The sequence below is a fragment of the Pannonibacter sp. I15F10I1 genome, from assembly GCF_900185665.1.
In the GTDB taxonomy this organism is placed as follows: Bacteria; Pseudomonadota; Alphaproteobacteria; order Rhizobiales; family Stappiaceae; genus Pannonibacter; species Pannonibacter indicus.
The window spans coordinates 456,264-567,936 of the sequence record NZ_FYAN01000008.1 but is presented as its reverse complement, the minus strand read 5'-3'; the positions used below and the strand labels follow the sequence as shown (position 1 = coordinate 567,936).

The 111,673-nt window shown below is 63.6% G+C and carries 112 protein-coding genes (1 of these 112 running past the window's edge); 50 read left to right on the top strand and 62 right to left on the bottom strand.

All coding sequences use genetic code 11. The features are described 5' to 3' along the window. Window positions 1-249: transposase (locus IF10I1_RS08515; RefSeq protein ID WP_186424444.1), on the top strand; the 249-nt coding region annotated here is incomplete at its 5' end. Between the two features lie 540 nt (window positions 250-789). Continuing rightward, window positions 790-1,242 (top strand): carbonic anhydrase, encoded by a 453-nt coding sequence (locus IF10I1_RS22935; protein ID WP_244284638.1) that lies wholly within the window; start codon window positions 790-792, stop codon window positions 1,240-1,242. 112 nt (window positions 1,243-1,354) lie between these two features. Here IF10I1_RS22935 and IF10I1_RS08505 read toward each other — a convergent pair whose 3' ends face one another. From IF10I1_RS08505 to IF10I1_RS08470, 8 genes are all read right to left on the bottom strand, one after another. Then, window positions 1,355-2,293: an ornithine cyclodeaminase family protein gene (locus IF10I1_RS08505; RefSeq protein WP_186391855.1), complete on the bottom strand. Its 939-nt coding sequence runs from the start codon at window positions 2,291-2,293 to the stop codon at window positions 1,355-1,357. Window positions 2,294-2,366: 73 nt separating this feature from the next. Next, window positions 2,367-3,101, bottom strand: coding sequence for an arsenical resistance protein ArsH (gene arsH, locus IF10I1_RS08500; RefSeq protein ID WP_371328531.1), 735 nt, complete (start codon window positions 3,099-3,101; stop codon window positions 2,367-2,369). A 215-nt stretch (window positions 3,102-3,316) separates the two neighbouring features. Further along, complete coding sequence (nqrF, locus tag IF10I1_RS08495; protein WP_050472833.1) at window positions 3,317-4,540, bottom strand: NADH:ubiquinone reductase (Na(+)-transporting) subunit F; 1,224 nt, start codon at window positions 4,538-4,540, stop codon at window positions 3,317-3,319. 10 nt (window positions 4,541-4,550) lie between these two features. Continuing rightward, window positions 4,551-5,159, bottom strand: a complete 609-nt coding sequence (nqrE, locus tag IF10I1_RS08490; protein WP_050472832.1) for an NADH:ubiquinone reductase (Na(+)-transporting) subunit E — start codon at window positions 5,157-5,159, stop codon at window positions 4,551-4,553. Further along, the gene (locus IF10I1_RS08485) at window positions 5,159-5,812 is read right to left on the bottom strand and encodes an NADH:ubiquinone reductase (Na(+)-transporting) subunit D (RefSeq protein WP_058899600.1); all 654 of its coding nucleotides are present in this window, start codon (window positions 5,810-5,812) and stop codon (window positions 5,159-5,161) included. Before IF10I1_RS08485 ends, nqrE begins: the two co-directional genes overlap by 1 nt. Next, the gene (locus IF10I1_RS08480) at window positions 5,812-6,636 is read right to left on the bottom strand and encodes a Na(+)-translocating NADH-quinone reductase subunit C (protein ID WP_058899599.1); all 825 of its coding nucleotides are present in this window, start codon (window positions 6,634-6,636) and stop codon (window positions 5,812-5,814) included. The genes IF10I1_RS08485 and IF10I1_RS08480 overlap by 1 nt, the downstream gene beginning before the upstream one ends. Beyond that, a complete protein-coding gene (locus IF10I1_RS08475) occupies window positions 6,633-7,829 on the bottom strand; it encodes an NADH:ubiquinone reductase (Na(+)-transporting) subunit B (RefSeq protein WP_050472829.1) in 1,197 nt (398 codons plus the stop codon). The genes IF10I1_RS08480 and IF10I1_RS08475 overlap by 4 nt, the downstream gene beginning before the upstream one ends. 4 nt (window positions 7,830-7,833) lie before the next feature. Then, a complete protein-coding gene (locus IF10I1_RS08470; RefSeq protein ID WP_186391857.1) occupies window positions 7,834-9,177 on the bottom strand; it encodes a Na(+)-translocating NADH-quinone reductase subunit A in 1,344 nt (447 codons plus the stop codon). 190 nt (window positions 9,178-9,367) lie between these two features. On the opposite strand from IF10I1_RS08470, the gene IF10I1_RS08465 reads away from it, so the two are divergent. Together IF10I1_RS08465 and nqrM are read left to right on the top strand one after the other, a co-directional pair. Next, window positions 9,368-10,387, top strand: a complete 1,020-nt coding sequence (locus tag IF10I1_RS08465; protein ID WP_244284639.1) for an FAD:protein FMN transferase — start codon at window positions 9,368-9,370, stop codon at window positions 10,385-10,387. Between the two features lie 19 nt (window positions 10,388-10,406). Further along, on the top strand, window positions 10,407-10,643 hold the full coding sequence (gene nqrM / locus IF10I1_RS08460) for a (Na+)-NQR maturation NqrM (RefSeq protein WP_050472827.1): 237 nt from the start codon (window positions 10,407-10,409) through the stop codon (window positions 10,641-10,643). A 73-nt stretch (window positions 10,644-10,716) separates the two neighbouring features. Here nqrM and IF10I1_RS08455 read toward each other — a convergent pair whose 3' ends face one another. Then, a complete protein-coding gene (locus tag IF10I1_RS08455; protein WP_050472826.1) occupies window positions 10,717-10,902 on the bottom strand; it encodes a hypothetical protein in 186 nt (61 codons plus the stop codon). A gap of 369 nt (window positions 10,903-11,271) precedes the next feature. Between IF10I1_RS08455 and IF10I1_RS08450 the strand changes: the two genes are divergently transcribed. Further along, a complete protein-coding gene (locus IF10I1_RS08450) occupies window positions 11,272-13,104 on the top strand; it encodes an SLC13 family permease (RefSeq protein WP_186391858.1) in 1,833 nt (610 codons plus the stop codon). Between the two features lie 47 nt (window positions 13,105-13,151). Here IF10I1_RS08450 and IF10I1_RS08445 read toward each other — a convergent pair whose 3' ends face one another. The 5 genes from IF10I1_RS08445 to IF10I1_RS08425 form a co-directional block, all read right to left on the bottom strand. Continuing rightward, the gene (locus tag IF10I1_RS08445; RefSeq protein ID WP_186424443.1) at window positions 13,152-13,805 is read right to left on the bottom strand and encodes a 3-oxoacid CoA-transferase subunit B; all 654 of its coding nucleotides are present in this window, start codon (window positions 13,803-13,805) and stop codon (window positions 13,152-13,154) included. An 11-nt stretch (window positions 13,806-13,816) separates the two neighbouring features. Beyond that, window positions 13,817-14,470 (bottom strand): CoA transferase subunit A, encoded by a 654-nt coding sequence (locus IF10I1_RS08440; protein WP_186391860.1) that lies wholly within the window; start codon window positions 14,468-14,470, stop codon window positions 13,817-13,819. Window positions 14,471-14,560: 90 nt separating this feature from the next. Continuing rightward, window positions 14,561-16,999, bottom strand: a complete 2,439-nt coding sequence (locus IF10I1_RS08435) for a DUF3141 domain-containing protein (RefSeq protein ID WP_186391861.1) — start codon at window positions 16,997-16,999, stop codon at window positions 14,561-14,563. Between the two features lie 12 nt (window positions 17,000-17,011). Continuing rightward, window positions 17,012-17,776, bottom strand: a complete 765-nt coding sequence (fabI, locus tag IF10I1_RS08430; RefSeq protein WP_186391862.1) for an enoyl-ACP reductase FabI — start codon at window positions 17,774-17,776, stop codon at window positions 17,012-17,014. A gap of 354 nt (window positions 17,777-18,130) precedes the next feature. Continuing rightward, on the bottom strand, window positions 18,131-18,352 hold the full coding sequence (locus IF10I1_RS08425) for a hypothetical protein (RefSeq protein ID WP_186391863.1): 222 nt from the start codon (window positions 18,350-18,352) through the stop codon (window positions 18,131-18,133). Between the two features lie 197 nt (window positions 18,353-18,549). Between IF10I1_RS08425 and IF10I1_RS08420 the strand changes: the two genes are divergently transcribed. Beyond that, entirely contained in the window at window positions 18,550-20,586 is a 2,037-nt protein-coding gene (locus IF10I1_RS08420) for a cysteine peptidase family C39 domain-containing protein (RefSeq protein ID WP_186391864.1), read from the top strand. Continuing rightward, complete coding sequence (locus tag IF10I1_RS08415) at window positions 20,579-22,414, top strand: ATP-binding cassette domain-containing protein (protein WP_186414981.1); 1,836 nt, start codon at window positions 20,579-20,581, stop codon at window positions 22,412-22,414. The genes IF10I1_RS08420 and IF10I1_RS08415 overlap by 8 nt, the downstream gene beginning before the upstream one ends. A 6-nt stretch (window positions 22,415-22,420) precedes the next feature. Here IF10I1_RS08415 and IF10I1_RS08410 read toward each other — a convergent pair whose 3' ends face one another. The 6 genes from IF10I1_RS08410 to IF10I1_RS08385 form a co-directional block, all read right to left on the bottom strand. Continuing rightward, window positions 22,421-22,726 (bottom strand): hypothetical protein, encoded by a 306-nt coding sequence (locus IF10I1_RS08410; protein ID WP_050472807.1) that lies wholly within the window; start codon window positions 22,724-22,726, stop codon window positions 22,421-22,423. Beyond that, window positions 22,708-23,748 carry a hypothetical protein gene (locus tag IF10I1_RS08405; protein WP_186414982.1) on the bottom strand — a complete coding sequence of 347 codons (1,041 nt, stop codon included), beginning with the start codon at window positions 23,746-23,748 and terminating at the stop codon, window positions 22,708-22,710. The genes IF10I1_RS08410 and IF10I1_RS08405 overlap by 19 nt, the downstream gene beginning before the upstream one ends. Before the next feature lie 248 nt (window positions 23,749-23,996). Next, window positions 23,997-24,971: a TerC family protein gene (locus IF10I1_RS08400; RefSeq protein WP_186391867.1), complete on the bottom strand. Its 975-nt coding sequence runs from the start codon at window positions 24,969-24,971 to the stop codon at window positions 23,997-23,999. A 228-nt stretch (window positions 24,972-25,199) separates the two neighbouring features. Continuing rightward, entirely contained in the window at window positions 25,200-27,137 is a 1,938-nt protein-coding gene (locus IF10I1_RS08395; RefSeq protein ID WP_186424442.1) for an adenylate/guanylate cyclase domain-containing protein, read from the bottom strand. Window positions 27,138-27,161: 24 nt separating this feature from the next. Continuing rightward, window positions 27,162-27,893: a hypothetical protein gene (locus IF10I1_RS08390; RefSeq protein ID WP_208977165.1), complete on the bottom strand. Its 732-nt coding sequence runs from the start codon at window positions 27,891-27,893 to the stop codon at window positions 27,162-27,164. Between the two features lie 319 nt (window positions 27,894-28,212). Further along, complete coding sequence (locus tag IF10I1_RS08385) at window positions 28,213-28,614, bottom strand: SH3 domain-containing protein (protein ID WP_164477578.1); 402 nt, start codon at window positions 28,612-28,614, stop codon at window positions 28,213-28,215. 200 nt (window positions 28,615-28,814) lie between these two features. Between IF10I1_RS08385 and rarD the strand changes: the two genes are divergently transcribed. Both rarD and IF10I1_RS08375 read left to right on the top strand, forming a co-directional pair. Beyond that, window positions 28,815-29,726: an EamA family transporter RarD gene (gene rarD, locus IF10I1_RS08380; protein ID WP_122520301.1), complete on the top strand. Its 912-nt coding sequence runs from the start codon at window positions 28,815-28,817 to the stop codon at window positions 29,724-29,726. Between the two features lie 27 nt (window positions 29,727-29,753). Beyond that, entirely contained in the window at window positions 29,754-30,083 is a 330-nt protein-coding gene (locus IF10I1_RS08375; protein ID WP_186391869.1) for a DHCW motif cupin fold protein, read from the top strand. Here IF10I1_RS08375 and IF10I1_RS08370 read toward each other — a convergent pair whose 3' ends face one another. The 8 genes from IF10I1_RS08370 to IF10I1_RS08335 form a co-directional block, all read right to left on the bottom strand. Further along, a complete protein-coding gene (locus IF10I1_RS08370; RefSeq protein ID WP_244284640.1) occupies window positions 30,084-31,907 on the bottom strand; it encodes an ABC transporter ATP-binding protein in 1,824 nt (607 codons plus the stop codon). Next, window positions 31,904-32,662, bottom strand: coding sequence for a DUF1028 domain-containing protein (locus IF10I1_RS08365; RefSeq protein WP_186391870.1), 759 nt, complete (start codon window positions 32,660-32,662; stop codon window positions 31,904-31,906). The genes IF10I1_RS08370 and IF10I1_RS08365 overlap by 4 nt, the downstream gene beginning before the upstream one ends. Before the next feature lie 3 nt (window positions 32,663-32,665). Continuing rightward, window positions 32,666-34,450: a gamma-glutamyltransferase family protein gene (locus tag IF10I1_RS08360; RefSeq protein ID WP_186391871.1), complete on the bottom strand. Its 1,785-nt coding sequence runs from the start codon at window positions 34,448-34,450 to the stop codon at window positions 32,666-32,668. Window positions 34,451-34,472: 22 nt separating this feature from the next. After that, entirely contained in the window at window positions 34,473-35,342 is an 870-nt protein-coding gene (locus tag IF10I1_RS08355) for an ABC transporter permease (protein ID WP_186391872.1), read from the bottom strand. Further along, window positions 35,339-36,286, bottom strand: coding sequence for an ABC transporter permease (locus tag IF10I1_RS08350; protein WP_186391873.1), 948 nt, complete (start codon window positions 36,284-36,286; stop codon window positions 35,339-35,341). The genes IF10I1_RS08355 and IF10I1_RS08350 overlap by 4 nt, the downstream gene beginning before the upstream one ends. Before the next feature lie 102 nt (window positions 36,287-36,388). Further along, complete coding sequence (locus IF10I1_RS08345; protein ID WP_186424441.1) at window positions 36,389-37,900, bottom strand: ABC transporter substrate-binding protein; 1,512 nt, start codon at window positions 37,898-37,900, stop codon at window positions 36,389-36,391. A gap of 160 nt (window positions 37,901-38,060) precedes the next feature. Then, a complete protein-coding gene (locus IF10I1_RS08340) occupies window positions 38,061-38,804 on the bottom strand; it encodes a FadR/GntR family transcriptional regulator (RefSeq protein WP_186424440.1) in 744 nt (247 codons plus the stop codon). A 242-nt stretch (window positions 38,805-39,046) separates the two neighbouring features. Further along, complete coding sequence (locus tag IF10I1_RS08335; RefSeq protein ID WP_244293697.1) at window positions 39,047-39,745, bottom strand: aspartate/glutamate racemase family protein; 699 nt, start codon at window positions 39,743-39,745, stop codon at window positions 39,047-39,049. Window positions 39,746-39,862: 117 nt separating this feature from the next. On the opposite strand from IF10I1_RS08335, the gene IF10I1_RS08330 reads away from it, so the two are divergent. The 7 genes from IF10I1_RS08330 to IF10I1_RS08300 all read left to right on the top strand — a co-directional run bounded on the left by IF10I1_RS08330 (window position 39,863) and on the right by IF10I1_RS08300 (window position 45,759). Next, entirely contained in the window at window positions 39,863-40,474 is a 612-nt protein-coding gene (locus IF10I1_RS08330) for a pyridoxamine 5'-phosphate oxidase family protein (protein ID WP_186424439.1), read from the top strand. Window positions 40,475-40,752: 278 nt separating this feature from the next. Then, a complete protein-coding gene (locus IF10I1_RS08325; RefSeq protein ID WP_186424438.1) occupies window positions 40,753-42,798 on the top strand; it encodes a M3 family metallopeptidase in 2,046 nt (681 codons plus the stop codon). Window positions 42,799-43,243: 445 nt separating this feature from the next. Beyond that, window positions 43,244-43,792 carry a DUF4145 domain-containing protein gene (locus tag IF10I1_RS08320; protein ID WP_186414983.1) on the top strand — a complete coding sequence of 183 codons (549 nt, stop codon included), beginning with the start codon at window positions 43,244-43,246 and terminating at the stop codon, window positions 43,790-43,792. A 228-nt stretch (window positions 43,793-44,020) separates the two neighbouring features. Further along, window positions 44,021-44,272, top strand: a complete 252-nt coding sequence (locus IF10I1_RS08315; RefSeq protein WP_186391878.1) for a type II toxin-antitoxin system ParD family antitoxin — start codon at window positions 44,021-44,023, stop codon at window positions 44,270-44,272. A 3-nt stretch (window positions 44,273-44,275) separates the two neighbouring features. Continuing rightward, entirely contained in the window at window positions 44,276-44,569 is a 294-nt protein-coding gene (locus tag IF10I1_RS08310) for a type II toxin-antitoxin system RelE/ParE family toxin (protein WP_186391879.1), read from the top strand. Between the two features lie 277 nt (window positions 44,570-44,846). After that, window positions 44,847-45,149 carry a hypothetical protein gene (locus IF10I1_RS08305; protein WP_186391880.1) on the top strand — a complete coding sequence of 101 codons (303 nt, stop codon included), beginning with the start codon at window positions 44,847-44,849 and terminating at the stop codon, window positions 45,147-45,149. Window positions 45,150-45,381: 232 nt separating this feature from the next. After that, on the top strand, window positions 45,382-45,759 hold the full coding sequence (locus tag IF10I1_RS08300) for a DUF423 domain-containing protein (protein WP_371328532.1): 378 nt from the start codon (window positions 45,382-45,384) through the stop codon (window positions 45,757-45,759). Window positions 45,760-45,800: 41 nt separating this feature from the next. Here IF10I1_RS08300 and IF10I1_RS08295 read toward each other — a convergent pair whose 3' ends face one another. The 3 genes from IF10I1_RS08295 to IF10I1_RS08285 form a co-directional block, all read right to left on the bottom strand. Beyond that, window positions 45,801-46,556 (bottom strand): SDR family oxidoreductase, encoded by a 756-nt coding sequence (locus IF10I1_RS08295; protein WP_186424437.1) that lies wholly within the window; start codon window positions 46,554-46,556, stop codon window positions 45,801-45,803. A 216-nt stretch (window positions 46,557-46,772) separates the two neighbouring features. After that, window positions 46,773-47,597 (bottom strand): S-formylglutathione hydrolase, encoded by an 825-nt coding sequence (gene fghA, locus IF10I1_RS08290; protein WP_186391883.1) that lies wholly within the window; start codon window positions 47,595-47,597, stop codon window positions 46,773-46,775. Window positions 47,598-47,607: 10 nt separating this feature from the next. Continuing rightward, the gene (locus IF10I1_RS08285) at window positions 47,608-48,735 is read right to left on the bottom strand and encodes an S-(hydroxymethyl)glutathione dehydrogenase/class III alcohol dehydrogenase (protein WP_050472784.1); all 1,128 of its coding nucleotides are present in this window, start codon (window positions 48,733-48,735) and stop codon (window positions 47,608-47,610) included. Window positions 48,736-49,120: 385 nt separating this feature from the next. Between IF10I1_RS08285 and IF10I1_RS08280 the strand changes: the two genes are divergently transcribed. Genes IF10I1_RS08280 through IF10I1_RS08265 form a run of 4 tightly spaced genes read left to right on the top strand, consistent with a single transcriptional unit; the run spans window position 49,121 to window position 54,269 of the window. Beyond that, window positions 49,121-50,374 carry a sarcosine oxidase subunit beta family protein gene (locus IF10I1_RS08280; protein WP_186391884.1) on the top strand — a complete coding sequence of 418 codons (1,254 nt, stop codon included), beginning with the start codon at window positions 49,121-49,123 and terminating at the stop codon, window positions 50,372-50,374. Window positions 50,375-50,384: 10 nt separating this feature from the next. Continuing rightward, window positions 50,385-50,690 carry a sarcosine oxidase subunit delta gene (locus IF10I1_RS08275; protein ID WP_123194553.1) on the top strand — a complete coding sequence of 102 codons (306 nt, stop codon included), beginning with the start codon at window positions 50,385-50,387 and terminating at the stop codon, window positions 50,688-50,690. Beyond that, entirely contained in the window at window positions 50,687-53,707 is a 3,021-nt protein-coding gene (locus tag IF10I1_RS08270; RefSeq protein ID WP_186391885.1) for a sarcosine oxidase subunit alpha family protein, read from the top strand. Before IF10I1_RS08275 ends, IF10I1_RS08270 begins: the two co-directional genes overlap by 4 nt. After that, window positions 53,700-54,269, top strand: a complete 570-nt coding sequence (locus tag IF10I1_RS08265; RefSeq protein ID WP_186391886.1) for a sarcosine oxidase subunit gamma — start codon at window positions 53,700-53,702, stop codon at window positions 54,267-54,269. Before IF10I1_RS08270 ends, IF10I1_RS08265 begins: the two co-directional genes overlap by 8 nt. An 87-nt stretch (window positions 54,270-54,356) precedes the next feature. On the opposite strand, the gene IF10I1_RS08260 is transcribed toward IF10I1_RS08265, so the two are convergent. From IF10I1_RS08260 to IF10I1_RS08220, 9 genes are all read right to left on the bottom strand, one after another. Continuing rightward, on the bottom strand, window positions 54,357-55,847 hold the full coding sequence (locus tag IF10I1_RS08260) for an inorganic phosphate transporter (protein ID WP_186391887.1): 1,491 nt from the start codon (window positions 55,845-55,847) through the stop codon (window positions 54,357-54,359). Window positions 55,848-55,947: 100 nt separating this feature from the next. Further along, the gene (locus IF10I1_RS08255; RefSeq protein ID WP_186424436.1) at window positions 55,948-56,466 is read right to left on the bottom strand and encodes an NUDIX hydrolase; all 519 of its coding nucleotides are present in this window, start codon (window positions 56,464-56,466) and stop codon (window positions 55,948-55,950) included. A 264-nt stretch (window positions 56,467-56,730) separates the two neighbouring features. After that, the gene (locus IF10I1_RS08250) at window positions 56,731-57,636 is read right to left on the bottom strand and encodes a nitrilase-related carbon-nitrogen hydrolase (protein ID WP_186391888.1); all 906 of its coding nucleotides are present in this window, start codon (window positions 57,634-57,636) and stop codon (window positions 56,731-56,733) included. Window positions 57,637-57,731: 95 nt separating this feature from the next. Further along, window positions 57,732-57,935, bottom strand: coding sequence for a hypothetical protein (locus IF10I1_RS08245; RefSeq protein ID WP_050472778.1), 204 nt, complete (start codon window positions 57,933-57,935; stop codon window positions 57,732-57,734). A gap of 131 nt (window positions 57,936-58,066) precedes the next feature. Then, the gene (gene recJ, locus IF10I1_RS08240) at window positions 58,067-59,899 is read right to left on the bottom strand and encodes a single-stranded-DNA-specific exonuclease RecJ (RefSeq protein WP_244284642.1); all 1,833 of its coding nucleotides are present in this window, start codon (window positions 59,897-59,899) and stop codon (window positions 58,067-58,069) included. A 15-nt stretch (window positions 59,900-59,914) separates the two neighbouring features. After that, entirely contained in the window at window positions 59,915-60,913 is a 999-nt protein-coding gene (glpX, locus tag IF10I1_RS08235; protein ID WP_050472777.1) for a class II fructose-bisphosphatase, read from the bottom strand. Between the two features lie 46 nt (window positions 60,914-60,959). After that, entirely contained in the window at window positions 60,960-62,288 is a 1,329-nt protein-coding gene (locus tag IF10I1_RS08230) for a homoserine dehydrogenase (RefSeq protein WP_050472776.1), read from the bottom strand. A gap of 93 nt (window positions 62,289-62,381) precedes the next feature. Continuing rightward, complete coding sequence (locus tag IF10I1_RS08225) at window positions 62,382-63,599, bottom strand: LL-diaminopimelate aminotransferase (RefSeq protein WP_050472775.1); 1,218 nt, start codon at window positions 63,597-63,599, stop codon at window positions 62,382-62,384. A gap of 311 nt (window positions 63,600-63,910) precedes the next feature. Continuing rightward, window positions 63,911-64,249, bottom strand: a complete 339-nt coding sequence (locus IF10I1_RS08220; RefSeq protein WP_186391889.1) for a hypothetical protein — start codon at window positions 64,247-64,249, stop codon at window positions 63,911-63,913. A 281-nt stretch (window positions 64,250-64,530) separates the two neighbouring features. On the opposite strand from IF10I1_RS08220, the gene IF10I1_RS08215 reads away from it, so the two are divergent. Together IF10I1_RS08215 and IF10I1_RS08210 are read left to right on the top strand one after the other, a co-directional pair. Beyond that, window positions 64,531-66,354: an alpha/beta hydrolase gene (locus IF10I1_RS08215; protein ID WP_186391890.1), complete on the top strand. Its 1,824-nt coding sequence runs from the start codon at window positions 64,531-64,533 to the stop codon at window positions 66,352-66,354. 27 nt (window positions 66,355-66,381) lie between these two features. After that, entirely contained in the window at window positions 66,382-67,050 is a 669-nt protein-coding gene (locus IF10I1_RS08210) for a DUF6653 family protein (protein ID WP_186391891.1), read from the top strand. Window positions 67,051-67,462: 412 nt separating this feature from the next. Here IF10I1_RS08210 and speB read toward each other — a convergent pair whose 3' ends face one another. Then, window positions 67,463-68,422, bottom strand: a complete 960-nt coding sequence (gene speB, locus IF10I1_RS08205; protein WP_050472771.1) for an agmatinase — start codon at window positions 68,420-68,422, stop codon at window positions 67,463-67,465. Between the two features lie 245 nt (window positions 68,423-68,667). Here speB and guaD point away from each other — a divergent pair, with 245 nt between their 5' ends. Next, entirely contained in the window at window positions 68,668-70,011 is a 1,344-nt protein-coding gene (gene guaD, locus IF10I1_RS08200; RefSeq protein WP_256387609.1) for a guanine deaminase, read from the top strand. A 73-nt stretch (window positions 70,012-70,084) separates the two neighbouring features. Beyond that, on the top strand, window positions 70,085-71,155 hold the full coding sequence (locus IF10I1_RS08195; protein WP_186424435.1) for a hypothetical protein: 1,071 nt from the start codon (window positions 70,085-70,087) through the stop codon (window positions 71,153-71,155). 961 nt (window positions 71,156-72,116) lie between these two features. Here the strand turns inward: IF10I1_RS08195 and rpsI are convergent. From rpsI to IF10I1_RS08180, 3 genes are all read right to left on the bottom strand, one after another. After that, entirely contained in the window at window positions 72,117-72,590 is a 474-nt protein-coding gene (gene rpsI, locus IF10I1_RS08190; protein ID WP_019966502.1) for a 30S ribosomal protein S9, read from the bottom strand. A gap of 2 nt (window positions 72,591-72,592) precedes the next feature. After that, complete coding sequence (rplM, locus tag IF10I1_RS08185; protein ID WP_019966501.1) at window positions 72,593-73,057, bottom strand: 50S ribosomal protein L13; 465 nt, start codon at window positions 73,055-73,057, stop codon at window positions 72,593-72,595. A gap of 205 nt (window positions 73,058-73,262) precedes the next feature. Then, on the bottom strand, window positions 73,263-73,697 hold the full coding sequence (locus tag IF10I1_RS08180) for a PaaI family thioesterase (protein ID WP_186391893.1): 435 nt from the start codon (window positions 73,695-73,697) through the stop codon (window positions 73,263-73,265). A gap of 123 nt (window positions 73,698-73,820) precedes the next feature. On the opposite strand from IF10I1_RS08180, the gene IF10I1_RS08175 reads away from it, so the two are divergent. From IF10I1_RS08175 to IF10I1_RS08165, 3 genes are all read left to right on the top strand, one after another. After that, window positions 73,821-74,150 carry a DUF3088 domain-containing protein gene (locus tag IF10I1_RS08175; protein WP_186391894.1) on the top strand — a complete coding sequence of 110 codons (330 nt, stop codon included), beginning with the start codon at window positions 73,821-73,823 and terminating at the stop codon, window positions 74,148-74,150. Window positions 74,151-74,243: 93 nt separating this feature from the next. Further along, window positions 74,244-75,068, top strand: coding sequence for an enoyl-CoA hydratase (locus tag IF10I1_RS08170; protein ID WP_058899549.1), 825 nt, complete (start codon window positions 74,244-74,246; stop codon window positions 75,066-75,068). After that, entirely contained in the window at window positions 75,065-75,505 is a 441-nt protein-coding gene (locus IF10I1_RS08165) for a CoA-binding protein (protein WP_186391895.1), read from the top strand. Before IF10I1_RS08170 ends, IF10I1_RS08165 begins: the two co-directional genes overlap by 4 nt. Before the next feature lie 54 nt (window positions 75,506-75,559). Here the strand turns inward: IF10I1_RS08165 and IF10I1_RS08160 are convergent, their stop codons facing one another. Next, window positions 75,560-75,991 (bottom strand): CBS domain-containing protein, encoded by a 432-nt coding sequence (locus tag IF10I1_RS08160; protein WP_186391896.1) that lies wholly within the window; start codon window positions 75,989-75,991, stop codon window positions 75,560-75,562. A 135-nt stretch (window positions 75,992-76,126) separates the two neighbouring features. Next, window positions 76,127-76,903: a rhomboid family intramembrane serine protease gene (locus IF10I1_RS08155; RefSeq protein WP_208977166.1), complete on the bottom strand. Its 777-nt coding sequence runs from the start codon at window positions 76,901-76,903 to the stop codon at window positions 76,127-76,129. Between the two features lie 454 nt (window positions 76,904-77,357). Here IF10I1_RS08155 and IF10I1_RS08150 point away from each other — a divergent pair, with 454 nt between their 5' ends. The 3 genes from IF10I1_RS08150 to IF10I1_RS08140 all read left to right on the top strand — a co-directional run bounded on the left by IF10I1_RS08150 (window position 77,358) and on the right by IF10I1_RS08140 (window position 79,904). Next, the gene (locus IF10I1_RS08150; RefSeq protein ID WP_050472762.1) at window positions 77,358-78,002 is read left to right on the top strand and encodes a PAS domain-containing protein; all 645 of its coding nucleotides are present in this window, start codon (window positions 77,358-77,360) and stop codon (window positions 78,000-78,002) included. A 97-nt stretch (window positions 78,003-78,099) separates the two neighbouring features. Then, entirely contained in the window at window positions 78,100-78,756 is a 657-nt protein-coding gene (locus tag IF10I1_RS08145) for a PilZ domain-containing protein (RefSeq protein ID WP_058899546.1), read from the top strand. Window positions 78,757-79,289: 533 nt separating this feature from the next. Further along, window positions 79,290-79,904, top strand: coding sequence for a transglutaminase-like cysteine peptidase (locus IF10I1_RS08140; RefSeq protein ID WP_208977167.1), 615 nt, complete (start codon window positions 79,290-79,292; stop codon window positions 79,902-79,904). Window positions 79,905-80,079: 175 nt separating this feature from the next. Here the strand turns inward: IF10I1_RS08140 and IF10I1_RS08135 are convergent, their stop codons facing one another. Together IF10I1_RS08135 and IF10I1_RS08130 are read right to left on the bottom strand one after the other, a co-directional pair. After that, window positions 80,080-80,607, bottom strand: coding sequence for a gamma carbonic anhydrase family protein (locus IF10I1_RS08135; protein WP_026356126.1), 528 nt, complete (start codon window positions 80,605-80,607; stop codon window positions 80,080-80,082). A gap of 28 nt (window positions 80,608-80,635) precedes the next feature. After that, a complete protein-coding gene (locus IF10I1_RS08130) occupies window positions 80,636-80,965 on the bottom strand; it encodes a hypothetical protein (protein ID WP_082205917.1) in 330 nt (109 codons plus the stop codon). Window positions 80,966-81,187: 222 nt separating this feature from the next. Here IF10I1_RS08130 and IF10I1_RS08125 point away from each other — a divergent pair, with 222 nt between their 5' ends. Then, on the top strand, window positions 81,188-81,901 hold the full coding sequence (locus IF10I1_RS08125) for a hypothetical protein (protein WP_186391898.1): 714 nt from the start codon (window positions 81,188-81,190) through the stop codon (window positions 81,899-81,901). A 141-nt stretch (window positions 81,902-82,042) separates the two neighbouring features. Here the strand turns inward: IF10I1_RS08125 and IF10I1_RS08120 are convergent, their stop codons facing one another. Together IF10I1_RS08120 and cysE are read right to left on the bottom strand one after the other, a co-directional pair. After that, entirely contained in the window at window positions 82,043-82,267 is a 225-nt protein-coding gene (locus tag IF10I1_RS08120; protein WP_050472757.1) for a DUF3126 family protein, read from the bottom strand. A 117-nt stretch (window positions 82,268-82,384) separates the two neighbouring features. Beyond that, a complete protein-coding gene (cysE, locus tag IF10I1_RS08115; RefSeq protein WP_050472756.1) occupies window positions 82,385-83,218 on the bottom strand; it encodes a serine O-acetyltransferase in 834 nt (277 codons plus the stop codon). A 163-nt stretch (window positions 83,219-83,381) separates the two neighbouring features. On the opposite strand from cysE, the gene IF10I1_RS08110 reads away from it, so the two are divergent. Further along, window positions 83,382-84,185: an enoyl-CoA hydratase gene (locus tag IF10I1_RS08110; RefSeq protein WP_208977168.1), complete on the top strand. Its 804-nt coding sequence runs from the start codon at window positions 83,382-83,384 to the stop codon at window positions 84,183-84,185. 107 nt (window positions 84,186-84,292) lie between these two features. On the opposite strand, the gene IF10I1_RS08105 is transcribed toward IF10I1_RS08110, so the two are convergent. Together IF10I1_RS08105 and IF10I1_RS08100 are read right to left on the bottom strand one after the other, a co-directional pair. Beyond that, window positions 84,293-85,180: an alpha/beta fold hydrolase gene (locus IF10I1_RS08105; protein ID WP_186414986.1), complete on the bottom strand. Its 888-nt coding sequence runs from the start codon at window positions 85,178-85,180 to the stop codon at window positions 84,293-84,295. Further along, complete coding sequence (locus tag IF10I1_RS08100; RefSeq protein WP_186391900.1) at window positions 85,177-85,929, bottom strand: alpha/beta fold hydrolase; 753 nt, start codon at window positions 85,927-85,929, stop codon at window positions 85,177-85,179. Before IF10I1_RS08100 ends, IF10I1_RS08105 begins: the two co-directional genes overlap by 4 nt. Window positions 85,930-86,157: 228 nt before the next feature. Here IF10I1_RS08100 and IF10I1_RS08095 point away from each other — a divergent pair, with 228 nt between their 5' ends. From IF10I1_RS08095 to IF10I1_RS08070, 6 genes are all read left to right on the top strand, one after another. Then, complete coding sequence (locus tag IF10I1_RS08095) at window positions 86,158-86,403, top strand: zinc-finger domain-containing protein (RefSeq protein ID WP_050472753.1); 246 nt, start codon at window positions 86,158-86,160, stop codon at window positions 86,401-86,403. A gap of 81 nt (window positions 86,404-86,484) precedes the next feature. After that, entirely contained in the window at window positions 86,485-87,675 is a 1,191-nt protein-coding gene (locus IF10I1_RS08090; RefSeq protein WP_186391901.1) for an FAD-dependent monooxygenase, read from the top strand. A gap of 98 nt (window positions 87,676-87,773) precedes the next feature. Beyond that, window positions 87,774-88,523 (top strand): competence/damage-inducible protein A, encoded by a 750-nt coding sequence (locus IF10I1_RS08085; RefSeq protein WP_186424434.1) that lies wholly within the window; start codon window positions 87,774-87,776, stop codon window positions 88,521-88,523. A gap of 16 nt (window positions 88,524-88,539) precedes the next feature. Then, complete coding sequence (gpt, locus tag IF10I1_RS08080; RefSeq protein WP_019966479.1) at window positions 88,540-89,049, top strand: xanthine phosphoribosyltransferase; 510 nt, start codon at window positions 88,540-88,542, stop codon at window positions 89,047-89,049. Between the two features lie 170 nt (window positions 89,050-89,219). Beyond that, complete coding sequence (locus IF10I1_RS08075) at window positions 89,220-89,624, top strand: hypothetical protein (protein WP_186424433.1); 405 nt, start codon at window positions 89,220-89,222, stop codon at window positions 89,622-89,624. Between the two features lie 108 nt (window positions 89,625-89,732). Then, window positions 89,733-90,479: a L,D-transpeptidase gene (locus IF10I1_RS08070; protein WP_123194574.1), complete on the top strand. Its 747-nt coding sequence runs from the start codon at window positions 89,733-89,735 to the stop codon at window positions 90,477-90,479. A gap of 128 nt (window positions 90,480-90,607) precedes the next feature. On the opposite strand, the gene sfsA is transcribed toward IF10I1_RS08070, so the two are convergent. From sfsA to IF10I1_RS08055, 3 genes are all read right to left on the bottom strand, one after another. Continuing rightward, window positions 90,608-91,309, bottom strand: a complete 702-nt coding sequence (sfsA, locus tag IF10I1_RS08065) for a DNA/RNA nuclease SfsA (protein ID WP_186424432.1) — start codon at window positions 91,307-91,309, stop codon at window positions 90,608-90,610. 10 nt (window positions 91,310-91,319) lie between these two features. Beyond that, on the bottom strand, window positions 91,320-92,768 hold the full coding sequence (locus tag IF10I1_RS08060) for a TrkH family potassium uptake protein (protein WP_244274475.1): 1,449 nt from the start codon (window positions 92,766-92,768) through the stop codon (window positions 91,320-91,322). 204 nt (window positions 92,769-92,972) lie between these two features. After that, complete coding sequence (locus IF10I1_RS08055; RefSeq protein ID WP_186391903.1) at window positions 92,973-94,190, bottom strand: pilus assembly protein TadG-related protein; 1,218 nt, start codon at window positions 94,188-94,190, stop codon at window positions 92,973-92,975. Window positions 94,191-94,824: 634 nt separating this feature from the next. On the opposite strand from IF10I1_RS08055, the gene IF10I1_RS08050 reads away from it, so the two are divergent. The 4 genes from IF10I1_RS08050 to IF10I1_RS23085 all read left to right on the top strand — a co-directional run bounded on the left by IF10I1_RS08050 (window position 94,825) and on the right by IF10I1_RS23085 (window position 98,377). Continuing rightward, window positions 94,825-95,931 (top strand): methionine ABC transporter ATP-binding protein, encoded by a 1,107-nt coding sequence (locus IF10I1_RS08050; RefSeq protein ID WP_058899536.1) that lies wholly within the window; start codon window positions 94,825-94,827, stop codon window positions 95,929-95,931. Beyond that, the gene (locus IF10I1_RS08045; RefSeq protein ID WP_019966460.1) at window positions 95,921-96,598 is read left to right on the top strand and encodes a methionine ABC transporter permease; all 678 of its coding nucleotides are present in this window, start codon (window positions 95,921-95,923) and stop codon (window positions 96,596-96,598) included. The genes IF10I1_RS08050 and IF10I1_RS08045 overlap by 11 nt, the downstream gene beginning before the upstream one ends. Before the next feature lie 38 nt (window positions 96,599-96,636). Then, window positions 96,637-97,434 (top strand): MetQ/NlpA family ABC transporter substrate-binding protein, encoded by a 798-nt coding sequence (locus IF10I1_RS08040; protein WP_050472735.1) that lies wholly within the window; start codon window positions 96,637-96,639, stop codon window positions 97,432-97,434. Between the two features lie 814 nt (window positions 97,435-98,248). After that, entirely contained in the window at window positions 98,249-98,377 is a 129-nt protein-coding gene (locus tag IF10I1_RS23085) for a hypothetical protein (protein ID WP_256387915.1), read from the top strand. Between the two features lie 187 nt (window positions 98,378-98,564). Here IF10I1_RS23085 and IF10I1_RS08035 read toward each other — a convergent pair whose 3' ends face one another. From IF10I1_RS08035 to IF10I1_RS08005, 7 genes are all read right to left on the bottom strand, one after another. Then, window positions 98,565-99,674: an FAD-binding oxidoreductase gene (locus IF10I1_RS08035; RefSeq protein ID WP_186424431.1), complete on the bottom strand. Its 1,110-nt coding sequence runs from the start codon at window positions 99,672-99,674 to the stop codon at window positions 98,565-98,567. Window positions 99,675-99,764: 90 nt separating this feature from the next. Next, the gene (locus IF10I1_RS08030; protein ID WP_122520337.1) at window positions 99,765-101,501 is read right to left on the bottom strand and encodes an SLC13 family permease; all 1,737 of its coding nucleotides are present in this window, start codon (window positions 101,499-101,501) and stop codon (window positions 99,765-99,767) included. Window positions 101,502-101,627: 126 nt separating this feature from the next. After that, window positions 101,628-102,740 carry a sulfate/molybdate ABC transporter ATP-binding protein gene (locus tag IF10I1_RS08025; RefSeq protein WP_050472732.1) on the bottom strand — a complete coding sequence of 371 codons (1,113 nt, stop codon included), beginning with the start codon at window positions 102,738-102,740 and terminating at the stop codon, window positions 101,628-101,630. A gap of 13 nt (window positions 102,741-102,753) precedes the next feature. Continuing rightward, the gene (cysW, locus tag IF10I1_RS08020) at window positions 102,754-103,623 is read right to left on the bottom strand and encodes a sulfate ABC transporter permease subunit CysW (RefSeq protein ID WP_050472731.1); all 870 of its coding nucleotides are present in this window, start codon (window positions 103,621-103,623) and stop codon (window positions 102,754-102,756) included. Further along, window positions 103,610-104,467, bottom strand: coding sequence for a sulfate ABC transporter permease subunit CysT (gene cysT / locus IF10I1_RS08015; RefSeq protein WP_050472730.1), 858 nt, complete (start codon window positions 104,465-104,467; stop codon window positions 103,610-103,612). Before cysT ends, cysW begins: the two co-directional genes overlap by 14 nt. Window positions 104,468-104,473: 6 nt before the next feature. Then, window positions 104,474-105,496, bottom strand: a complete 1,023-nt coding sequence (locus tag IF10I1_RS08010) for a sulfate ABC transporter substrate-binding protein (protein ID WP_186424430.1) — start codon at window positions 105,494-105,496, stop codon at window positions 104,474-104,476. A gap of 98 nt (window positions 105,497-105,594) precedes the next feature. Then, on the bottom strand, window positions 105,595-106,047 hold the full coding sequence (locus tag IF10I1_RS08005; protein WP_186424429.1) for an Rrf2 family transcriptional regulator: 453 nt from the start codon (window positions 106,045-106,047) through the stop codon (window positions 105,595-105,597). 251 nt (window positions 106,048-106,298) lie between these two features. Here IF10I1_RS08005 and IF10I1_RS08000 point away from each other — a divergent pair, with 251 nt between their 5' ends. From IF10I1_RS08000 to ssuD, 8 genes are all read left to right on the top strand, one after another. Next, window positions 106,299-106,769: an Lrp/AsnC family transcriptional regulator gene (locus IF10I1_RS08000; protein WP_019966450.1), complete on the top strand. Its 471-nt coding sequence runs from the start codon at window positions 106,299-106,301 to the stop codon at window positions 106,767-106,769. A 127-nt stretch (window positions 106,770-106,896) separates the two neighbouring features. Next, window positions 106,897-107,517, top strand: a complete 621-nt coding sequence (locus IF10I1_RS07995; RefSeq protein WP_186424428.1) for an alpha/beta hydrolase — start codon at window positions 106,897-106,899, stop codon at window positions 107,515-107,517. Next, the gene (locus IF10I1_RS07990; RefSeq protein ID WP_186424427.1) at window positions 107,514-107,798 is read left to right on the top strand and encodes a hypothetical protein; all 285 of its coding nucleotides are present in this window, start codon (window positions 107,514-107,516) and stop codon (window positions 107,796-107,798) included. The genes IF10I1_RS07995 and IF10I1_RS07990 overlap by 4 nt, the downstream gene beginning before the upstream one ends. A gap of 167 nt (window positions 107,799-107,965) precedes the next feature. Continuing rightward, window positions 107,966-108,424 carry an Rrf2 family transcriptional regulator gene (locus tag IF10I1_RS07985; RefSeq protein WP_019966447.1) on the top strand — a complete coding sequence of 153 codons (459 nt, stop codon included), beginning with the start codon at window positions 107,966-107,968 and terminating at the stop codon, window positions 108,422-108,424. A gap of 49 nt (window positions 108,425-108,473) precedes the next feature. Further along, window positions 108,474-109,856: an FAD/NAD(P)-binding protein gene (locus tag IF10I1_RS07980; RefSeq protein ID WP_186424426.1), complete on the top strand. Its 1,383-nt coding sequence runs from the start codon at window positions 108,474-108,476 to the stop codon at window positions 109,854-109,856. Window positions 109,857-109,960: 104 nt separating this feature from the next. Further along, a complete protein-coding gene (locus IF10I1_RS07975; protein WP_123194585.1) occupies window positions 109,961-110,524 on the top strand; it encodes an NAD(P)H-dependent oxidoreductase in 564 nt (187 codons plus the stop codon). Between the two features lie 65 nt (window positions 110,525-110,589). Beyond that, on the top strand, window positions 110,590-111,567 hold the full coding sequence (locus IF10I1_RS07970; RefSeq protein WP_186424425.1) for an aliphatic sulfonate ABC transporter substrate-binding protein: 978 nt from the start codon (window positions 110,590-110,592) through the stop codon (window positions 111,565-111,567). A 32-nt stretch (window positions 111,568-111,599) separates the two neighbouring features. Then, window positions 111,600-111,673: the 5' portion of an FMNH2-dependent alkanesulfonate monooxygenase gene (gene ssuD, locus IF10I1_RS07965; protein ID WP_186414995.1), read on the top strand. 1,102 nt of this gene lie beyond the right edge of the window; the window shows 74 of its 1,176 coding nt (coding positions 1-74); its start codon is at window positions 111,600-111,602; the stop codon falls past the right edge of the window.

Below are 111,673 nucleotides of genomic sequence, written 5' to 3'. Positions count from 1 at the left end.
GCCTATGACGTGCTGGACGTTTCCGAGTTCCATCACGTCCGGATCAACCACTCGGAACTCTTTGCCGAAGATGCCAACCACATCAACGGTATCGAGAACTTCTGGAACCAGGCGAAGCGGCATCTGAGGGGCTACAACGGCATTCCCCAGCAGCACTTCCACCTCTTCATCAAGGAGTGCGAGTGGCGCTTCAACCATCGTCCCGTTGCCAATCTCGTCAGCGTCCTGCAAAACTGGTGGTTCAAGTAAAACTGCAAACGCTATCTATGTCAGCCCCTTCAACTATTGCAAATCCACATATATAATACGCATAATATCAATATGCGTTTCACGCTCAAAAACCTCACATTCGGAGACAGTAAATATAAAATACAATAATAATAATAATAATAATTTATATTACGAAAATCGCCCTCCTAAATCAGGGCAGAATATTGAGAACCAGCCACTTGGCGCCAAAAGGCCCTGGCCGGAGCAAGCCTGAGGACGGCTCATCTGTCCTGGCTTTTGAGGAGGAAATATCATGTGTCAGGAGTGTTCGGGTTTTTCCATCGCTCGCCGTAGTCTTCTTAAGGGCGGGCTGGCGCTCGGTCTCGCCGCGCCGTTCATGTCTTCAGCCTTTGCCAGCGACACTGCAGCTGCAGCATCCCCCGGCCGCAAACAACCAGCGAGGCACTGCAGGCTCTTGCTGACGGCAACGCCCGTTATGTTGCCAACGAAGCCATCAACACGGACCATTCGGCAGGCCGTACGGCGCGCTCTGAAGGACAGCAGCCCTTCGCGGCAATCGTGACTTGCGCAGATTCCCGCGTCGTTCCCGAACTGATCTTCGACCAAGGTCCCGGAGATCTGTTCGTCGTCCGCGTTGCCGGAAACTTCATCAATGAGGACGGCCTGGCCAGTCTTGAATACGCTGCGGCGGTTCTCGGCATCAAGGCAATCCTCGTGCTGGGACACTCGTCCTGTGGTGCGGTGAGTGCGACGATCAAGTCGATCCACGACAACACCTTGCCGCCCGGCCACCTGCCCAGCCTTGTTAACGCCATCCGTCCAGCGGTTTATGATGTCATGCCGGAAAATCCGGCAGACCTGCTTGCCGCTGCAACAGCTCAGAATGCGCGGCTCAACGCCCAGAAGGCAGAGACGACCGGACCAATCTTGTCGGACTTCCACGCGTCCGGCAAAATCAAATCCGTTGCCGGTATCTACGAGATTGCAACCGGCAAGGTCTCCATCCTCTGACAAGCTGCACTAACCGGGCGTGGTGTCACGCAATGCTCCACGCCCGGAAAGCCTGAGGAATGTTGTTTTCAGAAATCCCCGCGCACCCTGGGCTTCTCATGGCCGCACAGCTTCACTCCGGCACGCCGTCGAGCAAATCATGGATCAGCTGTGCCGTGATCAGATCGAGGTGGGCGCCGCCGCCGTTCTTGTAGAGGGTGATCTCGGTGTCTGCGCCCCGCCCGGCGCGCCCTGCCACGAGGTCGAAGAGGTCGCCCGCCACGTCACCGGCGGTGATGAGCCCGTTGCGGATCGGGATCAGCAGCTCGCCGATCTCGGCCACAGTGGTATCGCGGCAATCGACAAAGAGGCGTGAGCGCTGAAGCGCGGTATCATCCGCCTCCCGCATGTCCGGGCGGTAGGCGCCAACGAGGTCAAGGTGGCAGCCTTCGGGTAGCGCATCACCTGGAATGAAGGGCGTCTGCGCCATCGTGGCGCTGCTGATCACATCCGCCTGCGCCATGGCCGCGCGCAGATCACTGCAGACCTTCACCTCCGCCGGCAGAGTGGCGAGCCTGCCGGCCAGCGCTTCCGCCCCTTCCCGGCTGCGGTTCCACACAAGAACGGTGCTGTAGGGCCGCACCGACAGATGCGCCCGGATCAGGGGTTCGGCCATGGCACCCGCCCCGATCATCAGCAGAACCCTTGCATCCTGCCGGGCGAGAAGATCCGCACCCAGAGCCGAATCTGCGGCGGTCTTCCATGCGGTAATGGCCGCGCCGTCGATGACGGCCACCGGCGCGCCGCTGTCTCCGTCGAACAGGATGAAGCTGCCCTGAACCGCCGGGCGCGGCGGCGTTGCGCGCGGGTTGCCGGCAAACACCGTGACGGCCTTGACGCCCAGCATCCTGCCCGGGAACCAGGCGGAACGGACCAGAAGATTGCCGGTGCCGGACGCAAGATGCATGTCCTTGACCGCAGGCTCCGCCAACCGGTGCGCCGCACGCATGGCCTCCACAAGCGCCGGCCATGTGAGCGCCTTGTTGACCTCTTCGGCCCCAATCAGCTTCATTTTCATCTCCCGGCCCTCTTGTCTTCAGGCTCCGGCTTGAACCTGCGTGGCACCCGGCGTGAGGCTGTTCACCTCATGTTGCTGCGGACTGGTTGACGCGCTTCATCAGAGCCTCGGCGCTTTCCTTGCGCTCGGAGTAACGGTCGACCAGATAGTCCGACCGGCCGCGGGTCAGGAGCGTGAACTTCACCAGTTCCTCCATCACATCGACAATCCGGTCGAAGAAGGGCGACGGGCGCATCCGTCCCTCGTCGTCGAATTCCTGGAAGGCTTTCGGAATGGAAGACTGGTTGGGGATCGTCAGCATCCGCATCCAGCGGCCGAGGATGCGCATCTGGTTGACCGCGTTGAAGCTCTGCGAGCCGCCCGAGACCTGCATCAGGGCGAGGGTCTTGCCCTGTGTCGGCCGCACGGCGCCATCCGACAGCGGGATCCAGTCGATCTGGGTCTTCATCAGGCCGGTCATGGCGCCATGGCGCTCCGGGCTCGACCAGACCATGCCCTCCGACCAGGCCACCAGATCGCGCAGCTCACGCACCTTCGGATGGCTGGCATCCACCCCATCATCCACCAGCGGCAGGCCCGAAGGGTTGAAGAACCGCACCTCGGCGCCAAACCTCGTCAGGATGCGCCCGGCCTCCTCGGCCGACAGCCGGCTGAAGGAGCGTGGCCTGAGCGACCCGTAGAGGATCAGGATCCGTGCCGGATGGGTGCTGACGGGCGCAGAGAACAGCCGGTCCTCGTCGATGGCTGCAAAGCACGTCTCATCGATCTGCGGAGTGGAATGGGGGGCAGCAGGGTCAGACACTCGAGTTTCCTTATCGCCTCGATGATTGATCAGGGCCAATGCCATGGGCCTGATAGCAAGGCTTTCGATGCTGACGCATCACGCCTTGAAATTTCTCAGGCGCCGCATCGCGCTTTACCAGCTTGCCCGTCAGGCAAGCCCATCTGGAGCCGGCATAAAACCCTGCCATAGAAAAAGCCGCCGGGCGCTTATTGGCCCGGCGGCTCTTGTCAGGATCAGCCGCCGAAATCGTCCAGCATGATGTCTTCGCGGTCGACGCCCAGATCGAGCAGCATCTTGATCACCGACTGGTTCATGATCGGGGGACCGCACATGTAATATTCGCAGTCCTCAGGCGCGGGATGGTTCTTGAGGTACTGCTCGTACAGCACATTGTGGATGAAGCCGGTGTAGCCCTTCCAGTCATCCTCCGGCAGCGCGTCGGACAGGGCGACATGCCATTCGAAGTTCGGGAATTCGGCAGCAAGGCCGTCGAAATCCTCGACATAGAACATTTCGCGCTTGGAGCGGGCGCCGTACCAGAAGGTGATCTTGCGGTCCCGGTTCTTCAGGCGCTTCAACTGGTCGAAGATGTGGCTGCGCATCGGCGCCATGCCCGCACCGCCGCCGATGAAGATCATTTCCTTCTTGGTGTCGCGGGCGAAGAATTCGCCGAACGGGCCCGAGATGGTGACCTTGTCGCCCGGCTTCAGGTTGAAGATGAAGGACGACATCTTGCCCGGAGGCACGCCTTCGGCGCGCGGCGGGGGCGAGGCAATGCGGACGTTGAGCATGATGATGCCCTTCTCGTCCGGATAGTTGGCCATCGAATAGGCGCGCTCAAGCCCCTCGTCCACGCGCGATTCATAGCGCCAGAGATTGAACTTGTCCCAATCCTCGCGGTACTCCTCGGCCACATCAAAGTCGCTGTACTTGACCACATGCGCCGGAGCCTCGATCTGGATGTAGCCGCCGGCGCGGAAGTTCACATCCTCGCCTTCGGGTAGTTCCAGAACCAGTTCCTTGATGAAGGTCGCAACATTGTTGTTGGAGCGGACGGTGCATTCCCACTTCTTGACGCCGAAGACCTCGTCATGGACCTCGATCTTCATGTCCTGCTTGACCGCGACCTGACAGGACAGGCGGTCGCCGCAGGCTGCTTCGCGCTTGGTAATGTGGGAGGTTTCGGTCGGCAGGATCGAGCCGCCGCCTTCCAGCACCCGCACGCGGCACTGCGCGCAGGTGCCGCCGCCGCCGCAGGCGGAGGGGACGAACAGCTTTTCAGCCGCAAGCGTCTGCAGAAGCTTTCCGCCTGCGGGAACCGAAATCGTCCGCTCCCCGTTGATGGTGATGTTGACATTGCCTGAAGACACCAGCCGCGCACGCGCGAAGATGATGAGCGTGACCAGCGCCAGCACGATCAGGGTGAAGAAAAGAACGCCGAGGGTGAAAGTCTGCATCTGTCCAGCCTCAGAGGTTCACGCCCGAGAAGGACATGAATGCCAGAGCCATCAGCCCGGCTGTGATGAACGTGATCCCAAGGCCCTGCAGGCCATCGGGAACGTCGGAATATTTCAGCTTTTCACGCACGCCTGCCATGGCGGCAATGGCCAGTGCCCATCCAAAGCCGGAGGACACACCATAGACCATGGACTCGGGAAAACTGTAGTTGCGTTCGACCATGAACAGGGAGCCGCCGAGGATGGCGCAGTTCACCGTGATGAGCGGCAGGAAGATCCCCAGTGCGTTGTAGAGCGGCGGGAAATACTTATCGAGCGTCATTTCCAGGATCTGCACCATGGCCGCGATAACGCCAATATAGGCAATCAGGCCAAGGAAGCTGAGATCAACATCCGGGAACCCGGCCCATGCCAGGGCGCCGGGCCCCAGAATGTAGGTGAGCAGCAGGTTGTTGGCCGGGATCGTGATGGTCTGCACGACCATCACGGAAATGCCCAGGCCCAGAGCCGTGGCGATTTTCTTGGACACAGCCAGGAAGGTGCACATGCCGAGGAAGAACGACAGGGCCAGGTTCTCAACGAAAACCGCCTTCACCGCGAGGGATAAGAGTTGCTCCATCAGTGCTGCTCCACGACCTGAATGCGGTATTCGCGTTTCTCGACCTGCTTCGGCTTCCAGCTGCGGAAGGCCCAGATGATCAGTCCGATGACGAAGAAGGCGGAAGGCGGCAGAAGCAGCAGGCCGTTGGGCACATACCAGCCGCCGTTGTTCACGGTCTGGAACACGGTCACGCCGAACAGCGTTCCTGACCCGAACAGTTCACGAATGAAGGCCACCATCATCAGGATCAGGCCGTAGCCCATGCCATTGCCGACACCGTCGATGAAGGAAGCCACCGGCGGGTTCTTCATGGCAAAGGCTTCGGCCCGGCCCATGACGATGCAGTTGGTGATGATCAGGCCGACGAACACCGACAGCGTCTGCGAGATCTCGAAGGCATAGGCCTTGAGCACCTGATCCACCACGATCACCAGACTGGCGATCACGACCATCTGCACGATGATGCGGATCGATGTCGGGATCTGGTTGCGCATCACCGAAATGAACATCGAGGAAAACGATGTCACGAAGGTCACCGCCAGCGCCATCACCAGGGAAAGCTGCAGCGAGGTCGTCACCGCCAGTGCCGAACAGATGCCAAGAACCTGCAAGGTGATCGGATTGTTGTCGACCAGCGGGTCGACCAGCATGGACTTGCGTGATTGCGCCATCAGATTTCTCCTGCGCGAACATTGGCGAGGAAGGGAGCATAGCCCCTATCGCCCATCCAGAAGCGGACGAGATTCTCAACACCGCGGCCAGTCAGCGTGGCACCGGAAATCGCATCAATGTGATGCTCCTGCCCCCGGGGAGGAGCCATGCGCGAAATCGTGATCGCCACATCTCCGGCGTCATTGTAGATCGACTTGCCGCTCCACTGGGCACGCCAGCGCGGGTTGTCGACTTCGCCGCCAAGGCCCGGCGTTTCCGCGTGCTGATAGAACTGCAGGCCATAGATCGTGCTGCCATCCGCCTCGATGGCAACATAGCCGTACAGCGTGGACCACAGGCCATAGCCATGGATGGGCAGAATCACCTTATCCACGGCGCCATTGGCATCGCGAAGAATATAGACAGACACGAACCGGGCCTGACGCACGATCGAAGCCGGGTCATCGGTCAGGGCAACGGAGAGTTCCGGATCCTTCGCTGCAGCACGGTTATCGAAGGTGGCCGGGTCAAACTTGTCAGTCAGCCGCCCGGTCTCTAGCTCAAGAACTCCGGGCTCGAACACGGCAAAGGCCTTGGCAACGTCCTGGCCGGGCTCATAAAGGCCGGCCACCTGCAGAATGTTGATCTGCTGGTTGCGCAGGGCATTCTGCTGCTGCAGCGGCCTCAGGCTGACAGCCGCCAGAGACACCACCATCGAGGCAACGAGGCAGAGGACGACCGCCACAAAGATCGTCTTCGGCGTTGAATCGGCAGGCAGGGCGAGGAAGCGGCCGATCGGCCCCTTCTGCGTGTTTGCCGTGAGCGTTTCGCGTTGGTCACTCATAGACGCCGCGCCCTCCGCTTGATGTTGGCCTTGACGACGAAATGATCGATCAAGGGCGCGAAAACATTTCCGAACAGGATCGCCAGCATCATGCCTTCGGGGAAAGCCGGATTGATCACGCGGATCATCACGACCATCACGCCGATCAGCGCCCCATAGACATAGCGGCCGGCGTTCGTATGGGATCCCGAAACGGGCTCCGTCACCATGAAGGCGAGGCCAAAGGCAAAGCCGCCCGTCACGAGGTGCCAGTACCAGGGCATGGCAAAGGCCGGATTGCTGTCGGATCCGATGAAGTTGAGCAGGGCCGAGAAGCCGATCATCCCTGCCATGCAGCCCAGCACCATCCGGTAATTGGCAATGCGGGTGACAAGCAGGAAGGCGAGGCCGATGAGGCAGGCAAGCGTCGACGTCTCGCCCAGGCTGCCCTGAATGGTGCCGATGAAGGCGTCCATCCACGTGATGCCATAGGTGACGAGCTGCTGATGGCCCTCAGCGGCAACGACGGCCAGCGCCGTGGCGCCGGAGAACCCGTCAACGGGCGTCCAGACCGAGTCTCCCGACATCTGTGCCGGGAAGGCGAAATACAGGAAAGCACGGCCGACCAGCGCCGGATTGAGGAAGTTCTTGCCCGTACCGCCGAACACTTCCTTGCCGATCACCACACCAAACGAGATGCCGAGCGCAACCTGCCACAGCGGCGTCGAAGCCGGCAGGATAAGAGTATAAAGCATCGAGGTGACGAGGAAGCCCTCGTTCACTTCGTGACGGCGGACGGTGGCGAAGAGGACTTCCCAGACGCCGCCGACGGCGAGCGTGACGATATAGATCGGCAGGAAGTACAACAGGCCATGCAGCATGTTGGCCAGAGGGTTGGCGGCATCGAAGCCGATCCCCAGAGCCTCGATGATGGACGCGCGCCAGCCGCTCGCGCCATGGCTGGCAATGGCCAGATTGACCTGCAGCCCCGTGTTGTAAAGCGCCATCAGGATGCAAGGGATGGTCGCGATCACCACATAGGTCATGATCCGCTTCATGTCGATGTAGGACCGTGCATGCGGTGCCACAGTCGTCACTGTGCGGGGGGTGTAGAGGAAGCTTTCCACCATTTCATAAAGCGGGAAGAACCGCTCATAGCGGCCTCCCTTGGTGAAATGCGGCTCGATCCGGTCGAAGAAACTGCGCAAACCCACGCGATCAGCCCTCTCTTTCGATCTTCGTCAGGCAATCGCGCAGGGCAATGCCGTATTCATATTTGGCAGGACAGGCAAACCCGACCAGGCCGAGGTCCTCCTCGTCCAGCTCCAGCGCCCCGAGTGCCTGCGCCTCGTCGGTGTCCATCACCAGAAGCGCGCGCAACAGCTGCGTCGGCAGATAGTCCTGCGGCATCAGCTGCTCGAAGGTTCCGATCGGAACCATGGCGCGCCGGCCGCCGTTCAGATTGGTGGTCAGCGCATAAAGCTTCTTCGTGAAGGCCGAGCCCAGTACCGGCTGCACAGCGAATTTGGAAGCCATCGGCCGGATCCAGCCGAGCGGGATCTGCTTGTGATCCTCTTCGATCAGCGTGACCTGCCGCGCATAACGGCCGAGATAGGCCTCGGCGCCGGCACCGGCCCGGCCGCTCAGCACCGATCCTGAGATGAGGCGCACCGGCACGCCGGCCGGGTTCTCACCGGCCGTAAGTTCGGCCATCGACGCGCCGGCAATGGTGCGCACCAGACGCGGATTGGCCGCCAGCGGCCCGCAGATGGCCACAACGCGGGAGCTGTCCAGATAGCCGGTCAGCAGCAGCTGCCCGATGGCGATGACATCGGCATAACCAATGCTCCAGACGGTCCGTGCAGCACTTGGCGGCGCCAGAAAATGCATGTGGGTTCCGGCAAGGCCAGCCGGGTGCGGCCCGCTGAACTGCGCCACCTCGACACCGGGCACCGATGCGCCCGGCAAGCTTGCGCCGTCCTCGTGACACAGGAAAGTCTTGCCCTCCGTCAGCATGGCGACTGCCTGCAAGCCGCGCTCGAAGGCTTCGGCGCGGGCGGTAATCACAGGCACCGGATCTGCCGCAAGAGGCTCGGTGTCCATTGCCGTGACAAAAATCGCAGCAGGCCGGGATTCGGGCGAAGGCATCTTGGAATAGGGACGGGTGCGGAAAGATGTCCACAAGCCGCTGGCACAAAGCCGCTCCACCACTCCTTCCGGGGTGCTGATGTCTCCGGTCTGTCCGAAGTTCACCGGCTCGGCGGCCGCCGGATCAACCGTAATCTCGACGCTGATCAGCTTGCGCTGCGCGCCGCGGTTGATGGCTTTGATTCGCCCGCTCACAGGCGAGGTGACCATCACCTCGGGCGTGTCTTTATGCGTGAGGATGGGGGCCCCTGCCCCGACTGCATCGCCCTCAGCGACCAGAAGCCGTGGCTTTAGACCAATGTAATCCGCGCCCAGGATGGCGACGGTGCTGACAGCCGGTCCGTCCTGCTCACCCGCGCTTGGGGCACCGAGGATCGGAAGCTGGAGACCTTTGCGAAGCGAAAATTTCTGCACCTGAATCTCTACCCAGTGATTTTATCCCCCTTATGCCTTCCCTTCTTCGAAAACGGAACCTTTTCCGGGACATGTCCTGTTTTTTTTTGCCCCATTACGGTTTCAGTTGCAGAGACTGGCATCACGACGTATTCACGACCAAACTCTTGGCGCTTTGCGCCCCCTGTTTTCATAAGATGGAGAAACTCCAGTGTCTGGTCTGACCTCGATTTCCCGGCGATCCTTCCTGATCATGACGGCCGCACTTGCTGCCTGCAAGCCGGGGTCTGAGCTGCTGAAGCTGTCCGGCCAGACCATGGGTACAACCTGGAACATCACGGCTGTCAGCAACGGGCAGAACGTGGACGCAAAGGATCTGAGTGCAAAAGTTCAGACCGCGCTGGCCGATGTGACCCGTGCCATGTCGAACTGGGACAAGAACTCGGATCTGTCGCGCATCAACGCCGCCGCAGCCGGCGAGCCGCTGAACCTGTCGCCCGGAATGAACACCGTGCTCAGCGCCGCGCAATCCGTGCATCAGGCCAGCGAAGGCCGGTTTGACATCACCTCCGGCCCGCTGATCGACCTCTGGGGATTTGGCGCAGCGCAGGTGCAGCAGCGCGCGCTGCAGGATGCGGACATTGCTCCGGTTATGGACATCGTGGGCCAGTCCCGCATGCTGACGCTGGCCAATGGCTCACTCGTCAAGTCGGCTTCCGGCACCAGCATCTATCTCTCGGCCATCGGCAAGGGATATGGCGCCGACCAGGTGGCAGAGGTGCTGCGCACGGCCGGCCTGACCGATTTCATGATCGAGATCGGCGGCGACCTTTACGCATCGGGCCACAATGGTGCCGGCATGCCGTGGCAGATCGGTATCGAGGTTCCGCTCGCCGGCGAAGCCGGGGTGCATCGCAAGATCGGCGTGTCCGGGCTTGGCATGGCCACGTCGGGCGACTACCGCAACTATTTCGAAGCTGACGGCAAGCGCTACTCGCATATCATCGACCCCACCACGGGCCGTCCGATCACCCACGCGACCGTGTCTGCGACCGTTCTGGCCAAAAACGCGATGCTGGCGGACGCCTGGGCGACAGCCATGCTGGTGCTGGGCCGTGAGCGCGGGCTGGAAATCGCCGAGACGCAGGGCCTTGCGGTCATGTTCATCGAAACCTCCGGCGCCAAGCTCATCACCAGCGAAAGCAGCCGTCTGGCATCCCTGACGGCCTGAACAGGCAAGGACAGCACCCATGGCAACCCTCGCGATCGCTTTTGTTCTGTTCCTGATTGTGGTGCTGGGCATGGCGATCGGGGTGATCGTGTCGGGGCGCACCATCAAGGGAAGCTGCGGCGGACTGAACGCGATTTCCGGCGCCGATCATTGCCTTGTGTGCAAGCGCGAGATCGATCCGAACAGCCCGCTGCATGAGCGCATGGCCTGCCCGCGCAAGCGCCAGAAGATGGCGGAGGCCAATCAGGCCTCCTGACCTTCCTGCTGCCTCACCAGGCTTTGCCGGTGCCAAATACCTCAGCGCCCCGGCACCTCAGCACCCCATCACCTTAGCGGCCTGGCACCAGAGGCACGAAAGCCAGAACCAGCAGCGTTGTTGCGGCCAGCAATCCGTAGAGCCAGAGCTGCCACCTGGGGCCTTCTGCCTTCCACACACGCCTGTAGCTGTAGCCTGCAAGACAGGCCACGATGAACAGAGCCGTTGCAACAGCTGGCGTGAGATGGATATCGGGCAAACTCGGGCACTCCTCGGGCGGCTGCAGGTTTCCGGACGTGAAGCTCTAAGCAAGTTTGTGCCGCTTGACCACAGCCTTTGTCCATTGCGCAGAGTGCGGCCCGAAAATCCGGCCGGGAGCCCGCAAGAGCATCTGCGCTCGCAGGCACCGCTCTTCCTTTCACCGCCCTCGCCCTCACGGCTTCCAAAGCAGTATAATATCTTCCTGCAAAGCCATGAAATCACACAGGCGCCCGGACAATGGGCCGCCCGTCTCACGCGGGCACAACAAGGTTCTGGGAGGCTCCGGCGGTTGCCAGTCTGCCCCTGTTGGGGGATGATGCCCCGGTCATCCCCGCGCCCTGCCCCTGCCGCCAACGAGGTTCTGCCCATGTCTGCGCTTGCTCAGGTTCTTGCCCTCCTTGGCGCTGCGGTGATCATGTTTGCGGTCAACCGGCCGCGCATGGATGTTGTGGCGGTGATCATGATGACCGCCTTGCCGCTGACAGGCGTGATCAGCATGCAGGAGGCGCTGGCCGGGCTGTCCGACCCGAACATCGTGCTGATTGCGGCGCTTTTCGTCATTGGCGAAGCGCTGGTGCGCACGGGCGTGGCGCAGCGGCTGGGCGACTGGCTCACCCTCAGGGCAGGCGCCAGCGAGGCGCGGCTGATTTTTCTGCTGATGCTGATCGTGGCCGGTGTCGGCTCCTTCATGTCCTCCACCGGGGTGGTCGCCATTTTCATTCCCATCGTGCTGCGCATCGCCCGCAAGGCCCGCATTCCGGCGGGCCGGCTGATGATGCCCCTGTCCATGGCGGCGCTGATCAGCGGCATGATGACCCTCGTCGCCACAGCGCCAAACCTTGTCATTCACGCCGAACTGATCCGGCAGGGGCATGAGGGCTTCAGCTTTTTTGCCTTCACCCCCTTTGGCGTGCCCGTGCTGCTGCTGGCAGTGCTCTACATGCTGGCGGCGCGGCGGTTTCTCTCTCCCGGCGAAACGGCGGAAGTCTCAGGCCGTGCCGCCCTCAGAAGCTGGGTGGAGGATTATGCCATCGGCGGCCGCGAGCACCGGCTGCAGGTGATGCCCGGCTCAGGACTTTCCGGCCGGCGGCTCGACACGCTGGACCTGCGTGCCAGTGCCGGCATCAACATCATCGCCATCGAACGGGGCAATCTGTTCCGCCGCAAGCTGATCTCGCCCCAGGCCGCCACCGTGCTGGAGGTCGGCGACATCCTGATGATCGACCAGCGGGTCAGCAGCGAAAAATCCGGCTTTGACTTTGCCAGTTTTGCCCGAACCCATGGCCTTGCGGAACTGCCGGTGACGGAGCAATGGCTTGCCGACACCACGCAGGAAATCGGCATGGCGCAGATCCTTGTGCCGCCGGGCTCCCGCCTGACCGGAAAGACGCTGATGAGCGCGAAGTTCCGTTCGGTCTATGGCCTGTCGGTCATTGGCATGAAGCACGGCACGAAACCGGTGCCCGAAGCTGTCACCGCCGAAGTCCTGCAGGCAGGCGACACGCTGCTGGCTGCCGGTCCCTGGCGGTCGATCCGCAATCTGGCGGACGAGCGGCGCGATCTGGTGCTGCTGGACCTGCCGGCCGAATCCGAAAATGCCGTCCATGCCCGCCACCGGGCCCCGCGGACGCTGGCCGTGCTGGCGCTGGTGATCGCTCTGATGGTGTCCGGCATCGTGCCGAATGTTCAGGCCGCGCTGTTCGGATGCCTGCTGCTCGGGCTGTTCCGCTGCATCGGCATGGCAGAAGCCTACCGCTCGATCCACTGGCAGAGCCTCATTCTGATCGTCGGCATGCTGCCCTTCTCGCTGGCGCTGCAGCGCACCGGCGGGGTCGATATTGCCGCCAGCCTGCTGCTGGACATTCTGGGAGAGGCAAGCCCGCATCTGGTGCTGGCCGCGCTCTTCGCCACAACCTCCGTTCTGGGCCTTTTCATCTCCAACACGGCAACTGCCGTGCTGATGGCGCCGGTGGCTCTGGCGGTGGCGCAGGAGATGAACACCTCGCCCTACCCTTTTGCCATGACCGTGGCCCTGGCCGCCTCCGCCGCCTTCATGACGCCCGTATCCTCGCCGGTGAACACGCTGGTCGTGGGACCGGGAAACTACCGCTTCGGCGACTTCATGAAGATCGGCGTGCCCTTCACGCTGATCACCCTTCTCACCAGTGTGCTGCTGGTGCCGCTGATCCTGCCGTTCTGACGCCACATCCTGACAGGCTTTGAGCCTCTGGAGCGCTCGGTGTGTCTTCAGGCCAGGATCATTTCCGGCACATGGTCTGGAATGACGAGCCTTGCGGCTGTGGCGGCCACAATCGCCTCAACACTGACGCCCGGCGCCCTTTCGCGCAGGAACAGGCCCTCCTTCATCGGCTCGATGACCGCCTGATCCGTCACAACCAGATCGACGCGGCGCAGCGCCGTCAGCGGCAGGGTGAGTTCCGGCACGATCTTCGATTCCCCGCGGGCCGCATGCTGCATGGCGACGACGACGCGCGCCGCGCCCGTCACCAGATCCATGGCGCCGCCCATGCCCGGCACCATCTTGCCCGGCACCTTCCAGTTGGCCAGATGCCCGGCCTCGTCGACCTGCAGCCCGCCCAGAACCGTCATGTCCAGATGCCCGCCCCGGATCAGGCCGAAGCTCATGGCACTGTCGATGCTGGCAGCCCCCGGCACAGCCGTGACAAAGCCGCCGCCCGCATCCGTCAGATGCCGGTCTTCCATGCCCTCCGGCGGACGGGCGCCAAGGCCGATCACGCCGTTTTCGGCCTGGAAGAACACACCGGCAGACGCCGGCACGAAATTCGCCACCATCGATGGCAGGCCAATGCCGAGGTTCACCAGCGATCCCGGCCGGATTTCCTGCGCAACACGGCGGGCGATGAGTTCCTTGCTGTCCATGCTGGCCTCCCTCACGCTGCCCGGACCAGAAGATGGTCGACCAGCACACCCGGCGTCTTCACCCCGTCCGGCGGGATCACGCCAACAGGCACAATGCTCTCGGCCTCGGCGATGACCGTCTTTCCGGCGAGTGCCATCACCGGGTTGAAGTTCTGCGCCGTCAGCAGATAGCTGAGATTGCCGACATAATCGGCCTGCCAGGCGCCGATCAGGGAGAAATCCGCCTTGAGCGGGGTCTCCACCAGATAGCGCTTCCCTTCGACCTCGATCACCTGCTTGCCGTCTTCCACCTCGGTCGCCAGACCCGTGGGCGTCAGCACGCCGCCAAGCCCCATGCCGCCGGCGCGGATGCGCTCCACCAGCGTGCCCTGCGGCACCAACTCGCAGTCGATCTCGCCCGCGATCATCCGCGCCTGTGTTTCGGGGTTGAGGCCGATGTGGCTGACAATCAGGCGGGAGACCAGCCCGGCGGTAATCAGCTTGCCGATCCCCTTGCCCGGCATGGCCGTGTCATTGGCGATCACCGTCAGACCACCTGCCCCGCGCGCCACCATGGCGTCGATCAGGCGCTCCGGGCTGCCAACGGCCATGAAACCGCCGATCATCACGCTCGCCCCTTCCGGGATCAGCGCCGCTGCTGCGTCCGGGCTGAGTGCACCCTTCATGCCGTGTCCTCCCATGGCCCGCCGCATTCTTCAGTCCGGCGGGCGCCTTGCATCTCATTTCATAGCAGTTCCCGCAGACAGGGTTCACGCCTAATGCGGCAGATTTCCTGCGGCCTGCTCGCCCGCGCCTTCGCTGGAAATCACGGCCAGCGGATCTTCGGCCACGTCACCGGTCACCGGCGCCAGCTGCAGCACCTGACGGAATCGCTGCAACAGGGCGAGGGTGCGCGGTGACATTTCCTCGATGGCACCGGGGATATATTGCACCACCTTGAGGGCCAGTTCCCGCTCCGCCGGCTCACGCAGCAGCAGCGGCAGGGTCTCGATGGCCCGTTCGGTCTCGTAGGTGGCGATCAGGGTCTGCTGATGGATGATCATGGCCCGGTGTTCAGCCCCAAGCGAGCGGAAGGGCTCGTCCTTGGTCAGCACATGGGCCGAACGCTCCAGCCGGTCGCGGCGGACCTCTCCCCGGTTCTCGGCCAGCAGCACCAGCATGCGGATCACCGCCTCGGGGAAACCGCCCTGCTCGATCTGCATCAGCGCATTGGCGACTTCCGGCAGCCCACGCAACTCGCCAATGCTCTTCAGCGTGCGGCGGGTTTCGTGCGTGCGGCCAAAGGCGCGGGCCCAGGGCGTTCCCCACATGGAATGGAAGGTCAGTTCATAGGCCATGTCGCGGGTGTCACGCCAGAAGTCGATCGCCTGCTCGGTGGCCTGCACCCAGAGGGCTTCAGCGGCAAGGAACGGATTGCCGGCAGCGGCCTTGTTGCGCTCCGCCTGCACCTTTCCGGCAAGGGTTTCCACCGGCCGCATGAGGGGATTGCGGCTGGAGGCCAGCGCCCGGTTGAGGCGCATGGGGTGGAGAGCCCGGCTCATTTCGGCAGCCGTGCCGGAAACCATCTGACGGACCACCGGCCGCACCGCCATGTCATAGGCCTGCGCCTGCATTTCGGCGGCGCGGGCAACGGCGGCGAAGGGGCGCTCGTCGGCCACGGTGTCGTCCAGCGCCCGGATGTCATCGAAACTGCGCTCGGCGAAGCCGACGGTAAAGTGCTTCCGCCCGTCCTTTTCCGTCACATCCTCGATGCGCATTTCATAAAGGCCCGGCGCCAGCGCCTCGATGGTCTTGAGCGTCGAGGCCACCTCGGAATGCTCCTTGCGGGCAATCTGCGAGGACACGAAAATGCCCAGGTGCCCGACCTGATCATGCACCATATAGACAATGCGCTGGCCACGGATGCGGATCTCGTTCACATCCGCATAGGTCTCGATGATCCAGTTCAGCGCCTGCTGCGGCGGCGTGATGTTATCGCCGTGGCTGGCAAATACGATTATAGGCGCCCGGATCTGCTTCAGGTCCACAGGGCGGCCCGGCTCGATGCGGGCCTCGTTCTTGACGAGGCGGTTGCCGACGAAAAGCTGCTCGACGATCCAGCGGATCTCGGGCTCGGTCATCAGGAAGAAGCCGCCCCACCATTTCTCGAACTCGAGGAAGGCCGCATCGCCCTTGTCGATGTCGCGGAACAGGTCCGTGTATTTGCGGAACAGCGTGCGCCCCGGATTGAGCATTTCGAAATTCTGCACCAGATGCGCGCCGTCAAAGATGCCGCCGCCCAGATCCGACAGGAACATGGGCACCCAGGTGCCGCCCAGAACGCCTGCATTGTAGCGCATGGGGTTTTCACCCACCTTGCCCGCCCAGGCGGCAACAGGCGCGCCATTGATGACGACAGGCCCGGTCAGGTCCGGATTGGTGGCGGCCAGCAGCAGCACCGCCCAGCCGCCCTGGCAGTTGCCCGTCACCACCGGGCGCGAGGCCTTGGGGTGACGGCGCATCACCTCGCGCACGAACTCGGCCTCCGCCCGCACCACATAGGACAGGTACTGCCCCGGCTCCGGCATGTGACGGAAGGCCACGAAATAGACCGGGTGGCCTGCGCGCAGGGCCACGCCCACCTGGCTGTCCGCCTTGAAGCCGCCGATGCCCGGACCATGGCCGGCACGCGGGTCGATGATGATATAGGGGCGGCGGTTCTCATTCACCGTCACGCCTTCCGGCGGCACGATGCGCAGCAGCATGTAGTTGGACGGATAAGGCAGATCCTTGCCGTCCATGACGACTTCATAGTCATACATCAGCACGGGCGGGCAGCCGGCCGCCTCATGCTCCAGAAAGATGTCGCCGCGCTTGCGCAGCGTATCGGCCGTCAGCACCAGGCGCTCCAGCGCATCACGGGCATATTCGGCAAGGTCACGGGCAAGGGCGCCGTCCCTCTGGCGCAGCAGCAGGCCATCCACCAGCGCATGGGCGGCGGCCACCGTTTCCTTGCCGCGCTGCGAATGCACTTCGGAAATCCTGCGGGAGTGGATCGCCACGGCCGTGTTGAGAATGTCCACCGTGGCCGATGCGGCGCCGATCTCGGTTTCGCTTGAGGTGAGCGCGCCCTGCAGCGCTGCCATCACATCTCCCTCGGCTCGCGGGACCTGCGGCTGGAGGAAAGGATCAAACAGATCAAACACATTGGCCATGACGGCGTCTCCTCAAGCGGTGATCGAAAAACCGCCGTCGATGTCATGGACACCACCGGTCAGGTTGCGGGCTGCGGGGGAAGCGAGGAAGGCGGCCATGGCCCCCACATCCTCGATGGTGGCAAGCTGATGCGTGGGCGCCCGCTCGGAGGCAAGGCTCAGAAGCTCATCGAAATGGCCGATGCCGCTGGCTGCGCGGGTCTTCAGCGGTCCGGGCGAAAGGGCGTGAACGCGGATGCCCTGCGGGCCGAGTTCGGCTGCGGCATAGCGCACCGCGCTTTCCAGCGCGGCCTTCACCGGGCCCATCATGTTGTAATGGCGCACGACGCGGGACGAACCGAAGAAGCTGACGGACAGGCAGCAGCCGCCGTCCGGCATCAGCGGCTCGGCCAGCCGGATCATCCGCAGGAAGGAGTGGACCGACACGTCCATGGCCAGCGAGAACCCATCGGACGAGCAGTCGATGACCCGGCCATGCAGATCCTCCCGCGGGGCAAAGGCAATGGAATGGACAAGCGTGTCCAGCCGCCCCCAGCGCTCGGCTATGTCCTGAAACAGGCCCTCAAGCTGGCCGGGTTGGGCGACGTCGAGCGGCGCAACGATTTCCGCCCCCAGTTCCTCTGCCAGCGGCCGCACATAGGGCTCCGCCTTGCTGTTCAGCCAGGTGACCGCCAGATCGGCGCCCTGGCTCCTCAGCGCGCGGGCGCATCCGTAGGCGATGGAGTTTTCATTCGCAATTCCAACGACAAGTGCCTTGTGACCTTGCAGCGAAAACACATTTCACCTCCGCGTAGCCTGCGCATGCATCCTGCACCCGGATTGTTGCGGTGGCTTGGCACTTCCATGACAGTTTGCCACGGGGTTGCCGCCAGCCGGCGGGATGATGCGGCAAGGCAGAATTCAGGGCCGGGATCAGGCCGCACACAATGGCTTGCACAGGCCTGCCCTCGGGCAAGTGGTCAGGGAAAGTCCGGCTCTGAGGCTCTTTCAAGCTGCACACTGCCGTGGGGAGGACGGCGCGGCGCGCAAACTCGCAGGGGCTCGCAGGCCCGGCGCAGTCAGCACGGAAGCCGCAAGCCGGTCAAACTGGTAGTATTCCGCATGTTGCTGCCTGGTCCTTGCGGCGGGATTTCAGCGCAAAAGCAGAGCCACACCGCCCGCAACAGCCGTCAGGGCAGCGGCCAGCATGACGCCTGCGCGGGGCAAAGCCGCAAGCCGGGCCGGACGGTCGAGATCTTCCGTCGCCGAAAGACGGGCGAGCGCGGGAGCACTGAACAGCCCTGCCCCCTTCGGGGCCATGGGGGCAGCCTGTTCCGGCGTTGGAGCCGCTGTCTTGTCAGGCTTTTGCGTCATGCGCCGTTTCCTCACCGCCGATTGATGCTGCCGAGGCAGATTGAGACAGATTGCAGGCCGCCAGCCCCGGCGCAAGGCTTGCGTGCGGCCGCCAAGTCCTCCATCACTCTCCAGGGACGAAGCAGGCACCAACTCCTTGCCCGGACCTTGACCCGAAAGCCCACCAGCCGCCGTGCTGCAGACTGTCCGGCCCCGCCATGCTGCCCCTTCTGTCCCGATTGCGAAACCGCCAGAAAAGCCGCCAGAAAAACCGTCAGAACCGGGTTTTCCGCACGCCGGATATCCGGCAGGGCGAAACCTCCGAATGCGGGATCGCGGCGCTGGCGATCCTGCTCGCCCATCACGGCAGTCCGGTAACGCTGGAGGCTCTGCGCCAGCAGGCGGGCTCGACGCGGCTTGGTCTCACCGCCCGCCAGTTGATCACGCTGGCGAAGCAGAACGGCTTTCACGCAGCGGCCTACCGCCGGACGCTGGAAGATCTGCGCCGCCAGCCGCTGCCCGTGATCGCCCACAGCCGCTTCATCCATTTCGTCGTGATCGAGGCGGTGACGGACAGTCATGTGCGCATCAACGACCCCGGCTGCGGCCCTCTGGTGCTGCCGCTCCACGAATTTGCCGAAGATTACACCGGCATCATCCTGACGGTGCAGCCGCTGCGCTCTGCTGGGGCAGGAAGACGGGAACAGCATCCGCTCGCCGCCCTGCTCCGTCCCATGCGGAAGGGTCTTGCTCTGGCTGCGCTTGCTACCCTGACGCTGCAGGGAGCGGTGGCGCTGACGGCATTTCTGCTCGCAAGTCACGGCCCAGCCCTGACGCAGACCACAACGCCGCTGCTGCTGTTATCCGCTGCCGGGCTAGGCGTCTGCGCGGCGGCTCTTGCCCGCCACCGGGCAGGGCAAGCGGCGGGCCGCGCTCTGGCGCAGGGGGTGGAGCATCAGGCAGGCGCCTTCATGGCCACGCAGGACCTGGACTGGTTTGCCCGCCGCACGCCGGACCAGACGGCGAACCTGATGACATTGCCTGCAGTTGCCGATGCCGCAGGCTGCCGGGCCTCGCGCATGGCCGATGCCCCCGGCCTTCTGCTTCTGGCCCTCGCCGCTGGCATGGGTTTCGGCCTTTCAGGGCTCGCGGTTGGCCTCTGCGGCCTTGGCGCAGCGCTGCTGACCCTCGCCATGACAAACCGCCGGGGCACGCTGCTGTCGCGGATGGAAGGCTCGCTGGAAGAGCTGGCTCAAACGCCGCCTGCCGTTCCACCGCCAGCGATGCTTGCCGGAATCGAAACATGGCTTTGCGGCGGGCGCAGTGATGAGCTGGCGCTGCGCCTTGCCGGTTCCCATGCGGTCAGCCTTGATCAGGCGCAGCAGTCGGGCGGCAGAATGGCAAGGCTCAACGCCTTGCAGACGCTTCTGTTTCTGGTTTCACTTGGCGCCTCCGCCCTGCACGGTCTTGCAGGCGCCACGGCTGGCAGCGTTCTGGGGCTGTCGCTTCTCGCCGCCACGTTGCACCGGCAGGCCGGAAAGCTGAGCGGGCTTGCCCCGGCGCTGACGCAGCTGCGCGCCCTGGCTGCCACCTTGCGCGACCTGAAGGACGGCACGCGCCCGCAAACAGCCGAAGTCCTGCCGCGTCCGGCCTCCGCCGAACTGACACTGCGCCTTGACGAGGAAACCCTTGTCCTCGGGCCCGGTGAAACGCTGGCCGTGACGGGACCTGCAGGCAGCGGCAAGTCGTGTCTGCTGCGCGCCATCGCCGGACTTGAGCTGATGCCGGGCGCAGACATATCGCTGAACGGCGCACCCATCAGCGCTGCAGCGGCACAATGGCCCGGCCTCGTTCTGCATGAAGACCGGCCCCTGCCGCCTTTCGCAGGCACCGTGGCGGACAATCTGCGGCTCGGCCAAAGCGGCCTGGCAGATGCTGACCTGATGGCCGCGCTCGAAACGGTGGAGCTGTGGCCGGTGCTGGCCCCGCGCGGCGGCCTTGCGCTGATGCTCACGCCTGCACGCCCCGGCCTCAGTGGCGGGCAATTGCGAAGGCTGATGATCGCCCGCAGCCTCCTGCGCCGCCCGCAGGTTCTGGTGCTGGACGAGACCCTGGATGCGCTGGAAACGGATCTGGAAGAGCGCCTGCGCCAGCGGCTGACCGCCTCCGGCATGGCCCTTGTCCTCAGCGGCGCAAGGGCACTGACGGCGGGCACGGTCACTCACACCCTCACGCTGGGAGGCCGCGATGCCTGACACCGCACAGCGCCTTGCCCGCCTTGCCGCACAGGCGGACCATACCGGCGAAGAGGATCTGCGCCGTGCCGCACTGGATGAAGGACTGCTTCTGCGCCGCGTCCGGCTGATGCCCTCATCAGACGGCAGGCAGCAATGGCCCCTGCTGGATGGCGGGTTGATCATCGTCTTTGCGCAGGACAGTGGCCGGGCACAGGTGATCGACACACGCAATGGCAGGCCGGTTCTGGTGCAGGCCGATGGCCGCAGAGGCCATGCGCCGGTCCCCGGCGATGTGATGCCGCAAGCCCTCGCGCTTGTTGCGCCGCTGGGACGCGCCGTTCCACTGTGGCAGGAAGCATGCGCCGCGCTGCTGGCGGGACTGGCTTTCAATGCCCCTGCTGCTGCCCTCATCCTCGCCCCCTCCCCGCTCTCCGCAGGCGCCGGGCTTGCCCTGATGGCGTCGGGCGGTGCACTTGCAGCGGCTCTTCGGCAGACTGCGGATCTGCGCCGCCTTGGGCTCGCGGATCTGGCCAGCGCCTCCGCCATCTGGCAGCGGCTGGCACGGGCCACGCCAGCCCAGCTGAACCAGCCCTCGGCGGCATCTGTTGCGGATCAACTTGCAAACAAGGTCATAGAGGCGCGCAAGGCCAGCCTGCGCAAGGGCGGGCGGCTTTCCGGGCTGGGCCTTGCGCTTCCCGCGCTCGGCCTGCTGTGCGCCACCGGCCTTGCCCCCCTTGCCGCAGCGGCTGCCGTGATACTGCCCGGACTTGCCCTCCGGCTCTGGCTGATGCGGCAGGAGCTGCACCTTGAAGCGGCGATGAAACATCCCTCGGCGGAGTTGCAGCAGACTTCAAGCCTCGCCGCAGCCGCCCTGCCCCAGTTGCGGCTGATGGGGGAAGCGGGCTGGCTGTTGCAGAAGACGGGAAGGATCGAGACAGAGGTCCGGTCCCTGCAGCGGCGGCACCTGCGGCTCGGCGCGTGCCGCTCTGCCCTCGCAGTCCTGCTGACGGGAGCTGCGGGACTTGCGGCCTGGCTTGCCGCAGGCCCGGAAGGCTCCCTTGCCATCGCAGGAGGGGTAATCGCCGCAGCCACACTGGCCGCCGCCGCCGTGCAGGCAAGCCGTCCCCTTCTGCCGCACAATCCGCAAGGGCTGAACTGGCTGGAGGACAGCACGGCCAGTGCTGCCTTGCCGGGCGCCATTGCGCCCATTGAAGAAATCCGCTGCGAAGACCTGAGTTTCCGCTATCATGAGGCGCCGGAAAAGGTGCTGGAGAATGTCAGCCTCACAGTGCGGCGCGGCGCGGTCACGGCCCTCACCGGGCCATCCGGCTGCGGAAAGTCCACGTTGATCCAGCTGCTTCTGGGTTTCCAGAGCCCCAAACGCGGACGCATTCTGGTGGACGGCCAGCCACTCGGCCAGCTCGACCTGGCAAGCTACCGGCGCCGCATCGGCTGCGTCTTTCAGGACGAAAGCATCAGTCTCGACACGATCCGCGCCGCCATCCTGGGCATGGCGCCGCTCCGGGACGAGGCCATCGCCCGCGCCCTGCGCGTCACCGGACTGGAAGAGGAAATCGCCACGCTGCCGATGGGCGTACAGACGCTGGTGGCCGAAGGTGTCGTGCCGCAAAGCCTTGTGCAGCGGCTGCTGATTGCCCGGGCCGTGGCTCGCGGGCCTGACTTCCTGATCCTGGACGAGACGGTCACCGGCCTTGATCCGGATCAGATTTCACGGCTGCTCGAAGCCCTGCGGAAAGACGGGACCGGGGTTCTGATCGTGACCCACAATCCCGCCATTCTGGCTCAGGCTGATACCACCCTGCGGCTCTCCAAGGGTGGCGGCTGAAGCTGCTTAGCCGAAACTGATCTTGTTATTCTTTCCAAGATCTTTCATCGACGGCCTTGCAGGATAACCACCGGCCACGAGGTCCAGTTCACTGTCGGCCAGGGCATCGCCGGGAAGGAAGCAGGCGGTCCAGCCGTCAGGACCTTCACAGACACCCAGTGGAACCGGCAGTTCCAGGCCGTAATGGGCTTTCACGGCAGCGTTCAGATCTGCCTGGGCTTCCGCCAGAAAGGCAGCATCCTCATTCAGGCGCTTGCGCACCTTTTCGACCGTATCGACACCGAAAAGGGCATTCAGATCAATATTTTCCATTTCTCTTCTCCTTGTTGTAAAAATCCGGAACAGCCTGACCCTAAGGCTGGCCCCAGGGACTGGGGGGCCAGCGGCTGCCTCGTGCGCCAGTGCTCGTCCACCTGCAGCGCAATCGGCCCGAACCGGCGGCGGACCATGGCCGCCATGCGCGGAATGCCTGTGTGAAAAACGGCAATTGAATCAGGCCCATAGGCGTTGACCTGAGCCTCGAAGGCAGCCCTGTAAGCGCCGACCATCAGCCCTGTATGCCAGAGCTTCTGCGTCAGATAGGCCGAGCGGTAGCTGACGCCTTTCCGGTTCCGGTAAGCGTCCAGCGTGATCACGGGCAGCCCCTCCGCCACCACCCAGCCGATCAGCTGCCCCTCCCGGCGCACCGCGATGGAGCAGGCCGGGTCAAAGGTTTCAGGATCAGCCTCAGGCGCCATGCCGGGCCTGTATCCCGGCTCCTGCGATAACGTCCTGACAGCGGCAAGGTCCGCCGCATCCAGCGGACGCCAGGGCTCGAAACTTGCGCTGTCCGGATCCCGCAGGCGCCGCATCATGCTGGGCCACTGGTTCACAGCTTCCAGCATCGCCCCCGCCTCGCCCGTCGTGATCAGTTCCAGCAATTCCGGCGCGGGAAATCCGGCTGCGGTCAGGCAGCCTGCCAGCGCCTCCCGGTGGGCGATGCGTGAGGAAAAGCCCACATCAACCCACTGCGCACCGCGTCTGGCCGCCTCACTGGCGAACAAGGCCGCAAGCCTCCGGCCATGCCCCTGGCCGCGCAAGGGTGCGGCGACCACCAGCGACAAGAGAAGCGCCTCGTCTCCTCGCAGCAGCCCGAAGGCAAGCCCGGCAGGAAGACCTTCAACCCGCAGCCCGGCGGCGATCCACGGAGCTGTGACCGCAGCCAGATGCCCGGCCAGCCGCGGAAAGCCGAAACCGGCAAAGCCGCTGGCATCACCTTCAAGCACTGCAACAGAAGCAGCCGGAGCAGCTGCTGCCGGGTGCATGCTTGCGTTGCTGAGGGCACGGGCGTTCAAGGCATCTTCTCCCATCACGGCTTTCTGTGCGGGGCAGATTCCCGCTTCACCAGTCCATCTAGAGCCGGACCAGCCCGCAGGGCAACGGCACATTTGGGGTGGATCTCATATGGGTCTCCAATGAGCCTGAGGCACAGAAAGACCCGGCATCAGGAGCCATGCGGCCAGCCCCGCAACCGGCCTGCCCAAGCAAAAATCCCGCCGGCAGCGCCAATCTGCCGGCGGGACATATCTGGAAAATCCGGGCCTTAACGGCTCTCCGCTCTGCCCGTCTTCCAGAGCGAGAAGAAGGTTCCAGCGCCCAGGATCGCGAAGGTGATCCCGAGCGACCATTCCGGCGGGAACTTCTGCCAGCCCATGAACTTGGCAATGAAGATCTTCGAGCCGATGAAGACCAGCAGCATCGACAGCGCATATTTGAGATAGGCAAAGCGGTGCAGGATGGCAGCCAGCGCGAAATAGAGCGCACGCAGGCCGAGGATGGCGAAGATGTTGGAGGTGTAGACCACATAAGGATCGGTGGTGATGGTGAAGACAGCCGGAACCGAATCCACCGCAAACACCACATCGGCGATCTCGATCACGATCAGCGCCAGCAGCAGCGGCGTGACGAAACGCTTCAGGCGGCCCGTTTCCGGGTCCTTCTGCTTCACGATGAAGCTGTGGCCGTGGATCTCGTCCGTCACCGGCAGCCGCCGCTTCAGGAAGCGGATCAGCGCGTTTTCCTCGATCTTGTGCTCCTCGTCGCCGGCAAACAGCATCTTGATGCCGGTGAAGATCAGGAAGGCGGCGAAGAGATACAGCACCCAGTGATATTGCTCGACGATGGTGGCACCAAGGCCGATCATGATGCCGCGCAGCAAGATCACGCCCAGAATGCCCCAGAACAGCACCCGGTGCTGATAGATGCGCGGGATGGCGAAGAAGCCGAAGATGAGCGCGATGACGAAGATGTTGTCCATCGCCAGCGTCTTTTCGACCACGAAGGCGGTCAGATACTGCGCGGTCGCCTCCCCGCCCATCTGCCAGAAGATGAAGCTGGAGAAGGCGAGGCCGAGAATGATGTACATGGCCGAAAGCTTGAGACTTTCGGCAACCCCGATCTCGTGGTCGTCCTTGTGCAGGACACCAAGGTCGAACACCAGCAGCGCAATGACCAGAGACAGGAAGACCAGCCACATCCACAGCGGCTTGTCGAGAAACAGCAGAAACAGGATATCCAAGATTTGCCTCACTCGCGTGACGGCGCCGTGTCATGACACGTGATTGTCCGCGAGGCGGCAGTCCGGGCATGGCATCAAGCGCACTTGATGCGGTCCGACATCACGAGGCGCCTGCTCTTGGAGTTCAGTGCGCATCGCCAGAGGGGCCCGGCCCGCTGCGCGATAGATAACAGGGAATTGAAGAAATGCAAGCCTCAGGCACACCGCCGGGCGCCCTGCATGATGGCCTCAGATGGCTGCACTGCGGATGCCGGTTTCCGGCAGGTCCGGGTCTTCATCGCTCAGAAGCAGGCGCGGCCCGCTCTCTTCCATGAAGAGTGCGGCATCGTCGAGGGTCAGCACTTCCGTCTCGACGGAGAGGCCGCGCAAGGTGCCTTTCCAGAGCGGCAGCAGCGCAGGGGCATTGAGGCCTTCCGCCACCGAGCCACTGAAGGCAAGGCGCACGGCGGCTTCCTTGGCAATGGTCTCGATGCGGCTGGCGGTGTTGACGGTGGTGCCCATGACGGTGAAGGAACGGCGCGTCTCACCGCCGATATCGCCCACCAGTGCGGGGCCTGCGTTGATCGCGATGCGCAGATCCAGTCCGGGCTGACCGGTGCGGCGGCGCAGCTCAGGCAGCATGGCAACCACCGCAAGGGCGCAATCCACCGCGTGCTGCTCAGGCGCCTCCACGTCATTCGGCGCGTTCCAGATCGCCATCACGGCGTCACCGATATATTTGTCGATATAGCCTTCGAAGCGGGTGATCTCACCGCCGATGGCCTCGAAACAGGTGTTCACCACCTTCACCACCTCACGGTCGGGCAGCTGTTCCGACATGCGGGTGAAGCCGACGATGTCGATGAAGGCGACGACCACGCGGCGGGTTTCGCCGCCCAGATCCGACAGGCGCTCCTGCTCGGCCATGGTCTTGATCACCTGCGGCGACAGATAATGGCCAAAGAGGCGCACCAGCTCACGCTCGCGGCGCTTGAGCACGGCAACTTGCGCCACACCGGCCACCATCAGCGCGATGAAGCCTGCAAAGGGCGCAGCGCCGGCGGGCAGGACACTGCCGCCCATCAATGCCGCAAAGGCAATGGCAAGGCCGCCGCCGATGAGCCCGGCTGCCACGAAAGGCAGGCTCGGCAGCGGCAGGTTCAACCCGGCGAGTGCACCGGCAAGCGCAAAGGCGATGATCAGCCCCGCAACGGCTGCCAAAGGCGCATCCGTGGCAAAGCGGCCGGTCAGCGGCGCGCCGACCAGGTCAGCCAGAATGAAGACGCCGGACGTCGCGCTTCGCACCGGCGGGCGGCCCATCGCCCCCTCGATCGCGCCCGGAACGCCTTCCCGCGGCAGATAGCGGTCGAGGTACAGATGCTCGTCCTCATTCGGCAAGGTGCTGCCGAAGAGAATGGCGCGGCCATCGGCAAATTCATGCAGCTTCGCCCGGCCCTCTTCGCTGTCCATCATGTCGAGCACATCGACCAGCGACAGGTAAGGCACGGTCGAGGCCAGCCGGGCACCGGGAAGCGGCATGTAGGGCTCGGCGACACTCGCGCCCATCAGCGAGAGCATGGCGTCCACAAAGGCAGGCGAGTTCTCCAGCGGCACCGCCGGTCTGTGGCGGCGCACCACTCCGTCGTTGCTGGTGAAAATCTCGGTGGAGCGCACCCCCTCATTGCCGGCCGTTGCCGAAATGGACCGGTGCGGCACCCCGGTCGAGGTGCGCGCGACGACGACACGGCCCCGGTTCTGATACAGGAACTGCAGGAACTGGCGGTCATAGCCGCGCAGCCGCGCCTCACCTGTCTGCGGGTCCGCAAAGGAATCGGCGCTGAAGGCGAAAACGAAATCGAGGCCGATGGCTTTTGCCCCCGCCTCGAACAATCCGGACCCCGCCTCGGCAAAGGCCTGGGACATGAACACCCGCGGGATCGCCTCAAGCCGTTTGGACGTCAGCGCCGCCTGGTCAAGGCCAACGACAGCCACCGGAAACCGGTCCTGCGGCAGGGGTTCGGCAGCCGCGCGCAGTTGCAGCAGCCGGTCCGTCATCCAGCCTTCCCAGATCGCATGGATCGAGGCAAAGCCGGACACAATACCAAGCACGGCCGCGATGAGCACCATCGCGGCCTTCAGCCTGATACGTTCTGTTGCGGCGGTCTGTGCCCGCCCGGACCCGGTCATTTAACGAGGATCACCCGGCTCAGTTCATTTCACCACGACAACAGCAGTATCGCGGCCAACGCCCGAGGGGTCGAGCGTAAACTGACGCACTTCAGCGTCCCCTGCGCCTTCCTTCGGCTTGAACATCAGCTCAACCGGCACGGAATTGCGCACGGTGCCGCCTGCCATGGCCGCAGCCGCATCTTCCGGCGTCGTCAACGGCATTTCCGACAGGGCGGTGTCGTCGAGCTTGTATTCCTTCGGCTCACCGCCATCGACGGAGATCATGACGCTGTCATAGCGCTCCTTCAGATCATCGCCGAAGCGCAGCATCAGGGACGCAGCCACCTTGTTTTCCGGACGCACGCTGCGCAGGGTCGTGGCAAGCCCCTTGCTGGCGTCGGTATCGGCGTTGGTTGTCTGCTGCTGCAGGCAGTTGCCCGGACGCAGTTCCGTCTCCTGGCCTTCGGCCACTTCGAGCCCCGAGCTGACGGCCGTCACCGTTCCGCCCGTCACCCGCACCTCGCGGCAGGAGGTGTAGTCGAGCAGATCGACATAGCCTTCGCTGCCCAGCGCCACGGCATCTCCGGGGAAAAGTTCGGTAAAGGCAGACGCCTGAACGCCTTCCGAGCGGTCCAGCACCATGGCGACCGGATCCGCGGCGAAGGCAGAAACGCTGCCGAGAAGGGACAGCCCCAGACCCAGCGCCAGCCCTCGCGCCGCGCTGTGCGGCGCAAGCGAGCGGCTGTTTGAGGGGGCCTTTGTCTTGAGTGCCATTCCAGTGCTCCTTTCACATGCCGTCCCAGCCGGGAAACAGGCATGACGAATCTCCATTTGCAGATACATGATTTAGAGAAGAATGCGTCCGGAACTGTGGCAGAAGTCACAGCTTATGTGGTTTCTTTTGGGTGTTTTCGGACACCGTTTGCCACAGCTGTTGCCACGGCTGGGAAAGCCCTGAGCCAGGCGAGCCCACCAGCAGGCTCCGGTCAGCATTAAGGTCCGCAGACAGAGCCACGGACCTTATGGTGTATTGTCTCTCCACCTGTGCAGGAGAACTGCACATTCGATGGAATGTCACCACCTCAGCAACTGCTTACCAGGACCGCTCCCAGTGATAATGCCGCGGCCTGTCGCGGTAGTGGTGCGGCGGACGGTAATGCGGTGGACGGTAGCGGGGGGGCGGTGCCGGACGATAATAGGGCGGCGGCACGACGACCACCGGCGGCGGCACGGGCTGATAGTATCCACCGCCTGCGGGCGCCAGATAACGGGCACTCACGAAGCCCCGGTAGCCGGCATAGAACACCTGACACCAGCTGCTGCAGGCTCCTGCCTCGACCACAGCGCCGCGGGGAATGACCAGCAGCGGGGCATAGCCCGTGCCGGGCCCGGAGCGCATGTTCAGGTCAGCCGTTGCCTGCGCTGTCCAGGCATTGGCAGCGCCAGCGCCAAGCAGCCCAAGGGCAAGGGCGATCGAAAAAGCAATCTTACGCATCCGCGAAACCTCTCGAACCGTCAATGGCCCACGCATTTGATCTTACACCATGCCATTTCAGCAAAGCACGGAAAAACCGGCAGCAAGATGGCGTCCTCCGTCAGCCATGAACATGATTGATGCAGACACAAGTGGAATGAATTGGAACCGGGAATGGTTCCGTCCTATGGAAGGAGCCCAACAAGACAAGGTCAGGCCCCATGGCGATGGACACGCCCCCCGTTCCGCAGCAGACCGGCGACACCCCCAAGGGTTTTGCCTATGCCCTCACCGCTTACGGCCTCTGGGGCCTGCTGCCGATCTATCTGAAGGCACTGGGGCATATCTCGCCTTTCGAGGTGCTGGCCCACCGGGTGGTCTGGTCCGTCCCCTGCGCCGCCCTGATCCTGCTGGCAACGCGGCGCATCGGAGATCTGAAAGCGGCCGTGCGCTCACCCCGCACCATGGGCATGGCCGCACTCACCGCCAGCCTCATCACCGTCAACTGGTGCACCTATGTCTATGCGGTCGGCTCAGGACAGGCGATTGAGGGTGCCCTCGGCTATTTCATCAACCCGCTTTTCAGCATTTTGCTGGGCGCCATCGTCCTCAAGGAAAAGCTGTCGCGCACGCAGATCGCCGCCATCGCACTTGTCGCCGTGGCCGTCGGCATCCTGACATGGGATGCGGGGCGGCTGCCGTGGATTTCGCTGACGCTGACCGTCAGCTGGGGCTTCTATGCCTTCCTGCGCAAGACGCTGCCGGTGGGGCCCAATCAGGGCTTCTTCCTGGAGGTGGCGCTGCTGAGCATTCCCGCCGTGCCCTTCGTCCTCTGGCTGGAAAGCTCCGGCACCGGCCACTTCACCCATGGCACCCAGCTGGACACCTGGCTTCTCGCCTCGGCCGGGATCGCCACGGCCATTCCGCTGATGATCTACGCCAATGCAGCCAAGCTGCTGCGGCTTTCGACCATTGCCGTGATGCAATACATCACGCCGACGATCATCTTCCTCATCGCCGTCTTCGTGTTCCGCGAGCCGATGAACCCGGTGAAGCTCTCCGCCTTCGTGCTGATCTGGTCGGCGCTGGCGCTCTACAGCTATTCGATGCTGCGGGCCTACCGGGCGCGCTGACACGTCCAGAATGACAAGGGCAGTACCATGCATATGAACGGCATTCCCTTCGGCACCACGGACTGGGATGCCGTGGAGCGGACGGAACACAAGGGCGAGACCGGCGCCGCCTTCTGGCGCACGCGCCACTTCGGCGGCATCCGGGTGCGCATGGTGGAATACACCCCCGGCTATCTCGCCGACCACTGTTGCACCAAGGGCCATATCCTCCTGTGCCTTGAGGGCGAACTGCTGACCGAGCTGGAGGATGGCCGCACCTTTCTGCTCAATCCGGGCATGAGCTATCAGGTGGCCGACAACGCCGAACCGCACCGCTCCTCCACCACCACCGGGGCGAAGCTCTTCATCGTCGACTGATCAAGCCACCTGCACCAGATGGCCGTCTGAAACCTCCCGGTACTCCCGCACCGGCGGCTGGTAGCCATTGGCGCGCACGGGGCTCCGCAGTTCATCGGCGGCAATGCCGCGGCGAATGCCCCGGCGGGCCGGATCGGGCACCGGCACGGCCGCCATCAGCTTCTTCGTGTAGGGATGCTGCGGGTTCTCAAAGACGGCAGCGCGCGGACCGATCTCGACGATCTCGCCGAGATACATCACGGCCACCCGGTGGCTGACACGCTCCACGACGGCCATGTCATGGCTGATGAAGAGAAAGGCCAGATCCAGGCTTTCCTGAAGGTCCATCAGCAGGTTGCAGACCTGCGCCTTGATTGACACATCGAGAGCCGACACGCTTTCGTCCGCAACGATCACCTTCGGGTCCAGTGACAGCGCCCGTGCGATGGCGATACGCTGACGCTGGCCGCCCGAGAATTCATGCGGATAGCGGTTCTTCATGGATGCTGACAACCCCACCCGCTCCAGCAGATAGTCCGTCTTTTCAGCCGCTTGCCGGACGCCGCCAAGCTTGTGTTTGAGGAAAGGCTCCGCAACAGCCTGGCCAACCGTCATACGGGGATTGAGGCTGGAGAACGGATCCTGAAAGATCATCTGCACGCTCTTGCGCATCCGCTGGAGCTCCGCGGCCCCCAGTTCCCGGACGTTAAAACCATCGAGCTGGATCTCTCCGGACGACGGTTCGATCAGCCGCATGACCGAACGGCCCGTGGTAGACTTGCCGCAGCCTGATTCCCCCACGAGGGCAAGCGTTTCCCCCTGCCGCAGATCGAAGGAGATATTCTCCACCGCATGCACGGCGCCGGTCTGCCGGTTGAAGAGACCGGAACGCACCGGGAAGCGGGTGACGAGGTTTCTCACCTGCAGCACGGGCTGGCTGTGCCCGGGAAGCGCTGCGGGAGCAGGAGGTGCGGTGATGACGCCGGTGGCCGTGTCCACCACCGGGAACCGCAAGGGCGCCGCCTCGCCTTCCATGGAACCGAGCCTCGGCACGGCGGACAGAAGCGCACGGGTGTAGGGATGCTGGCCGCGATGGAAGATATCCGCAGTCGGGCCAGTCTCCACCGCATCGCCCCGGAACATCACCACGGTGCGGTCAGCGATCTCGGCCACCACGCCCATGTCATGGGTGATGAAGAGAACCGCCATGCCCTCCTCGTCCTGCAACTCCTTGATCAGATCAAGGATCTGCCCCTGGATCGTCACGTCGAGCGCAGTCGTCGGCTCATCGGCGATCAGCAGCTTCGGACGGGAGGCAAGCGCCATGGCGATCATCACACGCTGGCGCATGCCGCCGGAAAACTGGTGCGGATATTCATCGAAACGGCTGGCGGCATTGGGGATACGCACGCGCTCCAGCATGCGGATCGTCTCGGCACGGGCTGCGGACTTGGTCATGCCCTTGTGCCGCGTCAGCACCTCGGAGATCTGGCGGCCGATGGTGAAGATCGGATTGAGCGAGGTCATCGGCTCCTGAAAGATCATCGAGACCTCGTTGCCGCGCACGCCACGCATCGCCTTTTCGGACAGATCAAGAAGGTTGCGGCCATTCAGCACCACCTCCCCTTCGATCCGGCTGGACTTCGGCGCCAGCAGCCGCATGACCGACAGGGATGTGACGCTCTTGCCCGATCCGCTCTCCCCGACGATGGCCAGCGTCTCTCCGGCTGAGACATCGAAGGACACATTGCGCACCACCGGCCTCCAGCCGCCATCCGTGCGGAAGGCGGTGGTCAGGTTGCGGACGGAGAGAACGGGCTGGCTGGTCAGGTCAGGATTGGTCATGACGGTGTCCACGGCGTCGCGAAGGAAGAAGAAGCACGTCCGGCCGCCTGCCGTTCGGCTTCGAGGCTTGCGATTTTCCGGTCGATTTCGGTCCGGTCGATGAGGCCATGCGGGTTTTCCCGCGTCGGCATGGTCTCGGCCACATGCAGGTAACGCTCCTGCGCCACCCGGTAGAGCCGCCAGAGTTCCGGCAGCGGCTCAGCGTGGTCATCGGCGCGGATGCTGAGCCAGGCGTGATCCTGATCGCGGTAGATGACGAGAGCGGCAGACTGCCGGCCGCGCTTGTCGCCGCCTGCCGCTTCTCCTGCATCCATCGCACCCAGCAGCCGCTCGGCAAAGGGAGCGGCTGACAGGTCCCTGTAGGCGGCAAGGGTCCGCTCCAGCACCTGCGGACCGGCGAGCATGTTACCAGCCACGGACACGTTGTCCTCGAGGAGATGCCCGGCCCAGTCGACGCATTTCTTGCCGGTGAAGACCGCATTGCGGCCCTGAGCGTCGATCAGATGCATCTGGCGCTGTTCGGCGCCGTCATCGCGTCCCGTCAGAAACTCGATGATCTCCTGCGGGCTCTTGCCTTCACCAAGCATCGCCAGGCCATCTGTCCCGTAAAGCGGGCTGACGAAGGCCTGCGTGGCAACGGCCCCTACCCCGCCGCGCATGTAGGGGACGGCGTTGCCGACCGCAAAGAAGCGGCTGGCAACGGCAATGCCGAGGTGGCCGGTTTCAGGATCACGGGCAACGATGGACCAGGTCATGGCTCAGCGCCCCACCGCATAGGCCTGCATCAGGCGCGGCGTTGCCGCCGCCCGCAGCAGGCCATCGGCATCGCGGCGCGCAGCCGTCAGCCGCCCGACCGACCAGCTGTCAGCAACGGTCACCTGATGCCCGCGCCGGCGCAGCTCTGCAATTGCCGCCTCGCCGAAGCTCTCCTCCACCATGATGTGGCCGGGCTCGGACGTGCGCGGATAGAAGGAGCCGGGGAAATGGGTGGAGTGGAACAGCGGCGCATCGATGGCCGCCTGCAGGTTCTTCGTGTGATGGGCATAGCGCAGGAAGAACGGCAGCTGCCACTGATCCTGCTGGTCGCCGCCGGGCGTTCCGAAGGCCAGCGTCGGCCGCCCCTGATAGAGTGCAATGGATGGCGTCAGTGTCGTGCGCGGGCGCTTTCCAGGAGCAAGGGAGGTGGGCAGCCCTTCCTTCAGCCAGAACATCTGCGCGCGCGAATTGAGCGCAAAGCCAAGCCCCGGAACCAGCGGCGATGACTGCAGCCAGCCGCCGGAGGGGGTCACCGCCACCATGTTGCCCCAGCGGTCGATCACATCGATATGGACCGTATCGCCCTTCTTCTCGGTCAGATGCGCCATGGTCGGCTCATAGACCGCGCCCCGGCCGGAGAACTCGGCCAGCATGGCCATGGTCGCATCGCGCTGCTGCTCGTAGCCGGGCACGGTTCCGGGGCGCAGGTCGAACGAGGCCTCAGGCCCGATCAGCTTGCGCCGCTCGCTGTTGTAGCCTTCTGAAAGCAGGAACTCCGCCGGGATTTCCCCGAATTTCGGATCGCCGTAATAGACCTCGCGGTCCGCATACGCGAGCTTCATCGCCTCGACCACATGGTGGACGAAATCGGGACCGGCCGGCTCCATCGCGGCAATGTCAAAGCCCTTGAGCAGCGCCAGCGACTGCAGCAGCACCGGCCCCTGCCCCCAGGCCTGCGTCTTGGCGACGGTCCAGTCGTGGTAATCAAAGGTCTGCGGCGCCTCGATGGTGGCGCTCCAGTTCGCCATGTCGTCAGCCGTCAGCACGCCCTTGTGCTTCTGACCGCTCGCATCCATCACCTCTGCCGTCTTCAGATAGTTGCCGATGGCCTCGGCGACGAAGCCCCGGTAGAAGGCATCACGTGCGGCCTCCACCTGCTCTTCGCGGCCGGTCTTTGCTTCCGCTTCCGCAATGATGCGCTTCCAGGTTTCCGCCAGAACCGGATTGCGGAAGTTGGCATGCGGCTCGGGTGCCGCGCCGCCGGGCAGCCAGGTCTCGTATGAGGTCGGCCATTCCTTCTCGAAGAAATCACCCAGCCCCTTGATGGTCGCCGATACGCGCGGCAGCATCGGATGACCGTGCTCGGCGTAGTAGATGGCAGGCTCCAGCACCTCGCGCAGGGACAGGGTGCCATAGTCGCGCAGCATCAGCATCCAGCCATCAAAGGCACCGGGAATGACGGTGGACAGCAGCCCGTCACCGGGGATCAGCTTCAGCCCTTCGCTGGTGTAATGCGCGATGGTGGCACCTGCCGGGGCTGGCCCTTGCGCGCAGATCACCTCCACCTTGTCCGTCTTCTTTGAATAGATGACCGCCGGCATGTCGCCGCCGGGCCCGCACAGATGCGGCTCGACGATCTGCAGGACAAAACCTGCTGCAACCGCCGCATCAAAGGCATTGCCGCCCTTTTCCAGAATGCTCATGCCGACCGCAGAGGCGATCCAGTGGGTCGAGGTGACAACACCGAAGGTGCCGAGGATTTCCGGCCGTGTGGTGAACTCAGTCAATGTCTCTGCCTTCTTCTGCAAATCAGTGTTCGCGCGGGTCCAGCGCATCGCGCAGGCCATCGCCAAGGAGGTTGAAGCCGATCACCACAAGGAAGATCGCGGCACCCGGCCACATGGCCATCCAGGGTGCCTGTGAGAGGAAATTCTTCGCCACATTCAGCATGGAGCCCCAGCTGGCCGCCGGAGGCTGCTGCCCGAGACCGAGGAACGAGAGGCTCGCCTCGGCAATGATGGCGGTGGCAACGGTCAGCGTCGCCTGAACGATGATCGGCGCTGTAACATTGGGCAGGATGTAGCGGAGCATGATGTCCATGTGGCCAAGGCCGACAGACCGGGCGCCTTCCACATAGTCTTCCTGCTTCACCGCCAGCACCTGCCCCCGTGTCAGCCGGACGAAAATGGGCATGGCCGACAGACCAATCGCAATCATCGCATTGGTGAGGCTCGGGCTGAGGAAGGCCGCAAGGGCGATGGCCATGATCAGGAACGGCAGCGCCAGCAGCGCCTCGGTGACGCGCGAGATGACGAGATCCACCCAGCCGCCGAAATAGCCGGCCAGAATGCCGAGAGGCACCCCGATGCCGACGGCAATCAGCACCGAAAAGACACCGGCCATCAGCGAGGCTCTTGCCCCCCAGATCATCCGCGACAGGATATCCCGGCCCAGATCATCCGTGCCGAGCCAATGGGCCGCCGAAGGGGCCTTGCGGATCGCCGACCAGCTGGTGGCCACCGGATCGGCGATGGGCAGCAGCGGCGCAAGAAGGGCAAGCCCCGAAAAGAAGGAGATGATGATGAGCCCGGTCAGCGCGCTGCGGCTTGCGCGCAGCTTCTTCCAGGAGCGGCTGCCTTCGGGCCTTGCCGCCACGGACGATTGTTCGATCGCGGTCATAGGCTTGCCCTCAGCCGTGGATTGAGAAGGACGTAGAGAACATCGGCAACAAGGTTCATTGCGATGAAGCCAACCGCCGTGCACATGACGACGCCCTGCACCACCGCATAGTCCCGGTTGAAGACGGCATCGACGATCAGCTTGCCGAAGCCCGGAATGGTGAAGATCTGTTCCGTCAGAACGGCTCCGGCCAGCAGCTCGCCGAACAGCAGCGCGCTCAGCGTGACGACCGGCAGCAGCGCATTGCGGAAGGAATGCGACAGCACCACTTCGCGCGGCGACAGCCCCTTGGCCCGCGCCGTCCGGATGTAATCCTGCGACAGGACGCCGAGCATGGCCGAGCGGGTGTGCCGCATCAGCGTCGCCGCCAGCGCGGTGCCCAGCACGAAGGCCGGCATGATCATCGTCTGCAGCGACCGGACGGGGTCCACGAAGATCGATTCAAAGCCCGAGGCCGGCAGCCAGCCGAGATTCACCGACACCAGCAGGATAAGCATGATGCCGAGCCAGAAATTGGGCACCGACAGGCCCGAGAGGGCTATGATGCTGGCGATATAGTCGATGGCCGTGTTCTTCTTCACCGCCGCCAGGATGCCCATCGGCACGCCGATCAGGAAGGCAAAGATCATCGACATGACGGCAAGCTGAATGGTGACCGGCAGCTTCTGGGCGATGAGTTCGGTCACCGGCTGATTGGTGCGCAGGGATACACCGAGATCCCCGGTCATGACGCCGCCAAGCCAGGTCAGATACTGGACCGGCAGCGGATCATTGAGGCGGTATTTCTCCCGCAGCATTTCCAGAACCGCAGGATCACGCTCCTCCCCGGCCATCACGAGGACGGGATCGCCCGGCAGAAGCTTCTGCAGCGAGAAAACGAAGATGGAAATGATCAGCAGCGTCGGAATGGCGACCAGCAGACGCTTCGCAATATAGACAGGCATGAATGCCATCCTTCACGGCACAGGTGGGATGGGGAGCGCTGCGGAGGAGGCTCCGCAGCGCCGTGGACGCACAGAAACCAGCCCCGCAAGGGGGCGGTTCCGTCAGTCTTCCTTTTTCAGGCCAACAAGGCGGATCATGCCGTCCGGCGAGGCAACGAAGCCTGTGACATTCTTCTGCATCGCCCAGATCCAGGACTGGTGCCCGAGATAGATGATGGGCATATCGTCGTTGAGGATCACGCTCGCCGCATCATACTTTTCCTTGCGCACGGCATCATCCGTCGAGGCGCGCGCCTCGTTCAGAAGCCGGTCGACTTCCGGATTGCAGTACTTGGTGTCGTTGATGCCGCCATTGCAGGTGATGAACTGGTGGATGTTGCCATCCGGATCAACACGGCCCGACCAGTCCGAACGCGACAGCTGATAGTTTCCGCGCGTCTGCTCGTCGAGCAGCGTGGCAAACTCGGTCGACTTCAGGCTGACATCAAAGCCCGCCTCCGCCACCATCGACTGCACCACCTGCATCATCTGCTGGGCAACCGGATTGTTGGCGACCTGAAGCTCGATGGGTACGCGGTCGTATCCGGCTTCCTGCATCAGTTCCTTGGCCTTTTCCACATCACGGGCGGGAACGGGAAGCGCGGCATTGAACCACGGGCTGTTCGGCGGGAACGGCTGGTTGCCGCCAACGGCCGTGCCTTCATAGACGATCTGGTTCAGGGCATCGCGGTCGATGGACAGGGAGAACGCCTGACGCAGGCGCTTGTCCTTGCCGAAAGGATTGTCGGCGCGCGGGCCATTGGCGATATTCACATAAAGCGCCATGTAGCCGATGTTGACCACATCCGCATAGGTGAGCCTCGCATTCGCCTGCACTGCCGCAGCATCGGTGGGGGCAAGGCGCTCGATCATGTCCAGGTCAGCCGACTGCAGGTTGGCGAGCCGGACGGTGGAATCCGGGATCGGCAGATAGGTGACCTTGTCGATGAAGACATTGTCCTTGTTCCAGTAGTCCTGGAACTTCTCCAGCACGATCCGGTCCTGCTGGATGCGCTCGACAAACTTGAACGGCCCGGCGCAAACCGGACTGGAGCCAAAGTTGGCCCCAAGCTTTTCAGCTGCTGCCGGAGAGACGATCATGCCGGCCCGGTCCGAAAGCTGGGCCAGCAGCGTCACGTCGGGCTTCTTCAGGGTGAACACGACCTCCAGCGGCCCTGCTGCCTCGACCTTCTCGACCGAGGACAGCTCGCTCTTGCGGCGGGACTCGGGCAGCGTCATGTTGCGCTCGATGGTGGCCACCACGGCGGCGGCGTCCATGTCCGTGCCGTCATGGAACTTCACCCCCTCGCGCAGCTTCATCGTCAGGGCCATGCCGTCCTCCGACCAGGCCCATTCCGTTGCCAGCTGCGGGATGATCTTCAGATCCGGCGACACATCAACCAGCTTGTCGCACATGGCGGTGTAGACGATGCGGCCGACAAAAGTGCGCGACTGCGCCGGATCCAGCACATCGGCATCATCCTGCAGGCCGATCTTCAGCTCGGCGGCGGCAACGGGCAGCGCCGAAAGCGCCCCAAAGGCAAGCGCGGTCGTCAGGCGCAAAAGTCGGGTCATGCCATTCTCCTCTGTTCCATTGGTTCTGTTGGCTCACAAGGGACCGGCTTGTCTGCGCCGGCTTGTCCCGTCATCCGGGCGGTTTCCGCCCGGTGATTTCTGCTTGGGGCGGAGGCCGCCCGGTGATCTCTGCTGCGGGCGGTTTCCGCCCGGCGAAGTCTCAGGAGGCAATTGCCTCGTCAGCCGCGTCTGGCGCAGGCGTTTCGTGGTCGAGCGATGTCGCGCGGATGAGGCGCTCCTGCAGCATCAGGAGGTGCTGGCGCATCGCCTCTCCCGCTCTCGCCGGATCACGCGCGGCAATCGCTGCGATGATGTCCTCGTGCTGTGCATAGGCCATGCTGATACCGGAGCCTGTCCGGGCCCGCTCGCGGATGTTCTGCCAGGCCTCATCCTGCCGGACCTGGTTGATCACATCGAAAATGGTGAGGAACAGCCCGTTGCGCGCGCTCTGGGCGATCTGCCGGTGCAGGGCGCCGTCCCACAACTCGCGGGCATCTGCGTCATCACTCTCCTTGATGCGCCGGGCAAGATCACGCATGCGCGCCAGCTCCGCAGGCTTGGCCCGCAGTGCCGCCAGCTGCGCCAGTTGCGGTTCAATCCGCAGGCGCACCTCCATGATTTCCATGAAGTCGGTTCCCGCAACAATCGCATCAACCCCTTGCGCAAGGCCGCCGGGCCGTTGCCCCGCAAAAGTGCCCGCCCCCTGCCGGCGCCAGATTTCCCCTTCCGCCTCCAGCACTTCGAGGGCACGGCGGATGGCGCGCCGCCCGAGGCCGAGCTTCGCCGAAAGCGCCCGTTCGGTCGGCAGCTTTCCATCCGCACCGAAGTCACCTTCGCGCAGCATGTCGCGCAGCTTTTCCAGCGCGTAATTGGCATTGTCAGGATGTGGCACAGTCTGGACCATTGAACGAACCATTTTCAAGATTGGTTCATCCTGTTGGACGATGCGGCAGTCTGTCAAGCGGCAAAGCTAAGCAAATGGCACGCCCAAAGACTGTGCAAATGCCCATCATTTTCGCGGGTAATCTGGAGATGGTTTGACGCTTCGCCCCGGCGCGCGCGCCTCACCCCACAACGGCGAACGGTAACGGCAGACTCCGGAGACAGGAGAAAGCGCTGAACCAATGCAGAATCTGGTTCAGCGCTTCAGATCCGCGCGCAGGCCGCCTGATGCAGCCAGTGGCCGAGGGTGAGGATGTCGAAGACCGGCAGGCCAAAGCGCTGGCGCAGGGCTGACGAGAACGGCGGCAGGTTGGTGCATTCCAGCAAGAGCGCGCCGGTGGAGGGATGCTCCGCAATCAGCCGCGCCGCCACCGCCTCCAGCTCCGCCTGAAGTGTGGGTGCGTCATAGGCCGCCCCGCCCTCGATCAGAGCGCGAAACGCCCCACCCTGCGGCAGGCCCGCAACCGGCGTTGCCGGATCTGCGCCCACGCCAGCGAAATGCGCAGGACCAAGGGAGCCAGCATCATAGGTGATCACACCCACCGTTCGCCCCCTGGGCAGGAGACTGGCGATCACCGGGATCTGCAACAGGCTGGAGGTGGCCAGCGGCAGGGACAGACGGGCGGCCAGCACCGGCTGGCGCGCCGCCAGAAAGCCGCAGGAGGTGATGAGCGCCGCAGCACCCTGCTCACGCAACGCCTCTCCGGCGGCCACGAAAGCATCCAGCAGATCCGCATCATCCCCGCCCACCACCTTGCGCGCCGTTGCACCGCTGACGGTCTGGAACAGCACCGGAAACGGCCAGCTCGCCGCATTGCCCACATCGCCCGGCGGCCGCTCAAAGGCGGTGTCCAGCATGATGATGCCCAGCGGCGGCATTGCTTCTGCGGCGGCATGGTCCATGGTCTGCAACGGCTTTCCCCAGACTGAGAATGCGGCCCGCCACCAGAAAACCACTGGCAGGGCCGGGCGGATCAGGATTACCTGTATCCCGGCAAAGGCATCAGGGACACCGGCACGATGAGCATCATCACCAGCATTGACGATCTGGAAAAACTCTATGGCACTGCGGGGCCCGCCTCCACCGTCAAGGAAAGCCCGCGCATCACGCCGGAATACCGCCGCCTGATCGAAGCCGCGCCTTTCTGCGCGCTGGCCACCAGCGGGCCGGAGGGGCTGGACTGTTCGCCGCGCGGCGACAAGGGCTCCTGCGTCATCATCGAGAATGACACCACCCTGCTGATGCCCGACCGGCGCGGCAACAACCGGATCGATTCCTTGCGCAATGTGGTGCGCGATCCGCGCGTGGCACTGATGTTCCTCATTCCCGGCCATGGCAACGCCCTGCGCGTCAATGGCCGCGCCGTTGTCAGCATTGATGAGGCGCTGCTGACCCGGCTGGAAATGGAGGGAAAGCGGCCGCGTTCCGTTCTCGTCATTTCCATCGAAACCATCTACTTTCAATGCGCCCGCGCCATCATCCGCGCCGGATTGTGGGACGCCGCCGCCCATGTGGACTCCAGCACCCTGCCAACGCCGGGCCAGATCCTCGCCAGCCTGTCGGACGGCAGCGTCGGCGGCGAGGCCTATGACAAGGAATGGCCGGAACGCGCCCGCACGAGCATGTGGTGAAACAGCTGGCAACCCACGCCCACCCTCTCCTCCGTCATCCCGGCCAAGCGCAGCGCGAGCCGGGACCGGTGAGCCCGGGCGCTGCTTGCACCGCCCCAGCGCCAGAGCCGATATACCTTGGCTCACCGGCCCCGGATCTCCGCTCCGCTCCCGTCCGGGGTGACGATGGAGAGGGTTACGAAACACAAGGCCCCCTCCGAAACCGCCCGCATTTGGCATCTGGAAACTCTTGCCCCATATGAAGGCAGAACGCCTGCCGCCAACCATTGGAAAATCTCATGTCCGGAAACCCGCTCCTCACCGTCTGGTCCACCCCCTTTGGCCTGCCGCCCTTTGCTGACATCACCCCGGCGCATTTCCGCGAGGCCTTTGAAACGGCCATGCAGAGCGCACGCAAGGAGATCAACGCCATCGCAGATCAGGCAGAGGCGCCAAGCTTTTCCAATACGATCATTGCCCTTGAAACGGCTGGAGAGGACCTGTCCCGCGTTGCCCGCACCTTCTTCAACCTGACTGGCGCGCACACCAATGCCGAACTGCAGGACATCGAGCGCGACATGGCGCCGAAGCTCGCCAGGCACGGCTCCGACACCATGCTGAACCCGAAGCTGGCCGCCCGCGTGTTTGACCTTTGGGAGCGGCGCGACGACCTCGGCCTCAGTGCTGAGGAACTGCGGGTGCTGGAGCGCTACAAGCTGGGCTTCACCCGCTCGGGTGCGGGGCTGGACGAGACCGGCAAGGCCCGCATGGCCGAAATCGGCCAGGAGCTGGCGACCCTCGGCACCCGCTTTGCCCAGAACGTGCTGAAGGATGAATCCAGCTATCAGCTGGTGCTGGAAACGGAGGAAGACCGCGCCGGCCTGCCCGATTTCCTGCTTGCCGCAGCCGCTGCCGCCGCCCGCGACCGGGGGCTGGAGGGCAAGCATGTGATCACCCTCTCGCGCTCCTCCATCGAGCCGTTCCTGCAATTCTCCACCAACCGGGAAAAGCGCGAAGAGGCCTTCAAGGCCTGGGCCGCACGTGGCGAGACCGGCGGCGAGACCGACAACCGCGAAACCGTGGCCCGCACGCTGGCCCTGCGCGCCGAAAAGGCGCAGCTACTCGGCTATCCGCATTATGCCGCCTACAAGCTGGACGACTGCATGGCCAAGACGCCGGAGGCCGTGCGCGCCCTCCTGACCCGCGTGTGGGCGCCTGCCGTGGCGCAGGCCCGCACCGAGCGCGACAAGCTGGCGGAAGCCGCCCGCGCGGAGGGCAACAACGCCCCCATCGCCCCGTGGGACTGGCGCTACTATTCCGAAAAGGTGCGCAAGCGCGACCATGACCTCGATGAGGCGGAGCTGAAGCCCTATCTGCAGCTCGACAAGATGATCGAAGCCGCCTTCGACACCGCCACCCGCCTGTTCGGCCTCACCTTCGAGGAGAAGAAGGGCCTGCCGGTCTATCATCCGGATGTGCGCGTCTTCGAGGTGCTTGGCCGCGACGGCAAGCATGTGGGCCTCTTCCTCGGCGATTATTTCGCCCGCCCCTCCAAGCGCTCCGGCGCGTGGATGAGCGCCTTCCGCTCGCAGCACCGGGCGAAGGGTGAGGTCACTCCTATCATTGTCAATGTCATGAACTTCTCCAAGGGCGCCGATGGCGAGGCCGCTCTGCTGACCTTTGACGATGCCCGCACCCTCTTCCACGAATTCGGCCACGGGCTGCATGGCCTGCTGTCCAATGTCACCTATCCGTCCATCTCCGGCACGTCCGTGGCGCGGGACTTCGTGGAACTGCCCTCGCAGCTTTACGAGCACTGGCTGAGCCAGCCGGAGGTGCTGTCCCGCTTTGCCGTGCATTACAAGACCGGCGAGCCCATGCCCAAGGCGCTGCTCGACAAGGTGCTGGGCGCACGCAACTTCAATCAGGGCTTTGCCACGGTGGAATACACCGCCTGCGCCCTCCTCGACCTCAATCTCCACGAGATCGCGGACCCGGCGGGCATTGATGTCACGGCCTATGAAAAGACGGCGCTGGCGGAAATCGGCATGCCGGACGAGATCATCATGCGCCACCGCATCCCGCATTTCGCCCACGCCTTCTCGGGCGAAGGCTATTCCTCCGGCTATTACAGCTACATGTGGTCGGAAGTGATGGACGCGGACGCCTTCGGCGCCTTCGAGGAAACCGGCAACATCTTCGACCCCGCCACCGCCACCCGCCTCCACGACTTCATCTACTCCGCCGGCGGCCGCCAGGACCCCGAACAAGCCTACAAATCCTTCCGCGGCCGTGGCCCGGACATTGACGCGCTGCTGGAAAAGCGCGGGCTGAAGGCGGCGTAAGGGAGTGAGGAATTATGGGAATATGATGCCCCGGCCCGGGGGACTGGGCTGGGGTGCAAAATCTGTGTTGTATGGAAATTGTATTGCTGCCCTGAACAAAAAACTAGCTTTTGACGTTGCAGCTGCTTCTTCGAACCTGCACATTCTGCAGGATAAAATCGACAGATGGCCCATGAATAGAAATTTTTAAAAGCAATGAGCCAGAACTGTCCGTCTATTTTCAGCTCAGCCCATAAGACATGAAATAACAAAGCGGAAGCTAATGAGAAAAATGACCAGAGAAGCGAAAGATCCAGTAAAAGAGCATTGCCCCACGTGTGACGGTGAACGAGCATGCGATGTTCACGGCCACATCTATGTTCCGTGGACATGGGAGGACCGTTACGGCCACTCAATGTGTGGCGGTGTCGACCATTCATTACTACAGTGTCAAGGATGCGAGACAGTGTTTTATCTACACGACAGTTGGAATGAAATCGATGTAGAGCAGTGGTACGACGAAAATGGTGAAGAGCAGGGCGTAGCCAACAGGACAAAAGTCACCTATCCAAGGCCTGACAGTAAAAACCGACCCATTTGGCTTGATTCTATCGGCAATGTTGACGAGCAACTTCAAAATATTCTCGACCAAATGTACACCACCTATGAGAATAAAGCCTACATTCTGACAGCGATCGGGCTTCGCACTGCTTTAGACCGCGGCACTGAAGTTCTTGGAATCGATCCAGCCAAGACGTTTCAAGAAAAACTCGCCGAACTGCAATCGGGAGGCTGGATCGGGTCGACGGAACACGACATCCTAAGTGTGATTGCGGATGCTGGAAATGCTGCGGCACACCGGGGCTGGATGCCAGAACCCAAAGAAATTTCTGAATTACTCTACGCCATAGAGGTTTTCCTCCAACGCGCCTTCCTTGTTGAAAAAAAAGCATTAAAAGTTAGGGAAAGAATTCCAGAAAAACCAAAAAGAAAAGATAAAAAAAAGATAAAATAAAACCCGAGCTTTTTAGATATTTCTTATTGATATACAGAACAAAACCACTCTTAATTCAGAAACATATCCCCATAATTAAATAACATAATATCCTTATAAATCTTACTTGAAAATTCAACAGATTTATAACTTTCAGTTATTTGGCGGTGAAGATCAGTCACGGAGGACTACCCAGAGCCTGACAAGCCCTGCCACATATGGCATGATATCCGGATGGAGGTGATGCCGATGGCGACCATGAATGTATCCTTGCCAGATCCCGTGAAGGAATGGGTGGAGGAGCAGGCCCGCACCGGCCACTATGCGAATGCGAGCGACTATGTGCTTGATCTGATCCGCAAGGATCAGGAGCGCAGCAACAAGATCGCGGCCATGCAGCGCCATGTGGACGAAGGTCTGCAGAGCGGCTTGGGCAGCCGCTCGAAAGAAGAGCTGTTCGAGGCAGCGCTGACACGGACAGCAGCACCGCGCAGCGGCTGATTCATGGGCTTTCATCTGTCCCTTGAAGCGGAAGAGGATATTATCGGCATTGCCGAAACAGGCTTACGCCTTTTTGGTGCTGAACAGGCGAGAAGATACCATGACCAGCTGTTCGAGCTGTTTGACCTGATCGCAGCAAATCCCCAGCTGGCAAGAGAACGCCCGGAATTGACGCCGCCCATGCGCATATATCCCTTCAAGGCGCATCTGATCATCTACAGGATTACCGAAAGCGGCGATATTCTCATTGTTCGGATAAGGCACGGGCACGAAGACTGGGCAACTTCGCCGTCCTGACCATATTCTCCGCATCTCATCGCGGACGCCGTGTGACGCCGGTTTCCGGCAGTTGCTGGCAGTTCATAAAGGGGATGGTAGCTTTCGCTTCTCTTGCCCCCTCACGGGCGCCGGCACAAGGCCGGCGCGGCGCGGAGGAAGGTAAAAGGATGCCCAGACGCGATTACTTCTGAAGCCATCCGGTCTTTAATTGTGGAACTTAACCAACACCCCCTCTAATTGCACATAATTATTCTGTATCCAGATATCCAGTATGAGAGGAATGGAGCACAGGGGAATGGCAAGATATCGCGTTGGAAACCGCTACCTATCGGAGGCTGAATATCAAAAAGAACAGGATGAAGGCAGAGCATCAACTATATTTCTGATCGGGGCCGCATTGACTGGTATTATCGTAAACATGTATGCGGTGAACCCTGAATGGCATACATCTATTCGCTTCCTTGCCACAGTTTCACCTGCCATAATCGCTGGATGGATACTTTCTAAATTTCGTATGTGGGTAAGCCTAATCCTTAGAATTACATTTTCTATTTTATTTCTAGGCGTCATCATAAGCTTGATTGCAGCATTGGTGTAGCAAGAATTATGCAGATGATTTGTCAAACACCTATTCGAGCTCAATTTCCAATAGCGGCATAGCCCCCCTCCCCTGCGTCTCTTTGCCATTCCCCCGCACATCGACACGCCCCTCTGCCACCGGTAGATTTGCCGGGACAGATACTCTCCCGAGGGCGCCGTGGGGTGCCGGGTTTGGCTGATGGCGGTTCAGGATGCAGGTTTCTTCTCAAGATTCTCCCTCTGACAATGCGGTGTCACAGGCCACGCATCCGCTGTTCCGGGCGGGGATGGTGGCGGCTGGGCTTTGCGGGGCGGCAGGCGTCGCGCTGGCGGCGCTTGGCACGCATATGGATGCAACCGGGCTTATGAGCGTGGCCGCCGGCATGCTGCTGTTCCACGCCCCGGCGTTTCTGGGCCTTGGCGCGCTGGCGCAGCTGCGGCGGGTGCCGCTGCTGCCCGTGGCCTTCGTGCTGCTGCTGGCAGGCGTGGCGCTGTTCAGCGGGGATCTGGTCAGCCGGGCGCTCACGGCTGAACGGCTGTTTGCCATGTCCGCGCCCACGGGTGGCTCACTGATGATCTGCGGCTGGCTCGCCGTGCTGCTCAGCGCGGCCTTCGTGCGGCCGCGCTGAAGATCAGCCTCCCGGTGCGTTTGCCACACCGGGAGCTTCCCTCAGGTCTTGGAGATGGAATTGCCACCATCGGCGGTCATTGCCGTGCCGGTGACGAAGGAGGCATCGTCACTGAGGAGAAAAGCGGCAGCAGCCGCGATCTCTTCCGGCCGGGCAAGGCGCTTCAGGGCATGCAGCCCGGCCACCCAGTCCAGCGAGGCCTGATCCTGCGGCGCCATGTCCGTGCGGGTGCCGCCCGGCAGCAGCGCGTTGACGCGGAGCCCCGCCGCGCCGTGTTCGGCGGCCAGAACCTGCGTCAGGCCAATGAGCCCCGCCTTTGCAGCCGCATAGGCTGCCATGCCCGGCAGGCCCGCCGCATGGCCGACGAAGGTGGAGGTGAAGACGATGGCGCCCTGCCCGACGTCTGCCAGCATGGCCGGGATCTGCGCCCGTGCCAGATGGAAGGCGCTGGTGAGGTTCACCTCGAGCACCCTGTGCCAGTTGGCCGGGCTCATCTGCGGCAGCGGCACCATGTCCCCCACCATGCCGGCATTGTTGAAGGCCCCGTCGAGGCGGCCGAACTGGCCGAGGGCGGCATCCACCAGCGCCTGCGCATGTTCCGCCTCAGCCACATCCCCTGAGACAGCGACGGCTGCGCCGCCGTCCGCGTTGAGTTCGGCGGCGAGCGCCTCCAGCCTGTCCTTGCGTCTGGCGCCGAGGACGAGCCTTGCCCCGCGTGCCGCAAACATCCGCGCTGCCGCTTCGCCGATGCCGCTGCTGGCGCCGGTGATGATGATGACCTTGTCTTTCAGTTGCATGGATCTGCTCTCCGGTTGAAAACACCGGCAAGCTAGGCGGCGGGAGAAGCCGGAACGACCCGAAACCAGACCGGCAAGCCCTTGTCCGGACAGGAATATTTTTGGAATTCGCTCGCTTTCCGGGTTGCGACGGATGGGGGAACGGGAGGCACCAACGGCAAAGGGCGGAGCCGTTCCCGGCCCCGCCCCTTGCTCATCGCATAAAGCCCTGCAGCGTTACTTCAGCCGTGCTGCATGCCATTCCACGTGATCGCGGCCGAAGGTGGCGACGAAGTTGTAGGAATGGTCATAGCCCGCCTGCAGGCGCACCGTGGAGGGTGTGCGGGTGCGGCCCAGCGCTTCTGCGAGGGCCTCGGGCTTCAGCAGATCCAGAAACTGGTCGGACAGGCCCTGATCGACCAGAAGGTCCGAAGACCAGCCCTTGTCCGCCAAAAGGTGCACCGCATCATGGCCGCGCCACAGGCTTTCGTCCGGGCCGAGATATGCCCCCAGCTGCTTGCGGCCCCAGTCCGAGGCGGACGGGTGGGCAATCGGCGCGAAGGCCGAGAGCGAGGCATAGTGGCCGGGGTGGCGCATGGCGAGCGTCAGCGCGCCGTGGCCGCCCATGGAATGGCCGGTGATGCCGTGGCTGTCCGTCACGGGGAAGGACGCGGCCACAAGATCGCGCAGCTCGCGCACCACATAGTCTTCCATGCGGAAATGCGGTGCCCACGGGTCCTGCGTGGCGTTGACATAAAAACCGGCGCCCTGCCCCAGATCATAGGCCTCGTCATTGGCGACACCTTCGCCGCGCGGGCTGGTGTCGGGGAAGACGATGGCCAGACCGAACTCGGCCGCATGGGCCTGCAGCCCGGCCTTGGTCATGGCATTCTCGTGGGTGCAGGTCAGGCCCGACAGATACCACAGGCAGGGCACACGCCCCGCCTTGGCCTGCGGCGGCAGGTAGACGGCGAAGGTCATCGGCACGCCGCAGACATTGCTGTCATGGGTATAGACGCCCTGCACGCCGCCATACATGCGGCTTTCGGAAACGGTCTTCATCGCCCGCCCCTCAATAGACCACGACGGAGCGGATGGACTCGCCCGAGTGCATCATGTCGAAGCCCTTGTTGATGTCTTCCAGCGGCAGCAGATGGGTGATCATCGGGTCGATCTCGATCTTGCCGTCCATGTACCAGTCGACGATCTTCGGCACGTCCGTGCGCCCGCGCGCGCCGCCGAAGGCGGTGCCCATCCAGGTGCGGCCCGTGACGAGCTGGAACGGGCGGGTGGAGATTTCCTGCCCGGCACCGGCGACGCCAATGACGACCGACTTGCCCCAGCCGCGGTGCGAGCATTCCAGCGCCTGGCGCATCACCTTGGTGTTGCCCGTGCAGTCGAAGGTGTAATCCGCTCCGCCGATGGTGTCGGCACCGCGCTTCGTCAGGTTGACGATGTAGGGAACGATGTCCTCGCCGATTTCCAGCGGGTTGACGAAATGGGTCATGCCGAAGCGCTCGCCCCATTCTTTCTTGGAGTTGTTGATGTCGACGCCGATGATCATGTCCGCACCGGCAAGGCGCAGGCCCTGAATGACGTTGAGGCCGATGCCGCCGAGGCCGAAGACGACCGCCGTGGCGCCGATCTCCACCTTGGCGGTGTGGATCACCGCACCAATGCCGGTGGTGACGCCGCAGCCGATGTAGCAGATCTTGTCGAAGGGCGCGTCCGGGTTGACCTTGGCGAGCGCGATCTCCGGCAGAACCGTGTAATTGGCGAAGGTGGAGCAGCCCATGTAGTGATGGATCTTGTCCTTGCCGATGGAAAAGCGCGAGGTGCCGTCCGGCATCAGGCCTTGGCCCTGCGTGGCGCGGATGGCGGTGCACAGGTTGGTCTTGCGCGACAGGCAGGACGGGCACTCGCGGCACTCGGGCGTGTAGAGCGGAATCACATGGTCGCCCGGCTTCAGGCTGGTGACGCCCTTGCCCACCTCCACCACGACGCCCGCGCCCTCATGGCCCAGGATCGCCGGGAAGATGCCTTCCGGGTCGGCGCCCGACAGGGTGAAATCATCGGTGTGGCAGATGCCGGTGGCCTTGACTTCCACCAGAACCTCGAAGGCACGCGGGCCTTCCAGATTGACGGTCATGACTTCCAGCGGCTTGCCGGCCTGAACGGCGACTGCGGCGCGAACTTCCATGGGATCTCCCCTCCTTCAATGGGCAAGTCATCAATGATGATCGCCGTGTTATAAGCAGTGACGTTCATGTCAGCCACCCCCGGTAACAGATCGAGCGGCGGAGCCTGTCACGAAACGCGACACAAATTGTCCAGCCAGTCACACAGAGAGCCCTGTTCCATCAGAATTTTCCGGTCTCTGCGGCCGGTGCGGCGGACATGTCGGATTCTGACCATTGCAGGACTGTCTGAGGTTAGGATGTTGCGCTGCTGCTGGCAAAAGTGAGAGACCTGTTCTGACGGGAGGCCCCCTTGTGTCCAGCCGCCCGCGTCAGTCACACTGAGACAACAAGCCCTGCCCGGCGGCGGCGCAGCGGCACACCATGACAAGGAGCCTGCCGGCGGCCATGACGCGCTATTCCCTTCTCGAACTGGCGAAAAACGCCTTCAGCGCGCACAAGAACTGGGGCCACCAGTGGCGCTCTCCGGAGCCCAAGGCCGCCTATGACGTCATCATCATCGGCGCGGGCGGCCATGGGCTGGCCACCGCCTATTATCTGGCCAAGGTGCACGGCATCACCAATGTGGCCGTGCTGGACAAGGGCTGGCTGGGCGGCGGCAACACGGGCCGCAACACCACCATCGTGCGCTCCAACTACCTGTGGGAGGAAAGCGCCGCCCTCTACCAGCATGCGCTGAATCTGTGGGACGGCCTGTCGCAGGACCTCAATTACAACGTCATGTACTCCAAGCGCGGCGTGATGATGCTGGCTCATACGGTGCATGACGTGCAGGTGTTCAAGCGCCACATCCACGCCAACCGGCTGGCCGGGGTCGAGAACGAATGGATGACGCCGGAAGAGGCGAAGGAATTCTGCCCGCCGCTGAACATCGAAAAGAACATCCGCTACCCGGTGATGGGCGCGGCCCTGCAGCGGGTGGGCGGCACGGCACGGCATGATGCGGTGGCCTGGGGCTATGCACGCGCGGCCGATGCACTTGGGGTGGATATCATTCAAAACTGCGCCGTCACCGGCATCCGCCGTGCGCCTTCCGGCGAGATCACCGGCGTGGAAACCTCACGCGGCTTCATCGGCGCCAAAAAGATCGGCTGCGTTGCGGCTGGCAACACCTCCGTCGTCATGGCCATGGCCGGGCTGAAGCTGCCGCTGGAATCCAATCCGCTGCAGGCGCTGGTGTCCGAGCCGGTGAAGCCCGCCTTCCCCTGCGTGGTCATGTCCAACACCATTCACGCCTATATCTCCCAGTCCGACAAGGGCGAGCTGGTGATCGGCGCGGGCACGGACCAGTTCGTCTCCTATTCGCAGGCAGGCGGGCTGCACATCACCACCCACACGCTCGATGCCATCTGCGAGCTGTTCCCCATGTTCCGGCGCATGCGCATGCTGCGCAACTGGGGCGGCATCGTTGACAACACGCCGGACCGTTCGCCGATCATCGGGCTGACGCCGGTGCCGGGGCTTTATGTCAACTGCGGCTGGGGTACGGGCGGCTTCAAGGCAACGCCGGGCTCGGGCCATGTGTTTGCCCACACGATTGCAACCGGCGCGCCGCACCCCATCAACGCCCCCTTCTCCCTGGACAGGTTCCGCACCGGACGCCTGATCGACGAGGCGGCCGCTGCCGCCGTGGCTCACTGAGGCTTTCTCCATGCTGCTGATTTTCTGCCCCTGTTGCGGCGTCGAACGGCCCGAGACCGAATTCCGCTACGGCGGCGAGGCGCATATCGCCCGCCCGGCCGATCCTTCCGCCCTCAATGACGAGGAATGGGCCCAGTTCCTCTACATGCGCTCCAACACGCGCGGGCTCTATGCCGAGCGCTGGCGCCACACCCATGGCTGCGGGCGCTTCTTCAATGCCGTGCGCGACACGGTGAGCGACAAGTTCATCTGCACATACAAGGCCGGGGAACCGATGCCGGATCTTGAAGCCCTTGCCCGGGAGGCCGCGAAATGACCAGCCACAGCACGCGCGGCGGCCACATGCGCACCGGCAACGGCGGACGGGTGGACCGGTCCCGCCACCTCAGCTTCACTTTCGATGGAAAGGAAATGACCGGCCTTGCGGGCGATACACTGGCTTCGGCCCTCATCGCCAACGGGGTGCATCTGACCGGCCGCTCCTTCAAGTATCACCGCCCGCGCGGCATCGTCACGGCGGGCTCCGAGGAGCCCAACGCGCTGGTGGGCGTCTACCGGCACGGCGACCAGACGCCGAACCTGCGCGCCCCGCAGGTGGAGCTGTACGAGGGCCTTACGGCCGTCAGCCAGAACCGTTTCCCCTCGCTGGAGTTCGATGTGGGGGCGGTCAACAATGTGCTGTCGCCGCTGTTCCCGGCGGGCTTCTACTACAAGACCTTCATGTGGCCGAAGGCGTTCTGGGACCGGGTGTATGAGCCGGTCATCCGCGCCGCCGCCGGTCTCGGCAAGCCGCCGAAGCTCGCCGACCCGGACCGCTATGCCAACACTTATGCGCATTGCGATGTTCTGGTGATTGGCGCAGGCCCCGCAGGCCTTGCCGCTGCCCTTGCCGCCAGCGAAAGCGGCGCACGGGTGATCCTGTGCGACGAGCAGGCGGAAATGGGCGGCTCGCTGCTGGCAGAATCTGGCGCCACCGTCGAAGGTCATGCGGCGGCGGACTGGGCGGCGGCAACGCTGGCCACGCTCGCTGCACGCGGCAACGTTACCCTGCTGCCGCGCACCACGGCTTTCGGCTATTTCGTGCAGAACTTCGTCGCCCTGGCCGAGCGGGTGACGGACCATATCGCCCAACCCGATCCCGCCCTGCCGCGTGAGCGGATGTGGCAGGTGCGCGCGAAGGAAGTCGTCATCGCCGCTGGCGCCCATGAGCGTCCGCTCGTCTTCCCGGAAAACGACCGGCCCGGCATCCTGCTGGCGGGCGCTGGGAGGACCTATCTCAACCGCTATGGCGCAAAGGTTGGCCGCAACGTGCTGGTCGCTGCCGCTTGTGACAGCGCCTGGACGGCAGCCTTCGATCTCGCCGCATCCGGCGTGGATATCGCCGCCATCGCCGACCTGCGCCGCACGCCGCCGGAGCATCTGGTCGCGGAAGCTGCAAGGCTCGGCATCCGGGTCGAAACCGGCTGCACCGTCACCGGCACCTCCGGACACCTGCGCGTCAGCAAGGCGCTGCTGGGCCGGTTGCGCGAGGATGGCAGCGTGGCGGCCGCCGGTGACATCAGTTGCGACGCCATTCTCATGTCCGGCGGCTGGACGCCAGCCGTCAGCCTCTATTCCCAGTCCCGTGGCAAGGTGGTCTGGAATGACGAGATGCAGGCCTTCCTGCCGGGGGTGAGCGTCCAGAACGAGCGGTCCGCCGGCAGTTGCCGGGGCGTGAACGGCCTTGCCGCTGTCCTCAACGATGGCTATGCCGCCGGTGAGCAGGCGGCGAACAAGGCGGTGGGAACCCCGCTGAAGGTGCGCAGCATCCGCGCCGATGGGGCGGAAGCTGCCACCGGCGGCTTCCTTGGCGCCCTGCCGCATGACCGTGATGCTTCCCGCGTGAAGGCCTTCGTCGATTTCCAGAACGACGTGACCGCCAAGGACGTGGAACTGGCGGTGCGCGAGGGCATGCATTCCATCGAGCATATCAAGCGCTACACCACCACCGGCATGGCGACGGATCAGGGCCGCCTGTCCAACCTCAACGCGCTGGCGATTGCCTCCGGCGCGCTTGGCACGGCTCTGCCGCAGGTGGGTCTCACCACCTTCCGCCTGCCCTACACGCCGACGAGTTTCGGCACCTTCGCCGGGTCCTCGCGCGGTGATGCCTTCGATCCCGTCCGCCGCACGCCCTCCCATGACTGGGTGGTGAAGCAGGGCGGCGTCTTCGAGGACGTGGGCCAGTGGAAGCGCACCTGGTATTTCCCCAAGGCAGGCGAGGACATGCATGCCGCCGTCGCCCGCGAGTGCCGCACGGCACGGCAGACGGCCGGCCAGTTCGACGCTTCCACCCTCGGCAAGATCGAAGTGGTGGGCAAGGACGCGGCAGAGTTTCTGGAGCGCTTCTACACCAACCCGTGGAAGGGCCTGAAGCCGGGCCGCTGCCGCTATGCGGTGCTGCTCAACGAAGCCGGTTTCATCATCGATGATGGCGTGGTGGGCAGGCTTTCGGAGGACAGGTTCCACGTCACCACCACCACGGGCGGCGCAGCGCGCGTCTTTGCCATGATGGAGGACTTCCTCCAGACGGAATGGCCGGACCTCGATGTGTGGATCACCTCCACCACGGAACAGTTTGCCGTCATCGCCGTGCAGGGACCGAAAGCACGCGAGATCATCGCGCCCTTCGTCGCGGGACTGGATCTTTCGGCAGAGGCCTTCCCGCATATGAGCGTTGCCACCTGCCGCTTTGCCGGGCTGCCCTGCCGTCTGTTCCGCGTCAGCTTCACCGGCGAACTTGGCTTTGAAGTGAATGTCCCCGCCCGCCATGGCGCCAAGGTGTGGGAGATGATCTGGGCCGAAACCGAAAAGCACGGCGGCTGCGTCTATGGCACGGAAACCATGCACGTGCTGCGCGCGGAAAAGGGCTACATCATCGTCGGCCAGGAAACCGATGGCACCGTGACGCCAGCCGATGCGGGCCTCGAGTGGGCCATCGGCAAGAAGAAGTTCGACTTCGTCGGCAAGCGCTCGCTGGCACGGCCGGATCTTGTGGCCACGGGCCGCAAGCAGGTCGTTGGCCTGCAACCGGTCGATCCCAAGCGGATGCTGGAAGAAGGCGCGCAGATCACCGCCGAGGCGAACCCGGCCAAGGGCACGCCTGCATTGGGCCATGTGACCTCGGCTTACTGGAGCGAGGCACTGGGCCGCACCATCGGCCTTGGTGTCGTCAAGGATGGCCGCAGCCGCATGGGCGAGGTTCTGCAGGTGCCGATGCCCTCGGGTGCCATTGCCGTGAAGATCGTAGACCCTGTGATGTATGACCCGGAAGGAACCCGTCTCGATGGCTGAGATCTATACCCCTGCCGCAGGCGAAACCCCGGTTCTGCGTTACGAAGGCCTGAGCGTTTCCCGCTGCGCGCCGCTGGCCCGGCTCTCCTTCCGGGGCCGCGCCCCGGCGCAGGAGGCCATCGCTGCGGCTCTTGGCACCGCCCTGCCCCAGACACCGCTGACGGCAGCTGTTGCCGGCAGCAAGGCGGCCCTGTGGCTTGGACCCGATGAATGGCTGCTGCTGGCCCCTGAAGCGGAGCTGGACGCCTTTCAGGCGGCTGCAGACAGCGCCGTCTCCGGCCTCGCTGCGTCGGTCACGGATATCTCGCACCGGCAGGACGCGGTGCTTGTCTCGGGCGCAAAGGCCGTCTGGCTGCTCAACACCGGCGTCTTTCTTGATCTCAGCCTCGCCGCCTTCCCGGTGGGCATGGTCACCCGCACCCTCTGCCACAAGGCGGAAGTGGTGCTGTGGCGGATTGCCGAAGACAGTTTCGTGCTCGAATCCTGGCGCAGCTTCCTGCCTTACGTGCTGGAACACATGGAAGATGCAGCACTGGAACTGGGGGCGAAGGCTGCTGTCTGAAAGAACGCGCAACGCCCGCCTGATGCAGAAACACAAAAGCCCGGAAGCGCCACCGCTTCCGGGCTTTTGTCATGATGCGGAGAGCCTTCAGCCGAGCAGGAAGGAGAGAGCCACAAGCACGCCGGCGCCGAGCAGCGCAGCAGCGGGAACTGTCACGACCCATGCCGCCAGAATCGTCATGAAATGGGCGCGGCGGACGAGGAACCGGCGCTTCTGCTCTTCGCGGTTCCTGATCGGACGCAGACGCTTGCCCTTGCCCGCACCATCGGCCATGACGCTCAAACGGGTGCCGACACGCTGGGTTTCCCATTCACGGAAGAAACCGACGCCGAAAACGCCGCCAACAGCCACATGGGTGGTGCTGACAGGAAGGCCCAGAGCGGAGGCAAGGATCACCGTCACGGCCGTTGCCAGAGCCACGCAATAGGCCCGGATCGGATTGAGCTTGGTGATCTGCTGGCCGACAAGGTGGATGAGGCGCGGGCCGAACAGCACAAGCCCCAGCGAGATGCCAATGGCACCGATGATCATCACCCAGAGCGGGATTTCCACCTGGCTCACCATATGGCCGGAGCGGATAACCCCGGCGATGGCAGCCACCGGGCCCACCGCATTGGCCACATCATTGGCACCATGGGCAAAGGACATGAGCGCAGCCGCGCAGACAAGCGGCAGGGAAAACAGGCGGCGGACAGACTGGTTGCGGTTCTCCATGCCCCGCGCCTGACGGCGCACATAGGGCCGGGCCAGTAGCCAGGACACAACGGCGACCGCAAGTCCGGCAAGCATGGCCCCAGGCAGCCGGAGCCCGGAGGCCGGAAAGGCCTTCATCACCAGATAGGTGGAAAAAACACCCGTCATGGCGCCGATCAGAACCGGCACCCAGACACGGGAGGCAGCGATCTTGTCCGGCTGGTAGATCGTGACATTGCGGACAAAGGCAAGAAAGACAGCAGCCAGAATGCCGCCAAGCACCGGTGATGTAACCCAGCTGACGGCGATGCCGCCCAGCGTCGTCCAGTTGACCGCCGCAATGCCGGCAGCTGCCGCGCCAGCCCCGGCTACGGCGCCGACAATGGCCTGCGTGGTGGAGACGGGCGCGCCAATCCAGGTGGCCAGATTGACCCAGACACCGGCTGCCACAAGCGCCGAGAGCATGACCAGCATGAAGGCGTGCGGATTGGCGAGATCCTGCGGATGAATGATGCCGCTGGAGATGGTGTTCACCACCTCACGCCCCGCCAGCAGAGCGCCGAGCGTTTCACAGACCGCCGCGATGGCGAGAGCCGCCCCCAGCGACAGGGCGCGCGCGCCGACCGCCGGCCCCATGTTGTTGGCGACGTCATTGGCGCCGATGTTCAGCGCCATATAGGCGCCGAGCGCGGCAGCGGCGATCAGCATGGAACCGGACACGCCGCCACCGACGAATTGCCAGGCGGCGAGCGCACAGACCATGATGAAGACAAAGGAGAGGCCGGGCGCAACGAGACGGCGCGCAGCCGTTCCGGCTGCATCCTCGATATAACCGATCCGGTCCAGATCCTTGTCGAGGGCAGATTGAGTTTCCGGTTTCTTCAATGTGCAGCGCCTCTTGGCGTCCCCAGTGACGTCCTACAAGCGGGCGCAAAAGAGCACCCGCGACAGGTTTTTCATGAATTGGCGCCGTTATTGCAGATTTTCAGGCAGCTGTAACCCGGTCGCGCTGAAGCCGCTTCAGAATATCCACCAGACCCGGTTCGCTGGCCAGCTTGATCGCCTCGGCAACCGGCAGCCAGCGGCATTCCCGCTCGCCTGCCTCGGGATAGTCCTCAGCCTGTGCCTGCGCCTCGATCAGAAAGACAAGCACATCCGTGTCCACGCGCAAGCCGCTGTCGAGGCCCTTGGTGGAGCGGAAACGGCCATAGGGCTCCTGCGACACCTTTCCGGTCACCCCCGCCTCTTCAAAGGCTTCGATCATGGCCGTGCGGTGCGAGCGGTGGTCCAGCTCCGGCCAGCCTTTCGGCAGGATCCAGCGCTTGGTGCCGCGTGAGGCGACCAGCAGCACTTCCAGCTGGCCGTTGGGTACACGATGGCACAGGGCCGCGATCTGCAGCCGTGCCGGGCGCAGGAAGAGGCCGCGCAAAAGGCCCCACAGACGCTGTGTGGTAGACTGGGACGTCACTGCCGGGTCCAGATATGAGGTCGCACTGTCCACCATCGGACGTCCTTTCCCTCAACCGTGTGAAAGAGGAGGCCTGACAGGGACGAAACACCACCCTTAAAGGCTCAAATGAAAACGCTCGCCTTTATGAAATGTTCATTCGAACCGGCAAGTCAAGGCATCCTCAGACAGAATGACGTCCATAATGCGACATTCCGTTAAGTCACCTCGGATAATCCGAAAAATTTGCCGGCTAAGTTGCAAAAAGCTCCGTTCCGGCTCACGGCAGACGCGGTTTTCTGCCTTTCCGGCGCCTTGGCGTCAGACGTTCAGATCCTCGCGTTCCACGGTGATTCCCTCCGCGCTCCAGCTGCCCGGCCAGACCTCGGCCCCGCCGGCACGCAGCTGGCGCACCGCATCGAGCGGCGGATGGACGATGAGGAAGGGCTCCTCCCCGGCAGTGCCTCCGGTAGGTGCCAGGGTGGCTGCAATGCCGGTGAAACCCAGCTCGGCTTCGCAAGGGGTGAACAGCGTCGCACCGGAGATGTTGGTGTCATTCTGCGTCGTGCCGGTGGAGGCGCCCGTCACGCCGCAGACGGCAACACAGGTCATCAGTTCCACTGCCCGCGCCTTGGCACAATCGAACACCCGGTGATAGCCGGAAAGCTGCGATGTCATGGACGGGACCAGCAGCAGGTCGATCTTTTCCGGTGCCAGCAGACAGGACAATGCGGGCATTTCCACGTCAAGGCAGATCAGCATGGCCATGCGCACGCCCTCCAGCTCGAACACCCTCAGCCGCTTGCCGGGCTTGAGCGTCCAGCTCTCCGGATCCTTCTCGAAGGGCGTCAGCGCCAGCTTGTCGTGGGAATGGGCCTCTCCTTCCGGAGTGTAAAGCCAGGCCCGGTTGGTGAAGCCACCGTCTTCCGCAGGCCAGGGTGTTGAACCGGCCAGAAGCGACAGGCCGTATTTGCGCGGCAGATCCGCCAGTTGCGGGGCAATCTCCTGCGCAATCCCGGCCAGGAACGGCAGTTCCGAGGTGGGCACCAGTCCATCCGGCTTGAAGGAGAGGCAGGCCTCGATGGCATATTCCGGCAGCATCAGAAGCCGTGCACCGCCCTCCTTTGCCCGCTGCATGCGGGCTTCAATGGCGGCCACATACTCCGCCGGTGAGGCCGGTGCGAAGCCGAGATTGAAGGCGCAGAGGGCAATCGGAAAGTCAGTCATGGCCGGTCCATATGCTGTTGCGGGGCAAACTTACCCCTTCTGCATGACCGATTTAAGAGCGCTGGTAAAGAGACGGAAAGGTGATCTGCGGGCGCTCAGCCCGGGATGCCCAGCTTGAACAGGCTGAGCAAGGCAGCCACTGCCAGGCATTCCTGCAGGGGCACGGGGATGAAGGTGGCAGGCAGCGGCGCAGGATCGGCATCCACTCCAGCGCGGACCTTGGCAAGGCCAGCGAGCGCCCGATCGGCAGAACGGTCAAGTTCCGCAAAAACCGCTCTGAGTTCGTCCTGGCTCTTCATCAGATCCCCGCGCTGTATCCTTCAGCCAGATGACTCTACCGCGTGCCTCTTACGGCATGGTTAATGCAATGCGAATAGGGCAGAAAAACGCAAAACCTGCCCTCGCGCGCCCTATGCTGCCTGCAGGTCCCTCACAGCCGGTTCACCTGCGGGTCCGCCACGTCCAGAATGCGCAGCTGCACCCGCTGCGCGCCCTGCCAGGTGTCGATGGACAGGCTGCCCGCCACATGCAGCGTCTTGCCCCGCCCGGCCAGCAGCGCCTCGCCAAAGGGCTTTTCCGCCGCCTTGAAGGCGATGCCCTTCAGCGTCTGGCCATCAGCACCGGCCAGCGTTGCCCGCACATGGCCGTTGCCGACCACATCCGCATAGGAAATGCGGTGTGACGGAAAGGCAAAGACCGGCTCCGGATGCCCTGCGCCGAACGGTCCTGCCAGTTCCAGCTTGTTCAGAAGCTCGATCGTAGCCCCGCCGGCCGTCAGCGCCGCATCCACCTTCATCTCCCGGCTGGCGCTGGCAATTTCCACATCTTCGCGCAGCATCTCGTTGAAGAAAGCGGTCAGCTCGCCTTCCCGCTCACGCCGGACGGTGAGACCCGCCGCCATGGCGTGGCCGCCACCTTTTTCCAGAAGCCCTTCTTCCACCGCCCTGCGCACGGCCCGGCCAAGATCGACGCCCGGGATCGAGCGGCCGGAGCCGGTACCCTTGCCGCTGGCGTCATAGGCAATGGCGAAGGCCGGGCGGCGGTGGCTTTCCTTGAGACGTGAGGCGATCAGCCCGACGATGCCCGGATGCCAGCCGTCCGAGCCGGTCAGCAGCACCGCAGGATCTTCAGTCTGGATGCGGATGACGGCCTGAGCATCGCCCTCTTCCAGCATCACCGCTTCCATCGCCTGCCGCTCGGCATTCAGCCGGTCCAGCTGTTCGGCAATGGCGCGGGCCTGCGCGCTGTCTCGAGTAGTCAGAAGCCGCGCGCCGAGGGCCGCATCGCCGATGCGTCCGCCCGCGTTGATGCGCGGCCCCAGCAGGAAGCCCAGATGATAGGAAGACGGCTTGCCGCCCACCCGCGCCACATCCGCCAGCGCCGCGAGGCCGGGGTTGGAGCGGGCATGCATGGAAATGAGGCCCTTGGTGACATAGGCCCGGTTCAGCCCCTTGAGCGGCACCACATCGCAGACCGTACCGAGGGCCACAAGATCGAGCAGCGCCAGAAGGTCCGGCTCCCGGCGTCCGGCAAAGGCACCGCGCCGGCGCAGTTCGCGGTTGAGACCGACGAGAAACAGGAAGGTGACGCCAACGGCTGCCAGATGCCCCTGCCCCGACAGGTCATCCTGCCGGTTCGGATTGACCAGCGCCCGCACCTGCGGCAGTTCCACGCCGCACTGGTGATGGTCGATCACCACCACATCCAGCCCCAGCCTTGCCGCCGTCTCGAAAGCCTCGAAGGAGGTGCTGCCGCAATCGACGGTCACCAGCAGCCGTGCCCCATCGTGGTGCAGTGCCTCGATGGCAGGGCCGTTGGGGCCATAGCCCTCGATGATGCGGTCGGGAATATGGATCACCGCCTCCTGCCCCACCTCGGCCAGATAGCGGGAGAGCAGTGCGGAAGACGTGGCACCGTCCACGTCATAATCGCCAAAGATGGCAATGCGGGTGCCGGACTGGACGGCATCAGCCACCCGCGCCACCGCCTCATCCATGTGAACAAGGCTGGAAGGGTCCGGCATCAGCCCCTTGAGAGTCGGGTCCAGAAAGGCTTCCGCCTCCTCCAGCGCCACATCGCGGGCGGCCATGACGCGGGCAATCACATCGGCAAGGCCGAAGCGCTGCGCCATGGCAAGGGCGGTGAGCGACTGCGCCTGTGTCAGCCGCTCACGCCAGATCTGTCCGTTTGCAGAACGTGTCACGCCCAGCACGGTGCGCCCGGTTTCCGAAGCGGCACCTGCAATAGGTCCGGCACCTGTCACGCCCTGCCCTCCAGCTCAGTCCAGATGGAACTTTTCGACCTGGGTATGCTGGGCCTTGATGTAACGCACGGTGCCCGTCGAAGAACGCATGACCACGGTGTGGGTGGTGATGCGGTCGCGGCCGAAGCGCACGCCCTGCAGGAAGTTGCCATCGGTCACGCCGGTAGCGGCAAACAGCACGTCGCCGCAAGCCATTTCCTCAAGCTGATACTTGCGCTTGATGTCGGAAATGCCCATGCGGTGGGCGCGTTCCACCTGCTCGTCGCGGGTGATGACGAGACGGCCCTGCATCTGGCCGCCGATGCAGCGCAGCGCCGCAGCCGCCAGCACGCCTTCCGGCGCGCCGCCGATACCGGCGTAGATGTCGATGCCGGTCTCTTCCGGGTCGGTGGTGTGGATGACACCAGCCACGTCACCGTCGCCGATCAGGCGGATGGCAGCACCGGTGGCGCGGATGTCCTCGATCAGGCGGGCATGACGCGGACGGTCGAGCACGCAGGCGGTGATTTCGGAGATCTTCACGCCCTTGGCCTTGGCCACATTGGCAATGTTCTCGGCAATCGGGGCATCAAGGTCGATGATGCCGGCCGGATAGCCGGGTCCGATGGCCAGCTTCTCCATGTAGCTGTCCGGCGCATTCAGCAGACCGCCAGCCGGGGCCAGCGCGATCACGGCCAGCGAGTTCGGCAGATTCTTGGCGCAGATGGTGGTGCCTTCCAGCGGGTCGAGGGCGATATCCACCTTCGGGCCCTGCTTCGTGCCGACTTCCTCGCCGATGTAGAGCATCGGCGCTTCGTCGCGCTCGCCCTCGCCGATCACCACCGTGCCGTCGATCGGCAGGTTGTTCAACTCGCGGCGCATGGCGTCCACGGCGGCCTGGTCGGCAGCCATTTCGTCGCCATGGCCACGCAGACGGGCGGCGGCGACAGCGGCACGCTCGGTCACGCGGGCCAGCTCCAGCGTCAGAATGCGATCAAGCGAGCTCGATGCGGCGGCGGCTTCTTTCTTCGGCATTGCAATCCCCTGAACACATGAATGGGATCATCCGCAATGGATGGTCTTAAGACAGTTTCTCGATCCGGATCATCTGCGGCCGGTCGGCCACGACACCCTTGGCCTCGATGGCCTCCAGCGCCTGACGGACCGCCGTTTCGGATGTCTCATACGTGATCAGTATGACAGGCTGAGCCTCATGCACCTCAGTTTCGGCACCATTAAGGCTGCCAGGCGCACGGCGGCGGCGCTGAACGATGGATTCCAGCGAGATATCCGCATCCGCCATGCAGCGCGCGATGGTGGCAAAGGCGCCCGGACGGTCAAACACGGACAGGCGGATGTAGTAGCCGCCCTCATGCAGGCGCATGCCCGCACGCTTGTAATCCGTCAGCACGTTACTCGGCGCACCCAGCGCCGGGGCAATGTCACCGCGGGCGATGTCGGCGATATCCGAGGCAACGGAGGATGCCGTGGCATTGCCGCCCGCACCGGGACCGACCAGCACGACGCCGCCGACAAAGTCGCCATCCACCGCAACGGCATTCAGCACGCCGTCGATGCGGGCAATGGCCGAGGTCTTCGGCACCATGGTCGGGTGCACGCGCTGCTCGATGCCGCTTTCGGTCACCTGGGCGACGCCCAGAAGCTTGATCCGGTAGCCCAGCTCGTCGGCCGCCTTGATGTCGGCGGTGGTGATGGAGCTGATGCCTTCCAGATAAATGTCGTCGGCGCTGATCTTGCAGCCGAAGGCGAGGCTCGTCAGCAGCGCCAGCTTATGCGCCGTGTCGTTGCCTTCGATGTCGAAGGTGGGATCCGCTTCCGCATAGCCAAGGCGCTGCGCATCGGCGAGGCACTCGGCAAAGGACAGGCCCTCGCGCTCCATCCGGGTCAGGATGTAATTGCAGGTGCCGTTGAGAATGCCATAGACGCGGGTGACGGAATTGCCCGCCATCGCCTCGCGCAGGGTCTTGACGATGGGAATGCCGCCCGCAACCGCCGCTTCATAGTTGAGCGAGACACCGGCCTTTTCGGCGATCTCGGCCAGTTCCACGCCATGGGCGGCCAGCAGCGCCTTGTTGGCGGTGATCACGTGCTTGCCTGAGGTGAGCGCGGCACGAACGCAGGCTTCGGCCGCACCGGAGGCGCCGCCGATCAGTTCCACCACAACATCCACATCGGCCGAGCGCGCCATTTCGGCCGCATCGTCGAACCAGGTGACACCAGTGAGATCAAGGCCGCGGTCACGGGTCTTGTCCCTTGCGGTCACCGCAGTCAGGACAACGGGACGCCCGCACTTGCGGGCCAATGCATCCCCATTCTTGGACAGGAGACGGATGAGCGAAGCTCCGACCGTTCCCAATCCCGCGACACCAAGTCTCAAAGCTGAAGCCATTGACGATATGTTCCGGTTGATGAGGGCCAGCGCCCGCCGCGGGGCGCCAGCCGGTTTAGTCCGGGTGCCGGGCAACCCCGGCCTGTGAGAAGGTCAGCGCGCAGCGCTGACCGGCACGACGTTGTGCAACGTTTCATCCGCCGTTTCAAGGAAACGGCGCAGGTTGCGTGCAGCCTGACGCAGGCGCTTCTCGTTTTCGACGAGGCCGATGCGCACATAGTCATCGCCATATTCACCGAAGCCGATGCCCGGTGCGACGGCGATCTCCGCCTTCTCCAGCAGCAGCTTGGAGAATTCGAGGCTGCCGAGCGCGCGGAACTTCTCCGGGATCGGCGCCCAGGCGAACATGCTGGCTTCCGGAGCCGGAATATCCCAGCCGGCGCGGCCGAAGCTTTCCACCAGCACATCGCGGCGGCGCTTGTAGGTGTTGCGCATCTCCACGATGCAGTCTTCCGGCCCGTTGAGCGCAGCCGTTGCCGCCACCTGGATCGGCGTGAAGGCGCCGTAATCGAGGTAGGACTTGACGCGGGCAAGCGCCGCCAGAAGCCGCTCGTTGCCGACGGCAAAGCCGACACGCCAGCCCGGCATGGAGAAGGTCTTGGACAGGGAGGTGAACTCCGCCGTCACCTCGATGGCGCCCGGCACCTGCAGCATGGACGGCGGCGGCGTGTCACCGAAATAGATCTCGGAATAAGCCAGATCCGACAGGATGAAGATGTCGTGCTTGCGCGCAAAGGCCACAACATCCTTGTAGAATTCCAGATCCGCCACATAGGCGGTCGGGTTCGCCGGATAGCACATGATCACGGCAATCGGCTTGGGCACCGAATGGATGACCGCACGTTCCAGCGCATGGAACACTTCCGGTCCCGGCTCGGCGGGAATCGCGCGGATCGCGGCACCGGCCATCAGGAAGCCGAAGGTATGGATCGGGTAGCTGGGGTTGGGGCTCAGCACCACATCGCCCGGCGCGGTGATCGCCTGGGCCATGTTGGCAAAGCCTTCCTTGGAGCCGAGCGTCGCCACCACCTGGGTGTTGGGGTTCAGCTTCACACCGAATCGGCGCTCATAGTAGGCAGCCTGAGCCTTGCGCAGGCCGGTGATGCCCTTGGAGGCGGAATAACGGTGGGTGCGCGGGTCCTGCACCACTTCGGTCAGCTTCTCGACGATATGCGGGGGCGTCGGCAGATCCGGGTTGCCCATGCCAAGGTCGATGATGTCCGCGCCCTGCGCTCGTGCCGCCGCCTTGAGCTTGTTGACCTGCTCGAAGACGTAAGGGGGCAGTCTGCGGGTCTTGTGAAACTCTTCCATGGCGCGGGCCTCGCGTTCCTCTGCTGCTAGCCGAACACATCCGGCGGCTGTTTCCCGCCAGATTCGCTGACCACCTGGTCAGACGCAGCAAGAGGCGCATGCGGCCTGTTGCTGTGTGGCGCTCTTCTTATCAGCACCACTTCACTTGCGCACGCACCTTCAAGGGCCTGCGCCGTGTTTTTTTGGTGGCTTATGACAGTGTTCCCTCAACAGCCCGCCATGAGCTGGCCTCACCGGAACCCGGCCAAGCCCGTATGGGTGCCTGAACCTCTTCAAGGCGTGATGCGTCAGCAACCTGGCGCCTTCTTGACTTACTGCCCTTCGATTTCCTGAAGCGCCGCCTTGCCATGGGCATCGCGCAGGCGCGCCAGCTCGGCCGCGGACGCTGACGTGCCATTGGGTCCCGCTCCGGCGGCCCGTGCCTCGGACAATTTCTTCAGCCGTTCCAGATTCGCCTCACGCGCCTCGCTGTCCAGCACGCCGGAGACGTCTTCCCCGTCCTGCGCAATCGTCGGCGGCAGAGGCGGCAGGGAATTCTGCGGGCGCGCTCCGGTAACGGGCGCGCTCACCATGCTGAAAACGGACGTATCCGGCTCGCTTGCGCAGCCGCCCAACAGCACCACCACACCCAAAGCCGCAATCGCTCTCACCGTCTCAAACCTCCGCAAGGCGCACGGCACCAGGGCCAGCGCGCAAAACATCTGGCCGCTTATAACCCCGCGAACGGCTCGCGGTCACTCGCCAATCCGGTGTTTTTCGGATTTCCCGCCAGCATCAGTTGATTATGCTAGAAATCAGCGTTCGCCCTTGATCCATTCCGTGTCATAAATCGGAACGGCAAGATTGATAATGAACGCAGCAAAGCAGCCCAAAAAGCCGCAAGGCCGGCAGCGCAGAGAAAAAGCAGTCCGATAGGGAGGGGAACCCTGACATGGCAGATGACCGCCGGAACGCAGACGAACAGAACAATCCGGTCATGCAGTACATCGTCAACAATCCGGAAGCCCTTGCGCAGAATCTGGCGAAGATGATGGAGAACGGCGGCAAGGCTTTGGCCGCCTATCTGGAGCCCCGCGAGAAGGGGGAAGCCTCGTCCCAGACCCCGGACGAGCTGACCTCCGTCGTCAAGACGCTGGCACAGGTCGGCGAATACTGGATGTCCGATCCGCAGCGCGCCATCGACGCCCAGTCGCGGCTGTGGGGCGGCTACATCAATCTGTGGAACTCCTCCCTCAAGCGCATGATGGGCGAGCCTTCGCAGCCCGCCGTCACGCCCCCGCCGCGCGACAAGCGCTTCGAGGACCCGGACTGGAACGAGAACCAGTTCTTCGATTTCCTCAAGCAGCTCTATCTGATCACCAGCAACTGGGCCCAGTCCATGGTGAGCGAGGCCGAGGGGCTGGACGAGCACACGAAGCACAAGGCCGATTTCTACGTCCAGCAGCTGTCAAATGCGCTGTCCCCGTCCAATTTCGTGCTGACCAACCCGGCGCTGCTGAAGGAAACACTGGCCTCCAACGGCGAGAACCTGGCCCGCGGCATGGAGTTTCTGGCCGAAGACATCAAGGCCGGGCACGGCGACATCAAGATCCGCCAGACCGATGCCAGCAAGTTTGCGCTCGGCAAGAACCTCGCCCTCACGCCGGGCAAGGTCATCGCCCGCAATGACGTATGCGAGGTGATCCAGTACGATCCAGCCACGGAAACCGTGCTGAAGCGCCCGCTGCTGATCGTGCCGCCCTGGATCAACAAGTTCTACATTCTCGATCTGACGCCGGAGAAGTCCTACATCAAATGGGCGGTGGATCAGGGCCACACGGTCTTTGTCATCTCCTGGATCAACCCGGATGAGCATCAGGCGCAGAAGAGCTTCGAGCATTACATGCGCGAAGGCATTCTGAGCACGCTGGACGTGATCGCCAAGACCACGAAGGAAACCAAGGTCAACGCCATCGGCTATTGCGTCGGCGGCACGCTGCTGGCCGTGACGCTGGCCTATATGGCCGCCACCGGTGATGACCGTATCGCTTCGGCCACCTTCTTCACCACGCAGGTGGATTTCACCTATGCCGGCGATCTGAAGGTCTTCGTGGACGAGGAGCAGATCGCCATTCTGGAAAAGCGGATGGCCGAGCGCGGCTATCTGGACGGCTCGAAGATGGCATCCGCCTTCAACATGCTGCGCTCCAACGATCTGATCTGGCCCTACGTGGTCAACAACTACCTGCGCGGCAAGGAGCCCTTCCCCTTCGACCTCTTGTTCTGGAACTCCGATTCCACCCGCATGCCGGCGGCGAACCATTCCTTCTACCTGCGCAACTGCTATCTGGAGAACAACCTCTCCAAGGGCAAGATGGAGATCGGCGGCCAGAAGCTGGACCTGAAGAAGGTCACCATTCCGGTCTATAATCTGGCGACGAAGGAAGACCACATCGCCCCGCCGCATTCGGTGTTCAAGGGCTCGTCCTGCTTCGGCGGGCCGGTGGACTATATCCTCTCCGGCTCCGGGCACATCGCCGGTGTGGTCAATCCGCCCGCACGCGGCAAGTACCAGTACTGGACCGGCGGCAAGCCGGAAGGCGCCTACGAGGATTGGCTGAAGACGGCGGAGGAACACCCCGGCTCCTGGTGGCCGCATTGGGATGCCTGGCTGCGCCAGCAGGACGGCAGCACGGTGAAGGCCCGCAAGCCGGGCGCGCACCGGGTGAAAATCCTGGGTGACGCACCGGGAACTTACGTTAAGATAAAGGCCTGATCCGGAGGATCGGATTGCTGCCGCGCAATGGGCGCGGCAGATGCTCAGGGAGCGGTTTCGGGGCACGCCGTCAAGACGATGGAAAACGCAAGGCAATTGAGGCCGCAGGCGGGGAACACCCGCATCCGTCCCGCCGTCATGCCGGCCGGACAGATCCGCTGGCTCGGCATGAATGCGAAGGTCTGGCAGCGCCACGCCAGCGGCTGGAGCGTGTGGACCCGCTTTGCCACCCTGCCGGTGCTGCTGCTGGCCGTGTGGAGCCACAGCATGATCGGCCTGCCCGGCGCACTGGCGGCCACCGGCCTCGTGCTGATCTGGCTCTGGCTCAATCCGCGCCTGTTTCCACCGCCGCGCCGGACGGACCGCTGGCACGTGCGCGCCACCTTTGGCGAGCGGATCTGGCTGAACCGCATGTTCGTACCCATTCCGCAGGAAATGTCCCGCACCGCCCTCGCCCTGTCGCTGCTGGCCGGCGCCGGCTTCATCATGGCGCTGTGGGGCGCTGCGGAAAACATGCTGGCTCTGACGCTTGGCGGCGCTGCCCTCACCTATGCCGGCAAAATGGCCTTTCTGCATCAGATGACGAAGCTCTACGCGCGGATGAAGGACAGCCACCCGCTCTACAAGGCCTGGTCCCTGACCCCGCAAAACGACAACAGCAGCCCCTCCGGCCTGTTCAACCGCAAGCACGGATAAGAGCTGCGCGATCAGCGGCGTTCCGCACGGCATTGCCCCTCACCGCAGCGTCGCCCCGGCCTTTTGAGCCGGGGCCTACTCGCTCGCAGAGAGATGCCGCCCCCTCGGGAGCTGACGCTCATACCAAGGCGCCGAGACGCTGACTCATCACGGCTTGAAATTGCGCAGGCGCCGCACGGGCTTGACCAGCTCTCGATGAGGCAAACTCATCGAGAGCTGGTCTTAGCAGATCTCATGTGCCCGTGCTGCCTGCTGCGGCTCACCTCACCACTCTGCAAACGAGTGGTCCCCGGGTCTGCGCTTCGCTCCGCCCAGGGCGACGCCGGATATGCGGCACGCCGGTGCTTCCATCTGCGCAGCTGCATTCTCCGCCCCGTCCCGGCGCGAACCGCCGCCAGGCCATGGCATCCCCTCACCCCTGCCGCTTCTTTTCAGCCAGCAGCCCGAGGTAATGCTGGGCCACACTGGCGCCGGCGATGGAGGTGATGTCGGCGTGGTCATAGGCCGGCGCCACTTCCACCACGTCGCCGCCAACGAAATTGAGCGGCCCGAGGCGGCGCAGGATCATCAGCGCTTCGCGCGAGGTCAGCCCGCCCGCCACCGGCGTGCCCGTGCCGGGCGCAAAGGCCGGGTCCAGGCAGTCGATGTCGAAGGTCATGTAGGCCTTGGCATCGCCCACCCGGTCGCGGATCATCTCCACCACGCCATTGACGCCGAGCAGCTCGACCTCTTCGCCATAGAGAATTTCAAGGCCGCAGGTGTCGGGCGCATGGGTGCGGATGCCGATCTGGATCGACTTGTCCGGATCGATCAGCCCTTCGCGCACGGCGCGGCCCGTAATCGTGCCGTGGTCGATGCGCCCGCCATCATCCGGCCAGGTGTCCTGATGGGCATCGAACTGCACTAGCGCCAGAGGCCCGTGTTTGGCCACATGCGCCCGCAGCAGCGGCAGCGTGACGAAATGGTCGCCGCCGATGGAGAAGAGATGCACGTCCTGATCCAGGATCTCGCGCGCCTGCGCCTCGATGCAGGCCGGAATCTCGGCGTTGCGGCCATAATCGAACGCGCAGTCGCCGTAATCCACCACGGCCAGCCCCTCGAATGGGTCGGCGTGGAACGGATATTGCGGGTCGCCATCAAAAATCGCCGAAGCGCGGCGCACGCCCTGCGGGCCAAAGCGCGCGCCGGGACGGTTGGACACCGAGGCATCAAAGGGAATGCCCAGCACCGCCGCATCCACGCCCGTGAGATCCCGGCTGTAACGCCGGCGCATGAAGGACAGCACGCCGCCATACGTGGGCTCATGCGAGCCGCCGGTCACGCTGTTGCCGAACACCGCATTGTCGGTCGGACGGGGACGCTTGAAAGACATGGGAACTCCGGAAAAGTCAGACGCACGGGGCCGCCTGCCCCGCGCCCGCGACCCTAGCCGAGCCATCCGGGAAAACAAGAGGCCTTGCGGGGCATCCAGATATCTTCGTGTGCCGGGCAGCTTTCAGGCGCACCGCTCATGCCCTTGTGCCGCCCCCTCCCCCTCATTAAAAGGGAAGGGTTTGGCGGCTGGATGCCCAATCCCGGCTGCCCCGCCCATCTGCCCGCACACAGGAGATCAGACCCTTGCCTCACGCCCCCACAAAGCTGCTGCGCGGCCGCACCGTTTCGTTTCTGCGCCGTCCCATGGGCGCGGGCGATGAGGGGGCGCTGGCGGTGCATGAGGATGGCGGGCTCCTGATCGAGAACGGGCTGATCACCGCCGCAGGCGGCTACGCAGAGGTTGCCGCCAAGGCGCCGGAGGGAACGCCCGTCACCGACCACCGCCCGCATCTGATCCTGCCGGGCTTCATCGACACGCATCTGCATTTCCCGCAGGCGCAGGTGATCGCCTCCTGGGCGGACCAGTTGCTGGACTGGCTGAACGACCACACTTTCCCCGCCGAACAGCGCTTTGCGGACAAGGCCCATGGTGCGCGCATCGCCAGCACCTTTTACGACACGCTGATTGCCCACGGCACCACCACGGCGGTGGCCTATTGCTCCAGCCACCCCAATTCGGTCGAGGCCTATTTCGAGGAGGCGGAGCGGCGCGGCATGCGCATGCTGGGCGGCAAAACCATGATGGACCGCAACGCCCCCGCCGCCCTGTGCGACACGGCCCAGAGCGCCTATGACGACAGCCGGGCGCTTTTGGAAAAATGGCACGGGCGGGGCCGCGCGCTCTACGTCATCACCCCGCGCTTTGCCATCACCTCCACGCCGGAACAGCTGGAGGCGGCCGGCACGCTCCTGCGCGAGTTTCCGGACTGCTACCTGCAGACCCACATCAACGAAAACCTCAACGAAATCAGCTACACGCTGGAGCTCTACCCGCAGGATGCGGATTATCTCGCCATCTATGAGCGCTATGGCCTTCTGGGCCACAAGACCCTGCTCGGCCACTGCATCCACATGAACGGCCGGGAGCTTTCCGTGATGCGGGAGACGGGTTCGGTCGCCGTGTTCTGCCCCACGTCAAACCTCTTCCTCGGCAGCGGGCTGTTCGACAAGGCACGCATGGACAGCGCGGGCGTGCGCACCGCCATCGCCACGGATATCGGCGGCGGCACGTCCTATTCCATGCTGCGCACGCTGGACGAAGGCTACAAGGTGCTGCAACTCCAGCGCCAGCGCCTGCACCCCTATGAGACCTTCTACTGGGCCACCCGCGGCAACGCCGAAAGCCTGTCCCTCGCAGACAGGATCGGCACGCTGGAGCCCGGCACGGAAGCCGACATCATCATCCTCAACCCCGCCGCCACCCCCGAAATGGCCCTGCGCGCCGAAACCGCCCGCTCCCTGGCGGACGAGCTGTTCATCCTGCAGACGCTGGGCGATGACCGGGCGGTGGTGGAGACTTATGTGGCAGGGGTGGGGATGAAGGGGGGATCCGAACGTCTGGCGGTTGCCATCTCAGGACAGCCTTAGGCCACTTTTCTTGACATTCTCCCTAGACGAAAAGTAAATTAATTTATGAATATTTCCTTTTTAGGAGAATAAAATGCGCATATTCGCTATGTTCGCAATTATCTTGTTAGGCCTTTCGCTTCCATCATTTTCCTTCGATGCTCAACTTGAGCATATTTCGACAAATTCAGAAGATGGAACCATTCACTACAAAACAAAAATAAACAGTCGCGTAAATAATTCAGAACTTGAGACTATAACTAGATACATATATGAAAGTCTAAAATCTCCAGATCAAGTCTGGATAGGGTTTTTCCTCGACGAATATAGCGAGCTTCGCCCTTGGGCGACTGCAACTCGCAATTTCAACAAATCATTTCTAGAACCTGATGAGTTAGACAAGATTAGCATAAACATCCATGAATTCTCACTTGATGAATGGAATTCATTCGGAAGATACGGAAAAATGTATCCACCAGATGCCGAGCTGATCGGACTTTGGGATCTTCCCATAGCGCTTGATGTTGGGATGGACGTTTCATTGTACGCTTGGAATGACATCACCTATCTTTACCGACGCTATAAGTCTGATAAGTCCGGGCAACCTGTCATAGTAACACTTGCCGCCCACCCAATGGGAACCATGCTAAAAGAACCATACGATGAAGAAGAGTTCTGGCTCCTGAAGGAAGACGAAACCATAGAACGGCATGACAAGTTGGGGCTAATACCAGGATGGCAGGGTCTTGATGTTCGTGAAAAATCAAAAGAAAAATCGCCCTCAGGTTGTGAAATAAGAAACGCTAAAGTAACTAAGACTCCAAAGAAAAATGACCGCGGAAAAATCAATATAGTCACACTAGCCAGTGTAGAGGTGTACACAGATGCTTATGATTTTGATTTTTTCACCTCCTCAGCGAAAGACATACTCGAGCAATTCGCACATATTTATACAGATGAAATTGAGATAACATATTATCACACTGATGAAATTAATAAAAAACATGTCAAGCAATCTATATTCTATGTTGCATATACACCAGACCCCTCAAAGCTCGTTTATCGAGAACAAAAATGGACAATTCGCGGACACTCAGCTCCGGAAGAGATAATGATTAACGCGCAGCCCAGACATCATTGCAAAGTTAAAAGCATAGCCCAATAAGTATTTTAATTTTTTCTCAATTTCAATCTCTTAGATAGATAGAGTGCACAAATTGGGCAGACCTTATATATATATGAGCAGTTCATTTTTTGAGGGACCCGATATTCGAGCGACATAGAGAACAGATGAGAGCACTCGCCGCCGCTCCGCATCCTCCCCCAAGAACAAAAAACCCGCCGGTTCGCACCAGCGGGCTTTTCGTCTAATCGTCCGACGGTGAGGGTGATCTTGCGATCCGCGACCTGACGCGCCTTTCAGCTTCAAATGACTTGAGCGTCATGCCGCAGTCAATGCCCCACGCAAATAATTGGCACCTACGGTATCGTCATTGGCCGCCATTCTTCCTCACGTTGCCCTCCAGCATGGTGACTTAAGGCCGCTATGCTGCCGTGTTGAGGCCGTGCGTCCCAAACAGATCCCGGCACAAGGCCGGGACGGCGCGATGGTGGGATTTGGGCAGGCGTCCCCAACATGGGGGCATCCGGCACTTTGCCGTGGCGAACGCGCCGCGTCTCGTTACGTAGTAGCGACGGTGATAACGGGTGCAAATCGCAGGCTGTGAGATGAGTTTCCCAGCGCCCGCCCGCTCTCCGCGCCGCCCCGGCCTTGTGCCGGGGTCTGGTCCGTTTCCTGAGCCTTTCCGCCCGGCTCCCGTCACGTTCCACCAGCACAGGCGGCAGAAGCCTGCAGGCGCCGGGCTTCAGGAAAAGCTGTAAGGGGTACAAAGGCACCGCCCCAAGAAAACCAGCAACCCCGCCGTTCACACCAGATCAGGCTTCTCTCAAACGTCCAGCTTCTCCATCATCATCCCCGGCCTTGTGCCGAGGACCTCTACAAATCAACGGCTTGCAGATGGCCGGGACAAGCCCGGCCATGACGAACGGGGGAAATGCCCCCAAACAAAAAAACCCGCCGGTTCGCACCAGCGGGTTCTTTTTGTGTCTGACAAGCAGCTGAGGGATCAGCGCTTGGAGAACTGGAAGGAACGGCGGGCCTTGGCGCGGCCGTACTTCTTACGCTCGACCACGCGGCTGTCGCGGGTGATGAAGCCTTCCTTCTTGAGGATGCCGCGCAGTTCCGGCTCGTAGTGGGTCAGGGCCTTGGAGATGCCATGACGCAGAGCGCCGGCCTGGCCGGACAGGCCGCCACCGGTGACGGTAGCAACGATGTCATACTGGCCATCGCGGTTGGTCAGCAGGATCGGCTGACGCAGGATCATCTGCAGGACCGGACGGGCGAAGTATGCCGTGTAGTCCTTGCCGTTGACGGTGATCTTGCCGGTGCCCGGCTTGACCCAGACGCGGGCAATCGCGTCCTTGCGCTTGCCGGTGGCATAGGCGCGGCCATGGGCGTCCAGCTTCTGGACATGAACCGGAGCTTCGACGGCTGCCGAAACGGCGCCCTTCAGCTGGTCCAGGGATTGCAGCTCAGCCATGCTCAAGCCCTCTTCGCGTTCTTTTCGTTGAGGCTCTTGACGTCGACGGTGACCGGCGTCTGAGCTTCATGCGGGTGGGTCGGGCCAGCGTAAACCTTGAGGTTCTTGAGCTGGCGGCGGGACAGCGGGCCGCCCGGCATCATGCGCTCGACAGCCTTCTCGAGCACGCGCTCGGGGAAACGGCCTTCGATGATGGCGCGTGCAGTACGCTCCTTGATGCCGCCCGGGTGGCCGGTGTGCCAGTAGTACTTCTTGTTTTCGTACTTGCGGCCCGTCAGCACCACCTTGTCAGCGTTGACGACAATGATGTTGTCGCCACAGTCAACGTGCGGAGTAAAGGTCGGCAGATGCTTGCCACGCAGATGGCTGGCGATGTAGGCAGCCAGACGGCCTACGACCATGCCTTCAGCGTCGATCAAGATCCACTTTTTCTCGACCTCAGCCGGCTTGGCAGAGAAGGTCTTCATGTGTCTGATCCGTGAATCGTCGGTGAAACCAGAACGGCGGCTTGGCAGGACAGAGATCCCGCACGGCACACCGTGTGTTCGGGCAGGGTGATACGCGTTCGCCAGCAAACCGTCAAGGCGAAACATTTGCATCATGCCGAGAATTACATATACAAATCAACGACTTGCAAAAACGGTATCTGAATACCGCATAAATCTTGCCGTTTCAGCCCTGCCGGCGCGGCGGAATCGAGTAGGTGGCGGTGGCGTGAGCGGCCATTTCGCCCTCCCCGTCCCCGCAGATGGCGCAATCCACCACGGCGAGCCGCTGGCCGAGCTTGAGAATCCGGCAGGTGGCGATGAGATCGCCCGGCGCGGGCTTCCTCAGGAAGTTGATGTTGAGATTCGTCGTCACCGCCAGCGCCACCGGGCCGATATGGGCGAGGATCACCACATAGGCGGCAAGATCAGCCAGCGCCATCATCGCCGGGCCGGACACCGTGCCGCCGGGCCGCAGGTGCCGCTCGCTGGCGGTGAAGCGCAGGGCAGCAAGCCCCGGCGCGATCTCCTCCACCCCGTAGAGCGGCCCGTCCAGATAGACCTGCGGAAACTCGGCCCGCAGAAACGCCTCCACCTCGTCCACGCTCATCACCGGCTGCATCGCGTCCCCCTTCCCGTTCCAAGGTCACTCTTGCCGGAAACGCGGCCCTTGCCAACCGGGAGGGGCATCGGCCAAATGATGGAGGCCCTCGCCTGCCGCTGCGGGCAAGGCACAGGAGCTTTCATGAAGGACATTCTCTTCCTGCTGCGTCCCGGCTTCACGGACCCGGCCTATCCGGGTGACGTGTTCTACTGCTGGCACTGCGCCCTGATGGAGGGCATCCTCGCCTCCTTTCCTGATCTGGCACAGAAACTCGATGTGCGCCGCATCGCCTGGCCGCGCCCGCGGGCAGACGTGGCGGAACTGATCGGCGCTGAAAACCAGAGCCTGCCGGTGCTGGTTCTGACGAGCGAACCGGTGGACCCAAGCGGCGCGCCGCAGTTCATCAATGACAAGGATGAAATCCTGAAAGCCCTCAGCGCCCGCTACGGCTTCCCCCTGCCCCATCCCTGACACATCGCCACCTGGCTGCCCCTTTTGCCTGCTTCCCCGCTGGCCCGGCTGCTGTATGCTCCGGCCACATCGTGACCATGCCGGGAAAGCAGAATGCAGAAGACAGAAGACACCGCCGCAGCCGAAACCCGCCCGCTGATCGGCAAGCTGCTGCACAATGGCGTGCTGCGCCTTGTGCTGCAGCAGCCGGAGAAGATGAATGCCCTGTCGCGGGCGATGATGACCGCGCTGTCCGCCGAGCTGGAGCTGGCGGCCATTGACCCGGCGGTGCGCGTCATCCTGCTGGGGGCCGAGGGCAAGGTGTTCTGCGCCGGGCATGACCTGAAAGAGCTGACGGCGGCCCGCGCCGAGGCAGACCGGGGCCGCGCCACCTATGAAGCCATCATGCGCCAGTGCTCGGACCTGATGCAGCAGATCGTGCGCCTGCCCAAGCCGGTGATTGCGGTGGTGACGGGCGTTGCAACGGCGGCCGGCTGCCAGCTTGTCGCCTCCTGCGATCTGGCGATTGCCACGGACACGGCCACCTTCTGCACGCCGGGCGTCAACATCGGTCTGTTCTGCTCCACGCCCATGGTGGCGGTGAGCCGCAATGCCAGCCCCAAGCAGGCCATGGAGATGCTGCTGACGGGGGAGAGCATCGATGCCTCCACCGCCAAGTCCTTCGGCCTCATTAACCGCATAGTTCCCGGCGACTATCTGGAACAGGTCGTGCAGAAATATGCCGAGGTCATCGCCTCCAAGTCGCCGCTGACGCTGAAGATTGGCAAGGAGGCCTTCTACCGCCAGCTCGAAATGCCGCTGGGCGAGGCCTATGACTATGCCGCGTCGGTGATGGTGGAGAACATGATGGCCCGCGACGCGGAAGAAGGCATCAACGCCTTCCTGCAGAAGCGCAAACCCGAATGGACCGGAGAATGACCATGACGCCCGCCTATCCCGACAGCCTGATCCGGCAGATCCTTGAAGAGACGAAGACCATCGCCATCATCGGCGCCAGCGCCAATGCGGACCGGCCGGTGCATCACGTGATGGAATTCCTGATTGATCAGGGCTACGAGGTCTATCCGGTCAATCCGGGGCTCGCCGGCAAGGAGCTGCTGGGCCGCACGGTCTATGCCGGCCTCACGGACATTCCCGTGCCGGTGGACATGGTGGATATTTTCCGCGCGTCCGATGCGGTGCCAGGCATCGTCACCGAGGCGCTGGCGCTGGCCAGCCTTCCGAAGGTGATCTGGATGCAGCTTGACGTCGAGCACGCGGAAGCGGCCGCCAAGGCGGAAGCGGCCGGGCTGACGGTGATCATGAACCGCTGCCCCAAGATCGAGTATCCGCGCCTGTTTCCTGCAGGCAGATAAACAGCCTGCCGGCACTCGCAGCCCCGGCAGGCCTGCCGGGGCCACGCAAGGCCTTTACGCCATGGCGATGTAATTGCGCATCTGCTCGGCTTCCTCTTCCACCTGTGCGATGCGGTGCTTGACCACGTCGCCGATGGAGATGAGGCCGGTCAGCTTGCCGCTGGACACCACAGGCATGTGGCGGAAGCGGCCGGATGTCATCCGGGCCATGATGCTGTTGAGCGTATCGCCTTCCGAAGCGCTGATCACGGTGCGGGTCATGACGGCCGTCACCGGCTTGTTCAGGGCTTCCGGCCCCTCCGCCCCGATGACACGCACGATATCACGTTCCGAAACGATGCCTTCGATGTGCCGCTTCGCATCAGTGATCACCACCGCGCCAATCCGCTTTTCCGCAAGAAGCTTGCAGATGTCGCCGGCCGTGGCCGACGAACTTGCCGTGATCACGTCACGGCCTTTGGTATTGAGAATCGAAGCTACTGTCATGCTGCTCTCCCGATAGCTGACGTGGCACCGGCTACCTCCCAGTTCCTCCCGGCGGTAACCTGACGTTCATCATGCCCCCAAAAGCGCAGAGGATGCAAATCCTGCATTGGGCGGAGAGCTTCACTTCACGTCACATTATCGAAACCGCCGGACAGGGTCGAAATAGGGAAACAGGAGAAACCCCGCCAGAAAGCCGCCCACATGCGCTTCCCAGGCGATATCCCCGGAGGCACCGAGAAGCTCCCCGCCCGCCACGCCGAACAGCAGGTTGATGCCGAACCACAGGATCAGGAGATTGCGGACGCGGGCATTCAGCAGGGCATCGCGCAAGGGCGCAACCGGCAGCTCATAGGCCCGCGGATCATTGCGGTTGCCGCCGGCCATCGGCCCGCCCGGCTGAAAGGCGAAACGGAACACCGCCGCCATCTGCCCGGACACGGCGGCAGAAGCCCCAATCACCGGCACAGCCTCGCCGAAATGCAGCGCCAGATGCACCAGAACGCCCGCGATGGCCGCCACCGCGCTCAGGGCGAGAAAACGGACGGTGCCGAGGCGGACCGCCAAAGGCGGCGCAAAGGCAATCATCCAGGCCATGTTCATGCCCACATGCGCCCAGCTGCCATGAAGGAAGGCATAGGTCAGAAACGACCAGGCGTCCGCCGCATAACCACCCGGCACGAGCCCCGCGCCGAAAAGCTCCGCGCTGTAACGGGCAGGCCAGAAGCCGAACAGCACCAGAATCTCGTAATTGGCATCCGCGCTCAGAAACTCCGTGCGGATCAGGTGGACCACCAGCATGAGACCGGCCAGAACGGCCACCACGGCAGGAATGTTGAAGGCCTTCTGGCTTGGCGGGAGCGGGCCTTGCGGCGGCAGGCCACTGGAGGGACCAATCGGCTGGGGCTGGTTCATTTTGACCGGTTCAATCCTGACATCTGTTTCACTTGCGGACATTGAGGATGCCCGGTTCATGTCCAGACACTTAAGGATCTGCCCCGGAAAGACAAGACAAAGACAAGGCGCCCGCCGCCTTGCCGGCAACGGGCGCCTCATAACCTGTTCCGGACCCCGCACCTGCCGCAAGGCCCGGATAAATGCGCCGCAGTGTGACCGGTCCGGCCGTCCGGATCTCTTGCACCTGGCTGCAATCAGCCTGTGCCAAAGCAATTTCCGGAGCAAGCGCAAGCTTGGAGTAACCTTAAAAATCCGTTCAAACTTTAGGAAACCCGGTGATTTTTTCACCCACCGGCGCATTTGGCATAGTAAATGCTCTGTAACCGGCAGAACCAGCGCAGGCGCGGAGAAATGTCCCAGATAAGGACACGCATGCCGCAGCGGCGCACAAGTGGCAGAAGGACCGGTCAAAATGAAGCATGGCGTCAACCGTACCCTTTATCAGTATTGGGACGAACTGCGCGGCACCCGCACCGCCCCGAACCGGTCGGAGATCGACCCGGGCCGGATTCGCGGTCTGCTCGGCGACACCTTCATCCTGGAAGCCGTCGATCAGGACACCTACCGCTACCGCCTCGCAGGAACCCGTCTTTGCTCCACCCATTGCCGCGAGCTGAAAGGCCGCAATTTCCTGCGCGGCTGGGGAAATGAGGACCGCGAAGCCCTCGCCTCCGTCATGGCCGCCATCACTGAAGATGCTGCGGCGGCGGTTATCGGCGTGGATGGACACACCGAGCGCAATCAGGTTCTGAAGATGGAAATGCTGCTGCTTCCCCTGCACATGCCGGGCGAAGGCCGCAGCCGCATCCTTGGCGCCAGCGCCAGCTTCGAGCGCCCCTACTGGCTGGGCCTGCATCCCATTTTGAACCAGTCCATCTCCAGCCTGCGGCTGATCTGGCCTGATGAGCGCCCGTCCTTCCTGACAGGTACCCCTGCCCCGCGCCGCACGGCTGTTCCGCAGATCATCAATGGCGGACAGGCCCATCTTGCCGCGCCGTCGATGGAAGGGACGAGACGGGTCGGGCATCTGACTGTCTATGACGGCGGCAAGATCTGAAAAGTCTTGGGCTGATCTTACGCAATGTTAATAGTCCCCGCCTATCGTGTCCGTGGAGAACAAGATTCCTCCCGCATAAGATAGGGAAACAAGATCCATGACAGCAGCAGAAGCTGCCAGGCCCGCGCCCGGTCTGCCCGCCAAGGGCACGGACCGGCGCCGTCACCAGCGCGTGAAGGTGAACGTCCTCGGCCGCTTCATGCTGGAAAACCGGCAGGAATATCCCTGTCAGGTCGTCAACATGTCGCCCGGCGGCATGGCCCTCATTGCGCCTGTGGCAGGACGTGTTGGCGAAAAGGTGGTGGCCTATCTGGACCATATCGGCCGGGTGGAAGGAACGATCACACGCGAGATCGACGGCGGCTTTGCCGTGGCGCTTGCCAACACGCCGCGCAAGCGTGACAAGATCGCCAGCGTGCTGACCTGGCTGGCCAACCGCAACGAGCTGAACCTGCCGGAAGACCGGCGCCACGAGCGTTTCGTGCCGAAGAACCCGATCACCCGGATCGTTCTGCCCGATGGCACCGCCTATACCTGCCGCATCATCGACGTATCACTGTCCGGCGCTGCGCTCTCCTGCCCGGCACGTCCGCCGATCGGCACCGAGATCGCCCTCGGCCGGATGCGGGCGCGTGTTGTCCGCCATCTGGAAGAAGGCATCGCCCTGGAATTTGCCGTGATCCAGAATCAGGCCCTGCTTGAACAGCATATGGTGCCTGATGATCCGGAGGACGGCAGCACTCCGCCGGCATAGCGCCAGCGTGGCCCCTATCGCCCTTCCGGTGCAGTCACCGGAAACCGGCATTGCCTTTCAGCATGACACCACAAAGAGATCCCGGCCCAAAGCCGGGATTTTTTTGTGCGCAAGGCCTCTCAACCATTCCTTCCTCTCAAGGCTCATGCCCCGCCTTGCCGCAGAGTGAGGCCGCCTCCCGGGGAAGGAATTCGGCAGGGCAAATACGCCCGGCAACACAGAAAATCCCCGTATGGTTTCAGCTTTCTTTCCTCGCCCACGCGAGGCGGAAACGGCTTCCGGACAGGTTCCCGGTGAGCCAGCCTTCAACCCCAGCCGCCCGATTTCTGAAAATCCAGTTTGAAATCATTGACTTGCGCAAGATCCATAAAATTTTATTCAAATCAATATAAAACTCAAATCAAAATCAAATAAAATAAAGAAAAAACTCAAGTCAAATTCAGATAAACATCATGGAAAAAGCGATGACCTGACTTAGACGCAAATAAAATTGCAGATGCAATGGTGTCGTCAGCCTTGGGGAGGGCGACGACATGAAGATAAAGATCTGGAAGCCAATCATCGCATGTGCTGCCTTTGCGGCAACCATCTATGCCACAGCAGCAAGCGCCAATCCCGGCCGCTATATGGCCATGGCCGGAGCTGCGGCAGCGCCGCAGGGACATCTCGTCTTCTGCAAGGAACATCCCGCAGCCTGCGCGGCCCGCACCGACAAGCCAGTTGTCGTGAAGCTCTCGGAAGAGCGCTTCGAGGAACTGCTTTCGGTCAATGCCACCGTCAATCGGGAAATCCGTCCCGTGACGGACATGGAACAGTTCGGTGTGCCCGAGTACTGGACCTTTCCGGACAATGGCGTCGGCGACTGCGAGGAGTATGTGATCGAAAAGCAGCGCCGTCTGATGAAGGCCGGCTGGCCCGCAAGCGCGCTGCTGATCACGGTGGTGAAGGACATCAACAACGAAGGCCATGCGGTCCTGACGGTCCGCACGGATCAGGGCGACCTGATCCTCGACAACCAGATCGAGGCCGTGCTGCCCTGGTACTCGACGCCCTACCGCTACGTGAAGCGGCAGGCCACGACATCGGCAGCCGCCTGGACCAGCATTTCCGATACCCGCGTCACCACCGTGGCCAGCATCGGAAATTGAGACCCGCATACGGAAGCGTTCCGGGACGTCCCGGAGCCCGACAGAACAGCCCGGCCGCGTCCCCACCCTCCCCATCCCAACCACGGCCGGGTTCAGGGAGCCGGTCCGCCCCCGCGAGACCGGCTCCCGCCTTTTCGGGCGTATTGCGGCGGACCATCATCATTCAGTCGTGAGTTCAAAGGGGCGCCAGCCCGGCCTTGAACCTCTGCCAGTTGCGCACGTAGCCTGCCGCCGATTTGCGCAGGCCTTCTTCGGCCGCAGCATCCAGCGTCCGCGCAACACGGCCCGGCATGCCCACCACCAGCGAATTGTCCGGGATTTCCTTGCCCTCGGGGATCAGCGCATTGGCGCCCACGATGCAGTTGCGGCCGATCTTCGCGCCGTTCAGCACCGTCGCGCCCATACCGATGAGGGAATTGCTGCCGATGGTGCAGCCGTGCAGGATGGCCTTGTGGCCGATGGTGCAGCCCTCGCCGATGGTCAGGGGATAGCCCATGTCCGTGTGCAGCACGCAGCCGTCCTGGACATTGCTGTTCTTGCCGACGAGGATCAGTTCATTATCACCGCGCAGCACCGCGCCGAACCAGACGCTCGCCCCCTCCTCCAGCCGCACCGACCCGATCAGCACTGCTGTTGGCGCCACCCAGCAGGCTCCGTCAGCAGCAAGTTCCGGCGTCCGGTCTTCAAGGCGGTAGAGCGTCATGTTTTCCTCCCGGTCTGTCACACCGGGATCACGACCACGAGTTGGCAAGCCCCAGCGCAAAATGCATTACGAGGACACCAGAGCACAGGCTCCACATGCCTGCAATGGTGGAGGAGGCCACCAGCCACCCGACCGGGCGCCCTTCCAGCCGCCGTCCACGGATGGCATTGCGCATGATGATGAAGGGTCCGGCGAAGACACAGACCAGAACAACCCCCAGAATTCCTGCGATACTATGCGCCGGGATCTGGAAACTGGGTGGCGAGTCGGTAACAAGTTGATAAGCGCTTCCAACCAGGCCCGCTGCAACGAAGCCGGCGCAGCCCATGTAAACGGCAAGCAGCAGTTCAAGAAGCACGGCATTAACCTCTTGTTAACCATCAGGGCGTGAGTCTGTCCTCACGGAGACAGGAGGGGAAGTGCAAACCGCATGCCGGTTTCCGGCGGTCACGAACGGAACAGAAACCAAGCGAATGCAGCAACCATCACAGGTCTGCCCATACCGTTCTGGAACATCTGTCCTGCTTTGGCACGGAAATGCTGACGGCTGCTTTGCGCGCAGAGCCGAAAGGTGGCGGCCATGATGCCGGTCACCCTACCCAAGGCAACAGGTTACCGGCCGTTCCATTCCGCCCTGATTCTGACGCTGCTGGTGCTGCTGACCCTTGCCTATATTGCAAAGATGATTGGCGGCTGGATTGAACAGGCCTCCACCCGGATGGAGCTGCGCACGGCCGAAGCCCGCCTTGTCACGCTCTGGCTTGGCGACCGCAGGGTAACGGTTCCCATGAACATGCTGCCCAAGCCGGAGCAGCGCAAGGAAGGCTCGTTCCACGAGCGGCTGACCCTGGAGGTCAACTGGCCCTCCATGACGGGCTATGCGGGCACCAGCGGGAACAGGGGCAGCCGGGCCGCTGCGGAACTGCCGGTCACCGTGGAACTGATGGCATCCCGCAAGGTCGAAACGGTCATGGAGCGGATGGACACCACGCTGCGGCGCCTTGCCGCCGGAAAGCCGCAGGTGGGACAGGCCGGTCTCTACATGCTCGACATGTCCGGCAAGGCGGGCGCCAGCGAAGACGTCCTGTTCTACGAGGACGACGGCACAGGGCTTGAAACCGGATTTGCCGCCCGCTGCAGAATGCCGAAAGATGCTCCGGCAAGCTGCCTGCGCGACATGCGCCTCGCCCCGGATCTCGTGGCCAGCTACCGCTTCGACATGAAGCTGCTCAGCAGCTGGGGCCGGCTGGACCGGCAGATGGGCGCCCTTTTCGAGAGTTTCCTGCCTCACTGAGACCTGGACGCCCCCAGACGGCTACGCCAGACCGGAAAACAGAAGGGACGCGCCTTGCAGCTTTGCGCAGGGCACGTCCCTTTCAGATCAGTTCCGGCAGCCGGCGCCGCTTGCCCATGGCTGCAGCGGCGGCTTGCCGGATCAATCCTCGTCGTCTTCCTCGAGGTCCATCTCCAGGATGGCCATCTGGAAGCTCCAGCTCAGGTCCTCGTCCTCGTCATCACGGAAGACAACGCCGATGAACTCGTCGCCGATGTAAACCTCGGCGGAATCGTCCTTCTTCGGACGGGCCTTCACCTTCATGGACGGCAGGTTGAACTTGCGCTGCAGATAGGCTTCCAGCTTCTTGATTTCGTCGGCTTTCACGTCTTTCGCTCCTTTCGGGTCCCCGTATTTCACGGGTGCGGAACCTACACGAACAGCGCCGTGAGCCAACCGCCGGAACCGTCTTTCCCCGGAATCATGGGCTTTCCCACAGGGGGATCACGCGTCAGGCTGTTTATCCGCCAGCAGCTGGTCCATGGACCGGGCCGGTTCTGCGCATCCCGCCTGCCCCACGACCCGCGCCGGAACCCCGGCCACGGTGGTGTTGCAGGGCACGTCCTGAAGCACAACCGAGCCTGCGGCAATGCGCGAGCAGCGGCCAATCTCAAGATTGCCGAGGATCTTGGCGCCCGCGCCGATGAGCACGCCCTTGCGGATCTTCGGATGCCGGTCGCCCTGCTCCTTGCCGGTGCCGCCCAGCGTCACGCCCTGCAGGATCGAGACATCATCCTCGATGACGGCCGTGGAGCCAACGACAAGCCCCGTGGCGTGATCCATGAAGATACCCCGGCCGACAGGAACCGCCGGATGGATATCCACCTGGAAGATCTCGGAGGACCGGCTCTGCAGATACAGCGCAAAGTCGGAGCGCCCGCGCCGCCACAACCAGTGAGCAAGGCGGTGCGTCTGCAGGGCATGGAAGCCCTTGAAATAAAGCAGCGGCTCCAGCAGCCGTTCGCAGGCCGGATCGCGGTCGAACACGGCCATCATGTCGACGCGGAAGATCTCGCCCAGTTCCGGCTCGTCGCTGAGGGCTTCGGAATAGGTCTGGCGGATCAGGGAGGCAGACACCACGTCCCGGCCCAGCCTGTCGCCAAGCCGGTGGATCACCGCGTCCTCAAGGCGCCCGTGGTTGAGAATGGTCTCATAAACGAAGGACGACAGAGCCGGTTCGCCGATGACCATCTTTTCGGCCTCTTCCCGAAGCTGATGCCATACGGGATCATGCAAGCTCACGGTTGGCTTGGCCGTCTTGAAAGTGGTGTTCACCATGGCGCGTCTCCTGTCGCAGGCCCTGTGCGCAGCCTCTGCCGCGCCGGACCTGTCATGCCGTCCTCATATAGGCCGGAGCGAGCCATAACAAAGCCCGGCCAAAAGGAAAAGAACTCATCACCGGACGCCATACCCTCAAGGCGCCAGACAGGGAAGATATCACGTGACAGGACAATCGCACACTCCCCCGCCGGAACTTGAGATCCAGATTGAAGGCAGCACCGGCTGGCTGGTGATCGCCAATGAAAAGCGCCGCAACGCCATGACGCTGGAGATGTGGCGCGCCCTGCCCGCTGCCGTGTCCGCTCTTGAAGCCGATGGCGGGGTCCGGGTCATCATCCTGCGCGGTGCGGGCAGCGAGACCTTCTGCGCCGGGGCGGACATTTCCGAGTTCGAGGAGACCCGCAAGAACGCACAAGCCGCCCGTACCTATGAGGACATCAACCTCGCCGCCTTCGAGGCGCTGAAGGCCTGCCGCAAGCCGGTGATTGCCATGATCCGCGGCCATTGCCTCGGCGGCGGCTTCGGTCTTGCCGCGTCTTGCGACCTGCGCCTTGCCAGCCAGGGCAGCAGCTTCGGCATCCCCGCCGCCCGGCTTGGCATCGCCTATCCCCCGGCTGCGCTGATGGATGTGGCCGCGCTCATCGGCCCGGCGCGGACACGGGAACTGATCTTCACCGCCCGGCGCATCGAAGCCGGTGAGGCCCTGCACTGGGGTTTTCTCAATCAGCTTCTGGAAGACAGCGCACTGGAGGCCGAGGCACGGAAACTGGCGGCCACGATTGCGCAAAACGCACCGCTGACCCATGCCGCCACCAAGGCGGCGCTGACCAGCCCGGCAGGCCAATCAGCACCCGATCATGACAAGGCGGAAGCTGCGGCCATCGCCTGTTTTGACAGCGCCGATTTCGCAGAGGGAAGAACCGCCTTCCTCGAAAAGCGGACTCCGGATTTCAAGGGCGCGTAAGAAGCGCCTCAACCGCACGGGCCAGAGACCTGAAACGACTCAGCTTTCGGGGCGCAGTTGAATCAGAATCAGAACTTCAGCCAAACGGCTCAAGACCCTGATCCGACTCAGGCTTTGGCCTCCACCGCCAGATCCTGCAGAAACTCCAGCAGCGCGCCGGTGAAGACGTCATTGCGGTCTCCGGCCACCATGTGCCCGGCCCCGGCCACATCGGCAAGCCGGGCATGGGGCACGAGCTGGCGGAATTCGTCGAGATGCTCCTCGCTGACCAGTTCCGACTGACCGCCGCGCACCAGCAGCACCGGCAGGGTCAGGCGGGCTGCGGCCGCGACGAGTTCGGCTTCCACCTTTGCCCGCAGATCTTCGCCCCCTGCATGGCGTGCAGCGATGAAGGCCGGGTCCCAGTGCCAGCGGTAGCGGCCATCGGGATGAAGGCGCAGGTTCTTCGCAAGCCCGTCCAGCGAGCGCGGGCGCGGCCGGTGCGGCAGATAGGCGGCAATGGCATCCGCCGCGTCCTCCACCGTGGCAAAGCCCTCGTCCACCTTCTCGGCCATGAAGTCGAGAATGCGCGAAACGCCGCCCGCATCGACACGCGGGGTGATATCGACCAGCACCATGGCTTCGAGCCGCCCCGGCGTCTGCGCGCCCTCAGACAGCAGTCCGGCCAGCCCGCCGAGCGACGCACCGACCAGCACCGGCCGGCGGCCATGGCTCTCCGTCACCTGTGCAGCCACAGCTGAGAGGTCCCGGCCGAAGTCGGCAAAATCATAAGCGCCGGAGGCCACCCACTCGCTGTCCCCATGGCCGCGCTGGTCCATGGCGTAAGCGGTGAAGCCAGCCCTGGCGAGGCGGACACCCGCCCCCGCCCAGGCGTGGCGCGTCTGCCCGCCGCCATGCAGCAGCAGCACCGGCTGGCCTGTCCCGCTGCCGAAACGGTCAGCCGCAAGCCGGTTGCCCTCGGCACCGGTAAAGCTGGTGGCGGCGGGGGCGCTCATGCGGTCTGGGCCAGGAAGTCGAGGACGCCCTGCTTGTAGACCTTGTCGCCCACGGCGACCATGTGATCGCGGTTGGGGATCTCCAGCACCCTTGCCCCCGGAATGAGGTCCGCCAGCGCCTGCGGCGATCCGGCAATGTCGTCCTTGGTGCCGACGGCCACCAGCACCGGGCGGGCGATGCGGGCGACATCCTCTTCGGAAATCTTCTGCCGGGACGAGCGGATGCAGGCCGCCAGCGCCCGCTTGTCGGCGCCGGTCTGTTCGGCAAAGGCGCGGAAGGCCCGGCCCGTGCGATCGGGAATGTCCTGCAGGCCTTCGGCTTCCAGCGCCCGGGCAATCGGCTCGCCATCCCCGATGCCGGTGATCATGCCGTAGCCCATGCCGCCGAAGATTGCCCGGCGCACCCGGTCCGGATGATTGAGCGCCAGAAAGGCGGTGATGCGGGCGCCCATGGAATAGCCCATCACATCAACACTGGAGAGGCCGAGATGATCCAGCAGCCGCCGGGCATCCTCGGCCATCATCGGCGCGCCATAGTCCGCCGGATCATAAAACTTGCCGCTCTCGCCGTGGCCCCGGTTGTCGAGGGCGATCACCCGGCGGCCATCCTTGAGCAGAAGATCCACCCAGCCCGGATTGACCCAGTTGACGGACTTGTTCGAGGCAAAGCCGTGGATCAGCAGGATCGGCTCGCCCTCCCCCTCATCGATGTAGGCAATGTCGGCGATATCGGATTTGAAGACGGGCATGCGGAACCTGACGTTTACGTTAAAGGCAGAGACAATTTGTCCGATACCTTAGGCGCAAGATCCGCCGCTTGGAAGTCCCCCGGAATGGCTGATCTGCCTTATGCAGGGGCAGGGAACCTGCGGACCGCCGCTGCGCACGGGAAATCCGCCAAGCCCCCTACCCTTTCCGGCGCGGGGGCGGTATGTTCGCGCATCTTTTGACCCGGACAGTAATCTTGGACAGGTGCCATGGCGGATCACGTAGTCCCGCATTTCCAGAACAGCAGCGGCCACGAAAGCGTGGAGATCGGCGCGCATGAATTCATGTGCATCGGCGCGAATCCGCCGTTCGATCACCCGCATGTGTTCCTCGACATGGGCGATGAAGACCAGATCGTCTGCCCCTATTGCTCGACGCTCTACAAGTTCAACCCGGCCCTGAAGCCCGCCGAAGCCAATCCGGCGGATTGCGTCTGGGTTCCGGCAGCCGCCTGAAGCCTGACCGGCTGATGTATCTTGCGGCGGCGCCCGGCGGGCGCCGCTGATCCGGCATCCCCTTTCGGGTCAGGAGCGGCCATGACGCATCCCGTCATCATAGCCGGAGCGGGCATCGGCGGGCTGACCGCCGCCCTCGCGCTGGCACAAAAAGGTTTTTCCGTCATCCTGGCCGAAAAGGCCGCCTGGCTCGAGGAAGTGGGCGCCGGCATCCAGCTTTCCCCCAATGCCACGCATGTGCTCGCCGCACTCGGCGTGCTGGATGCGGTGCGCGGCCACGCCTTCGAACCGCAGGAACTGACGATCCGCAGCGCAAGGCACGGCGGCACTCTTGCCCATGTGCCGCTTGGCGCCGCCGCCGCTGACCGTTACGGCGCGCCCTATCTGCTGGTCCACCGTGCCGATATCCAGCGCGCCTTGCTGGACGCGGTCCATGCCATGCCGGCCATTTCCCTGCGTCTGGGCACCCGGGTGTCCTCGGTCTCCCAAGAAGGCGGCAAGCTGCAGGTGACGCTGGCACAGGGGGCGACTTCCCCCGAAACGCTGGAAGCCCACGCCCTGATCGGCGCCGATGGCGTGCGTTCCGCAACACGCCAGACGATCCTCAACGGCCCTGCTCCCGTCTTCTCCGGCCGCACCGCCTACCGGGCAACCGTGCCGGCCAGCCTGATCCCGCCGCAGTTTCTGGCCGGATCCGGCATCTGGTTCGGCCGGAAGGCGCATCTTGTTCACTATCCGCTGCGGCAGGGACGGGAGTTCAATCTGGTCGCGCTGGTGGAAGAAGACTGGGATGCACCGGGCTGGTCGGAACCGGCCAGCAAGGAAAACCTGCTGCAGCGCTTTGCCGGATGGCCTGAACCGGCCCAGAACCTGCTGCGGCTGCCGGATGAATGGCTCCGCTGGGCCTTGCGGGCCGTCGATGCAGGCGGCATCTGGCAGAAAGGCGGCATCGCCCTGCTGGGTGATGCCTGCCATGCCATGCTGCCCTTCGCGGCGCAGGGCGCGGCCATGGCCATCGAGGATGGCATCGTTCTCGCGCACCATCTGGCCGCCCGGCCGGATCAGCCCGCCGCCGCGCTTCAGGCCTATGTGCGCGAGCGCCAGCCCCGCTCGGCCAAGGTGCAGCAGACGGCGGCCACCAATTCCACCATCTACCACCTTGGTCTGCCCGCCGCGCTGGCCCGCGACACGGTGCTGCGCCTGTCCTCGCCGCAGTCGCTGCTGCAGCGGATGGACTGGATCTATGGCTGGCGCCCGCCTGCACATGCTTGAGCGCGCCGTAAACCTGAGATAAAGCGTTTTTCCCGGCATGGATGCTGCCAGCAGCCGGGCAATCCCTGAAGGTAAACGGCCCGGAAAGGCAACAGGCCATGCAGAGCGACAAGCCCAATGACATCGTGACCGCCGCCTTTCTCGTTATTGGCGACGAGATCCTCTCCGGGCGGACCAAGGACAAGAACATCGGCCATGTGGCGGATGTGCTGACCATGACCGGCATCGATCTGCGCGAAGTGCGCGTCGTGCCGGACGACGAGGAGCGGATCGTCGAGGCGGTCAATGCCCTGCGCAGCCGCTACGACTACGTCTTCACCTCCGGCGGCATCGGCCCGACCCACGACGACATCACGGCCGATTCCATCGCCAAGGCCTTCGGCGTCAGCATTGACTACGATCCGCGCGCCATGGCCATTCTCGAGGCCCATTACGCGCCAGGCCAGTTTACCGATGCCCGCAAGCGCATGGCCCGCATCCCGGCCGGCGCAGACCTCATCGAAAACCCGGTGTCCAAGGCCCCCGGCTTCCGCATCGGCAATGTGCATGTGATGGCCGGCGTGCCCAACATCATGCAGGCCATGCTGGACGCGGTGGTGCCCACCCTGCGCACCGGCCGCAAGATCCTGTCGCGCAGTGTCGATGCCCCTCTGCCCGAAAGCCGCATCGCCGATGCCCTGCGCCAGATCCAGAAGGAGCATCCCGAAACGGTGATCGGCTCCTATCCCCGCAATCAGGACGGCCACTACTCGACCCAGCTCGTGATCCGCGCCCGTGATGAAGATCCCTTGAACCGCGCAACCGAGGCCGTGGAAGCTGCCGTCGCTGCCGCCCTCAGCAATGCCTGAACAGGAAAAGACCTCCATGGAAAACCCGGACCAGCCGAAAGCCTTCCCCGTCTCATGGGACCAGTTCCACCGCGACGCCCGCGCCCTTGCCTGGCGCCTGTCCGGTCAGGGCGAATGGAAGGCCATTGTCTGCATCACCCGCGGCGGCCTTGTGCCGGCCGCCATCGTGGCCCGTGAACTCGGCATCCGCACCATCGAGACGGTGTGTGTCGCCAGCTATCACGACTACGAAAACCAGGGCTCGCTGCAGGTGATCAAGCCGATCGACCCGCGCGTCATCGGCCTTGATGAGGGCGAAGGCAGCGGCGTGCTGGTGATCGACGATCTGGTCGACACCGGCAAGACCGCCCGCGTCGTGCGCGAAATGCTGCCGAAGGCGCATTTTGCCACCGTCTATGCCAAGCCGATGGGCCGCCCGCTGGTTGACACCTTCGTGACGGAAGTCTCGCAGGACACCTGGATCTATTTCCCGTGGGACATGGGCTGGCAGTTCCAGCCGCCGCTGGCCAAGACGACCGCCGGCTGACCGGCCGCCAGTTGAAAGCATGGGGGCGCAGGCACGTGTCTGCGCCCCAAGTGTATCTGCGCCCTTTTTGCCACAGTGATGCGATCGTGCTGCGCCTCCTCCGCCGGTCACGGTGATTTGGCTTCACCCGCCCCCTCGCTGCCACATTCCCCCTTAATGAGGGGACCATGATGACGGCCCTGAGAGGAAATCTGGTGATTCTGGCGCTCGCTCCAGCACTTGTGATGCTGGTGCTGGCTCTTGCCGTAATGCGCCCGGCGCAAGCCCATTCCGCCTTTGTGAGGGCGGGACTGGTGAGTCTTGAGGCTCTCCAGCCTGCGCCCTACAGGGTCATCGCCAGCATCACCCCCAAGGCCAGCACCCCGGACGACGGGGCGCCGGTTCTGCCCGGTCAGGGCGCGCCCTGCAAGATCATGCTGTGCACCGGCATCATGGGCTTTCCCCTGCAGGAGCAGCCGCAACGGGTGAGCGTGCCCGCCGGAACGCTGTTTCTGGGAGCGCCGGAGCCTTATGGCGATCCTCCCGCCCGCCAGGACGACCCGCCCCCCAAACCCCGTTCATCAAACTTTTCGTGAAAATGGAACGGATTAAGCCCCCGGAAAGTTGAATCGGGGAGCTTGTCGCCAGGAGCCGCGCCCGTGCAGCACAATGCCGCCGGCTCCAGATCAGAATTGAGGTTTTAAATGCTGCTTTCCCGTCGCCGGTTTCTGGTTGCCGCCTCGGCAACACTTCTTGCCGGCTGTAACACCCGTTATGTCCAGCCGGTCCCCTCGCCCGGCCTCGCCCGTGATGGCTACGAGGGCGCAGCTCCCTCCTACAGCCACATTCCGCCGGAATATCTGCAGATGTACGGCCCGATGCCGAACGAGCAGTTCCCGATCCCGGCGGCGGATCTGCGCCGCGTCAAGCCGCAGTACTTCCGTCAGATCGTGCCCTATCAGAGCCCTGAGCCGACCGGCACCATCATCGTCGACACGCCCAACCGCTACCTCTATCTGACCATGGAAGGCGGACAGGCCATGCGTTATGGCGTCGGCATCGGCCGCGCCGGCTTCACCTGGGGCGGATCGGCCCGCATTGCCTACAAGCGCGAATGGCCGCGCTGGACGCCGCCGGCCGAAATGATCGCCCGTCAGCCGGAACTGGAAGAGTTCCGCAACGGCATGGCGCCGGGCCTCGACAATCCGCTGGGCGCCCGCGCGCTCTACATCTTCGAAGGCGGCCGCGACACGCTCTACCGCATCCACGGCACGGCAGAATACTGGACGATCGGCACCGCCGTTTCCTCCGGCTGCGTGCGCATGATCAACCAGGACGTGATCGACCTGTACAACCGCGTGCCCAACGGCACGAAGATCGTTGTGCTGCAGGCCCCTGCCAATGCCCCGGTCGCCGGCGGCGCGCAGCAGGACTTCGCCCTGCCGAGCTGACGCCATTTGCCCCGGTCCGCTTCGTCATACCAAGGCTCTGAGATGCTGACGCATCACGCCTTGAAGATGCTCAAGCGCCGCACGGGCTTGACCAACTCCCGATGAGCCGGGCTCATCGGGAGCTGGTATCAGGCGCGGATGGTAACCTTGCGGGTGGCGCGGATGAACTCCGGCGTCACCTCGCAGCCGATGGCATGGGCCTCGACGCCGCCTGCCATGGCCTGCTTGAGGGCCGCCGCATAGGCCGGATCGATGTCGGCGGCAAAATCCAGCTCGCTGCAATCGGGCCGCTGCACCAGATAGACCATCACCGCCCGGTGCCCGGCGCGCACCATATCCTCCAGTTCCACCAGATGCTTGGCCCCGCGCGCCGTCACTGAATCGGGAAATTCGGCAAGCCCGGCCTGGCGCATGAGATGGACGTTCTTCACCTCCACATAGGTGAGCCCGCCGTCCGCCCCTTCCAGCAGGATGTCGATCCGCGAGTTCTTGCCGTATTTGACCTCCCGCCGCAGGCCGGCAAAGCCGGAAAGCTCCGGGATGAGCCCGGCCAGCAGCGCCTCTTCCACCAAGCGGTTGGGATGAGCCGTGCTGATGCCGACCAGCGCTCCGTCCGCCTCGATGATCTCCCAGGACCAGGCGAGCTTGCGGGCCGGATTGTCCGAGCGGGACAGATAGACCAGCGAGCCGGGCGCATTGAGGCCGAGCATGGAGCCGGGATTGGCGCAATGGGCGGTGATCTCCTCGCCGCTGTCCAGCACCACATCCGCCAGAAACCGCTTGTAGCGCTTGACCAGACGCCCGCGAACGAGTGGCTTTTCGAAGTCCATTTTCTGCCTTTCAGTTTGCCCAGAAATCGCGGTCGAGCAGCACCAGCACGGTGAGAAGCTCCAGACGCCCCAGCAGCATGGCAACGCTCAGCACCCATTTGGCCCCGTCCGGCACCGACGCATAGCTGCCGCCGGGCCCGACAACCGGGCCGAGCCCCGGGCCAATATTGGCAATCGCACTGGCCGCTGCGGAGAAGGACGTCATGGCGCCCAGATCAAACACGGACAGCGCCAGAGTGACCGCGCCGACTGCGCCAATATAGACGATGAGATAGGACAGAACCGAGAAGGAGAGCTCGGGTGTCAACCGGGTGCGGCCGAAATATTCCGGCGTCACCCGGTTGGGCCTCACCATCTTGCGCAGATGCGAGCGCACCGTGCCGAAGAACACCTGATAGCGGAAGATCTTGATGCTGCCGCAGGTCGAGCCCGTACAGCCGCCGACAAAGCACAGCATCAAGACGAGACCGGCCACCGCGCTGCCCCAGGCCTGATAATCGGTCAGCACAAAGCCGGTGGTGGAGGTGATCGACACCACCGTGAAGGCCGCTTTTCTGAAGGCTTCGTGGAAAACCAGATCCTGCGTGCCGCCCAGATGCACGGTCAGGCCCAGCGTCACCACGGCCATGAACAGCAGGAAGGCACGCACCTGCGGATCGGTCCAGAGCCGCAGCGGCCGCCCGCGCAGCGCCTGGACGATCAGCACGAAGGGCAGCGCGCCAAGGATCATGAAGAAGACCGACGTCCAGACCACCGCCGGCATGTCTGCAAAGGCGGCAAAGGAGGCATCGCGCGTTGAAAAGCCCCCGGTCGCCACCGTGGCCATGGCATGGTTCACCGCATCGAAGGTCTCCATGCCGGCCGCCGCATAGGCGAGCGCGCAGGCGAAGGTGAGCAGCACATAGCAGCCGGCGATCAGCCGGATATGCTGCACCGAGCGCGCCACGATCTTTTCGGTGCGGTCGGCCACTTCCGTCTGAAACAGCTGCATGCCGCCGACCCTCAGGAAAGGCAGCAGCACAACGGCCATGATGGCAATCCCGGCGCCCCCCATCCACTGCAGCATGGAGCGCCAGACGAGCAGCCCCGGCGGCAGGGAATCCAGCCCCTCCAGAATGGTGGCCCCCGTGGTGGTGAAGCCGGAGACAGCCTCGAACATGGCATCGGCATAGCCGATGCCGAGCCACAGGAACGGCAGCGAGCCGAAGGCGGGCAGCGTCACCCAGGCCATCACCGTCAGCACGAAGGTCTGGCGCATGTTCAGCCCCCGGCGCAGCGTGCCGCGCATGGCGAGAGCCAGCAAGGTGCCCGCAAGGCTGGTCAGAAAGGCCGAAAAGACAAAGGCCTGCCAGTCGGCATTCTTGCTGGCCACATCCACCATGGCCGGCACCAGCATGGCCGTCGCAAGAGCGGCGTAGAGAAAGCCGAGAACACTCAGGATTGGGCGCAGAGCAATCAAGTCAGGACTTTCCGCCGGAACAACGTCACCACCGCCGCATCAGGCATCCCCCCGCCGGCACATGCGCCAGACATTGCCGCGCCGCACCCGCCCTGTCGAGCCCGGATTACGCCCCATCCCCGGCTGAGGGCAAAATGAGGATAAGGCTCAGGCGTTTGCGCGGGCTGGAGCTGCTCCCGGTGCGGGTCTCACCGGGAGCAGGCATTACCGGCTTATGTAGCCGCCGCTGCCGCCACCGCCTGACTGAAGGGGCTTCAGCACCCAGTTGATCGAGTTCAGCACCAGCGTGTTGGCGACCAGCAGGAACTGTTCGCCCTGCACATCTGAACTGGCATTGAAGGTGACATCCCGGCTGGGCAGGTGGATCACGCCCTTGAAGTTTTCTCTGACGGTCGAGTTGAATATGAACTGCGAGGATGACAGGCCCGGCTTCTCGCTGAACAGAATATCGGCGTAAGGCCCGCTCTTCGGCGCGCTCAGGACGATATCCATGCCGGAGTTGAACTGAATTTTCGATGTGTCGGCAAAATAAAAGGTAACACCATCCCCCCGCCAGACGCCGCCATTGACGTTCCATCCTCCGTCCTTGATGACGTAGAGGCCCGGCTGAAAGGTCACCGAAGGCGAGCCATTGAAGTTGAACCAGCCGCAATAGACACCGGGCGACAGGCTGACACTGGGGCCATTGAAGTTGCCGTGCCACTGCGTGCATTGCGTGCTGGCCGGAGCGCTGATCCGGCCCTCATAAGGATCGGCAAGAGGGGAACAGTTCCGCTCGAGATTGCTGTAAGTCCCGCCATTATGAATGATCCGGTCCCCGCGCAGACAGATCCGCGCGGCGTTTATGCTTGACCCACCATTGAGAATGGCGGCAGGAGACGCAGTAGACCAGACGTGTATCTCGCATTCTTTTGCCGCAATATTCACGCCCCCATTGACAACGAAGGCTTGGGAAGCGGACGGAGACTTGACGATGATACAGGGGTTGGCGCCGCCCAGCCCCGCTTCAGCAAGCACACTCACTTCCAGAGTGTTGCGCCCGAGAACGCGCAAAAAATGGGTCTCTACACGAGCGGAGACGGTCACCTGGACAGAGCCGGACTCAAAGCGGACCGCATGAACGGCAGCATCGCTGCTGATGAGCCAATTCTCCTGATTGGCCTGAAGCACCGTGCCCCCCAGCTCCGCTGCCTTGGACTGATCCCTGGTCTGCGAAACTTCCCTTGCCACCGCCATCACAGCCGCATCTGCCGCAGCCTGCAACTGCGTCCGCACCGTGACGGCATAGCCATAATCAACAGCAACACCGATGGCAGCAATCAAAGGCAATGCAAGCAAGGCGAATATGACGACGACATTCCCTCTGCGATCACCTCGTAATCGCATGATCCTGCCGGCAATAGATCTTACGGCACTGTTCACGGTTATCTCTTCTCCCCCAACGGAATAGAGACACAAATATCAGGATTTTTTGAACAATCAATATCGATATTGAAATCGCAACAAGCATCAACTCAAATAAAAAATCAAAAGAACGCGAATAAAGGCCAATTACTTGAAATCCACAACGCGACATATACAAGGAAAAAATTTTCATAAATTGAAATGCGTCGGAAAAATCAAGAAATGTACAGATTAAAAAAATTAATCAGAATTATTTCGCTTGGAAAAATAAACCGCTCCGCAACTGTATGCCACAGACGGGGCAGGATTGCAGCTGCCGGCGCGCCGAAACCAGAGAATTAATCATATAAATCTTCATGCATGAATCCCACCACCGCTTCTGCCGGGAGTGCGGCATATCATACACCTCGGAACACCCGGCCGCGCCCCGGGGAGTTTCCCCCGTGCCTGAACGAAGCCCCCGGGACCGTTCTGAAAATTTTTTCCCCGTATTTTCCAAATTGGGCCAAGCCGATCCGGAATTGAGGCGATATAGATGACCCGGTCCCTCGCGCTGCTGGCCCGGCTCTGGGATATTAGCGTCACAATCCGCCCTCAGGCCCCTTCCAAGGCGTTGCAGGCGGCCCTCCCAACAGGTTCTGACCCCGTGAACATGCAATCCAATCCGCCCGATCCGCACAGTCTTGCCTCCGCGCCGGCGGATGGCAGCCCGGCGCCTCTGGTGCAGATCAAGGGTGTGGCAAAGATCTATCCGGCCCGCAGTGGCCATGCTGCCGTCGAGGCGCTGAAGGACATTGACCTGTCCGTCGGGCGCGGTCGCATTCTGGGCGTCATCGGGCGTTCGGGCGCCGGCAAATCCACCCTGATCCGCCTCGTCAACGGGCTGGAGCGTCCCAGCCGGGGCGCGGTGATCGTCGATGGCACCGACCTGACGCAGCTCAGCGAAGCGGCCCTGCGCGCCGAGCGCCGCTCCATCGGCATGATCTTCCAGCACTTCAACCTGCTGGCCCGGCGCACCGTGTTCGACAACGCCGCCCTGCCGCTGGAAATCATCGGCGCCAGCCGGTCCGAGATCGAACGGCGGGTGCGCCCGCTGCTGGATCTTGTCGGCCTCGACGGCAAGGCGGACCGCTATCCGGGCGAACTCTCCGGCGGCCAGAAGCAGCGCGTCGGCATCGCCCGGGCTCTCGCAACCGATCCCAAGGTGCTGCTCTCCGACGAAGCGACCTCGGCGCTGGACCCGGAGACGACAGACCAGATCCTTGACCTGCTGCGCCAGGTGAACCGGGAGCTGGGTCTCACCATCCTGCTCATCACCCACGAGATGAGCGTGATCAACGCCATCACCGATGAAGTCGCGGTGATCGACGGCGGCCAGATCGTTGAACATGGCCGCACCTTCGATGTCTTCACCGAACCGCAGCACCCCACCACCCGCAGCTTCGTCTCCGCCGTGACCGGCGCCGTGCTGCCGGAACATCTGCGCGCAAGGCTGCAGAGCACGCCCCAGCCCGGCGGGCAGGCGCTGGTGCGCCTCATTTTCAAGGGTGAAGGCAGCCAGAGCCCGTTCATCAGCCACTTCTCGCGCACGCTGGGGCTCGACCTGTCCATCGTGCAGGGCAAGATCGACCAGATCGCAGGCCAAACCTATGGCCAGCTGGTCGTCAGCGTCGATGCCGCACCTGAAACCCTTGCCGCCGTTGAGGCAGGTGCCCGCTCCCACGGCCTGACCAGCGAGGTGCTTGGCTATGTTGCCTGATTTCCTGCCCCCGCACATTCTCAAGCTGATCTTCGACAGCCTGCTGCAAACCCTTCACATGGTTGCCGTTTCCGGCCTTCTGGCAACGGCCATCGGCCTGCCGCTGGGCGTGTTCCTGGCCACCAGCCGCAAGGGCGAGCTGTTCGCCGCCCCTGCCCTCAATGCGGTGCTGGGCCTCATCGTCAACGCGGCGCGCTCCACGCCCTTCATCATTCTGGTGGTCGCCATCGTGCCGCTGACCCGGCTGATTGCAGGCACTTCGATTGGCACCACGGCGGCCATCGTGCCGCTGACGATCGGCGCGACGCCATTCGTTGCCCGCGTCATCGAAGGCGCCATCCGGGGCGTGGATCAGGGCCTGATCGAGGCGGCCCGTGCCATGGGGGCAACGCCGCTGCAGATCGTGCGCAAGGTACTGCTGCCCGAGGCGCTGCCTGCCATCACCCATGCCCTCACCTTCACCGCCGTCAGCCTCATCGGCTATTCGGCCATGGTCGGCGCCGTTGGCGGCGGCGGCCTGGGTGATCTCGGCATCCGCTTCGGCTATCAGCGCTTCATGCCCGACGTGATGCTGGCGGTCGTGCTGGTGCTCATCCTTCTCGTGCAAGGCGTGCAAAGCCTTGGCGACAGCCTTGCCCGGCGCTTCGACAAGCGCGCCCGGCATTGAAGTTTCCGCTTGTCCTTTCCCAGAACCGGAGTGCTCACATGCTCTTCAAGTCCATTGCCGCGTCCCTGACCGGCGCCGTTGCTGCCCTCACCCTCTTCGCTGCCGCCCCGGCTTTTGCCGAGACGATCAAGGTCGGCGTCACCCCCGGCCCCCATGCCCAGATCATGGAAGAAGTGAAGCGCCTTGCCGCGCCGAAGGGCCTCGACATCGAGATCCTCGAATTCTCCGACTATGTGGTGCCGAACGAGGCGCTGAACGCCGGTGATCTGCAGGCCAACTCCTTCCAGCACAAGCCTTATCTCGACAACCAGGTGGCCGACCGCGGCTATCAGCTGACGGATGTGGCCTTCACTGTCAACTTCCCCATCGGCGTCTATTCGCAGAAGCACAAGGCGATCACCGACCTGCCGGAAGGCGCCACGGTTGCCATCCCGAACGATCCGACCAATGGCGGCCGCGTGCTGCTGCTGCTGGATGACGCGGGCGTGCTGAAGCTGCGCGAGGACGCAGGCGTCAAGGCCTCCATCGCCGACATCGTCGAGAACCCGAAGAAGCTGAAGATCGTCGAGATCGACGCCGCCCAGCTGCCGCGCTCGCTGCCGGATGTGGATGCCGCCGGCATCAACACCAACTATGCCAAGGAAGCCGGCCTTGACCCGGTCAAGGACCCGATCCTGCGCGAAAGCCCGAAGGGTCCTTACGTGAACCTCATCGCCGTGCGCACGCAGGACAAGGACGCCGCCTGGGTGAAGACCCTCGTGGAAACCTACAATTCCGACGAAGTGCGCAAGTTCGTGGAAGACACGTTCCACGGCGCGGTTCTCGCCGGCTGGTAATCAGCCCGGAATTTTGACCGAAGCAAACGGCAGCGCCCCTTTCCAGCGATGGATCGGGGCGCTGTTGTTTTTGGGAGGCTGCGGCGACCAGAATGGGTACAGCGCCGGTTCTGACGCCCCGCCCCTCACTCCGTCATGCCATGGCTCGACCATGGCACCCATGCCGTTCCCCATCCGCACGGCCAGCACCTCGAAGGGTCTCATCGTCACAGGGGCCCAATCCCGCGCACAACGTGCCGGGACGCATCGGGGTGGATGCCATGGTCAAGCCATGGCATGACGAAAGTGGAGGGGTTTTCGCGTGATGGTGGCGTGGTCATTGGCAAGGCGGCAGGACGGCGCAAGACGGCAGGACGGCGTAAGGCCGCAGCGCCGGTTCTGACACTCCGGGCCACCCAAACACTCCGTCATGCCATGGCTTGACCATGGCACCCATGCCGTTTCCCATCCGCACGGGCAGCACCTCGAAGGGTCTCATCGTCACAGGGGCCCAATCCCGCGCACAACATGCCGGGACGCATCGGGGTGGATGCCATGGTCAAGCCATGGCATGACGAAAGCGGAGGGGTTTTCGCATGATGGCGGCGTGGTCATTGGCGAGGCGGCAGGACTGCGCAAGACGGCGCAAGGCCGCAGCGCCGGTTCTGACACTCTGCCCCCTCACACACTCCGTCATGCCATGGCTTGACCATGGCACCCATGCCGTTCCCCATCCGCACGGGCAGCATCTCGAATGCCGCACCCACACAGAGCCCCAATCCCGCGCACAACATGCCGGGACGCATCGGGGTGGATGCCATGGTCAAGCCATGGCATGACGAAAGTGGAGGGGTTTTTGCGCGAAGGCGGCGTGGTCATTGGCGAGGCGGCGGGACTGCGCAAGGCCGCAGCGCCGGTTCTGACACTCCGGGCCACCCAAACACTCCGTCATGCCATGGCTTGACCATGGCACCCATGCCGTTTCCCATCCGCACGGGCAGCACCTCGAAGGGTCTCATCGTCACAGGGGCCCAATCCCGCGCACAATGTGCCGGGACGCATCGGGGTGGATGCCATGGTCGAGCCATGGCATGACGGATGATGGGGATGGGGGATGTGGGCGGCGGACAGGGATGTTGCAGCCCCTCCCCTCACACCCCGCCTAATCCAGCAGCCCAGCGGGAGACGTCCGCTGCGGCACGTTTGCCGGTGAGGGCATCAGCCACGCCGAGGCCCATCAGCGGGCCGAGCTTGAAGCCGTGGCCGGAGCAGGCGCTGAGCAGCCAGCCGGATTTGCCCAGCGGCTCGCTGACGAAACGCTCGTCTGCCGAGACGGTGTAGTAGCAGATCTTTTCCTCGATGATCCGGTAACGCTCGGAGCCGCGCAGCGTGCCGGTCAGGGCCTCGCGCACGGGGGCGATGTCGGCTGCCGTGGGCGTGCGGTCATCGCTGCCGTGGCCGATACGGGTGAAGCGGTGATCGCCGATCTTCAGCCGGGTGCCGTTGCAGGGTGGCAGGACATAGGCGCCATAGCTGCCGCTGCCCATGTCGATGATGATAGGAGCCTGCGCCCATGCGGAAGCCATATCCTGCGGCGGCTCCAGATAGAGCACCAGCTGGCGGGACGGAACGAGGCGCTGAGCGGCCTGAGGCACCAGATCACTCACCCAGGCACCGGCGGCCACAATGACTGCATCGAAGCTCTCACGGTTGCCATCCACCGTCACCGTGGCGCTGTCCGGGTCCACATCCGTTACGCGGGAGTGGGGCCTCAGATCCGCGCCGTTTTCCGCCAGCCAGGCGGCAAGCGCCGAGATGATGCGGGCGGCGAAGAGCACGCCGGTTCCGCCCACCTCGAAGGCCTCGCGGATGCCGGAGGTTTCCAGCACCGGGATCATGGCCGCAAGCCCGTCGAGCGGCAGGGAGCGGATGGGGATGCCCAGCGCGTTCATTTCTGCTTCTGCGGCGGGGAAATAGCTCACCTCCCCGCGCGAGACATGCACCATGGGGCGCGGCTCGAAATGGCGCTGCCCCAGATCCTGCCAGAGCGCGTCATAGGCACGGAAGGCCTCCGGCATCAGCTGGCCGTAGCCATCGAGGCCGGGATAGATGTGGCGGGTGATGCGGTGCTCGTCATGAGAGGTGGCCAGCGGATTGGGGATGGGGCCCTGATCAAAAACCGTCACCGCCACACCGGCCTTGCGCAAGGCCCATGCTGCCGACAACCCGCCAATACCCGCACCAACAATCGCAACTTTCACCGTCTCGTCTCCTGTGCCTGTCAGACCCAATCTAGACAGGAAGCGTCAGCTGCAACAGCGGCGCGCGGCCTTCCCCACAGCCTAAAAGCCTCAAGTCCAGAACAGGGCGAGCCCGGCAATGGCACCGGCACAGGCGGCCAGCGTCACCGGCCAGCCTGCCTTGAGGAAATCGGCAAAGCGGTAACCGCCGAGCCCATAGGCCAGCGTGTTGTTGTGGTGGCCAACGGGGGTGAGGAAGTCGAGCGAGGCGCCGAAGGCAACGGCCGCCAGCAGCGGCGCAGGCGGCAGGCCAAGGCTCGCTGCCGTCTGCAGGGCAACGGGGGCAAGGATCGCCGCCGTTGCGGCATTGTTGACGAGCGGCGTCATGACGAGGGCAATCACCAGCATGGCGATGGCAGCGGGCAGCAACTGGCCCGGCACCAGATGCACGGCCAGCGCTTCGGCCAGCATGGCAGCCGTGCCGGTCGTCTCCATGGCATCACCAAGCGGCAGCATGGCGGCCAGCAGCAGAATGATGGGCCAGTTGAGGGACTTCAGCGCCACCCGCAGATCGAGATGGCCGAGCAGTGCCAGAACCAGCACCGTGCCGCCAAGGGCTGCCTCCGGTGTCACATAGCCGGTGGCGGCCACCACAAGCCCGGCCACGAACAGCACCAGCGGCACCGGTGAGGCCTGCGGCACGGACTCCGGAGTGGTAGCGGATGCGGCCTCCACCACGATCAGGCCGTGATCCTCGGCCAGTTGCCGTGCGGCGCCAGCTGCACCGCAGAGCGTCAGCACATCGCCGGTCAGAAGCTGCAGGTCCGCCAGCCGCCCTTCGTGCCGCCGCCCGTGGGTGGTGACGGCAGCGGGGCGCAGGTCCAACTCCTCAAGGTCTGCAATGGCGGCGATGCGCGATCCGGCAAGGCTGCTGTGCGGCATCACCGCAAGCCGTGTCAGGGCTTCACCGGGCTCCGGCTTGACCGCAGGCGCAAGGCGGCCTTCCGCAATGAGCGGCGTGAACAACCGGGCCCGAGCTTCGGCAAAGACGAGATCACCGGGCAGAAGCTCCGTCTGCGGGCGCAGCGGAAACACATGCGCCTCCTGCCGGATGACGGAGATGATCCGGCCCTGCAGCCGTGCAGCAAGACCCTCCACCGTTTCCCCGCCTTGCGTCACGGCAAGCTCACGCACGTCGAACAGATCGTCTTCCGGACCGCCACCGGCAGCACCAGCGGGAACCAGCGGAAAGATACGCGGGCACCAGAAGAGGAGGACGGCCAATCCGGCGGCAGCAATCACGGCGCCGGCGGGAAACAGCGAGAGGAACGGCAGCCCCTGCCCCGTCGCCGCTTTCAGCGTGTTGCTGACGATGAGGTTGGCGGGCGTGCCGATGAGCGTGCAGACACCGCCGAGCAGCGTTGCGAAAGCCAGCGGCATCAGCATGGCGCGGCTGTCGTATCCGCCGGTCTGCGACAGGGAGAACACCAATGGCAGCAGCAGGGCCATGGCGCCGATGTTGTTCATGACGGTGGAGAGCACCGCGCCCGTGATGCACAGGCAGGCCAGAAGCCCGGCGGGGCGCAGGCCCAGCCCGGACAGCCACTGTCCGAAGCGGATGATGATCTGGCTGCCGTGCAGGGCCTCGACGATCAGCAGCACCGCGATAACGGTGATGACCGCCGGATGGGCAAAACCGGCAAAGGCTGCGCTGGCGGGAACAAGGCCAGACACGCAGGCAAGGCCAAGCCCGGCAAGCGCAACGGTTTCGATGCGCCAGCGGTCGAGCACAAACACGGCCAGCATGCCGCCGAGAAGCGCCAGAAGAAGTCCCTGATCAAACGTCACGCCGCCCCTGCCGCCATCCTGTCCGGCTGTTCCACTGCCGCAACTCTAGCCGGGCCAGGGCAAAAGCCCAAGCCCGGCGAAAGGAACTGACGAAAAGGACTGGCGAAAGAACCCGGCAACCAGCCCTCAGCGTGATGCGGCCCGCGCGGATGCGGGGGAGCCTGCCTCCTCCCCGGCCGCACCGGAGACGGCGGCCCCGCCATTGGACGGAAACACCTTCCAGGCAAGCGGACGGAAGGAAATCTGGCTGCGCAGCGAGGCCGGATGGCCGACGGGAACGTCGATCTCCACCTTGTGGCGCGAGCCGCCGAGTTCCAGTTCAAGGCGCCGGGAGCCGGCATGGCGGCGGCTGGCGGAAACCGTGCCGGCAAAGCAGCCGCCGCAGCCCTGCGTGATGTCCACCTGATCCGGGCGGAAGAACAGTGTGCCATCCCCTTCAGCAGCGCCCTGTGCGGCAAGGCCGGTGGGCCGGTCGTCGAGCCACACCTGCCCGCCCTCGATCCGCACCGGAACCTCCGATGCCTCGCCGATGAAGCGGTGCACGAAGGGCGAGCCGGGATTGTCATAGACATCATCGGCCGAGCCCACCTGCTCGATCCGGCCCCGGCTCATCACCACGACCCGGTCGGCCAGCTCCAGCGCCTCTTCCTGATCATGGGTGACGAAGACCGTGGTGTGGCCGGTGGTGTCGTGGATCTCGCGCAGCCAGCGGCGCAGATCCTTGCGCACCTGCGCATCCAGCGCACCGAAAGGCTCATCCAGCAGCAGCACGCGCGGCTCGATGGCGAGCGCCCTTGCAAGAGCCACACGCTGGCGCTGACCGCCGGAAAGCTGCGCCGGATAGCGCTTCTCAAGGCCGGAGAGCTGCACCAGATCCAGAAGCTCCAGCGCCCGCCTGCGGATATCCTCCTTCAGCGGGCGGAAGGCGCGCGGGCGGACGGAGAGGCCGAAGCCGATGTTCTCCAGCACGGTCATGTGCCGGAACAGGGCATAATGCTGGAAGACGAAGCCGATCTGCCGCTCCTGCACGCTGCGGCGCGACGCGTCCTCCTTGCCGAAGAAGATCTGGCCGCTGCTGGGTGCTTCAAGCCCGGCAATCAGCCGCAGCAGCGTGGTCTTGCCGGAGCCGGATGGCCCCAGAAGGGCGATGAGTTCGCCGGAATGAATGTCCAGAGACACATCCTCCAGCGCATTGGCGGCACCGAAATCCTTGCGGATGTTGCGGATGGAAAGCTCCATGGGTCAGGCTCCATCAATGGCCGCGCGAGGCGGACAACTGTCCGGCATAGCGCAGCTCGATTGCGGTCTTGAGGATGAGGGTCAGCAGCGCCAGACCGGCCAGCAGCGAGGCAACGGCAAAGGCAGCGGCAAAATTGTATTCGTTGTAGAGGATCTCGATGTGCAGCGGCATGGTGTTGGTCACGCCGCGAATGTGGCCGGAGACCACCGACACAGCCCCGAACTCGCCCATGGCACGGGCATTACACAGCAGCACACCATAGAGCAGGCCCCAGCGGATGTTCGGCAGCGTCACCCGCCAGAAGGTCTGCCAGCCGCTGGCCCCGAGGCTGAGCGCAGCTTCCTCATCGCCCGTGCCCTGCTCCTGCATCAGCGGGATCAGCTCCCGTGCCACGAAGGGAAAGGTGACGAAGACCGTCGCCAGCACAATGCCCGGCACGGCAAAGAGGATCTCGATGCCATAGCCCTTCAGCCAGGGCCCGAGCACGCTTCCGGAGCCGAAAAGCAGCACGTAAACCAGCCCCGAGATGACCGGAGACACGGAGAACGGCAGATCGATCAGCGTGATCAGGAATGCCTTGCCCTTGAACTCGAACTTGGCGATGGCCCAGGCCGCCGCCACGCCGAAGACCAGATTGAGCGGCACGGCAATGGCCGCAACCAGCAGGGTCAGGCGGATGGCGGACAGAGCATCCGGATCCTGCAGGGCAGACACCCAGGCCCCCGGCCCGTTGCGGAAGGCTTCGCTGAAGACCGCAAGCACCGGCAGAGCCAGAAACACCGTCAGGAACAGCAGGGACAGAAGCACCAGCAGCAGCTTGGCCAGGGGGCTTTCGCTGATGGGTGAGGAGCGGGTCAGAAAGGCAAGATCAGCCATGGCCATATCTCCGGCGGCTCCAGGCCTGCGTCAGGTTGATCACCAGCAGCATGACGAAGGAGATGATCAGCATCAGCGCGCCAATGGCCGTCGCTGCGCCATAGTTGAATTCCTCAAGCCGGATCACGATCAGCAGCGGCGCGATTTCCGTGACATAAGGAATGTTGCCCGCGATGAAGATCACCGAGCCGTATTCCCCTGCCCCGCGGGCAAAGGCGAGCGCAAAGCCGGTGAGGCTGGCAGGCAGCAAAGCGGGCAGAAGCACGCGGAAGATGGTCTTGAACCGGCCTGCCCCAAGGGTCGCCGCCGCTTCCTCAACTTCCCGGTCCAGATCCTCCAGCACCGGCTGCACCGTGCGCACCACGAACGGCAGCCCGATGAAGACCAGAGCAATGACCACCCCCGGGAAGGCATAGGCGATCTTGATGCCATAGGGCGCCAGCAGCGCGCCAATGGGGCCGTTGGGGGCATAGATGGCCGTCAGCGCGATGCCCGCCACAGCCGTCGGCAGGGCAAAGGGCAGATCGACGATCGCGTCGATCACACCGCGCCCCGGAAAGCGGTAGCGCACCAGCACCCAGGCGGTGATCAGGCCGAAGACCAGATTGATCAGGGCAGCGATGAAAGCCGCCTCGAAGCTGACCCGCAAGGCCCCGACCGTGCGCCGGTCGGTGGCGATGCGGATGAATTCGTCAAGCCCCAGCCCGGCGGCGCGCCATGCAAGCGCCGCAAGTGGAATGAGGATGATCAGCGTCAGGTAGGTCACCGTGTAGCCGAGCGTGAGCCCGAAACCGGGAAGCACGCTCGGCTGACGGAACCGCCACCGCGCCTGTGGAGTGATGGCTGCCATCTGTTCTTACTGCGCCGGCTTGTAGATCTGGTCGAAGATGCCGCCGTCACCGAAGAATTCGGGCTGCACCTTGGCCCAGCCGCCGAAATCCTCGATGGTGACGAGTTCGACTTCGGGGAAGCGCTTCAGATCCTCCGGATCGGCCAGCTCAGGGCTCGCCGGACGGTAGTAATGCTTGGCTGCAAGGGCCTGCCCCGCCGGGGAATAGAGATAGTCGAGATAGGCCTTGGCCACCTCTTCCGTGCCCTTTGCCTTGGCATTGCCCTCAACCAGCGCCACCGGCGGCTCCGCCTTGATCGAGATGGACGGAACGATGATCTCGAACTGATCCGGACCCAGCTCTGCCAGAGCCAGGAAAGCCTCGTTCTCCCAGGCCAGCAGCACGTCGCCGATGCCGCGCTGGACGAAGGTGGTGGTGGAGCCTCGGGCCCCGGTGTCAAGCACCGGCACATGGCGCAGCAGCTCGGTCACATAGTCGCGCGTCTTGGCTTCATCACCGCCATAGGTCTTCTGCGCCCAGCCCCAGGCGGCCAGGAAGTTCCAGCGCGCACCACCGGAGGTCTTCGGGTTCGGGGTGATCACCTGGATGCCGTCACGGACCAGATCCGGCCAGTCCTTGATCTCCTTCGGGTTGCCCTTGCGGACAAGGAAGACGATGGTGGAAACGTAGGGCGCGCTGTTGTTCGGCAGCAGGCTGCGCCAGTTTTCGGGGATCTTGCCGGTGGCCGAGGCGATCTCGTTGATGTCGGCCTCAAGCGCCAGCGTCACCACATCGGCTTCCAGCCCGTCGATGACCGAGCGGGCCTGCTTGCCCGAGCCGCCATGCGACATCTGCACGGTCACGTTGTCTCCGGTCTTCTCCTTCCAGAAGGCGGCGAAGGCGGGGTTGAATTCCTTGTAGAGCTCGCGGGTCGGATCGTAGCTGACATTCAGCAGCGTCACGTCTGCGGCAAAGGCCGGGGCCGGCGCTGCAAAGGCAAGCGCGAGGGCAACGGCGGCGGCGGATTTCAGAAACCTGATGCGTGTCATTTGGGGAACCTCCCTGCTATCAACGCATTTAATCTCTATCGATTTTGTCGAGTTTAAAAACAAACCGCCACTGCAATAAAGCCGAAATCGTAGAAAATTTATCCAACAAGGCGGGCTGGATTGGATTCCGGCAGCCCCTGACCCTTCAGGCAGTCGGCAATCGTGGTGTTATCGAGGATGGCGCGGTTGGCTTCGGCAACCTTCGCAAAGACCCGGCGGATCTCGCAGGCAGCCTCGTCCCGGCAGGTGTCGCAGCGCCGGTAGACCGTGCGGCTGAGGCAGGGAAGCGGCGCCAGCGGCCCCTCCACGATGCGCAGGATCTCGCCGAAGGTGATGAGGTCGGGCGACTTGCGCAGCATATAGCCGCCCGCCTTGCCGCGCCGGCTGACGACCACCCCGTTGTGCTTGAGATCCAGCAGGATCTGCTCAAGGAATTTCTTCGGAATCGCCTGGGTTTCGGCAATATCCGCCGTCAGCTGCACCTCGTCCGTCCTGTTGCGGGCGAGCGCGATGACGGCCTTCAATGCATATTGTGCCTTGAGAGATAACACGTGCGTCTCTGTTCCCCGGTCCGGGCTGCAAGGCAACCGGCCGCCGGACCATCCGGCGGGAACCACGAAGGGGCTGCCCGCATTGTAGGGCATCCGGCCGCGGAGGGAAACAGGAACACTTTTCTCCCGCACAGCCCTTTCGGGGAATTTGCAATGCTCCGCAGCGCAAGGGCGCAGAACGGAGCCAGCTTGACAGGAGCAGCTTCCCGGCGAAATATATCTACTAATTCGATATACATATTGGAGAAGGCATGTCTCTGGACCTCATCGACCGCAAGATCATCGCCGCATTGCAGGCGGATGCCACCTTGTCGATTGCCCAGCTCGCCGACCGGGCAGGCCTCTCCCCCACGCCTTGCTGGAAGCGCATCCAGAAGCTGGAGCAGACCGGCATCATCCTCGGGCGCGTCGCGCTCGTCGCGCCGGAGCGGATCGGGCTGGGTCTCACCGTTTTCGTCGAGATCGAAGCAGCGGACCACACGCCGGAATGGCGCGACAGCTTTGCCCGCATCACCGGCGCCATGCCCGAAGTCATGGAGATCCACCGCATGGCGGGGGACGCCGACTATCTGCTCAGGGTCGCCGTGGAAGACATGGCCGCCTTCGACGCCTTCTACAAGCGGCTGACGGAAAGCGTGCCGCTGAAGAATGTCACCTCCCGTTTTGCAATGGAGCGGATCAAGGCCACCACGGCCTATCCGGTCGACGTGTCGCGGAGATGAGTTTGCCCGCCGGACGGGACCGGCGGAGAACACCCATGCTCTTCGGGGCACTGCCTTTGGAATTCAAAAGTACAGCGAACCAGTAGATGATCAACACAGTGTCAACAGCAGCCATATGGAGATGGCAATGACTGTCACCCTGATCATTCCGGGCCTTGGCGGCTCCTGCAGCAATCACTGGCAGACCTGGTGGCTGAAGACGGATCCGTCGGCCATCTGGGTGGGCCAGGACGACTGGAGCGCGGCTGATCCCTATCAGTGGGACGTGACCATCGTGCGACATCTGCGCGAGCATCCCGGCGCCAATATCGTGGCGCACAGCCTTGGTGCCACGGCCATTGCCCGCGTGGCGGCGCGCTGGCCCTCGGTGGAAATCGGCACCGCCCTGCTGGTCGCCCCTGCTGATGTGGAACGCGGCACCGGCGCCCAGCGCCTCGGCCATTTCGGCCCGCTGCCGCGCGAACGGTTCGAGTTCAATGCCGCCGTTGTGGCAAGCCGCAACGATCCCTGGATGACCTTCGACCGGGCCGGCCGGCTCGCCGATGACTGGGGCGCACGGCTGATCGATCTCGGGGCTTCGGGCCATATCAATCCGGACGCCGGTTTCGGCCCGTGGCCGGTTGGCAAGACGCTGCTGACCGACCTGTCGCTGATCCCCCGCTATCCCGGCGGCCGCAGCGCGAGCCTGCGCCGCCGCACAGATGACGGACGCACCGTCACAACCCATGAGAGGAGGCACGGAACATGACCGGACGACGCATCACGGCCACCAGCCCGGCCAACGGCACCACAACGCGCAAGGACATCATGCGCCTCGCCGCCTGGATTGCCTTCGTTGCGGCCTATGCACTTGTCGTTGCCGTGCTCGCCTCCCCGCGCGGGGCCATGGCGGGCAGCAGCAGCGGGGTGCAGACAGCCCCAGCCAGCGTTCCCGCGCAGACAGCCGCCACCCGGACAGATGGCAACCTGCCGCGCACACTGGCGCTGGCCGGTTTTGCCGCTGGTTCCGCCCATGGCCCCCGGTACTGAACCTCACCGGGTAGTGCTATTCCCCCCCGCGCCGCCGGTTCCCCGGCCGCGCAGCCTTCCGCCGTGGCGGAAAGCCTTTGGTTCTGGCCAGAAAGAACAAACCGGTCTATATGGACGATCAATAAAATGGATGAATAGGGTCCATTGTCCTGCGGAGTCCGGTTTCCATGCTGTCCATGAAAGGCAAATACGGGTTGAAGGCCATGTGCCATCTGGCAGGCCTGCCCGAGGGACAGGTTGTCCAGTCGTCGGAAATTGCCGACGCCAATTCGATTTCCAAGAAGTTTCTCGATGCCATTCTGGCGGACCTGCGCCACGCAGGCTTCGTCCATGCCCGCAAGGGGCGCGGCGGCGGCTACTGCCTGACACGCCCGGCGGAAGACATCATGGTGGGGCATGTGCTGCGCGTCCTCGACGGACCGCTCGCACCCATCCACTGCGCCAGCCGCACCGCCTATCACCGCTGTCACGACTGCCCGGACGAGAACGCCTGTTCCGTGCGGCTGACCATGCTGGATGTCCGCGAGGCAATCGCCTCGGTGCTGGACACCAGATCCATCGCATCCATGCGACAGATGGCCGAGGCCGAGGAGAGCGAGAAGATCGCAGCCCTCCACGTGTCCTGATGCGAGGCACATGCCGCGCCCCGGCCGCCAGAAACCGGGAGAACGCAGCATGACGCATCACATCGCCATCATCGGGGCTGGTGCCAGTGGAACGCTGCTGGCAGCCAATCTGGACAGACTGACCGCGGGCCGCATCCGCATTTCGCTGATCGAACAGGCAGACCGCATTGCCCGCGGCATCGCTTATTCGCCCGTTGATCCGGGCCATCTTCTCAACACCCGCGTGCGCAACATGAGCGCCTATGCCGACGCGCCGGATCATTTCGGCGAATGGCTGGCCACCCGGCCCGGGGATGCAACGCCGGCCTGCTTCGTCACCCGCGCCATCTACGGCGATTATCTGGAAGCGCAGCTGCGCCCCGGACTGGAGCGGGGCAGCATCCGCCTGCATGCTGCCTCCTGCACCGCCATCGAGACCCTGCCCCGCAGCGTTGCCCTGACCCTCGACGATGGCTCCACCGTCATGGCCCATGCCGCCGTGCTGGCCACCGGCCATCCATCGGGCGCCTCTGCGGGCTCAGCCCTGTCCAACCCCTGGCACGTTCTGCCGGATATTGCCCCCGATGCCCCGGTGATCTTCATCGGCAGCGGGCTGACCATGGTGGACTGGGCGCTTTCCCTGCTCGACCGGGGCCACACGGGGCCGATGACCGCCCTGTCCCGCCACGGCCTTCTGCCGCAGGCCCACAGCAGCGCCCATCCGCTGCGGCTGTCGGCAGCCGATATTCCGCTTGGCACAAGCACGCAATTTCTCACCCGCTGGCTGCGCAAGCTTGCCGCTGAGCATCAGGCGCGAGGCGGCGACTGGCGCGAGGTGCTGGACGGCATCCGCCCGCATATCCGCACGCTCTGGCATCACCTGACGGCGGAAAACCGCAAGATCTTCCTGCGCCACCTCGCCTCTTTCTGGGAGGTGCACCGCCACCGCATGCCGCCCCAGTCTGCCGCAAGGATTGCGCAGGCCCTTGCCAGTGGCCAGCTGAAGGTGGTCAAGGGCCGTTATCTCTCTGCCCAAAGAGCCGCAGACGGCACGGTCGAGGTGTCCTATCAGCCGCGCAGCGGCGTGGTGCGGGAGCCGCAAATCCTGACGGCCGCCGCAGCCCTCGACTGCCGGGGCATCCGCCGCTCGCCGGAAACACCTTCCACGCCGCTGTTGCAGGACATCCTGGAGAATGGGACAGGCCGCATCGATCCGCTTGGCCTCGGCCTTGATTTCGACAGCGAGTCCCGCCTGCTCACCGCCAGCGGCCAGCCGCATCCCCGCCTGTTCGGCATAGGTCCGGTGACACGCGCCGCCTTCTGGGAGATCACGGCGATTCCGGAGATCCGCGAACAGGCGGCCCTTCTGGCCCGGCGCCTCAGCCAGCCGCTGGCAGGCGGCCAGACGGCAGCGGCACCGGCAAGGGGAAAGCTTCTGCTGCCGCCGGTGTGAGGGAGAACGGAGTTCTTCTCTTTGCGGCTCCGACTATGGAATGGACCGGAGGCATGAAAGTTACTTAGTCTATCTACATTATAGACCAATAACGGACATGCCTCATGACACAGCCGTCCATCGTCAGCCTCTCCGGCAGTTCGGGATCCGGGTCCAAGACCCGGGTCCTCGCCGCCACCGCCGCCCGCCTTGCCGCCGAACGTTTCGGCCGCACCACCCGGGTATATGACATCTCGGACTTCCAGCCCTTTCTCGGCAACGCCCAGCGCGCCGAGGATCTTGGCCCCGATGCCCAGACGGCTCTTGCCAGCCTGAAGGCCGCAGAGGCGGTGATCATCGCCGTACCGGTCTACAAGGGCAGCTATCCGGGCCTCTTCAAGCACCTCATCGACCTGCTGCCGGTGGACTTCTTCGCCGGAAAGCCGGTGCTGCTGACCGCCACCGGCGGCGGTGACAGGCATGCGCTGGTCATCGAGCATCAGCTGCGCCCGCTGTTCTCCTTCTTCAGCGCGCAGACGCTGGGCACCGGCGTCTATGCCAGCGAGCGGGACTATCTCGACGGGCGCCTTGTCAACGAGGCGGTGCTTGCCCGCCTCGACCAGGCCGCCGGGGAGCTTGCCCCCTTCCTTGGCCGCCCGCAGCTCAACGCCGCCGCCGTGGGCCACTAGGCCCAGCCCCATCCGCCCGCCGGAGCGGTTCTCCGGTCTTTCCCAGATGAAATGGAGCGAAATCCATGACCTTGACACTCGACCGCCGCAACGCCCTGCTTCTCGGCTTCGGCGCCTCCGCCCTCGGCCTCTTCGGCCCCTCGTTCAACGCCCGCGCGCAGACCGTGAAGGAAGTGCGCATCGGCTGGCAGAAGGGCGGCGTCGTGGCGCTGCTCAAGGGGCGCGGGTTGCTGGAAGAGCGCCTTGCCCCGCGCGGCATCAGCGTCTCCTGGGCGGAGTTCACCTCCGGCCCGCCGCTGCTGGAAGCGCTGAGCGCGGGTGCCCTCGACTTCGGCACCACAGGCGATGTGCCGCCGCTGTTTGCCCATGCGGCCCGTGGCAATCTGGTCTTTGCCGGTGCCTACACGGGTTCGGATACCGGTTCAGCCATTCTGGTGCGCAAGAACTCCGGCATCACCTCGATTGCGGATCTGAAGGGGCGCAAGCTCGCCTTCAAGCGTGGTTCCAGCGCCCATAACGTCGCCCTGCAGCTGCTGCGCACCGCAGGCCTTTCGCTGGATGACGTGGAGCAGGTGGATCTTTCCCCGCCGGACGCAGCGCCTGCCTTTGCCAATGGCTCCATCGACGCCTGGTCGATCTGGGACCCCTACACCGCCAGCGCCGAAAAATCGCCGGAGACGCAGGTGCTGGCCACCGCCGACGGCGTTATCCCGGCCTATGGCTTCCTCTCCGCCAACGGCAAGTTCGCCGAACAGAACGGCGAGCTGCTGGCCGAACTGATCCTTGCCCTGCGCGAAGTAGGCGAGGCTGCGCAGAAAGATCTGCCGGGGACCATCAAGGCCTTCGCTGCAGCCACCGGCCTGCCGGAAGACGTGCTGACCACCGTCGCCACCCGCAAGGGCCAGAACTACGGTTCCATCAGCTTCGTCGAGGAAAAGCACATCGCCTACGAGCAGGCGCTTGCCGACGATTTCCACGCCCTCGGCATCATTCCGCGCAAGCTCGACATCCGTTCGGCCGTCTGGACGCCGAAGTCCGCCTGATCCGCGGCAACACCATTCAAGGAGTCTGATCCATGTCCACGGATAAACTCGATTTCCTCTGGTTCATTCCCACTTCCGGCGACGGGCCCTATCTTGGCTCCTCGGA

What these genes read in the sequence shown, in the direction of transcription:
- speB (WP_050472771.1), bottom strand. Translation starts at nt 68,422, where the DNA reads ATGTCTTTCAAGCGTCCCCGTCCGACCGACAATGCGGTGTTCGGCAAC.
- IF10I1_RS08485 (WP_058899600.1), bottom strand. Translation starts at nt 5,812, where the DNA reads ATGGCGCAATCACGCAAGTCCATGCTGGTCGACCCGCTGGTCGACAAC.
- IF10I1_RS08100 (WP_186391900.1), bottom strand. Translation starts at nt 85,929, where the DNA reads ATGCCCGTCTTCAAATCCGATATCGCCGACATTGCCTACATCGATGAG.
- IF10I1_RS07975 (WP_123194585.1), top strand. Translation starts at nt 109,961, where the DNA reads ATGACACAGCCGTCCATCGTCAGCCTCTCCGGCAGTTCGGGATCCGGG.
- IF10I1_RS07980 (WP_186424426.1), top strand. Translation starts at nt 108,474, where the DNA reads ATGACGCATCACATCGCCATCATCGGGGCTGGTGCCAGTGGAACGCTG.
- nqrF (WP_050472833.1), bottom strand. Translation starts at nt 4,540, where the DNA reads ATGCAGACTTTCACCCTCGGCGTTCTTTTCTTCACCCTGATCGTGCTG.
- rpsI (WP_019966502.1), bottom strand. Translation starts at nt 72,590, where the DNA reads ATGGCTGAGCTGCAATCCCTGGACCAGCTGAAGGGCGCCGTTTCGGCA.
- IF10I1_RS08285 (WP_050472784.1), bottom strand. Translation starts at nt 48,735, where the DNA reads ATGGAAGTTCGCGCCGCAGTCGCCGTTCAGGCCGGCAAGCCGCTGGAA.
- IF10I1_RS08245 (WP_050472778.1), bottom strand. Translation starts at nt 57,935, where the DNA reads ATGAAGAGCCAGGACGAACTCAGAGCGGTTTTTGCGGAACTTGACCGT.
- IF10I1_RS08250 (WP_186391888.1), bottom strand. Translation starts at nt 57,636, where the DNA reads ATGACTGACTTTCCGATTGCCCTCTGCGCCTTCAATCTCGGCTTCGCA.
- sfsA (WP_186424432.1), bottom strand. Translation starts at nt 91,309, where the DNA reads ATGGACTTCGAAAAGCCACTCGTTCGCGGGCGTCTGGTCAAGCGCTAC.
- IF10I1_RS08175 (WP_186391894.1), top strand. Translation starts at nt 73,821, where the DNA reads ATGAAGGACATTCTCTTCCTGCTGCGTCCCGGCTTCACGGACCCGGCC.
- IF10I1_RS08330 (WP_186424439.1), top strand. Translation starts at nt 39,863, where the DNA reads ATGAGCATCATCACCAGCATTGACGATCTGGAAAAACTCTATGGCACT.
- IF10I1_RS08125 (WP_186391898.1), top strand. Translation starts at nt 81,188, where the DNA reads ATGATGCCGGTCACCCTACCCAAGGCAACAGGTTACCGGCCGTTCCAT.
- IF10I1_RS08145 (WP_058899546.1), top strand. Translation starts at nt 78,100, where the DNA reads ATGACAGCAGCAGAAGCTGCCAGGCCCGCGCCCGGTCTGCCCGCCAAG.
- IF10I1_RS08280 (WP_186391884.1), top strand. Translation starts at nt 49,121, where the DNA reads ATGACGCGCTATTCCCTTCTCGAACTGGCGAAAAACGCCTTCAGCGCG.
- IF10I1_RS08105 (WP_186414986.1), bottom strand. Translation starts at nt 85,180, where the DNA reads ATGAGCGCCCCCGCCGCCACCAGCTTTACCGGTGCCGAGGGCAACCGG.
- IF10I1_RS08210 (WP_186391891.1), top strand. Translation starts at nt 66,382, where the DNA reads ATGGGCGCGGCAGATGCTCAGGGAGCGGTTTCGGGGCACGCCGTCAAG.
- IF10I1_RS08195 (WP_186424435.1), top strand. Translation starts at nt 70,085, where the DNA reads ATGCGCATATTCGCTATGTTCGCAATTATCTTGTTAGGCCTTTCGCTT.
- IF10I1_RS08395 (WP_186424442.1), bottom strand. Translation starts at nt 27,137, where the DNA reads ATGACCGGGTCCGGGCGGGCACAGACCGCCGCAACAGAACGTATCAGG.
- IF10I1_RS08415 (WP_186414981.1), top strand. Translation starts at nt 20,579, where the DNA reads ATGCCTGACACCGCACAGCGCCTTGCCCGCCTTGCCGCACAGGCGGAC.
- IF10I1_RS08230 (WP_050472776.1), bottom strand. Translation starts at nt 62,288, where the DNA reads ATGGCTTCAGCTTTGAGACTTGGTGTCGCGGGATTGGGAACGGTCGGA.
- glpX (WP_050472777.1), bottom strand. Translation starts at nt 60,913, where the DNA reads ATGCCGAAGAAAGAAGCCGCCGCCGCATCGAGCTCGCTTGATCGCATT.
- IF10I1_RS08085 (WP_186424434.1), top strand. Translation starts at nt 87,774, where the DNA reads ATGCAGAGCGACAAGCCCAATGACATCGTGACCGCCGCCTTTCTCGTT.
- IF10I1_RS08435 (WP_186391861.1), bottom strand. Translation starts at nt 16,999, where the DNA reads ATGGCCAATGTGTTTGATCTGTTTGATCCTTTCCTCCAGCCGCAGGTC.
- IF10I1_RS08420 (WP_186391864.1), top strand. Translation starts at nt 18,550, where the DNA reads ATGCTGCCCCTTCTGTCCCGATTGCGAAACCGCCAGAAAAGCCGCCAG.
- IF10I1_RS08150 (WP_050472762.1), top strand. Translation starts at nt 77,358, where the DNA reads ATGAAGCATGGCGTCAACCGTACCCTTTATCAGTATTGGGACGAACTG.
- IF10I1_RS08265 (WP_186391886.1), top strand. Translation starts at nt 53,700, where the DNA reads ATGGCTGAGATCTATACCCCTGCCGCAGGCGAAACCCCGGTTCTGCGT.
- IF10I1_RS08140 (WP_208977167.1), top strand. Translation starts at nt 79,290, where the DNA reads ATGAAGATAAAGATCTGGAAGCCAATCATCGCATGTGCTGCCTTTGCG.
- IF10I1_RS08275 (WP_123194553.1), top strand. Translation starts at nt 50,385, where the DNA reads ATGCTGCTGATTTTCTGCCCCTGTTGCGGCGTCGAACGGCCCGAGACC.
- IF10I1_RS08355 (WP_186391872.1), bottom strand. Translation starts at nt 35,342, where the DNA reads ATGACCGCGATCGAACAATCGTCCGTGGCGGCAAGGCCCGAAGGCAGC.
- IF10I1_RS08325 (WP_186424438.1), top strand. Translation starts at nt 40,753, where the DNA reads ATGTCCGGAAACCCGCTCCTCACCGTCTGGTCCACCCCCTTTGGCCTG.
- IF10I1_RS08215 (WP_186391890.1), top strand. Translation starts at nt 64,531, where the DNA reads ATGGCAGATGACCGCCGGAACGCAGACGAACAGAACAATCCGGTCATG.
- cysT (WP_050472730.1), bottom strand. Translation starts at nt 104,467, where the DNA reads ATGGCAGCCATCACTCCACAGGCGCGGTGGCGGTTCCGTCAGCCGAGC.
- IF10I1_RS08025 (WP_050472732.1), bottom strand. Translation starts at nt 102,740, where the DNA reads ATGGAGCTTTCCATCCGCAACATCCGCAAGGATTTCGGTGCCGCCAAT.
- IF10I1_RS08135 (WP_026356126.1), bottom strand. Translation starts at nt 80,607, where the DNA reads ATGACGCTCTACCGCCTTGAAGACCGGACGCCGGAACTTGCTGCTGAC.
- IF10I1_RS08335 (WP_244293697.1), bottom strand. Translation starts at nt 39,745, where the DNA reads ATGGACCATGCCGCCGCAGAAGCAATGCCGCCGCTGGGCATCATCATG.
- IF10I1_RS08050 (WP_058899536.1), top strand. Translation starts at nt 94,825, where the DNA reads ATGCAATCCAATCCGCCCGATCCGCACAGTCTTGCCTCCGCGCCGGCG.
- IF10I1_RS08095 (WP_050472753.1), top strand. Translation starts at nt 86,158, where the DNA reads ATGGCGGATCACGTAGTCCCGCATTTCCAGAACAGCAGCGGCCACGAA.
- cysW (WP_050472731.1), bottom strand. Translation starts at nt 103,623, where the DNA reads ATGGCCATGGCTGATCTTGCCTTTCTGACCCGCTCCTCACCCATCAGC.
- IF10I1_RS08180 (WP_186391893.1), bottom strand. Translation starts at nt 73,697, where the DNA reads ATGCAGCCGGTGATGAGCGTGGACGAGGTGGAGGCGTTTCTGCGGGCC.
- IF10I1_RS08340 (WP_186424440.1), bottom strand. Translation starts at nt 38,804, where the DNA reads ATGGTCCAGACTGTGCCACATCCTGACAATGCCAATTACGCGCTGGAA.
- nqrE (WP_050472832.1), bottom strand. Translation starts at nt 5,159, where the DNA reads ATGGAGCAACTCTTATCCCTCGCGGTGAAGGCGGTTTTCGTTGAGAAC.
- IF10I1_RS08090 (WP_186391901.1), top strand. Translation starts at nt 86,485, where the DNA reads ATGACGCATCCCGTCATCATAGCCGGAGCGGGCATCGGCGGGCTGACC.
- rplM (WP_019966501.1), bottom strand. Translation starts at nt 73,057, where the DNA reads ATGAAGACCTTCTCTGCCAAGCCGGCTGAGGTCGAGAAAAAGTGGATC.
- IF10I1_RS23085 (WP_256387915.1), top strand. Translation starts at nt 98,249, where the DNA reads ATGACGAAAGTGGAGGGGTTTTTGCGCGAAGGCGGCGTGGTCATTGGC.
- rarD (WP_122520301.1), top strand. Translation starts at nt 28,815, where the DNA reads ATGGCGATGGACACGCCCCCCGTTCCGCAGCAGACCGGCGACACCCCC.
- IF10I1_RS07970 (WP_186424425.1), top strand. Translation starts at nt 110,590, where the DNA reads ATGACCTTGACACTCGACCGCCGCAACGCCCTGCTTCTCGGCTTCGGC.
- IF10I1_RS08295 (WP_186424437.1), bottom strand. Translation starts at nt 46,556, where the DNA reads ATGCAACTGAAAGACAAGGTCATCATCATCACCGGCGCCAGCAGCGGC.
- IF10I1_RS07995 (WP_186424428.1), top strand. Translation starts at nt 106,897, where the DNA reads ATGACTGTCACCCTGATCATTCCGGGCCTTGGCGGCTCCTGCAGCAAT.
- IF10I1_RS08445 (WP_186424443.1), bottom strand. Translation starts at nt 13,805, where the DNA reads ATGGACAGCAAGGAACTCATCGCCCGCCGTGTTGCGCAGGAAATCCGG.
- IF10I1_RS08075 (WP_186424433.1), top strand. Translation starts at nt 89,220, where the DNA reads ATGACGGCCCTGAGAGGAAATCTGGTGATTCTGGCGCTCGCTCCAGCA.
- IF10I1_RS08000 (WP_019966450.1), top strand. Translation starts at nt 106,299, where the DNA reads ATGTCTCTGGACCTCATCGACCGCAAGATCATCGCCGCATTGCAGGCG.
- IF10I1_RS08385 (WP_164477578.1), bottom strand. Translation starts at nt 28,614, where the DNA reads ATGCGTAAGATTGCTTTTTCGATCGCCCTTGCCCTTGGGCTGCTTGGC.
- IF10I1_RS08010 (WP_186424430.1), bottom strand. Translation starts at nt 105,496, where the DNA reads ATGACACGCATCAGGTTTCTGAAATCCGCCGCCGCCGTTGCCCTCGCG.
- IF10I1_RS08045 (WP_019966460.1), top strand. Translation starts at nt 95,921, where the DNA reads ATGTTGCCTGATTTCCTGCCCCCGCACATTCTCAAGCTGATCTTCGAC.
- IF10I1_RS08450 (WP_186391858.1), top strand. Translation starts at nt 11,272, where the DNA reads ATGTCTGCGCTTGCTCAGGTTCTTGCCCTCCTTGGCGCTGCGGTGATC.
- IF10I1_RS08480 (WP_058899599.1), bottom strand. Translation starts at nt 6,636, where the DNA reads ATGAGTGACCAACGCGAAACGCTCACGGCAAACACGCAGAAGGGGCCG.
- fghA (WP_186391883.1), bottom strand. Translation starts at nt 47,597, where the DNA reads ATGAAGACCGTTTCCGAAAGCCGCATGTATGGCGGCGTGCAGGGCGTC.
- IF10I1_RS08410 (WP_050472807.1), bottom strand. Translation starts at nt 22,726, where the DNA reads ATGGAAAATATTGATCTGAATGCCCTTTTCGGTGTCGATACGGTCGAA.
- IF10I1_RS08370 (WP_244284640.1), bottom strand. Translation starts at nt 31,907, where the DNA reads ATGACCAATCCTGACCTGACCAGCCAGCCCGTTCTCTCCGTCCGCAAC.
- IF10I1_RS08160 (WP_186391896.1), bottom strand. Translation starts at nt 75,991, where the DNA reads ATGACAGTAGCTTCGATTCTCAATACCAAAGGCCGTGACGTGATCACG.
- IF10I1_RS08505 (WP_186391855.1), bottom strand. Translation starts at nt 2,293, where the DNA reads ATGAAGCTGATTGGGGCCGAAGAGGTCAACAAGGCGCTCACATGGCCG.
- IF10I1_RS08350 (WP_186391873.1), bottom strand. Translation starts at nt 36,286, where the DNA reads ATGCCTGTCTATATTGCGAAGCGTCTGCTGGTCGCCATTCCGACGCTG.
- IF10I1_RS08165 (WP_186391895.1), top strand. Translation starts at nt 75,065, where the DNA reads ATGACCATGACGCCCGCCTATCCCGACAGCCTGATCCGGCAGATCCTT.
- IF10I1_RS08155 (WP_208977166.1), bottom strand. Translation starts at nt 76,903, where the DNA reads ATGAACCAGCCCCAGCCGATTGGTCCCTCCAGTGGCCTGCCGCCGCAA.
- gpt (WP_019966479.1), top strand. Translation starts at nt 88,540, where the DNA reads ATGGAAAACCCGGACCAGCCGAAAGCCTTCCCCGTCTCATGGGACCAG.
- IF10I1_RS07985 (WP_019966447.1), top strand. Translation starts at nt 107,966, where the DNA reads ATGCTGTCCATGAAAGGCAAATACGGGTTGAAGGCCATGTGCCATCTG.
- IF10I1_RS08070 (WP_123194574.1), top strand. Translation starts at nt 89,733, where the DNA reads ATGCTGCTTTCCCGTCGCCGGTTTCTGGTTGCCGCCTCGGCAACACTT.
- IF10I1_RS08315 (WP_186391878.1), top strand. Translation starts at nt 44,021, where the DNA reads ATGGCGACCATGAATGTATCCTTGCCAGATCCCGTGAAGGAATGGGTG.
- IF10I1_RS08270 (WP_186391885.1), top strand. Translation starts at nt 50,687, where the DNA reads ATGACCAGCCACAGCACGCGCGGCGGCCACATGCGCACCGGCAACGGC.
- IF10I1_RS08040 (WP_050472735.1), top strand. Translation starts at nt 96,637, where the DNA reads ATGCTCTTCAAGTCCATTGCCGCGTCCCTGACCGGCGCCGTTGCTGCC.
- IF10I1_RS08390 (WP_208977165.1), bottom strand. Translation starts at nt 27,893, where the DNA reads ATGGCACTCAAGACAAAGGCCCCCTCAAACAGCCGCTCGCTTGCGCCG.
- IF10I1_RS08425 (WP_186391863.1), bottom strand. Translation starts at nt 18,352, where the DNA reads ATGACGCAAAAGCCTGACAAGACAGCGGCTCCAACGCCGGAACAGGCT.
- IF10I1_RS08365 (WP_186391870.1), bottom strand. Translation starts at nt 32,662, where the DNA reads ATGACCTGGTCCATCGTTGCCCGTGATCCTGAAACCGGCCACCTCGGC.
- IF10I1_RS08225 (WP_050472775.1), bottom strand. Translation starts at nt 63,599, where the DNA reads ATGGAAGAGTTTCACAAGACCCGCAGACTGCCCCCTTACGTCTTCGAG.
- IF10I1_RS08310 (WP_186391879.1), top strand. Translation starts at nt 44,276, where the DNA reads ATGGGCTTTCATCTGTCCCTTGAAGCGGAAGAGGATATTATCGGCATT.
- IF10I1_RS08345 (WP_186424441.1), bottom strand. Translation starts at nt 37,900, where the DNA reads ATGACCCGACTTTTGCGCCTGACGACCGCGCTTGCCTTTGGGGCGCTT.
- cysE (WP_050472756.1), bottom strand. Translation starts at nt 83,218, where the DNA reads ATGGTGAACACCACTTTCAAGACGGCCAAGCCAACCGTGAGCTTGCAT.
- IF10I1_RS07990 (WP_186424427.1), top strand. Translation starts at nt 107,514, where the DNA reads ATGACCGGACGACGCATCACGGCCACCAGCCCGGCCAACGGCACCACA.
- IF10I1_RS08305 (WP_186391880.1), top strand. Translation starts at nt 44,847, where the DNA reads ATGGCAAGATATCGCGTTGGAAACCGCTACCTATCGGAGGCTGAATAT.
- IF10I1_RS08255 (WP_186424436.1), bottom strand. Translation starts at nt 56,466, where the DNA reads ATGGTGGACAGTGCGACCTCATATCTGGACCCGGCAGTGACGTCCCAG.
- IF10I1_RS08440 (WP_186391860.1), bottom strand. Translation starts at nt 14,470, where the DNA reads ATGAAGGGTGCACTCAGCCCGGACGCAGCAGCGGCGCTGATCCCGGAA.
- nqrM (WP_050472827.1), top strand. Translation starts at nt 10,407, where the DNA reads ATGGCAACCCTCGCGATCGCTTTTGTTCTGTTCCTGATTGTGGTGCTG.
- IF10I1_RS08170 (WP_058899549.1), top strand. Translation starts at nt 74,244, where the DNA reads ATGCAGAAGACAGAAGACACCGCCGCAGCCGAAACCCGCCCGCTGATC.
- IF10I1_RS08375 (WP_186391869.1), top strand. Translation starts at nt 29,754, where the DNA reads ATGCATATGAACGGCATTCCCTTCGGCACCACGGACTGGGATGCCGTG.